The organism is Streptomyces anulatus, assembly GCF_014650675.1.
In the GTDB taxonomy this organism is placed as follows: domain Bacteria; phylum Actinomycetota; class Actinomycetes; order Streptomycetales; family Streptomycetaceae; genus Streptomyces; species Streptomyces anulatus.
In genome coordinates, this window is record NZ_BMVK01000003.1 from 285,980 (window position 1) to 401,322 (window position 115,343).

At 70.8% G+C, this 115,343-nt stretch carries 102 protein-coding genes and 5 tRNA genes (1 of these 107 cut by a window edge); 38 read left to right on the top strand and 69 right to left on the bottom strand.

Translation table 11 applies throughout. The features are described from left to right. Positions 1-162: the end of an LURP-one-related/scramblase family protein gene (locus IE272_RS09700; protein WP_056702084.1), read on the top strand. 330 nt of this gene lie to the left of the window's left edge; the window shows 162 of its 492 coding nt (coding positions 331-492); the start codon falls outside the window, past its left edge; its stop codon occupies positions 160-162. Between the two features lie 81 nt (positions 163-243). Here IE272_RS09700 and IE272_RS09705 read toward each other — a convergent pair whose 3' ends face one another. Next, positions 244-1,044: a carbon-nitrogen family hydrolase gene (locus tag IE272_RS09705; protein ID WP_057664597.1), complete on the bottom strand. Its 801-nt coding sequence runs from the start codon at positions 1,042-1,044 to the stop codon at positions 244-246. 221 nt (positions 1,045-1,265) lie between these two features. Here IE272_RS09705 and IE272_RS09710 point away from each other — a divergent pair, with 221 nt between their 5' ends. Then, entirely contained in the window at positions 1,266-2,090 is an 825-nt protein-coding gene (locus IE272_RS09710) for a maleylpyruvate isomerase family mycothiol-dependent enzyme (RefSeq protein WP_007447875.1), read from the top strand. Positions 2,091-2,165: 75 nt separating this feature from the next. On the opposite strand, the gene IE272_RS09715 is transcribed toward IE272_RS09710, so the two are convergent. Beyond that, positions 2,166-3,476 carry an MFS transporter gene (locus tag IE272_RS09715; protein WP_050358325.1) on the bottom strand — a complete coding sequence of 437 codons (1,311 nt, stop codon included), beginning with the start codon at positions 3,474-3,476 and terminating at the stop codon, positions 2,166-2,168. Beyond that, entirely contained in the window at positions 3,473-4,156 is a 684-nt protein-coding gene (locus tag IE272_RS09720; protein WP_190006662.1) for a GntR family transcriptional regulator, read from the bottom strand. The genes IE272_RS09715 and IE272_RS09720 overlap by 4 nt, the downstream gene beginning before the upstream one ends. A gap of 253 nt (positions 4,157-4,409) precedes the next feature. Between IE272_RS09720 and IE272_RS09725 the strand changes: the two genes are divergently transcribed. After that, complete coding sequence (locus IE272_RS09725; protein ID WP_050358323.1) at positions 4,410-5,309, top strand: D-alanyl-D-alanine carboxypeptidase family protein; 900 nt, start codon at positions 4,410-4,412, stop codon at positions 5,307-5,309. A gap of 84 nt (positions 5,310-5,393) precedes the next feature. Here IE272_RS09725 and IE272_RS09730 read toward each other — a convergent pair whose 3' ends face one another. The 3 genes from IE272_RS09730 to pdhA (IE272_RS09740) are packed head-to-tail and all read right to left on the bottom strand — an operon-like array spanning position 5,394 to position 9,021. Beyond that, positions 5,394-6,866, bottom strand: coding sequence for a dihydrolipoamide acetyltransferase family protein (locus tag IE272_RS09730; RefSeq protein ID WP_098891405.1), 1,473 nt, complete (start codon positions 6,864-6,866; stop codon positions 5,394-5,396). Positions 6,867-6,877: 11 nt separating this feature from the next. Beyond that, a complete protein-coding gene (locus IE272_RS09735; protein WP_050358321.1) occupies positions 6,878-7,858 on the bottom strand; it encodes an alpha-ketoacid dehydrogenase subunit beta in 981 nt (326 codons plus the stop codon). 2 nt (positions 7,859-7,860) lie between these two features. Further along, complete coding sequence (gene pdhA / locus IE272_RS09740) at positions 7,861-9,021, bottom strand: pyruvate dehydrogenase (acetyl-transferring) E1 component subunit alpha (RefSeq protein ID WP_050358320.1); 1,161 nt, start codon at positions 9,019-9,021, stop codon at positions 7,861-7,863. Positions 9,022-9,368: 347 nt separating this feature from the next. On the opposite strand from pdhA (IE272_RS09740), the gene IE272_RS09745 reads away from it, so the two are divergent. The 3 genes from IE272_RS09745 to IE272_RS09755 all read left to right on the top strand — a co-directional run bounded on the left by IE272_RS09745 (position 9,369) and on the right by IE272_RS09755 (position 11,795). Then, complete coding sequence (locus IE272_RS09745; RefSeq protein ID WP_050358319.1) at positions 9,369-10,028, top strand: response regulator; 660 nt, start codon at positions 9,369-9,371, stop codon at positions 10,026-10,028. Positions 10,029-10,119: 91 nt separating this feature from the next. Next, the gene (locus IE272_RS09750; RefSeq protein ID WP_190006663.1) at positions 10,120-10,587 is read left to right on the top strand and encodes a pyridoxamine 5'-phosphate oxidase family protein; all 468 of its coding nucleotides are present in this window, start codon (positions 10,120-10,122) and stop codon (positions 10,585-10,587) included. Between the two features lie 176 nt (positions 10,588-10,763). Next, the gene (locus IE272_RS09755; protein WP_050358317.1) at positions 10,764-11,795 is read left to right on the top strand and encodes a phosphotransferase; all 1,032 of its coding nucleotides are present in this window, start codon (positions 10,764-10,766) and stop codon (positions 11,793-11,795) included. A gap of 76 nt (positions 11,796-11,871) precedes the next feature. On the opposite strand, the gene IE272_RS09760 is transcribed toward IE272_RS09755, so the two are convergent. After that, a complete protein-coding gene (locus IE272_RS09760; protein ID WP_050358316.1) occupies positions 11,872-13,461 on the bottom strand; it encodes a protein kinase domain-containing protein in 1,590 nt (529 codons plus the stop codon). Between the two features lie 351 nt (positions 13,462-13,812). Between IE272_RS09760 and IE272_RS09765 the strand changes: the two genes are divergently transcribed. The 6 genes from IE272_RS09765 (at position 13,813) to IE272_RS09790 (ending at position 21,480) form a co-directional block, all read left to right on the top strand. Beyond that, the gene (locus IE272_RS09765) at positions 13,813-15,444 is read left to right on the top strand and encodes a protein kinase domain-containing protein (protein WP_190006664.1); all 1,632 of its coding nucleotides are present in this window, start codon (positions 13,813-13,815) and stop codon (positions 15,442-15,444) included. Positions 15,445-15,608: 164 nt separating this feature from the next. Beyond that, positions 15,609-16,340: a hypothetical protein gene (locus IE272_RS09770; RefSeq protein WP_229897251.1), complete on the top strand. Its 732-nt coding sequence runs from the start codon at positions 15,609-15,611 to the stop codon at positions 16,338-16,340. A 70-nt stretch (positions 16,341-16,410) separates the two neighbouring features. Then, a complete protein-coding gene (locus IE272_RS09775) occupies positions 16,411-17,034 on the top strand; it encodes a PadR family transcriptional regulator (RefSeq protein WP_056702096.1) in 624 nt (207 codons plus the stop codon). Positions 17,035-17,180: 146 nt separating this feature from the next. Beyond that, positions 17,181-17,963, top strand: a complete 783-nt coding sequence (locus tag IE272_RS09780) for an ABC transporter ATP-binding protein (RefSeq protein WP_050359789.1) — start codon at positions 17,181-17,183, stop codon at positions 17,961-17,963. Continuing rightward, positions 17,960-20,821: an FtsX-like permease family protein gene (locus IE272_RS09785; protein ID WP_050359790.1), complete on the top strand. Its 2,862-nt coding sequence runs from the start codon at positions 17,960-17,962 to the stop codon at positions 20,819-20,821. Before IE272_RS09780 ends, IE272_RS09785 begins: the two co-directional genes overlap by 4 nt. Positions 20,822-20,931: 110 nt before the next feature. Further along, positions 20,932-21,480, top strand: coding sequence for a bacterial proteasome activator family protein (locus IE272_RS09790; RefSeq protein ID WP_073958255.1), 549 nt, complete (start codon positions 20,932-20,934; stop codon positions 21,478-21,480). 134 nt (positions 21,481-21,614) lie between these two features. On the opposite strand, the gene IE272_RS09795 is transcribed toward IE272_RS09790, so the two are convergent. The 7 genes from IE272_RS09795 to pdhA (IE272_RS09825) form a co-directional block, all read right to left on the bottom strand. Continuing rightward, a complete protein-coding gene (locus tag IE272_RS09795; RefSeq protein WP_190006665.1) occupies positions 21,615-22,607 on the bottom strand; it encodes an NAD(P)H-quinone oxidoreductase in 993 nt (330 codons plus the stop codon). A 31-nt stretch (positions 22,608-22,638) separates the two neighbouring features. Further along, a complete protein-coding gene (locus IE272_RS09800) occupies positions 22,639-23,775 on the bottom strand; it encodes a potassium channel family protein (protein ID WP_050359793.1) in 1,137 nt (378 codons plus the stop codon). Then, positions 23,733-25,385 carry a molybdopterin-binding protein gene (locus IE272_RS09805; protein ID WP_229897252.1) on the bottom strand — a complete coding sequence of 551 codons (1,653 nt, stop codon included), beginning with the start codon at positions 25,383-25,385 and terminating at the stop codon, positions 23,733-23,735. Before IE272_RS09805 ends, IE272_RS09800 begins: the two co-directional genes overlap by 43 nt. Then, positions 25,382-26,296, bottom strand: a complete 915-nt coding sequence (locus IE272_RS09810) for a DUF6457 domain-containing protein (RefSeq protein ID WP_190006666.1) — start codon at positions 26,294-26,296, stop codon at positions 25,382-25,384. The genes IE272_RS09805 and IE272_RS09810 overlap by 4 nt, the downstream gene beginning before the upstream one ends. A gap of 99 nt (positions 26,297-26,395) precedes the next feature. After that, positions 26,396-27,934, bottom strand: a complete 1,539-nt coding sequence (locus IE272_RS09815) for a dihydrolipoamide acetyltransferase family protein (protein ID WP_190006667.1) — start codon at positions 27,932-27,934, stop codon at positions 26,396-26,398. Continuing rightward, a complete protein-coding gene (locus tag IE272_RS09820) occupies positions 27,934-28,965 on the bottom strand; it encodes an alpha-ketoacid dehydrogenase subunit beta (protein ID WP_050359795.1) in 1,032 nt (343 codons plus the stop codon). Before IE272_RS09820 ends, IE272_RS09815 begins: the two co-directional genes overlap by 1 nt. Further along, the gene (pdhA, locus tag IE272_RS09825; RefSeq protein WP_073958257.1) at positions 28,962-30,122 is read right to left on the bottom strand and encodes a pyruvate dehydrogenase (acetyl-transferring) E1 component subunit alpha; all 1,161 of its coding nucleotides are present in this window, start codon (positions 30,120-30,122) and stop codon (positions 28,962-28,964) included. Before pdhA (IE272_RS09825) ends, IE272_RS09820 begins: the two co-directional genes overlap by 4 nt. A 240-nt stretch (positions 30,123-30,362) precedes the next feature. Between pdhA (IE272_RS09825) and IE272_RS09830 the strand changes: the two genes are divergently transcribed. After that, positions 30,363-30,950 (top strand): Lrp/AsnC family transcriptional regulator, encoded by a 588-nt coding sequence (locus IE272_RS09830; protein ID WP_190006793.1) that lies wholly within the window; start codon positions 30,363-30,365, stop codon positions 30,948-30,950. 15 nt (positions 30,951-30,965) lie between these two features. On the opposite strand, the gene IE272_RS09835 is transcribed toward IE272_RS09830, so the two are convergent. Next, the gene (locus IE272_RS09835; protein WP_032790269.1) at positions 30,966-31,562 is read right to left on the bottom strand and encodes a TetR/AcrR family transcriptional regulator; all 597 of its coding nucleotides are present in this window, start codon (positions 31,560-31,562) and stop codon (positions 30,966-30,968) included. 123 nt (positions 31,563-31,685) lie between these two features. Here IE272_RS09835 and paaN point away from each other — a divergent pair, with 123 nt between their 5' ends. Next, entirely contained in the window at positions 31,686-33,386 is a 1,701-nt protein-coding gene (paaN, locus tag IE272_RS09840; protein ID WP_190006668.1) for a phenylacetic acid degradation protein PaaN, read from the top strand. On the opposite strand, the gene IE272_RS09845 is transcribed toward paaN, so the two are convergent. Genes IE272_RS09845 through IE272_RS09855 form a run of 3 tightly spaced genes read right to left on the bottom strand, consistent with a single transcriptional unit; the run spans position 33,387 to position 36,426 of the window. After that, positions 33,387-34,151 (bottom strand): TrmH family RNA methyltransferase, encoded by a 765-nt coding sequence (locus tag IE272_RS09845; RefSeq protein WP_050359798.1) that lies wholly within the window; start codon positions 34,149-34,151, stop codon positions 33,387-33,389. Continuing rightward, entirely contained in the window at positions 34,148-35,596 is a 1,449-nt protein-coding gene (locus IE272_RS09850) for an HTTM domain-containing protein (RefSeq protein ID WP_073958259.1), read from the bottom strand. Before IE272_RS09850 ends, IE272_RS09845 begins: the two co-directional genes overlap by 4 nt. After that, positions 35,593-36,426, bottom strand: coding sequence for a DUF5819 family protein (locus tag IE272_RS09855; protein WP_373304163.1), 834 nt, complete (start codon positions 36,424-36,426; stop codon positions 35,593-35,595). The genes IE272_RS09850 and IE272_RS09855 overlap by 4 nt, the downstream gene beginning before the upstream one ends. 115 nt (positions 36,427-36,541) lie before the next feature. Here IE272_RS09855 and paaA point away from each other — a divergent pair, with 115 nt between their 5' ends. From paaA to IE272_RS09885, 6 genes are all read left to right on the top strand, one after another. Next, on the top strand, positions 36,542-37,588 hold the full coding sequence (gene paaA / locus IE272_RS09860; RefSeq protein ID WP_050359801.1) for a 1,2-phenylacetyl-CoA epoxidase subunit PaaA: 1,047 nt from the start codon (positions 36,542-36,544) through the stop codon (positions 37,586-37,588). Further along, a complete protein-coding gene (gene paaB, locus IE272_RS09865; protein ID WP_007447213.1) occupies positions 37,585-37,875 on the top strand; it encodes a 1,2-phenylacetyl-CoA epoxidase subunit PaaB in 291 nt (96 codons plus the stop codon). Before paaA ends, paaB begins: the two co-directional genes overlap by 4 nt. Next, positions 37,872-38,588, top strand: coding sequence for a 1,2-phenylacetyl-CoA epoxidase subunit PaaC (gene paaC, locus IE272_RS09870; RefSeq protein WP_050359802.1), 717 nt, complete (start codon positions 37,872-37,874; stop codon positions 38,586-38,588). Before paaB ends, paaC begins: the two co-directional genes overlap by 4 nt. Continuing rightward, positions 38,582-39,079 (top strand): 1,2-phenylacetyl-CoA epoxidase subunit PaaD, encoded by a 498-nt coding sequence (paaD, locus tag IE272_RS09875; RefSeq protein ID WP_190006670.1) that lies wholly within the window; start codon positions 38,582-38,584, stop codon positions 39,077-39,079. Before paaC ends, paaD begins: the two co-directional genes overlap by 7 nt. Beyond that, positions 39,080-40,138 (top strand): 2Fe-2S iron-sulfur cluster-binding protein, encoded by a 1,059-nt coding sequence (locus IE272_RS09880; protein ID WP_098891412.1) that lies wholly within the window; start codon positions 39,080-39,082, stop codon positions 40,136-40,138. A 110-nt stretch (positions 40,139-40,248) separates the two neighbouring features. After that, positions 40,249-41,415, top strand: a complete 1,167-nt coding sequence (locus tag IE272_RS09885) for an acyl-CoA dehydrogenase family protein (RefSeq protein WP_057664573.1) — start codon at positions 40,249-40,251, stop codon at positions 41,413-41,415. Between the two features lie 95 nt (positions 41,416-41,510). On the opposite strand, the gene IE272_RS09890 is transcribed toward IE272_RS09885, so the two are convergent. The 6 genes from IE272_RS09890 to IE272_RS09915 all read right to left on the bottom strand — a co-directional run bounded on the left by IE272_RS09890 (position 41,511) and on the right by IE272_RS09915 (position 46,473). Then, positions 41,511-41,855: a rhodanese-like domain-containing protein gene (locus IE272_RS09890; protein ID WP_032790275.1), complete on the bottom strand. Its 345-nt coding sequence runs from the start codon at positions 41,853-41,855 to the stop codon at positions 41,511-41,513. Positions 41,856-41,918: 63 nt separating this feature from the next. After that, complete coding sequence (locus IE272_RS09895) at positions 41,919-42,887, bottom strand: J domain-containing protein (protein WP_056702113.1); 969 nt, start codon at positions 42,885-42,887, stop codon at positions 41,919-41,921. A gap of 126 nt (positions 42,888-43,013) precedes the next feature. Further along, entirely contained in the window at positions 43,014-44,471 is a 1,458-nt protein-coding gene (locus IE272_RS09900; RefSeq protein ID WP_229897254.1) for a DUF2252 domain-containing protein, read from the bottom strand. Positions 44,472-44,658: 187 nt separating this feature from the next. Further along, complete coding sequence (locus tag IE272_RS09905) at positions 44,659-45,021, bottom strand: winged helix-turn-helix transcriptional regulator (protein ID WP_050359807.1); 363 nt, start codon at positions 45,019-45,021, stop codon at positions 44,659-44,661. A 162-nt stretch (positions 45,022-45,183) separates the two neighbouring features. Then, entirely contained in the window at positions 45,184-46,008 is an 825-nt protein-coding gene (locus tag IE272_RS09910; RefSeq protein WP_050359808.1) for a ScbR family autoregulator-binding transcription factor, read from the bottom strand. Between the two features lie 382 nt (positions 46,009-46,390). Next, positions 46,391-46,473 (bottom strand) — tRNA-Leu (locus tag IE272_RS09915). 313 nt (positions 46,474-46,786) lie between these two features. Here IE272_RS09915 and IE272_RS09920 point away from each other — a divergent pair. The 6 genes from IE272_RS09920 to pknB all read left to right on the top strand — a co-directional run bounded on the left by IE272_RS09920 (position 46,787) and on the right by pknB (position 54,845). After that, positions 46,787-47,644: an FHA domain-containing protein gene (locus tag IE272_RS09920; protein WP_190006671.1), complete on the top strand. Its 858-nt coding sequence runs from the start codon at positions 46,787-46,789 to the stop codon at positions 47,642-47,644. A gap of 10 nt (positions 47,645-47,654) precedes the next feature. Continuing rightward, complete coding sequence (locus IE272_RS09925) at positions 47,655-48,173, top strand: FHA domain-containing protein FhaB/FipA (protein WP_050359810.1); 519 nt, start codon at positions 47,655-47,657, stop codon at positions 48,171-48,173. 129 nt (positions 48,174-48,302) lie between these two features. Then, the gene (locus IE272_RS09930) at positions 48,303-49,802 is read left to right on the top strand and encodes a PP2C family protein-serine/threonine phosphatase (protein ID WP_190006794.1); all 1,500 of its coding nucleotides are present in this window, start codon (positions 48,303-48,305) and stop codon (positions 49,800-49,802) included. A 22-nt stretch (positions 49,803-49,824) separates the two neighbouring features. Beyond that, a complete protein-coding gene (locus IE272_RS09935) occupies positions 49,825-51,225 on the top strand; it encodes an FtsW/RodA/SpoVE family cell cycle protein (RefSeq protein WP_047177650.1) in 1,401 nt (466 codons plus the stop codon). Further along, entirely contained in the window at positions 51,222-52,679 is a 1,458-nt protein-coding gene (locus IE272_RS09940; RefSeq protein WP_050359812.1) for a peptidoglycan D,D-transpeptidase FtsI family protein, read from the top strand. Before IE272_RS09935 ends, IE272_RS09940 begins: the two co-directional genes overlap by 4 nt. A 171-nt stretch (positions 52,680-52,850) precedes the next feature. Further along, positions 52,851-54,845, top strand: coding sequence for a Stk1 family PASTA domain-containing Ser/Thr kinase (gene pknB / locus IE272_RS09945; RefSeq protein WP_050359813.1), 1,995 nt, complete (start codon positions 52,851-52,853; stop codon positions 54,843-54,845). Between the two features lie 99 nt (positions 54,846-54,944). Here the strand turns inward: pknB and IE272_RS09950 are convergent, their stop codons facing one another. The 6 genes from IE272_RS09950 to IE272_RS09975 all read right to left on the bottom strand — a co-directional run bounded on the left by IE272_RS09950 (position 54,945) and on the right by IE272_RS09975 (position 59,530). Then, entirely contained in the window at positions 54,945-55,688 is a 744-nt protein-coding gene (locus IE272_RS09950) for a class E sortase (RefSeq protein ID WP_050359814.1), read from the bottom strand. Between the two features lie 25 nt (positions 55,689-55,713). Beyond that, positions 55,714-57,123, bottom strand: a complete 1,410-nt coding sequence (locus IE272_RS09955) for a class E sortase (protein ID WP_190006672.1) — start codon at positions 57,121-57,123, stop codon at positions 55,714-55,716. Next, a complete protein-coding gene (locus IE272_RS09960; protein WP_050359816.1) occupies positions 57,120-57,758 on the bottom strand; it encodes an aminodeoxychorismate/anthranilate synthase component II in 639 nt (212 codons plus the stop codon). Before IE272_RS09960 ends, IE272_RS09955 begins: the two co-directional genes overlap by 4 nt. Then, a complete protein-coding gene (locus IE272_RS09965; RefSeq protein WP_047177645.1) occupies positions 57,755-57,943 on the bottom strand; it encodes a hypothetical protein in 189 nt (62 codons plus the stop codon). Before IE272_RS09965 ends, IE272_RS09960 begins: the two co-directional genes overlap by 4 nt. A gap of 78 nt (positions 57,944-58,021) precedes the next feature. Continuing rightward, positions 58,022-58,732 carry a class E sortase gene (locus IE272_RS09970; RefSeq protein WP_190006673.1) on the bottom strand — a complete coding sequence of 237 codons (711 nt, stop codon included), beginning with the start codon at positions 58,730-58,732 and terminating at the stop codon, positions 58,022-58,024. A gap of 30 nt (positions 58,733-58,762) precedes the next feature. Continuing rightward, a complete protein-coding gene (locus IE272_RS09975) occupies positions 58,763-59,530 on the bottom strand; it encodes a DUF881 domain-containing protein (protein ID WP_050359818.1) in 768 nt (255 codons plus the stop codon). Positions 59,531-59,672: 142 nt separating this feature from the next. Between IE272_RS09975 and crgA the strand changes: the two genes are divergently transcribed. Then, positions 59,673-59,927 (top strand): cell division protein CrgA, encoded by a 255-nt coding sequence (gene crgA, locus IE272_RS09980; RefSeq protein WP_003967902.1) that lies wholly within the window; start codon positions 59,673-59,675, stop codon positions 59,925-59,927. 317 nt (positions 59,928-60,244) lie between these two features. On the opposite strand, the gene IE272_RS09985 is transcribed toward crgA, so the two are convergent. Then, entirely contained in the window at positions 60,245-61,147 is a 903-nt protein-coding gene (locus tag IE272_RS09985) for a rhomboid family intramembrane serine protease (RefSeq protein ID WP_190006674.1), read from the bottom strand. 130 nt (positions 61,148-61,277) lie between these two features. Then, on the bottom strand, positions 61,278-61,805 hold the full coding sequence (locus IE272_RS09990; RefSeq protein WP_050359820.1) for a peptidylprolyl isomerase: 528 nt from the start codon (positions 61,803-61,805) through the stop codon (positions 61,278-61,280). 281 nt (positions 61,806-62,086) lie between these two features. On the opposite strand from IE272_RS09990, the gene IE272_RS09995 reads away from it, so the two are divergent. Beyond that, positions 62,087-62,806: a DUF5324 family protein gene (locus tag IE272_RS09995; RefSeq protein ID WP_190006675.1), complete on the top strand. Its 720-nt coding sequence runs from the start codon at positions 62,087-62,089 to the stop codon at positions 62,804-62,806. A gap of 144 nt (positions 62,807-62,950) precedes the next feature. Here IE272_RS09995 and IE272_RS10000 read toward each other — a convergent pair whose 3' ends face one another. Further along, the gene (locus IE272_RS10000) at positions 62,951-63,535 is read right to left on the bottom strand and encodes a TerD family protein (RefSeq protein ID WP_007447254.1); all 585 of its coding nucleotides are present in this window, start codon (positions 63,533-63,535) and stop codon (positions 62,951-62,953) included. Between the two features lie 275 nt (positions 63,536-63,810). Then, positions 63,811-63,898: transfer RNA gene (locus IE272_RS10005), tRNA-Cys, on the bottom strand. A gap of 145 nt (positions 63,899-64,043) precedes the next feature. On the opposite strand from IE272_RS10005, the gene IE272_RS10010 reads away from it, so the two are divergent. After that, a complete protein-coding gene (locus tag IE272_RS10010) occupies positions 64,044-64,871 on the top strand; it encodes a helix-turn-helix domain-containing protein (protein ID WP_098891057.1) in 828 nt (275 codons plus the stop codon). Here IE272_RS10010 and IE272_RS10015 read toward each other — a convergent pair whose 3' ends face one another. Continuing rightward, complete coding sequence (locus tag IE272_RS10015; protein ID WP_050359821.1) at positions 64,872-65,702, bottom strand: alpha/beta fold hydrolase; 831 nt, start codon at positions 65,700-65,702, stop codon at positions 64,872-64,874. Between the two features lie 507 nt (positions 65,703-66,209). Between IE272_RS10015 and IE272_RS10020 the strand changes: the two genes are divergently transcribed. Beyond that, positions 66,210-66,989: an AfsR/SARP family transcriptional regulator gene (locus tag IE272_RS10020; protein ID WP_050359822.1), complete on the top strand. Its 780-nt coding sequence runs from the start codon at positions 66,210-66,212 to the stop codon at positions 66,987-66,989. 65 nt (positions 66,990-67,054) lie between these two features. On the opposite strand, the gene serS is transcribed toward IE272_RS10020, so the two are convergent. From serS to IE272_RS10080, 12 genes are all read right to left on the bottom strand, one after another. Next, positions 67,055-68,332 carry a serine--tRNA ligase gene (serS, locus tag IE272_RS10025; protein ID WP_056702123.1) on the bottom strand — a complete coding sequence of 426 codons (1,278 nt, stop codon included), beginning with the start codon at positions 68,330-68,332 and terminating at the stop codon, positions 67,055-67,057. 41 nt (positions 68,333-68,373) lie between these two features. Continuing rightward, on the bottom strand, positions 68,374-69,594 hold the full coding sequence (locus IE272_RS10030) for a beta-ketoacyl-[acyl-carrier-protein] synthase family protein (protein WP_050359824.1): 1,221 nt from the start codon (positions 69,592-69,594) through the stop codon (positions 68,374-68,376). Next, positions 69,594-69,824 carry an acyl carrier protein gene (locus IE272_RS10035; RefSeq protein ID WP_050359825.1) on the bottom strand — a complete coding sequence of 77 codons (231 nt, stop codon included), beginning with the start codon at positions 69,822-69,824 and terminating at the stop codon, positions 69,594-69,596. The genes IE272_RS10030 and IE272_RS10035 overlap by 1 nt, the downstream gene beginning before the upstream one ends. A 62-nt stretch (positions 69,825-69,886) precedes the next feature. Beyond that, the gene (locus IE272_RS10040) at positions 69,887-70,924 is read right to left on the bottom strand and encodes a beta-ketoacyl-ACP synthase III (RefSeq protein WP_050359826.1); all 1,038 of its coding nucleotides are present in this window, start codon (positions 70,922-70,924) and stop codon (positions 69,887-69,889) included. Next, positions 70,921-71,916, bottom strand: a complete 996-nt coding sequence (locus IE272_RS10045; protein ID WP_179890644.1) for a ferritin family protein — start codon at positions 71,914-71,916, stop codon at positions 70,921-70,923. The genes IE272_RS10040 and IE272_RS10045 overlap by 4 nt, the downstream gene beginning before the upstream one ends. A 5-nt stretch (positions 71,917-71,921) precedes the next feature. Then, on the bottom strand, positions 71,922-72,494 hold the full coding sequence (locus IE272_RS10050) for a flavin reductase family protein (protein ID WP_050359828.1): 573 nt from the start codon (positions 72,492-72,494) through the stop codon (positions 71,922-71,924). Further along, positions 72,491-73,042 (bottom strand): hypothetical protein, encoded by a 552-nt coding sequence (locus IE272_RS10055; protein ID WP_050359829.1) that lies wholly within the window; start codon positions 73,040-73,042, stop codon positions 72,491-72,493. The genes IE272_RS10050 and IE272_RS10055 overlap by 4 nt, the downstream gene beginning before the upstream one ends. Before the next feature lie 42 nt (positions 73,043-73,084). Next, on the bottom strand, positions 73,085-73,576 hold the full coding sequence (locus tag IE272_RS10060; RefSeq protein ID WP_050359830.1) for a type II toxin-antitoxin system RatA family toxin: 492 nt from the start codon (positions 73,574-73,576) through the stop codon (positions 73,085-73,087). A 6-nt stretch (positions 73,577-73,582) separates the two neighbouring features. After that, positions 73,583-74,869 (bottom strand): aspartate aminotransferase family protein, encoded by a 1,287-nt coding sequence (locus tag IE272_RS10065; protein ID WP_190006676.1) that lies wholly within the window; start codon positions 74,867-74,869, stop codon positions 73,583-73,585. Between the two features lie 88 nt (positions 74,870-74,957). Continuing rightward, the gene (locus IE272_RS10070; RefSeq protein ID WP_050359832.1) at positions 74,958-76,097 is read right to left on the bottom strand and encodes an acyl-CoA dehydrogenase family protein; all 1,140 of its coding nucleotides are present in this window, start codon (positions 76,095-76,097) and stop codon (positions 74,958-74,960) included. A gap of 53 nt (positions 76,098-76,150) precedes the next feature. Beyond that, entirely contained in the window at positions 76,151-77,752 is a 1,602-nt protein-coding gene (locus IE272_RS10075) for an aldehyde dehydrogenase family protein (RefSeq protein WP_190006677.1), read from the bottom strand. Positions 77,753-78,001: 249 nt separating this feature from the next. Further along, positions 78,002-78,089: transfer RNA gene (locus tag IE272_RS10080), tRNA-OTHER, on the bottom strand. Between the two features lie 162 nt (positions 78,090-78,251). On the opposite strand from IE272_RS10080, the gene IE272_RS10085 reads away from it, so the two are divergent. Continuing rightward, entirely contained in the window at positions 78,252-79,259 is a 1,008-nt protein-coding gene (locus IE272_RS10085) for a bifunctional lysylphosphatidylglycerol flippase/synthetase MprF (RefSeq protein WP_056702130.1), read from the top strand. A 50-nt stretch (positions 79,260-79,309) separates the two neighbouring features. After that, positions 79,310-79,483, top strand: coding sequence for a hypothetical protein (locus tag IE272_RS10090; protein WP_157875660.1), 174 nt, complete (start codon positions 79,310-79,312; stop codon positions 79,481-79,483). A 95-nt stretch (positions 79,484-79,578) separates the two neighbouring features. Here the strand turns inward: IE272_RS10090 and IE272_RS10095 are convergent, their stop codons facing one another. Further along, entirely contained in the window at positions 79,579-81,063 is a 1,485-nt protein-coding gene (locus IE272_RS10095) for an MmgE/PrpD family protein (RefSeq protein WP_190006678.1), read from the bottom strand. After that, complete coding sequence (locus tag IE272_RS10100) at positions 81,060-82,019, bottom strand: diacylglycerol/lipid kinase family protein (protein WP_050359835.1); 960 nt, start codon at positions 82,017-82,019, stop codon at positions 81,060-81,062. The genes IE272_RS10095 and IE272_RS10100 overlap by 4 nt, the downstream gene beginning before the upstream one ends. A gap of 225 nt (positions 82,020-82,244) precedes the next feature. Between IE272_RS10100 and IE272_RS10105 the strand changes: the two genes are divergently transcribed. Continuing rightward, entirely contained in the window at positions 82,245-82,619 is a 375-nt protein-coding gene (locus tag IE272_RS10105; RefSeq protein ID WP_050359836.1) for a nuclear transport factor 2 family protein, read from the top strand. Between the two features lie 72 nt (positions 82,620-82,691). Further along, on the top strand, positions 82,692-83,921 hold the full coding sequence (locus IE272_RS10110; RefSeq protein WP_190006679.1) for a cytochrome P450 family protein: 1,230 nt from the start codon (positions 82,692-82,694) through the stop codon (positions 83,919-83,921). Between the two features lie 62 nt (positions 83,922-83,983). Here the strand turns inward: IE272_RS10110 and IE272_RS10115 are convergent, their stop codons facing one another. Further along, positions 83,984-84,976: a helix-turn-helix transcriptional regulator gene (locus tag IE272_RS10115; RefSeq protein ID WP_190006680.1), complete on the bottom strand. Its 993-nt coding sequence runs from the start codon at positions 84,974-84,976 to the stop codon at positions 83,984-83,986. A gap of 93 nt (positions 84,977-85,069) precedes the next feature. Here IE272_RS10115 and IE272_RS10120 point away from each other — a divergent pair, with 93 nt between their 5' ends. Beyond that, a complete protein-coding gene (locus tag IE272_RS10120) occupies positions 85,070-86,563 on the top strand; it encodes an MFS transporter (RefSeq protein WP_073958271.1) in 1,494 nt (497 codons plus the stop codon). A gap of 81 nt (positions 86,564-86,644) precedes the next feature. Here the strand turns inward: IE272_RS10120 and IE272_RS10125 are convergent, their stop codons facing one another. The 8 genes from IE272_RS10125 to IE272_RS10160 all read right to left on the bottom strand — a co-directional run bounded on the left by IE272_RS10125 (position 86,645) and on the right by IE272_RS10160 (position 98,887). Beyond that, positions 86,645-87,850: a cytochrome P450 gene (locus IE272_RS10125; protein WP_190006681.1), complete on the bottom strand. Its 1,206-nt coding sequence runs from the start codon at positions 87,848-87,850 to the stop codon at positions 86,645-86,647. Between the two features lie 200 nt (positions 87,851-88,050). Next, entirely contained in the window at positions 88,051-88,755 is a 705-nt protein-coding gene (locus IE272_RS10130; protein WP_050359840.1) for a TetR/AcrR family transcriptional regulator, read from the bottom strand. A gap of 164 nt (positions 88,756-88,919) precedes the next feature. Next, a complete protein-coding gene (locus tag IE272_RS10135) occupies positions 88,920-89,708 on the bottom strand; it encodes a thioesterase II family protein (RefSeq protein ID WP_098891041.1) in 789 nt (262 codons plus the stop codon). A 43-nt stretch (positions 89,709-89,751) separates the two neighbouring features. Continuing rightward, entirely contained in the window at positions 89,752-90,747 is a 996-nt protein-coding gene (locus IE272_RS10140; RefSeq protein WP_190006682.1) for an LLM class flavin-dependent oxidoreductase, read from the bottom strand. Then, a complete protein-coding gene (locus tag IE272_RS10145; RefSeq protein WP_079044221.1) occupies positions 90,740-92,440 on the bottom strand; it encodes a long-chain-fatty-acid--CoA ligase in 1,701 nt (566 codons plus the stop codon). The genes IE272_RS10140 and IE272_RS10145 overlap by 8 nt, the downstream gene beginning before the upstream one ends. After that, positions 92,437-98,226, bottom strand: coding sequence for a type I polyketide synthase (locus tag IE272_RS10150; RefSeq protein ID WP_190006683.1), 5,790 nt, complete (start codon positions 98,224-98,226; stop codon positions 92,437-92,439). The genes IE272_RS10145 and IE272_RS10150 overlap by 4 nt, the downstream gene beginning before the upstream one ends. Beyond that, positions 98,216-98,542 carry an acyl carrier protein gene (locus IE272_RS10155; RefSeq protein ID WP_050359843.1) on the bottom strand — a complete coding sequence of 109 codons (327 nt, stop codon included), beginning with the start codon at positions 98,540-98,542 and terminating at the stop codon, positions 98,216-98,218. Before IE272_RS10155 ends, IE272_RS10150 begins: the two co-directional genes overlap by 11 nt. Before the next feature lie 272 nt (positions 98,543-98,814). Beyond that, a tRNA-Ala gene (locus IE272_RS10160) sits at positions 98,815-98,887 on the bottom strand. A gap of 178 nt (positions 98,888-99,065) precedes the next feature. Between IE272_RS10160 and IE272_RS10165 the strand changes: the two genes are divergently transcribed. Together IE272_RS10165 and IE272_RS10170 are read left to right on the top strand one after the other, a co-directional pair. Next, a complete protein-coding gene (locus IE272_RS10165; protein WP_032790318.1) occupies positions 99,066-99,614 on the top strand; it encodes a helix-turn-helix domain-containing protein in 549 nt (182 codons plus the stop codon). Between the two features lie 139 nt (positions 99,615-99,753). Continuing rightward, entirely contained in the window at positions 99,754-101,118 is a 1,365-nt protein-coding gene (locus tag IE272_RS10170; RefSeq protein WP_190006684.1) for a serine/threonine protein kinase, read from the top strand. Between the two features lie 14 nt (positions 101,119-101,132). Here IE272_RS10170 and IE272_RS10175 read toward each other — a convergent pair whose 3' ends face one another. Together IE272_RS10175 and IE272_RS38640 are read right to left on the bottom strand one after the other, a co-directional pair. Next, the gene (locus tag IE272_RS10175; protein ID WP_056702754.1) at positions 101,133-102,467 is read right to left on the bottom strand and encodes a hypothetical protein; all 1,335 of its coding nucleotides are present in this window, start codon (positions 102,465-102,467) and stop codon (positions 101,133-101,135) included. Between the two features lie 330 nt (positions 102,468-102,797). Beyond that, the gene (locus IE272_RS38640) at positions 102,798-102,932 is read right to left on the bottom strand and encodes a DLW-39 family protein (RefSeq protein WP_003958712.1); all 135 of its coding nucleotides are present in this window, start codon (positions 102,930-102,932) and stop codon (positions 102,798-102,800) included. Positions 102,933-103,223: 291 nt separating this feature from the next. Between IE272_RS38640 and IE272_RS10185 the strand changes: the two genes are divergently transcribed. After that, positions 103,224-103,601, top strand: a complete 378-nt coding sequence (locus IE272_RS10185; protein WP_056702136.1) for a DUF6344 domain-containing protein — start codon at positions 103,224-103,226, stop codon at positions 103,599-103,601. 116 nt (positions 103,602-103,717) lie between these two features. Here IE272_RS10185 and IE272_RS10190 read toward each other — a convergent pair whose 3' ends face one another. From IE272_RS10190 to dnaN, 9 genes are all read right to left on the bottom strand, one after another. After that, positions 103,718-104,014, bottom strand: a complete 297-nt coding sequence (locus IE272_RS10190) for a DUF3303 family protein (protein ID WP_073740976.1) — start codon at positions 104,012-104,014, stop codon at positions 103,718-103,720. A 258-nt stretch (positions 104,015-104,272) separates the two neighbouring features. Further along, positions 104,273-104,349: transfer RNA gene (locus IE272_RS10195), tRNA-Ile, on the bottom strand. Positions 104,350-104,420: 71 nt separating this feature from the next. Beyond that, the gene (locus tag IE272_RS10200; RefSeq protein ID WP_007447367.1) at positions 104,421-105,044 is read right to left on the bottom strand and encodes a DUF3566 domain-containing protein; all 624 of its coding nucleotides are present in this window, start codon (positions 105,042-105,044) and stop codon (positions 104,421-104,423) included. Positions 105,045-105,137: 93 nt separating this feature from the next. After that, complete coding sequence (gyrA, locus tag IE272_RS10205) at positions 105,138-107,777, bottom strand: DNA gyrase subunit A (protein ID WP_050359846.1); 2,640 nt, start codon at positions 107,775-107,777, stop codon at positions 105,138-105,140. Positions 107,778-107,824: 47 nt separating this feature from the next. Next, positions 107,825-109,894, bottom strand: coding sequence for a DNA topoisomerase (ATP-hydrolyzing) subunit B (gene gyrB, locus IE272_RS10210; RefSeq protein WP_050359847.1), 2,070 nt, complete (start codon positions 109,892-109,894; stop codon positions 107,825-107,827). 449 nt (positions 109,895-110,343) lie between these two features. Beyond that, positions 110,344-110,847, bottom strand: a complete 504-nt coding sequence (locus IE272_RS10215) for a DciA family protein (protein WP_018957316.1) — start codon at positions 110,845-110,847, stop codon at positions 110,344-110,346. 188 nt (positions 110,848-111,035) lie between these two features. Next, entirely contained in the window at positions 111,036-112,166 is a 1,131-nt protein-coding gene (recF, locus tag IE272_RS10220; protein WP_050359848.1) for a DNA replication/repair protein RecF, read from the bottom strand. A gap of 76 nt (positions 112,167-112,242) precedes the next feature. Continuing rightward, on the bottom strand, positions 112,243-113,121 hold the full coding sequence (gene gnd, locus IE272_RS10225; RefSeq protein WP_050359849.1) for a phosphogluconate dehydrogenase (NAD(+)-dependent, decarboxylating): 879 nt from the start codon (positions 113,119-113,121) through the stop codon (positions 112,243-112,245). 161 nt (positions 113,122-113,282) lie between these two features. Continuing rightward, a complete protein-coding gene (gene dnaN, locus IE272_RS10230; RefSeq protein ID WP_003967886.1) occupies positions 113,283-114,413 on the bottom strand; it encodes a DNA polymerase III subunit beta in 1,131 nt (376 codons plus the stop codon). Between the last annotated feature and the right edge of the window lie 930 nt (positions 114,414-115,343).

Below are 115,343 nucleotides of genomic sequence, written 5' to 3' on the forward strand. Positions count from 1 at the left end.
ATCGAGTACGACGGCGAACTGCTGGCCCAGATCTCGCGCCGATGGCTCACCCTCCGGGACACGTACGGCATCGACGTCGTCCGGGACGACGCCGACACCGCGCTGCTCATCGCGGTGGCGATGTGCGTGATCGTGCTGGCGGACAAGGAGAACGAGGACTGAGCGGCTGCCCGTGCGCGGGAGTTCGCCGTTTCACGTACGCGCGCGCTGTTTCACGTGAAACAGCGAACCCCGGGATGTCCTCTAGGAGCTGAGGCGCGGCGGGGCCAGCCCCAGCCGGCGGTCCTTCAGCGCCGGGAACTGCTCCCGGGTCGCACGCACCTTGTCCGCGTCCAGCTCGACGGTCAGGACCTCTTCGTCCGCGCCTGCCTGGGCCAGCACCTCGCCCCAGGGGTCGACGACGATGCTGTGCCCGGCCTGCTGGATGTCACCGTGGGTGCCCGACGTTCCGACGGCGAGCACGTAGGACTGGTTCTCCACGGCGCGGGCCTGCGCCAGGAGCGTCCAGTGGGCGCGGCGCCGCTCGGGCCAGCCCGCCACGACGACCAGCGCCTCGGCGCCCGCGTCGACGAGCCCCCGGAACTGTTCCGGGAAGCGCAGGTCGTAACAGGTGGCGAGGCCCAGGGTGGTGTCCGGCAGCGCGACGGTCACCAGCTCCTCGCCCGCGCCCATCATCACCGCCTCGCCCTTGTCGAAGCCGAAGCGGTGGATCTTGCGGTAGACGGCCGTGCGCTCGCCCTGGGGCGAGAAGACCAGGCTGGTGTTGTAAAGGGTGCCGTCGTCCGCCCGTTCGACGAAGGAGCCGGCGTGCAGCCAGGTCCCGGCCTCGGCGGCGGCCTTCGCCATCACCTCGTGCGTGGGGCCCTCCAGCGGCTCGGCCTCCGCCTCGAAGGCGGTGTAGGCGAATGCCCCGACCGGCCATAGTTCAGGGAGAACCACCAGGTCAGCGCCCTGCTGGGCGACCACCAACGAGGCCGCTCGTACCCTGCGGTCCTCGACGGATTCGTCCGGGTCCACTGCGATCTGGATGAGGGAGGCGCGCACACTACCACCGTCCTGGCATTCGAGCCGTCAACACGGGCCTACGATCGTCACACCAAAGCACTGCCGGGGTGCCTGCTCGCAGCGTAACTTGGACCCACCGCCGGGTGGGTCCGGCGGTCGAACCTCCCACGCAGCTCGCCGACAGCGCCGTCAGTGCCAGCCCACCCGCCAGCACTCCCTGCTCTCCAGCCCATGCACCGCAGAACCGCACGAGGGGTCCCGTGACCGTCCATCCCAGCCTCCAGCCCTACACCGACGCCGCGACCCACTCCATCGAGGCGATAGCCGAGCTGGTGAAGCCCCTCGCCGAGGGCGAGTGGAACCGCCGTACGCCCTGCCCGGGATGGTCGGTGCGCGACATCGTGTCGCACGTCATCGGCATGGAGTGCGAGATGCTCGGCGACCCCCGGCCGATCCACACCCTGCCGCGCGACCTCTACCACGTACAGAGCGACTTCGCCCGCTACATGGAGATGCAGGTCGACGTCCGGCGGCACCACACCTCCCCGGAGATCACCGCCGAGCTGGAGTACGTCCTCATCCGCCGGGCCCGCCAGATCCGCAACGAGTCGCGCAGCCCCGAGACCAAGGTCCGCGCGCCGCTGGGCGCCGAGCAGACCCTCGAAACGGCGCTGAACCTGCGGGCCTTCGACGTCTGGGTGCACGAGCAGGACCTGCGCGCCACGCTCGGGCAGCCCGGCAACCTGGACTCCCCCGGCGCCCTGATCACCCGGGACATGCTGCTCGCCGGACTGCCGAAGGTGGTCGCCAAGAAGGCCGGCGCACCCGCGAATTCGGCGGTCGTCTTCGACGTGCACGGGCCGGTGGAGTTCCTGCGCACCGTACGGGTCGACGCGGAGGGCCGCGGTTCGGTGGACGGCGCGCCCTCGCTGGGCCCCGCCGTGACGCTGTCGCTGGACTGGGAGACGTACGTCCGGCTCGCCTGCGGCCGGGTCCGTCACACGGCGGTCGCCGACCGGATCAAGGTCGAGGGCGACCAGGAGCTCGCCACCGCGATCCTGGACAACTTCGCCGTGACCCCGTAGCACCGGCCCCGTGCCCCGGCGGCGCCCGTCCCGGACCATGGGCGACGGGCGCGCCGCCGAGCGCGAAGGAGACGGCTACGCCGGTACGTGCACGGCCTCGACGCGGCTCACCACGTGGTGCTCACGCTCCCTGAGCGCCGCCCGACGGCGCAGCCGCAGGATCTGGCTGACGCCGAGCGCCTCCAGGACGAAGACCGAGGCGAACGCGATGCGGTAGTTGTCGCCCGTGGCGTCCAACAAGACCCCGACGGCGAACAGGGTCGTCATCGAGGCGACGAACCCGCCCATGTTGACGATTCCCGAGGCGGTGCCCTGGCGCTCGGGCGGATTGGCCGGCCGGGCGAAGTCGAAGCCGACCATCGAGGCCGGTCCGCAGGTGCCGAGCACCACGCACAGGACGACCAGCAGCCACATCGGCGTGTGGTCGGCCGGGTAGAAGATCGCGGACGCCCAGAGCAGGGCCGTCGTCGCCACCGTGCCCAGCGCGATCGGGACCCGTGCCTCGTGGTGGCGGGCGATGATCTGCCCGTAGACGAGCCCCACCACCATGTTGGACAGCACCACCAGGGTGAGCAGGGTGCCCGCCGTGCCCCGGCTCAGCCCCTGCGCCTCGACCAGGAACGGCATCCCCCACAACAGCAGGAACACCATCGCCGGGAACTGGGTGGTGAAGTGCACCCACATCCCGAGCCGGGTCCCCGGCTCCCGCCAGGAGGCGGCGATCTGCCGACGGACGTACGCGGCCCCGGCGTGCTCGGCGGGCGGCGGCTCGTGGCCCTCGGGGTGGTCCTTGAGGAACAACAGGAGCGGCACCAGCACGACGACACCGGCCAGCGAGCTGCCGACGAACGTCGCGGTCCAGCCGTAGCTGTGCAGCGCCCGCGCGATGAACAGCGTCGAGACGAGGTTGCCCGCCATCCCGAACAGCGCCGCGACCTGGCCGATCAGCGGTCCGCGCCGGGCCGGGAACCAGCGGCTGCCGAGCCGCAGCACGCTGATGAACGTCATCGCGTCACCGCAGCCGAGCAGCGCGCGGGCCGCCAGCGCCATGCCGTACGAGGGGGAGAGCGCGAAGCCGAGCTGCCCGACGGTGAACAGGACGGCCCCGATGGTGAGGACCTTCTTGGTGCCGAGCCGGTCGACCATCAGGCCGACGGGTATCTGCATGCCCGCGTAGACGAGGAGCTGGAGGATCGAGAACGTGGACAGCGCCGAGGCGTTGACGTCGAACCGGTCGGCGGCGTCGAGTCCGGCGACGCCCAGGCTCGTACGGAAGATGATCGCGACGAAGTAGACGGCGACACCGATGCCCCAGATCCAGCCGGCACGCCGGCCTCCGGGCGGGTCACCGGGCAGCGACAGGGTGGGCGCGGCCGCCGAACTCACCGGTCCTCACCCCGCACCAGCACCCGCACCCGGCCGACATGGCGGCGCACGACCAGGGCCGCCAGGTCGGCGTCCCCGGCCCGGATCGCCTCCAGCAGCTCACCGTGCTCGGTGATGTTGGCCTCGATCCTGCCCGGGTGGGCCTCCATCACCGCGACGCCCATCCGCAGCTGACGGTCGCGCAGCTGGTCGTAGAGGCGCGAGAGGATCTCGTTGCCCGCGTTCTTCACGATCTCCGCGTGGAAACAGCGGTCCTTGACGGCCACCTCCGCCAGGTCGCCGTCCTCCGCCAACTGCCGCTGCTCCTGAAGGAGCTGTTCCAGCCGGGCGATCAACTGCGCGGACGCGGGCACCGCCTTGCGCGCGGCGAACTCCTCGACCAGCAGCCGGGTCTCCACCACGTCCTTGATCTCCTGCGCGGAGACGGCGAGCACGAGGGCGCCCTTCTTCGGGTAGAGCTTGATCAGCCCCTCGACCTCCAGCCGCAGCAGCGCCTCGCGCACCGGCGTCCGGGAGACGCCGACCGCGTCGGCGAGGTCCCCTTCGGTGAGCAGCGTCCCGCCCTCGTAGCGGCGGTCCAGGACGGCTTCCTTGATGTGCGTGTAGACGCGCTCGGCGGCGGGCGGGCGCTTCAGGGAGGAGGTCGGCGGCTGTACGGGGGCGGAGGGCGCGGCAGACATGCGCACAGCATAGATACAACATGGACGCATGAGGGAGAGGCGTCCGGATCCTGGACCGGCACAGCGGCCCGCACCGACGGAATCGACCGGAAGTCGAGCCTCCGCCCCCGGGCGCGCACCGCCCGCCCCGCCCCATGGTCAAGCCTGCGCAAATTCACCCGATCAGTAACACATCCATTGCCCCGCCCCAGGAGTCTCACCTGCGAGCGGCACCCTTATGTGGCCGCATATCAGGGGCATTTGGAGCGTTCAGTTGAAAATCGGCATCAAGCGCATCAATCGCGTCACCGTCACGGCCACCGTGACCCTCACCGCCGGTGCGGTGCTCGCGGGCAGCGCCTTCGCCTCCACGGCGCACGCCGCCACGCCGCCGACTCCGAAGATCGTCGCCAAGGGCGGCTTCGTGATGAACAACGGCACGGGTAAGACCCTCTTCACCAAGTCCGCGGACACCCGCCGTTCCACGGGCTCCACCACCAAGATCATGACGGCCCTGGTGGTCCTGTCGCAGAAGAACGTGAACCTGAAGTCCAAGGTCACGGTCCAGAAGGCGTACAGCGACTACATCGTCAAGAAGAACGCCTCGTCCGCCCGGCTGATCGTCGGCGACAAGCCCACCGTGGGCCAGCTCCTCTACGGCCTGATGCTCCCCTCCGGCTGCGACGCCGCGTACGCCCTGGCCGACAAGTTCGGCTCCGGCAAGACCCGTGCGGCCCGCGTGAAGTCGTTCATCGGCAAGATGAACGCCACGGCGAAGAGCCTCAAGCTCAAGAACACCCGCTTCGACTCGTTCGACGGCATAGGGGGCGGCAACAACTACTCGACCCCCCGTGACCTGACGAAGATCGCCAGCAAGGCGATGAAGAACTCCACGTTCCGCTCGATCGTCAAGACCAAGTCGACGAAGCAGAAGGTGACCACGAAGAGCGGCGGCTACCGCTACATGTCGTGGAGCAACACCAACAAGATGCTCAGCAGCTACAGCGGCGACATCGGCGTCAAGACCGGCTCCGGCCCGACCGCCAAGTACTGCCTGGTCTTCGCCGCGACCCGCAAGGGCAAGACGGTCATCGGCACGGTGCTCACGTCGTCCTCCGAGGCGAACCGCACGGCCGACGCGAAGAAGCTGATGGACTACGGCTTCAAGAAGTAGCGCGGAGAACGGCATACGAAGGGGCCCTGCCCGCACCCACGGTGCGAGCAGGGCCCCTTTGCGTACAGGCTGCCGACAAACGCGCTACGCCCAGGTGATCAGGCGCTTCGGCTGCTCCAGGATCGCCGCCACATCGGCCAGCACCTTGGAGCCCAGCTCGCCGTCGACCAGACGGTGGTCGAACGACAGGGCCAGCGTGGTGACCTGACGCGGCTTCACCTTGCCCTTGTGGACCCACGGCTGGAGCTTGATCGCGCCGACCGCCAGGATCGCGGACTCGCCCGGGTTGAGGATCGGCGTACCGGTGTCGACACCGAAGACGCCGACGTTGGTGATGGTCACCGTGCCGCCCGCCATCGCCGCCGGGGACGTCTTGCCGTCCCGGGCCGTGGTGACCAGCTCGCCCAGGGCCGCCGCGAGCTGCGGCAGCGTCTTGTCGTGCGCGTCCTTGATGTTCGGCACGATCAGACCGCGCGGGGTGGCCGCCGCGATGCCCAGGTTCACGTAGTGCTTCTGCACGATCTCCTGGTTGGCCTCGTCCCAGGCGGCGTTGACCTCGGGGTTCCGCTTGATCGCCACGAGGAGGGCCTTGGCGATGATCAGGAGCGGGTTGACCCGCACCCCCGCCATGTCCTTGTCCTCCTTGAGCTCGGCCACGAGCTTCATCGTGCGCGTCACGTCGACCGTGACGAACTCGGTGACGTGCGGCGCGGTGAACGCGCTGCCCACCATCGCCTGCGCGATGGCCTTGCGGACGCCCTTGACCGGGATACGGGTCTCCCGGGCGGAGGCGGGGACAGCGGCTGCCGGAGCCTCTGCGGTCACCGGCGCGGGCGCCGGCGGAACCGGGGCCGCCCCGGGAGCCACGGCCGGAGCCGCCGCCGCGTGGACGTCCTCGCGGGTGATGATGCCGTCCTTGCCGGTCGGCACCACCGTCGCGAGGTCGATGCCCAGATCCTTGGCGAGCTTGCGGACCGGGGGCTTGGCGAGCGGACGGCCGCCGTCCTGGGCACCGGCCTGTGCCGGCACCGAGGGAGCGGGAGCGGCAGCAGCGGGCGCCGCGTGCCCGTTCAGCTCGGCCTGCACCGCGGCCGCGACGGCGGCGGCCTCCGGAGCGGCCGACGCCCCCTTGCGCGGGCGGCGCTTCGTGGAGGACTCGGCGACGCCGTAGCCCACCAGGACCGGCGTACGGCCCTTCGGCGCGTCACCGTCGCCCGAACCGGCGGCCTCCACCGGCTCCTGGACCGGAGCGGCGGCGGCCGGGGCCGGAGCAGGCGCGTCACCGCTGCCCGGGGCCACGTCGATCGCGATGATCACCTGGCCGACGTCGACGGTCGTGCCCTCGGGGAAGCGCAGCTCGTGCACCACCCCGTCGAACGGGATCGGCAGCTCGACGGCCGCCTTCGCGGTCTCGACCTCGCACACGACCTGTCCGTCGGTGACGGTGTCGCCGGGCTGGACGAACCACTTGAGGATCTCGGCCTCGGTCAGTCCTTCGCCCACATCGGGCATCTTGAACTCACGGAAGCGAGCAGACGTTTCGGTCATCGTCGTCACGAACCCTCTCCTCAGAACGCCAGCGAGCGGTCGACGGCGTCGAGCACCCGGTCCAGGCCGGGCAGATACTCGTCCTCCAGCCGGGCCGGCGGGTAGGGGACGTGGTAGCCGCCGACCCGCAGCACGGGGGCTTCGAGGTGGTAGAAGCAGCGCTCGGTGATCCGGGCGGCGATCTCCGCGCCGGAGCCGTAGAAGACGGGCGCCTCGTGGACGACCACGACCCGGCCGGTCTTCTCCGCCGACGCCTGGACGGCGTCGAAATCGATCGGGGACATCGAGCGCAGGTCCAGGACCTCGATCGACTTGCCCTCCTCCTGGGCGGCCGCGGCCGCTTCCAGGCAGACCTTCACCATCGGCCCGTACGCGACGAGCGTGAGGTCACTGCCCTCGCGGACGGTCACGGCCTTGTGCAGCGGGCCGGGGATGGACTCGGTGTCGACCTCGCCCTTGTCCCAGTAACGCCGCTTGGGCTCGAAGAAGATGATCGGGTCGTCGCTCTGGACGGCCTGCTGCATCATCCAGTAGGCGTCGCTCGCGTTGGACGGCGAGACCACCTTGAGGCCCGCGACGTGCGCGAAGAGCGCCTCGGGGGACTCGCTGTGGTGCTCGACCGCGCCGATGCCGCCGCCGTACGGGATACGGACGACGACCGGCAGCTTGATCTTGCCGAGCGCGCGGGCGTGCATCTTGGCGAGCTGCGTGACGATCTGGTCGTACGCGGGGAAGACGAAACCGTCGAACTGGATCTCGACGATCGGGCGGTAGCCGCGCAGGGCCAGGCCGATCGCCGTGCCGACGATGCCGGACTCGGCGAGCGGGGTGTCGATCACCCGGTCCTCGCCGAAGTCCTTCTGGAGTCCGTCGGTGATACGGAAGACGCCGCCGAGCTTGCCGACGTCCTCACCCATGATGAGGACCTTGGGGTCGTTGTCGAGGGCGAGGCGGAGCGACTCGTTGAGCGCTTTCGCGATGGACATCTTTTCCACGGCCATGGCTACTTGCCCTCCTCGGCAGAGTCGGCGAACGATGCCTGGTAGGCGGCGAACTGGGCCCGCTCCTCGTCCACGAGGGAGCTGCCGTCGGCGTAGCCGTGCTCGAACAGAGCCATCGGGTCCGGGTCGGGCATCGCGCGCACCGCTTCCCGCACCCGCTTGCCGAGGGTCTCGCTCTCCTCGTCCAGGGCGGTGAAGAAGGCCTCGTCCGCGAGCTTCTCCTTCTCCAGGTACGAGCGCAGCCGCAGGATCGGGTCCTTGGCCTCCCACGCGGCCCGCTCCTCGTCGGCCCGGTACTTCGTCGGGTCGTCGGAGGTGGTGTGGGCGCCCATCCGGTAGGTGAACGCCTCGACGAGGGTCGGGCCCTCGCCCCGGCGCGCGCGCTCCAGCGCGGAGCGGGTGACGGCCAGGCAGGCGAGGACGTCGTTGCCGTCGACCCGGACGCCGGGGAAGCCGTAGCCCTGGGCGCGCTGGTAGAGCGGCACGCGGGTCTGGCGCTCGGTGGGCTCGGAGATGGCCCACTGGTTGTTCTGGCAGAAGAAGACGACCGGAGCGTTGTAGACCGCGGAGAAGGTGAACGACTCGGCGACGTCGCCCTGGCTGGAGGCCCCGTCACCGAAGTACGCGATCACGGCGGAGTCCGCGCCGTCCTTGGCGACGCCCATGGCGTAGCCGGTGGCGTGCAGCGTCTGCGAGCCGATGACGATCGTGTACAGGTGGAAGTTGTTGCTGTTCGGGTCCCAGCCGCCGTGGTTCACCCCGCGGAACATCCCGAGCAGGTTGGTCGGGTCGACACCGCGACACCAGGCGACCCCGTGCTCCCGGTAGGTCGGGAAGACGTAGTCGTCGTCGCGCAGGGCCCGGCCACTGCCGATCTGGGCGGCCTCCTGGCCGAGCAGCGAGGCCCACAGGCCCAGCTCGCCCTGACGCTGGAGGGCGGTCGCCTCGGCGTCGAAGCGGCGGGTGAGAACCATGTCCCGGTACAGGCCGCGCAGCTCGTCGGCGCTCAGGTCGATGCTGTAGTCCGGGTGCTCGACGCGCTCGCCCTCGGGCGTCAGCAGCTGTACGAGCTGGGGCTCGGAACTCTGCGGCTTCTTCGCGGCGCTGGTCCGCTTACTGGTGCGTCGCGGTTTACGCGCGGCAGCAGTGCTCTCCACGGTCACGTGCGTGCTCCTCCGTCGGTCCGGCCCCCGGGGTCTGCCGGGAACCAGTGCGGCTCGCCTGGATCCGGAGCCGCGCACGGGGTGGGTGCCGGTCGGCCGGAGTCAGGCGTGACAGGTGCCCCGGCGAGCGCCCTGTCATAGGCACGTTACCCAGTGCGTCGCAGAACTGCGAAACCCTATCTGACCTGCGATTTTGCTTGGATTTCCAAGTAAATCGAAAAAATCGCGAAGCTCTGCTGGTCAGGGCACTGGAAACAGCCTTGCAGGCCGCCGGAACAACGGCACGTTATCCCGCGGATCAGCCCCAGGGAAGAGCGGAGCAGAGGCGAGTGTGTGAGACTGCGATCGTGCGCGAAGATGGAAAAATCACGGTATTTCTGCTCGATGATCACGAGGTCGTCCGGCGTGGCGTCCATGAGCTGCTCTCCGTCGAGGCGGACATCGAGGTGGTCGGCGAGGCCGGTACGGCCGCGGACGCCCTGGTGCGGATCCCGGCGACGCGTCCCGACGTGGCGGTGCTCGACGTACGGCTGCCGGACGGCAGCGGGGTGGAGGTGTGCCGGGAAGTCCGTTCCCAGGACGAGAACATCAAATGCCTGATGCTCACCTCGTACGCCGATGACGAGGCGCTTTTCGACGCGATCATGGCGGGTGCCTCGGGATATGTGCTGAAGGCGATCCGCGGCAATGAACTGCTGAATGCCGTACGGGACGTGGCGGCCGGAAAATCCCTGCTGGACCCGGTAGCGACCGCCCGGGTGCTGGAGCGGCTGCGCGACGGCGGCACCGGCAGGGGCGACGACAAGCTCGCCGGCCTCACCGAACAGGAACGCAAGATCCTGGACCTGATCGGCGAGGGACTGACCAACCGGGTCATCGGGGAACGCCTGCACCTCGCCGAGAAGACCATCAAGAACTACGTCTCCAGTCTGCTGTCCAAGCTGGGCATGGAGCGCCGCTCGCAGGCCGCCGCGTACGTCGCGCGGCTCCAGGCCGAGCGCCGCTGAGCCGCCGCGCGCCGCGGCGGGACTTTGGTCCCGTGCCACCCGGGGCAGGCGACTCTTACGCTCCCCCTACGGCCGGGGGACAGTGGAATCCATGTCCTTCGACGAACTCCCCGCGGCCGGGACGATCCGGCGGGCCCCGACCGGCACGATCGAGCGGACCGAGCCGATCCGGAGAGTCGAGCCCATCGAACTGCTCCGCCGCGTCCCGTACGGCCGCCTCGCGACCAGCATGCGGGCCCTGCCGTTCCTGACGGTGGCCCGGCACATCGTGTGCGACGGCCGCATCCTGCTGCGGATGCACAGCGGCTTCGGCCACCACGAGGCGTGCGACGGGAGCGTCGTGGCGTACGGCGCGGACAACTACAACGACGCGGCCTCCGGCGACGGCGGCGACCTGTGGTCGGTGCAGTTCACCGGCCCCGCCGAGATCGTGCACCCCTGTCCCGAACAGGAGCGACTGTTCGGGGCCGCGCCCGTCTCCGTCAACGAGGAGCCCTTCGCTCCGGCCTATCTCCGGGTCGACCCCCACTTCGTCACGGAACACACGCTGAACTTCTGAGGTGTCGAGGCTCCGGGAGGGGTGTCCGGCAGCCCCGGCCCTTTCCGGGACGTCAGCCCACTAGCGCACCTCCGGGCGTGACCGCAAGTCCGCCGAGCGGCCACGCAGAGTGATCTAACATCTGGTAAGTGCCGCGCTCATATGTCACTCGTCCACCTGTTCCCCCGGTCGGCGAGGTGCTGCGCCGTTACCCGGGCGTGGGCGAGCCGCTCGCCTGCGAGCCGATCACCAAAGGCCTGCTGAACCACGGATACCGCGTCTCCACCACGAGCGGCTCCTACTTTCTCAAGCACCATCTCGACAAGAGGCACCTGGACGACACCAGCGGCGAACGCGCCGCGATCGTGCGCCAGCACCGCGCCACCCAACGCCTGCAGTCGCTCGGCGTGCCCGTCGTCCCGCCCCTGACGGACACCCGGGGCGACACCGTCACCGTGATCGGCGAACGGTGCTACGCCCTGCACCCCTGGGTCGACGGCCTCCACCGGGTCGGCTCCCAGCTGACCCTCTCCCAGTCCCGTCGGCTCGGAGCGCTCCTGGGGGCCGTGCACACCGGCCTGGAACAGGTGATGGCGCCGCGCGACGGCCCGCATCCGACGAGCCCGCCCGCCCGGCCGGGGCACCGCAGCCCGGACGCCGCCGACACCTTCGAGCTGATCGACGACCTGCTGGCCGCCGCACGCGGGCAGGAGGACCGGGACGCCCCCCGCGACGCCTTCGACGAACTCGCCGTGCACCGGCTCGTGGAGCGCCGCGCCCTGCTCGAACAGCACGCCCACCGTCGCCCGCCCACTCCGGACGGGCCCGCCACCGGCTGGGTGCACGGGGACTTCCACCCGCTGAACCTGCTCTACCGGGGCGCCGACCCGGTCGCGATCGTCGACTGGGACCGGCTGGCCGTACAGCCGCGCGCCGAGGAGGCGGTACGGGCGGCGGCGATCTTCTTCGTCCGCCCGGCCGGGGAGCTGGACCTCGCGAAGGTTCGGGCGTACGCCCGCGCCTACCGGCGGGCCGCCGGGGCGGGGGCCGCGGAGCTGGCGGCCGCGGTGCACCGGGTGTGGTGGGAGCGGCTCAACGACTTCTGGATACTCCGCTGGCGCTATCGCCTCGACGACCGCAGGGCCGACCCGCAGTTCCCCGCGGTGTCGGCCCTGGCGGTGTGGTGGACGCGGGAGTACGAGGCGGTGTGCGCGGCCTTCACGGAGTGAAGCGGTGCACCACCGCGTGAGCCCGGCGCGCGCCACGAGGGCGCACGCCGGGCTCAGGGGGTGGTGCGGTGGTGCGTTATCCCGTCGTGGCGCCGAGCGCCGTCTCGCCGGGCGTCGTGCCCGTACCGCCGTCGTCGCCGGCCCCGCCGTCGTCGCCGGCTCCGCCCGGGGTGCCGGGGTCGGTGGTCGGGTCGGTCGGCTCACCGGTGGGCTCGCCGCTGCTGCCCTCGTTGGTGTTGCCGTCCGATGCCCCGGCGTCCGTGTCGGTCGGGGTCGGGGACGGGGTGAACGAGGGCTCGCTCGGGGTCGGGTCCGGGGTCCACGGCGGCGGATTGGGCTCCGTCTGACCGCCGGTGGAGGTGTCCGGGTCCTCCGGCTCGTCGCTCTCCTCCTCCTCGGTCGGCTCCTCCGAGGGCTCCTCCTCGGACTGGCTGACCGAGGTGGACGGCGTGACCGGATCCTTCTTCCCGCCGCTGTCCTTCGCGGCGTTGACGGCGAAGGCGACCCCCGCGCCGATCGCGATCAGCGCGAGCAGGACGAAGAGCCACATCTTGCCGCGCCCGCCGCCGGACCGTCGCCGGCCGCCGCCGTCGTAACCCCCGTCGTCCGGGTTGTACGGCGGCAGGATCGGGCCCTGCGAGGTGTCCCCGTGCATCGGGTGGCCCATCGCGCGGGTGGAGCCGGACATCCCGTGCGGCGGGGTCTGGCCCCCCTCGTGCAGCGCGACCGGGCCGGTGTTCCACGTGCCCGTGTGGCCGCCCTGCACCTGGAGCATCTGCAGGCTGTACTGGACGAGCCCGCGCATCTCCTCGGCGCTCTGGAACCGGTCGTCCGGGTCCTTCGCCAGCGCGCGCATCGCCATACCGTCCAGCTCCGGCGGCACCACGTCCGAGACCTCGGACGGCGGCACCGGGATGTCCTGGACGTGCTGGTAGACCACGGAGAGCGGGGTCTCACCGGTGAACGGGGGCCGCAGCGCCAGCAGTTCGTAGAGCAGACAGCCGGTGGCGTACAGGTCGGACCGGTGGTCGACGGCCTTGCCGAGCGCCTGCTCGGGGGAGAGGTACTGCGGAGTGCCCATGACCATGCCGGTCTGGGTCATCGTCGACTGCGCGCCGTGCAGCGCGCGGGCGATGCCGAAGTCCATCACCTTGACCGCGCCGGAATCCGTGATGATCACGTTGGCGGGCTTGATGTCGCGGTGCACGATCCCGTGCTGGTGCGAGTACGCGAGGGCTTCGAGCACCCCCGAGACGATGATCAGCGCCTGCTCGGGCGGCGGGGCCTCCGCGGTCAGGAGCAGATCGCGGATGGTGCGGCCCTCGACCAGCTCCATCACGATGTACGGCACGGTCTGGCCGCCCACGACGTCCTCGCCTGAGTCGTACACGGCGACGATCGCGTGGTGGTTGAGGCCCGCGACGGACTGTGCCTCGCGGGTGAAGCGCGCCTTGGAGACCGGGTCCTCGGCCAGGTCGGAACGGAGCAGCTTCACCGCGACCGTACGTCCGAGCCGGACGTCCTCCGCCGCGTAGACCTCCGCCATGCCGCCCCGGCCGAGCCGGTAGGTCATCCGGTAGCGTCCGTCACCGACGACGCCGCCGACACCCCAGGCGTCGGAGCCATCCGAAACTCCGCCGCCGTTTGCTTCGGAATCGGGTGCCATCAGTCCTCGCCGTCGTATCTGTCCGCGCGTCCGCGGGTTCTCACGGTGCCTTGCTGCATTGCCACGTCACGCTACAGCCTCCGCCGGACACCACGGTTCCGCTGCGGCAGGATCATCGGACCGCCCGGCGCGTCCTACACATGGATTTGATGCGTTTCCTGTAACGCTTCCGAGACGCTTCTTGTGCGTAGGGTCACGGAACGGGCACCCGGCTTGACGTGTCGGACCCCTGGGGCAGACTTGGCGCGTAATCGCGTTGTACGGAACCGCGTCGCACGCAATCACGTCAGACAGAAACGATGTCGGACAGACACCGCGTGCGACCGCGCGCCGCCGAGGGGGATGCAAGTCATGAGCCAGGACGGCGCACAGGGCCGCTACGCGGGCGGGGCGGTCGCGGGCGGCCGCTACCAGCTGCGCGACCTGCTCGGCGAGGGCGGGATGGCGTCCGTATACCTGGCCTACGACTCCGCCCTGGACCGCCAGGTCGCGATCAAGACCCTGCACACCGAGCTCGGCCGCGAGCAGTCCTTCCGCGAGCGCTTCCGGCGTGAGGCGCAGGCCGTCGCCAAGCTCCAGCACACCAACATCGTCTCCGTCTTCGACACCGGCGAGGACGAGCTCGGCGGTGCGCTGATGCCGTACATCGTCATGGAGTACGTCGAGGGGCAGCCGCTCGGCTCGGTGCTGGCCACCGACATCCGCACCCACGGCGCGATGCCCGCCGACAAGGCCCTCAAGGTGACGGCGGACGTGCTCGCCGCGCTGGAGACCAGCCACGAGATGGGCCTGGTCCACCGGGACATCAAGCCCGGCAACGTGATGATGACCAAGCGCGGCATCGTCAAGGTGATGGACTTCGGCATCGCCCGGGCCATGCAGTCCGGTGTCACCTCGATGACCCAGACCGGCATGGTCGTCGGCACCCCGCAGTACCTCTCCCCCGAGCAGGCCCTCGGCCGCGGCGTCGACGCCCGGTCCGACCTGTACTCGGTCGGCATCATGCTCTTCCAGCTGCTGACCGGCCGGATCCCGTTCGACGCGGACTCGCCGCTGGCCATCGCGTACGCGCATGTGCAGGAGGAGCCGGTCGCGCCGTCCAGCATCAACCGGTCGGTCACCCCGGCGATGGACGCCCTCGTCGCCCGCGCGCTCAAGAAGAACCCGAACGAGCGCTTCCCCAGCGCCGCCGCGATGCGCGACGAGATCGCCCGTGTGCTGAACGCCTCCGGCGGCCAGACCGGCGCCCCGGTGATCGTGGCCGGCGGCGGTCCCGCCAGCAGCGGCTCCGGCGTCGGCTCGGCGGTGTTCCCGCCGGTCGACCAGAGCACCCCGGCGCCGCACAGCGTCCAGACGCCGTACCAGCCGCACCCGCACCAGCAGCCGGGCCCGTACAGCCAGCCGACCCCGGCGCCCACGCCGGGCTACGGCTACCCGCAGGCGGCCCAGGGCTACCAGGCCCCGGGCCCGCTGGCCCACCAGACCCCGCCGCCGTACTCGATCAACCCGCAGCACTCGACGGCCGTGGGCACCACCGCCGGCGGCGGCTCCAAGCGGAACATGCCGGTCGTCGTCGGCTCGATCGTCGTCGCGCTGCTGGCCATCGGCGGCCTGATCACCGCGATCGCCCTCCAGGGCGGCAAGGACGACGAGGCGGGCAAGGAAGGCGACCCGGGCACCAGCGAGGTGGAGGGGTACCGCCCGCCGGAGCGCAACCGGACGATGAAGGACACGGACTGCTCGAACGCGTCCGAGGACTCCAACGACCCGAAGAAGGTCCGCGCGCCGAGCTTCATCTACAAGGACATCCAGTCGGCGAAGGCGTGCGCCGCCGCCGCGGGCTGGACGGTCAAGGAGATCGCGGAGCCGGGCAACACGTACGCCGACGGCCAGGTCGTCGGACAGTTCCCGTCCTCCGGTGCGGCGGTCGACGAGCGCGGCGCCCACTTCGAGCTGAAGGTCTCCACCGGCAAGCCCTCCTGAGCACCGATCGCCCACGCATCACGCGGGGACGACGAGCGTCACAGATCGTCCGAAGGTGATCGTTACGGGTTCGCGGATCTCCGCCCCGGACCGGTATCGGAGCCCGGATTTCCGGATACCGCGTCCGGGATGCCGGATGCAGGGGCCCGTGTGACGCTGATCTCATGGCTCCAGGACTTCCGGCCGCATGGGTGTCGAGGTGTGCGGTCTGTCTGATGGCGGCGGCCGGAGCGGCTCTGGGGCCGCCGGGCGGCTCCGCCCACGGCGCATCGCCGCCCGGCGGCCCGTCCCGCGCCGTGACACCCCCCGGGACGCCGAGCCCCGCTGCCACCGCTACCGCCGCCGCCCCGTCCTCTCCGGCCGGGGCCCGACCCGCGCCCTCGGGCTCCGCGTCCCCCTCGACGCTCCCCTCCGCCCTGCCCCTGCCGTCCGGCGTCCCGGTCTCCGGAGCGCCGGGGACCGGCCCGGCCCCGCCCTCCCCCGCCACCACCGGGAACGGGGCACAGGCACCCGCGGGGCCCGACGCCGACGCGCCGGATTCCGCCTCCTCCTCCCCTTCCGCTTCCCCCGACGTATCCGGGTCGACCGCCCCCCTGGCCGGGCGCGAGGCCGGGGCGGGCAAGGCGCGTCCCGGGCGTTCGCTGTCACCGCTGGAGCTGGCGCGGGCCGAGGAGCCCGTCGAGGAGGACGAGCCCGAGGCCCCCCTGGCCGACCCCGTCGACCTGCCTGTTTCCACCCCGCCGCCCAGCGCCTTCACCGATCCGGGGCCCCGGTCCGGACAGGCTCTGGACGCCGCGTCCGTGCGGCGGGTGCAGCAGGTCTCGCTCGGCACGGGCATCGCGCTGGTCGGGCTGGGGCTCGGCTTCCTCGCGTTCCGTATGCGCCGGACGAACTGAGCGTCGCGACCCGCTGATCCCCCGCCCACGAGACTTGCCAGGACGAACATACTCGGTATACATACTCAGTATGTCCATTCGCCACGGCCTGCTGGCCCTGCTGGAGCGGGGCCCCCGTTACGGGTCCCGGCTCCGCACCGAGTTCGAGTCGCGCACCGGCTCCACCTGGCCCCTGAACGTCGGACAGGTCTACACGACGCTCAGCCGCCTGGAGCGTGACGGCATGATCGTCCAGGACGGTTCGGACGACGCCGGGCACGACCTCTACACGATCACCGACGACGGCCGCGCCGAGCTGCGCAACTGGTTCGAGACGCCGGTGGACCGCACCAGTCCGCCCCGCGACGAACTGGCCATCAAGCTCGCCATGGCCGTCGGGGCCCCGGGCGTCGATATCCGGGACGTCATCCAGTCCCAGCGCCACCACACGCTCAAGGCCATGCAGGACTACACCCGGCTCAAGGCCCAGGCCCTGGCCGACGTCCCGGCCAACCGGGACGAGGTCGCCTGGCTGCTCGTCGTGGAGCAGCTGATCTTCCAGGCGGAGGCCGAGGCCCGCTGGCTCGACCACTGCGAGTCCCGGCTCGTCCGTCTCGCCGAGGCCGCCGCCACCGAGCCCGCCGCCGACCCCGGCCCCGCGGCCGCCCGCGGTCCGGCCCGGACACCGGCCGGCCGCACCCGGTCCAAGCGCTGACGCCGGCGCCCGCGGCACAGGCGGGCGCCCTCCCGGCGTCGCCGCCCGGAACCCAGGCCGTGCCCGTCCCGGCGCCGCCGCCCACATCCCGGCCGGCACCGCCGCCCCACCCGACCCACGTTGTTCCCAGGGGGGAACCACCCACCATGCCTTCGTCCGCCACACCTCCGCCCCCGCCGTCCCCCGGGACGCCCGGCGGCAGCCCCGTACTCGAACTGCGGGCGCTGACCCGCACCCATGGCTCCGGCATCGCCGAGGTCCACGCCCTGCGCGGGATCCAGCTCGCCGTGTACCCGGGCGAACTGGTCGCCGTGATGGGCCCCTCCGGGTCCGGCAAGTCCACCCTGCTGACCCTGGCCGGCGGGCTCGACACCGCCACCAGCGGCCAGGTGGTCATCGAGGGCCAGGACATCGCCGCCCTCGGCCCCAAGGGGATGGCCGCGCTGCGCCGCCGCAGCGTCGGCTACGTCTTCCAGGACTACAACCTCATCCCCGCCCTGACCGCCGCCGAGAACATCGCACTGCCCCGCGAACTCGACGGCGTCTCCGTGCGCAAGGCCCGCAAGGAGGCCCTCGCCGCGCTGGCCGAGCTGAAGCTGGAGGAGATCGCCGACCGCTTCCCCGACGAGATGTCCGGCGGCCAGCAGCAGCGCGTCGCCATCGCCCGCGCCCTCGTCGGCGACCGGCGCCTCGTGCTCGCCGACGAGCCGACCGGAGCGCTCGACTCCGAAACCGGCGAGGCCGTCCTCGCCCTGCTGCGTACCCGCTGCGACCAGGGCGCGGCCGGCGTCATGGTCACCCATGAGCCCCGGTACGCGGCCTGGGCCGACCGGGTCGTGTTCCTCCGGGACGGCTCGATCGTCGACCAGACGCTGACCACCGGGGCCGACTCCCTGCTCTCCGCCGGAACCGCCGAGGCCGCCACGTGAACCCGCTCCCCGGCTGGCGCGCCGCCTTCCGCATAGCCCGGCGCGACGCCGTACGGGCCAAGGGCCGCAGCGCCCTGGTCGTCGCGATGATCGCCCTGCCGGTCCTCGGTGTGACCGCCGCCGATCTCACCTACCGCAGCGCGCTGCCCACCAAGGCCAAGGAACTGACCGCCGGGCTGGGAGCGGCCGACGCCCGGTTCTCCGCCACGAGCATGGGCCCGGTGAAGCTGCAGCAGATGCCCGACGGCGTCACCTGGGGCACGCCCGAGGGCGCCCCGGACCCGACCCCGGAGGAGCAGGAGAAGCCGGTCGACGTGACCGCGACCTTCCCCGAGGGCTCGCGGTATCTCACCGAACGGACCGTGCCCGCGTCGGTGACCACCCGCCACGGCATCGCCGACACGCAGATCACCGAGCTGAGCGTCGCCGACCCGATGCTGCGCGGCCGGATCGAGCTGACCGACGGGGCCTACCCGCGGGCCAGGAACGAGATCGCCGCGACCGAGGAGTTCATCGAGTCGGCCGGACTGTCCATCGGCGACCGCGTCACCGTGCGCGGCCCCGACCAGGACTACACGCTCACCGGCGCCGTCGAACTGCCCGCCGACCTGCGAGCCGATTTCCTGTACGCGGTCCCCGGCGCGGTCATCGACCCCTGGCAGAAGACCGCCGACCGCGACAAGGACATCCTGCCGCCCCAGGCGAGTGACCCGGAGTGGCTGGTCCAGGCCCCGCCCGGCGCGGGCGTGACCTGGCAGGACGTCCTCGCCGCCAACGAGAAGGGCGTGGTGGTCGAGTCCCGCCGGGTCGTCCTGGATCCGCCACCGGTCTCCGAGATCCCCATGGCCGCCATGATGGGCGACTCGTACAACGACACGGAGAAGGCGCTGACCGCGGCGGCCCTCACCGTCGCCGCCATGGCCCTCCTGGAGATCGTGCTGCTGGCCGGTCCGGCGTTCGCCGTGGGCGCGCGCCGCTCCCGTCGGCAACTGGGCCTGGTCGGCTCGTGCGGCGGCAGCCGGGGCCAGGTCCGGGCCGTGGTGCTCGCGGGCGGCGCGGTACTCGGCGCGGTCGGCGCGGTCGTCGGGGTCGGCGCCGGATTCGGTCTGACCGCCCTGTTCCGCCCGATGATCGAGGACTACGCGGGCAGCCGCTTCGGCGAGCTGACCGTACGGCCCTGGGAGATCCTCGGCATCGCCGTGCTCGGCCTGGTCACCGGCGTCCTCGCCGCACTCGCCCCGGCGATCGTCGCGGGCCGCCAGTCGGTCCTGGAGTCGCTCACCGGGCGGCGCGGCACCCGCCGCTCCTCCCGGGTGCTGCCCGTCGTCGGCGTCATCGCGCTCGGCGTCGGAATCGCCGTCGCCGTCTACGGCGGGGTCAACGGCAGCACCAACCTCGTCGCCGGCGGCTCCGTCCTCGCCGAACTGGGCTTCCTCGGCTGCATCCCGGTGATCGTCGGCTTCCTCGGCCGGCTCGGCCGGCGGCTCCCGCTGACGCCCCGCATCGCCCTGCGCGACGCGGCCCGCAACCGGGGCCGCACCGCACCCGCCGTCGCCGCCGTGATGGCGGCGGTCGCGGGGAGCATCGCCATCGCCACGTACACCAGCAGCAACGCCGCCGAGCAGGCGTACGACTTCACGCCCAGCATGACCCCGGGCACCGCGGCGCTGATGGCCTCCGATGTCCGCGACAACGCCGAACTGCCCCGCTCCCGGGCCGCCGTCGAGCAGAACCTCCCGGTCAACGGCGGGCGCGCCGACATCGGACGGGTCTGGGCCGGAAGCGACTGCTCCGTGTACTACGAGGAGGAGAACGGCTGCGGCACCCTCGAACTCGTGAAGCCCACCGGCAAGGGCCACTCCTGCCCGCTCAAGGGCAAGGGCGCCAAGGAGCTCGCCCTGCGGATCTCGGCCGATGAGCACAAACGGCTGATGAACTCCCCGGCCTGCATGGACGAGAACTACACGATGGTCGCGTTCGGTACCGATGAACACAAGATCGTCATCGGCGGCGCGGACGTGCTCGACTCGTACGTGAAGCTCGACGACCCGGCGGCGGCGAAGGCCATCGCCGAGGGAACCCCCGTCCTGCTGAACTCGGCGTACGCGAAGGGCGGCGAGGTCACCCTCAAGGCCACCCACATCTACAACCCGCGCGACAAGAAGAACCGGGCCCTGCACCCCGGCAAGGCCCGCACCACCACGGACCGGCTGAAGGTGTACGTCGCGCCGGACCGCTACGCGGCGACACCGGGCATCCGGATGGTCATGCCGGAGCAGACCGCCGAGCGGCTCGGCCTGCACGTCGAGGAGAACGGCAGCTTCTACACGCTCGCCCGGGACGCCACGGACGCCGAGAACCAGGCGGTCCAGGCCGCACTCGACCAGGCGGGGAACCGCTCGTACCTGATGACCTCGGACGAGAGGTTCCGGACGGACGACGACACGATCCTGCTGATCCTCGCCCTCTTCGCCGGAGTGGTGACCCTGGGCGCGGCGGCCATCACGACCGGTCTGTCCAAGGCCGACGCGGAGGCCGACCTCACCACGCTCAGCGCGGTGGGCGCGCCCCCGGGCGTACGGCGCTCGCTGTCCGGCTTCCAGTGCCTGGTCGTCGCCCTGACCGGGGTGCTCCTGGGAACGGCGGCGGGGCTCGTGCCCGCGGTGGCCCTGCGGCTGACCGACCTGCGCGCGGCGCTGGCGGACATGCGGGAGGACCCGATGGAGTCGGCCTACACGCCGATCGTGATGCCGTGGGAGACCATCGGGCTGCTGGCCGTGGTCGTCCCGGTGCTCGCCGGGCTGCTGGCCGCCGGCCTCACCAGCTCCCGGCTGACCCTGGCCCGGCGCGCGGGGTGACAGGGCCTTCCGGCGCTCCCGGAAGGCTTCCGGTGCCCCCGAAAGCGGTGGATCTTCCGTTTTCGGGGGCACCACCATGGGGTACGGCACGTGTGCGAGACAATGGCGGCATGGAAATGCCGAGGAATGACCGGTCGCAGGAGCACCCGCAGGTCCTTGTCGTGGGCCAGGACGGAATGGCTATCGGCGGCGGTGCCAGTGACGACGAGTCGCGCGAGGTCCCGGTGACGGAAATGGTGGAACAGCCCGCGAAGGTCATGCGCATCGGCAGCATGATCAAGCAGCTCCTGGAGGAGGTCAGGGCGGCTCCTCTCGACGAGGCGAGCCGGGTCCGGCTCAAGGAGATCCACGCCAGCTCCGTGAAGGAGCTGGAGGACGGTCTGGCTCCCGAGCTGGTCGAGGAGCTGGAGCGGCTCTCGCTGCCGTTCACCGAGGAGTCGGTGCCCTCCGAGGCCGAGCTGCGGATCGCCCAGGCACAGCTCGTGGGCTGGCTGGAGGGACTCTTCCACGGCATCCAGACGGCGCTGTTCGCCCAGCAGATGGCGGCCCGCGCCCAGCTGGAGCAGATGCGCCGCGCCCTGCCGCCCGGCACCGGGCACGAGGACGATGACGGCGGCGCGGACCCGCACGGCCCGATCCGTTCGGGCCCGTATCTGTAACCCGAATCCGCCCTGGAGACCGAGGACCGAGTGGGGCCCGGCGCACATCACGGTGTGCGCCGGGCCCCTCGTCGTGTGCGGTGCGGCCTCGCCGTGTGCAATGCCGCGTCGCGGTGTGCGGTGCGGTCTACGGATCAGACGCCGGCCGACGGCGCGACCAGCAGTACCTTCCCGATGTGCGCGCTGGACTCCAGCACCCGGTGCGCCTCGGCGGCGTCCGCCATCGGCAACGCCCGGTCCACCACCGGCCGGACCACCCCGCCGCCGATCAGTGGCCACACGTGCTCGCGCACGGCGGCGACGATGGCGGCCTTCTCGTGGAGCGGGCGGCCCCGCAGGGAGGTCGCGGTGACGGCGGCCCGCTTGGTCAGCAGGGTGCCGAGATTCAGCTCGCCCTTGGCGCCGCCCTGGAGCCCGATGATCGCGAGGCGGCCGTTGACGGCGAGCGCCTGCACGTTCCGGTCCAGGTACTTGGCGCCCATGAGGTCCAGGATGACGTCGGCCCCCGCCCCGGCGGTGTTCTCGCGCAGTTCCTCGACGAAGTCCTGCTCGCGGTAGTTGATGAGGATGTCCGCCCCCAGCTCGGCGCACCGGGCGAGCTTCTCGGGGCTGCCCGCCGTGACCGCGACCCGGGCGCCGACCGCCTTCGCCAGCTGGATCGCCATCGTGCCGATGCCGCTGGAACCGCCGTGCACCAGGAAGGTCTCGCCGGGGCGAAGGTGGGACACCATGAAGACGTTGGACCACACCGTCGCGGTGACCTCGGGCAGCGCCGCGGCCTCCACCGGGTCGACGCCCTCCGGTACGGGGAGGAGCTGGCCCGCCGGCGCGGCGACCTTCTCCGCGTAACCGCCGCCCGCCAGCAGCGCGCACACGGCGTCGCCGACCGCCCAGCCGGTCACCCCGGGACCGAGTGCGAGGATGCGGCCCGAGCACTCCAGGCCGGGGTAGGGGGACGCGCCGGGCGGCGGGTTGTAGAAGCCCTGCCGCTGGAGCACGTCGGCGCGGTTCACCGCGCCGGCGACGACCTCGACGAGGACCTCGCCGTCGCCGGGTACGGGATCGGGCACCTCGGCCCACACGAGCGCCTCGGGGCCGCCGGGTTCGGGAATCGTGATCGCATGCATGGCCGCGAGGCTACTCCGGCGCGGCCTGCGTTCAGGGGCGCGGCGGCATCGAGTTGTTCGGCAGGGATGCGGAGCTGGGGCTCTTCCGCACGATGGTGATGACCCGGTCCGTCAGCTGCAACGGACTGGCCGCCGGGTCGTCGTAGCCGAGCAGCCGGTGTCCGCGCAGGACGCTGACGACGAGATCGTCCGTCTCCCGTACGTTCTTGCCCACCTCGGCCTTTATGACCGGCCGTTCCACCAGGTCGAGGCCGCTGCCCTGCTGGATCAGGTCCTCCATCACGGTGCCCGCGCTGGGGCTGAGGACGGAGAGGCCGAGCAGCCGCCCGGCGGCACTGGCGCTGGTGATGACGGCGTCGGCGCCGGACTGCCGCAGGAGGGGAGCGTTCTCCTCCTCGCGCACCGCCGCCACGATCTTCGCCCCGCGGTTCAGTTGACGTGCGGTCAGGGCCACCAGGACGGCGGTGTCGTCGCGCTGGGTGGCGATGATGATCTGACGCGCTTTCTGGAGCTCGGCGCGCAGCAGGACATCGCTGCGGGTGGCGTCGCCGAGCACGCCGGTGAAGCCCTCGGCGTTGGCGGCCTCGATCACCTTGGAGGCCGGATCGACGACGACGATCTGGTCCTTCCGCAGACCGGTGGTGCAGAGGGTCAGGATCGCCGAGCGGCCCTTCGTGCCGAAGCCGACGACGACGGTGTGGTCACGCAAGTTGGATCTCCAACGCTTCAGCCGGAAGTCCTCGCGGGTCCGTTCCGTGAGGACTTCGAGGGTGGTACCGACCAGGATGATCAGGAAGAGCACGCGCAGCGGTGTCACGAGCACCACGTTGATCAGCCTGGCCCCGTCGCTGTACGGGGTGATGTCCCCGTACCCGGTGGTGGAGAGGGTGACCGTCGCGTAGTAGACCGCGTCGAGCAGATCGACCTTGCCGTCGGCGTTGTCGTTGTAGCCGCCGCGGTCGAGCCAGACGATCAGCACGGTCGTGGCCAGCACGAGCAGCGCCATCAACAGGCGTTTGCCGACCTGACGGGCCGGGCCGTCGACGACCCGGCGGGGGAGCATCACCCGGGTCGGGACGACCAGTTCGTCCGCTCGCCTGGCCATCGCATCGTGGCCGGGAAGTTTCACGTGAAACACCCTTCCGTCCACGGCGTCGCCGGGGCCCATGGGAGATCCAGAATCTCCACCTCGGTGCCGGACCGTACCCCGCCCGGCGGCACCACGGCCAGCCCGTCCGCCGCGGCGATCCCCCGGAGCATCGCAGGTCCGTTGTAGCGGAGCGGCGCGACATGGTCCCGGCCACCCGCCCGGCCCGCGCGGTGGACCACGGGGACGAGGCGGGTGTCATGCGGGTGCCCGTGCACCTCGGCATGGACGAGAGCCCGGTACGCGTCCTGCGCGGGCCGGCCCGCAAGGCCCGCGAGCAGCGGCTCCGCGAGCGTCAGCAGACCCGATACGGCCGCGAGCGGATTGCCGGGCAGCCCGACCAGATACGGCCCGTCCGGCGTTCCCCGCGACTGTCCCGGAGCCGGCAGCCGCGCCAGCAGCATGGGGTGGCCGGGGCGGACCGCGGCTCCGTCCACCAGCAGTTCGGCCCCGAGGGCGTCAAGGACCGGGTGCACATGGTCGACCGGGCCGGAGGCGGTGCCGCCGGTGGTGACGATCAGGTCGGCGTCGGAGCCGGTGAGGGCCTCGCGCAGCGCTTCCGCGTCGTCCCCGAGGCGGCGGGGCCCGGAGACCTCGGCGCCCAGAGCCCGCAGCCAGGGGCCGAGCATGGGGCCGAGGGCGTCCCGGATGAGCCCGTCGTGGGGCAGCCCGGAGGCGAGCAGTTCATCGCCGAGGACGAGGATGTCGACGCGCGGACGGGGCACGGCGGGCAACGCGTCGTACCCGGCGGCCGCGGCGAGACCGAGCACGGCCGGGGTCACGACCGTCCCGGCCGGGACGAGCTGCTCGCCCGAACGGCACTCCTGGCCCCGGGGTCTGATGTCCTGCCCGGCGACCACGGGACGCCGGGCGTGCAACAGCCCCTTGGCCTCGTCGGCGTGCGCGTGCTCGCTGCGGATGACCGCCGTGGTGTCGGGCGGGACACGGGCGCCGGTGGCGATCCGTACGGCGGCGCCGTCGGGCAGTGCGGTGGCCGGGCCGCGTCCGGCGAGGAGCCCCGCCCCGGCCCCGAACGCCCAGGGCCCCGGCCCGGCGACCGCCCAGCCGTCCATGGCCGAGGTGTCGAAGGACGGCAGATCGGTGAGCGCGCCGAGCGCCTCGGCCAGCACATGGCCCAGCGCCCGGTCGAGCGGCAACCGGATCGTCGGGGGCGGACCGGCCCGCCCGGCCCTCGCCGCGGCCGCCCGCGCCCGGTCCCAGGAGAGGGTCGGGGGCGGTGGCGGGGCGGAGGACCGGACACGGCCTCCGGGCCGGTCCGCCGGGGCGGGGGCTTCCGGCAGAGCTTCCGTCAGGTCTCCCGGGTCGCCGCCGGGGCCGCCGCCCAGTCCCTCGCCGGGGGCCTCCCACCTGAGACTCGGACGCCTGCTCGACCCACCGACCAGGGCGAGCGCCTGCTCGACGGCCCGCTCCGCCTCCTCGTGTGCGAGGCCGCTCCCGCGTCCGGTCGGGGCGAGGTCGGGCGCGGGGCCGGTGGCGTCACGCACGGGGTGGGTGGCGTCGGTGGGGTCATGCACGGGGCCGGTGGCCGCGGTGGGGTCATGCACGGGGCCGGTGGCCGCGGTGGGGTCATGCACGGGGCCGGTGGGGCGGCTCCGGTCGGGGCCGGTCATGGCGTCCCGGTCCCCTCGCGGCCCGCGTCGGGCTTCGCCCCGCCCGCCTCATCGCTCCCCGCGCTCGCTTCCGCTTCCCAGCGCAGAGCCAGAGCGGTGGCCCTGCGAGCGGTCTCCGCGACCGCTGCCGCGGCTTCGTCGGGCCCCGCTCCGGCGCTCGCCCTGGCCGCCGCGTACCCGACCAGGAAGGTCGTGAGCGGTGCGGCGGGGCGGGCGACTCCGTGCGCGGCGTCACGGGCGAGGTCGAGCAGGACACCGGTGTCGACGTCGAGTTCGATTCCCAGTTCGTTCTTGACCGAGGTGATCCATTCGTCCAGCACGGCCCCATGCTCCCTGATCCGGGCTCTGGCGGCGGCGATGTCGTCCCAAGTGTCGCAGTCGAACGCGGCGTCAGGGCCCGCGTCCACCCGGGCGAGATCCAGCTCCGCCGTCAGGAGCCGGAGCGGCAGCCCGGCGAGGCCCCCGTACTCGGTGGCGAGCAGCGCCAGCTCCCGGCGGAGCGGCTCGGCGCGGTAGGCGGCCACCAGCGGCTGGTCACGTCCGTCGGGGTCGATGCACAGGGCCCCTTCCCGGCCGGGCTGTCCGGCGGCGCCGAGCAGCGCGTCGACCGTCCCCGGGCCGAGGAACGGAAGGTCGGCGGAGAGGACGAGAACGCGCTCCGCCGTCGTCAGCCGCAGCCCCGCCCCCAGTGCCGCCAACGGGCCGCCGCCCTCGGGCACTTCCCGGGTCCAGGCGACGGGTCTGGCGGTGGCGCGACGGCCGCCGACCACGACGGTGAGTGCCGCGTCGTCGCACGCCGCGAGCACGCGGTCGAGCAGCGCCCGGCCGCCCACCCGGACTCCTGGCTTGTCGGCGCCGCCGAGCCGCTTCGCGGCCCCGCCGGCAAGGACGATCACGTCATAGGCGGTCATACGTCGAGTATGGGCGGCGGCCCGGGGCGACGCCCCCGCCGGGGTGGCCGGAAGGCCCGGTCCCGGAGGGGGCGAGTCCGGCAGGCTCCGGATGCCCGGCTACAGGGTGCGCAGCAGCACCGCCGGCTGCTCCACGCAGTCCGCCACATACCGGAGGAAGCCGCCCGCCGTTCCGCCGTCGCACACCCGGTGGTCGAAGGTCAGGGACAGCTGGACGACCTGACGTACGGCCAGTTCGCCCTGGTGCACCCACGGCTTGGGCATGATCCGGCCGACGCCGAGCATCGCCGCTTCCGGGTGGTTGATGATCGGCGTCGAACCGTCGACCCCGAACACCCCGTAGTTGTTCAGCGTGAACGTGCCCCCGGTCAGCTGGGCCGGGCTCAGCTTCCCGGTCCGCGCCAGCTCGGTCAGCCGGGCGATCTCGGCCCCGATCGACTCGGCGTTACGGGTGTGCGCGTCCCGGACGACCGGAACGACGAGGCCCCGCTCGGTCTGGGCCGCGAACCCGAGATGCACGCCGGGCAGCCGGACGATCTCCCGGGCCTCCGTGTCCACGGTGGAGTTGAGCTCGGGGAACCGGGCCAGCGCCGCGGTGCAGATCCTCGCCAGCAGGGCCAGGACCGACACCTTCGGCCCGGCGGACGGGCCCGTGGCGGCGTTCATCGCGGCCCTGACCGCCATCAGCTCGGTGGCGTCGGCGTCGACCCAGCAGGTCGCGTCCGGGATCTCGGTACGGCTGCGCGACAGCTTGTCGGCGACCGCTCCGCGCACCCCGCGCAGCGGAATCCGCTCGGCTGCCGGAGCAGCCGAGGCAGCGGGGGACGCGGCAGCCGGGGAAGCTCCGGTCGGGGCCGCAGCCGCCCTCGCTGTAGGTGTCTTCGCCGCCTCGGCCTCCTCCGCCTGCCGGATCGCGCGGTCGACGTCGGCGCGCAGGATCAGCCCGTCGGGACCCGAACCCGTCAGCCGCCGCAGTTCGATGTCGTGCTGCCGGGCCAGCCGGCGTACCAGCGGAGAGACCACCGGAACGGGTCCGTCGGACACCGGAGCGACGGACCCCGGAGCCGCGGTCGACGAGGCCGCGGGCACCGGAACGCCGGGAGCCCCGGACACCGGGGCTTCGGACACCGGAGCTTCCGGCACCGCAGCTTCGACCGTCAGAGCCCCGGACCGCGTCGGCGTCCGGTCGAGCCGGTCCGGCCGGATGCGCCGACGCCGTGCGGCCGGTGCGCCCGTCCCGTACCCCACGAGCACGTTCCCCGAGCCGCCTGAGGACTCCGTGGCGGAGGAACCCGAGGACGACGAGGGCGAGGACGGACCGGAAGGGGCGGACCCGTTCCGGGCGCCCGACGGGCCCGGCGTGACGGGACCCGAGGTCTCCGGCCCCTCCGGCGCCCCGACGGCGACCGTCAGCAGCGGTGCGCCGACGGGAAGTTCCGTTCCCTCCTCGCCGAACCGCGCGGTCACCACGCCCCCGTAGGGGCAGGGCACCTCCACCATGGCCTTGGCCGTCTCGACCTCGACGACGGGCTGGTCGATGGCGACGACGTCGCCGACCTCCACCAGCCAGCGGACGATCTCCGCCTCGGTCAGTCCCTCACCGAGGTCCGGCAGCTTGAATTCGAGCACCTGGGCCATCAGCTGTCCGCCTCCCACTGCAACCGGGCCACCGCGTCGAGCACCCGGTCCACTCCCGGCAGATGGTGCCGCTCCAGCATGGGCGGCGGGTAGGGGATGTCGAACCCGGCCACCCGCAGCACCGGAGCCTCCAGATGGTGGAAGCACCGCTCGGTGATCCGGGCCGCGATCTCACCGCCGGGCCCGCCGAACCCGGGGGACTCATGGACGACGACCGCCCGCCCGGTGCGTCGCACCGACGCGGTCACCGTCTCGTCGTCGAACGGCACCAGCGAACGCAGGTCCACCACTTCGAGGTCCCAGCCCTCGGCGACCGCCGCCTCGGCGGCCTCCATGCAGACCGGCAGGGAGGGCCCGTACGTGATCAGGGTGGCGCTGCGTCCCGAACGGCGCACCACGGCCCTGCCGATCGGCTCGACCTCGGCGGGGGCCTCGGGCGACCAGTCGGCCTTGGACCAGTAGAGCCGCTTGGGCTCCAGGAAGATCACCGGGTCGTCCGAGGCGATCGACTCCCGCAGCAGTCCGTACGCGTCCTCGACCGTGGCCGGTGTGACGACGTGCAGCCCCGGGGTGGCCATGTAGTACGCCTCGGAGGAGTCGCTGTGGTGCTCGACCCCGCCGATCCCGCCGCCGTACGGCACCCGCACGGTGATGGGCAGCGGCATGGCCCCGCCGGTGCGGTTGCGCATCTTGGCGACATGGCTCATCAGCTGCTCGAACGCCGGGTAGGCGAACGCGTCGAACTGCATCTCCACCACGGGCCGCAGCCCGTACATCGCCATGCCGACGGCCGCGCCGAGGATGCCCGCCTCGGCCAGCGGGGTGTCGGTGCAGCGGTCGTCGCCGAACTCCTTCGCCAGCCCGTCGGTGATCCGGAAGACCCCGCCGAGCGTGCCCACGTCCTCACCGAGCACGTGAACGGTGGGGTCCTCGGCCATCGAGTCGCGGAGCGCGCGCCCGAGTGCCTGTGCCATCGTGGCCGGTTTCGCCTTCGTCCGGCGTCCGTCGGCCGTCACTGCCGCGGTGGTCATCGTCCCGCCTCCGCGCCGTGCTCGTCGTGGTCCTGCTCGGCGTCCAGCTCGGCGCGCAGAGCGGCAGCCTGCTCCCGGAGCTGGCCGGTCTGCTCGGCGTAGACATGGGTGAACAGGTCCATCGGGGCCAGCTCCGGATCCGCGTTCATCCGGTCGCGCAGGGCTGCGGCCATGCGTTCCGCGGCCTCCTTCGCCCGTGCGATGCCCTCGTCGTCCAGCAGCCCGCGCCCCGTCAGCTCACGCTCCAGCAGCAGCACCGGGTCGTGCGCCTTCCAGGCCTCGACCTCGCTGTCGACCCGGTAGCGGGTGGCGTCGTCGGCGTTGGTGTGGGCTTCCATGCGGTAGGTGACGGCCTCGACCAGGGTCGGGCCCTCGCCCCGCCGGGCCCGTGCCACGGCCTCGCTCAGCACCTGGTGCACGGCTGCGGCGTCGTTGCCGTCGACGAGACGGCCCGGCATCCCGTATCCGACGGCCTTGTGGGCGAGGGAGGGGGCGGCGGTCTGCTTGGCCAGCGGCACCGAGATCGCGAAGCCGTTGTTCTGGACGAAGAAGACGACCGGGGCCTTCCAGACGGCCGCGAAATTCAACGCCTCGTGGAAGTCGCCCTCGCTCGTGCCGCCGTCGCCGACCATGGCGAGCGCCACCACGTCGTCGCCCTTGAGCCGGGCGGCGTGCGCCAGCCCCACGGCGTGCGGGAGCTGGGTGGCCAGGGGAGTGCACAGCGGGGCGATGCGGTGCTCGCGCGGGTCGTAACCGGTGTGCCGGTCGCCCCGCAGCAGAGTCAGCGCCTCGACCGGGTCCAGGCCGCGCGCGACGGCGGCCAGCGTGTCGCGGTAGCTGGGGAAGAGCCAGTCGCGCTCCTCCAGAACCAGGGCGGCGGCGATCTCGCACGCCTCCTGGCCGGTGCTCGACGGGTAGACCGCCAGCCGGCCCTGCTTCGTCAGCGCGGTGGCCTGGGCGTTGTAGCGACGCCCCCGGATCAGCTCGGCGTGGAGTCGGAGCAACAGCTCGGGGTCGACGTCGGCGACCGCGTCCGTACCGAGCACCCGGTAGGGCTCCGGGTCCGGGAGCAGCGGGGCGGGGTCGGTGATCGGCTTCCAGGCCGGGGGCGGCGTGGGCCGGTAGGCGGCCGCGCCGGGCAGCTCTTGGACCGTCATGAGAAGCACCTCCTGGCATCGAGGGAGATCGAGGGACAGTCGATCGGGGGTGTCGACAGGGAGCGAGATGTCGAGGCGTGGGCCGGGCACGGGTGTGGTGTGCCTCACCTACCGATTGTTCGGTCGCGGGGGCATTTTGGCTACAGGCGCCGCCAGCCTGTGGACAAACGGTTCTCCACAGCCTGGGATAGGAACAGGTCGTCCACAACAGGGAGGCGCGGGCCGATGGCAGCTGAACGAATGGCCGACAAGGGCGAGGAGCAGCGCCGGGTCACGCCCGCCGCCACGCCGTCGGCCGCCCCCTCGGTCGTACCGCCGGCCGCACCCGCCGGCCCGGCGGCGGAGGTCCCGGTTCCGCCCGCGCGGCCGCTGGACTCCATCGACCGCGACATCCTGCGCATCCTCCAGACGGACGGCCGCGCCTCGATACGGTCCGTGGCCGAACGGGTCCACGTATCGCGCGCCAACGCCTACGCCCGTATCAACCGGCTCGTCGAGGACGGCGTGATCCGCGGCTTCGGCGCCCGGGTCGACCACGAGCGGGCGGGCCAGGGGGCGTCCGCGTACATCACGCTCAAGATCGTGCAGAACTCCTGGCGCACGGTGCGCGAGCAGCTTCAGGCGCTGCCCGGGGCCACGCACATCGCCCTGGTCAGCGGCGACTTCGACGTACTGCTCCTGGTGCACACGCCGGACAACCGGGCGCTGCGGGAGCTGGTCCTCACCCGGATCCAGTCCATCCCCGAGGTGCTTTCGACGCGCACCCTGCTGGTGTTCGAGGAGACGGACCTCGGCCCGCGCCCGGACCGGCCGGCCGAACTCGCCTGACCGCGACGGGCGGGCTCAGCGGCCGTTCGCCCGCATGCCCTCGAAGGCCAGCTGGACGACCGTGTCCGCGAGCTGCTCCTCCCCCGGGAACCCGCCCGGCTGCGGCCGGTACCACTCGACCAGTGAGTTCACCATGCCGAACAGCAGCCGGGTCGCCAGCCGTATGTCCACGTCCGCCCGGAGGTCACCCTCGGCGACCGCGGCCTGGAGCAGCTCCGACACCCGCTGGTCGAACTCGCGCCGGCGCTCCAGCGCCCAGCGCTCCGTCTTCGTGTTGCCGCGCACGCGCAGCAGCAGGGTGACGTAGGGGACCTCGGCCATCAGCACGTCGACGGTCCGGCGCGTGACGTACTCGACCCGCTCGACCGCGCGCCCGCGCAGCGCTCCCGGCTCGTCGAGGATGGCGAAGAGCCCGTCGAGCGCCCGGCTCACGGCCCGGCGCAGCAGCTCCTCCTTGCCCGCCACATGGTGGTAGATGGAGGATTTCGAGATGCCCGCCGCCCGGGAGAGGTGCTCCATGGACGTGCCGTCGTAGCCGCGCTCGTTGAAGACACGAACGGCGACGGTGAGCAGGGTCTCCGGTGTGTACGTGTCCCGCTTGGCCGTGGTCATGTCCGCGATCCTCCCCCATGAGTTGTCCACAGGTTCCCTGGGGCCCCTTGTCCCGACCGATCGTTCGGTTACTCTAACTCCGTCCGTACGTCCCCGCCCGGCTCGATGAGGAGTTGGTCCGCCATGGCCGCCGCGCTCACCCCCCAGCAGCTGTCCGAGACCCACCGGCCCACGCTCGACCAGGCCCTCGATGTGATCAGTACCCGCGCGTACTGGTCGCCGCACCCCGAGCACCCGAAGGCCTACGGCGAGGGCGGTGCCCCGGGCAGTCTCGGTGCGGCCGAGGGCAAGGCCGCTTTCGACGCCGTCCTGAACACCCGTCTCGACCTGGGGCAGCCCGGCACCGACGGCTGGACCGGCGGCGAGGTCTCGCCGTACGGGCCGGAGCTCGGCGTCGAGTATCCGCACGCCGACCCGGACGTCCTGCTTCCGGCGATGAAGGCCGGCACGGGCGCCTGGCGGGCGGCGGGACCGGAGATCCGGGCCCTGGTCTGTCTGGAGATCCTGTCGCGCATCAGCGCCCGCACCCACGAGCTGGCCCACGCCGTGATGCACACGAGCGGCCAGGCCTTCATGATGGCGTTCCAGGCGGGCGGCCCGCACGCCCAGGACCGCGGCCTGGAGGCCGTCGCGTACGCCTACCGGGAGCAGGTCCGCACCCCGCACACCGCCGACTGGTCCAAGCCGCAGGGCAAGCGCGATCCGCTGAAGCTGCACAAGTCGTTCATCACGTCCGGTCGCGGCATCGCACTCCTCATCGGCTGCAACACGTTCCCCACGTGGAACGGCTATCCCGGCCTCTTCGCCTCCCTCGCCACCGGCAACCCGGTGCTGGTCAAGCCGCACCCGCGCGCCGTGCTCCCGCTGGCCCTCACGGTGTCCATCGCCCGCGAGGTGCTGGGCGAGGCGGGCTTCGACCCGAATCTGGTCGCGCTGGCCGCCGAGCGGCCCGGCGAGGGCATCGCCAAGACCCTCGCGGTCCGCCCCGAGATCCGCATCATCGACTACACCGGCTCCACCGCCTTCGGCGACTGGCTGGAGGAGAACGCCCGCCAGGCCCAGGTCTACACGGAGAAGGCCGGCGTCAACACGATCATCGTCGACTCCACCGACGACTACCGGGGCATGCTCGCCAACCTGGCCTTCTCGCTCTCGCTGTACAGCGGCCAGATGTGCACCACCCCGCAGAACCTGCTGATTCCCCGGGACGGCATCGCCACCGACGACGGCGCCAAGTCCTACGACGACGTGGTCGCCGACATCGCGGCCGCCGTCACCGGACTGCTCGGCGACGACGCCCGCGCGGCCGCCCTGCTCGGCGCGCTGGTCAACCCGGACGTCAAGGCCCGGGTGGAGGCGGCCGGGGAGCTCGGCGAGGTGGCCCTGGACTCGCGGACGGTCGCGAACGCCGAATTCCCCGACGCCGTCGTCCGTACGCCGGTCGTCGTGAAGCTCGACGGCACCAAGACCGACGACGGCGCGGCCTACCTCTCGGAGTGCTTCGGGCCGGTGTCCTTCGCCGTCGCCGTCGAGTCGACGACCGCCGCCGTGGACCTGCTCCGCCGCACGATCCGCGACAAGGGAGCGATGACGGTCGGCGCCTACACCACGTCCCCCGAGGTGGAACGCGCCATCGAGGACGTCTGCCTGGACGAGTCGGCCCAGCTCTCGCTGAACCTGACCGGTGGGGTCTACGTCAACCAGACCGCGGCCTTCTCCGACTTCCACGGCTCCGGTGGCAACCCCGCCGCGAACGCGGCGCTCTGCGACGGGGCCTTCGTCGCCAACCGCTTCCGCGTGGTGGAGGTGCGCCGCCAGGCGTGACTAGAGCGTCTCCCTCGGGTCCGGGACGTCGGCGTGGCGCTGCACCCACGCGTGCATCGCGATGGCGGCGGCGGCGCCGGCGTTGATGGACCGGGTCGATCCGAACTGCGCGATCGAGCACACCATGGAGGCGTGCTCACGCGCTTCCTCGGTCAGGCCCGGCCCCTCCTGGCCGAAGAGCAGGACGCAGCGGCGCGGCAGTTCGGTGCGCTCCAGCGGTACGGCGCCGGGGAGGTTGTCGATCCCGATGATCGGCAGCCCCTCGGCCGCCGCCCACGCGGTCAGGTCCGCCGTGTCGGGGTGGTGACGCACATGCTGGTAGCGGTCGGTGACCATGGCGCCGCGCCGGTTCCAGCGCCGCCGGCCCACGATGTGGATCTCCTTGGCCAGGAAGGCGTTGGCGGTCCGCACCACCGAACCGATGTTGAAGTCGTGGCCCCAGTTCTCCACGGCCACGTGGAAGTCGTGCCGCCGCAGATCGAGATCGGCGACGATCGCCTCCCGCGTCCAGTAGCGGTACGCGTCACCGACGTTGCGCCGGTCGCCCTGGGCCAGCAGCTCGGGGTCGTAGCGCTCGCCCTCGGGCCAGGGCAGCGGGTGCGGCCCGACACCGACCGGCTGGCCGTAGCCGTCGTCGTACTGGAGGGGTTCCGCCGCGTGGGGCTCCGTCGGGACGGGCCCCTCCGGGGCGGCCGTCGGCCGGGCGGGGTCCGAGGGCCGGTCCGCCGCCGGGGTCTGATGGGTTCTGCCGGTCTCACTGCTCACCCGACGAGCGTATGGCCCCCGCCGCCGCCCTGGAGCCGGGGCTCCTGCGTACCGCCCCGGCCGTCCTTCGCCGACCCGGTCTCCGGCGGGTGCGCTGGGCCGTGAGCGGGGCCGAATGCTCCAGGCTCCGGCGTACGTGACCGGCCGGGCAGCCCGGAGAGCAGCCGCCGCCGGCCGATCGTGGCACGGGCGCCCAGCCACACGAGGAAGGCCGTCGGCAGGAACACCGCGTCGGCCGCGATCATCGCCATGGAGAAGAACGGCAGCCCCAGCAGCAGGGCGATCCCCGCGTGCTCGCAGATCATCGCGACCAGCAGGACGTTCTTGACCCGCCGGTTGAAGAGCGTGAACGGAAAGGCGACCTGCACGATGACCGTGCCGTACGTCAGCACCATCACCATCAGCCCGCTGGCGCCCAGGATGTCCGACAGGGCGGGCCACGGGGTGAAGTAGTCGAGGTTGAGCGGGTAGTAGAGCGCGGTGCCGTCCTGCCAGCGCGATCCCTGGATCTTGTACCAGCCGGCGGTCGCGTAGATCAGGCAGACCTCGGCCATGATCACGGCGAGCGTGGCGTTGTGCGCGAGGTTGGCCAGCACGTCGAGCAGGGTGCGGGGCTCACCGTGCGGCAGGTAGCGGTTCACGGCCCACCAGGCGGCGGCGGAGAGCCAGATCGTCCACAGCAGGGCGGGGAGCCACCAGGTGCCGCCGAGTCCGCCCATCACCGTGGCCGCCACGAGGACGGGGCCGAGGAGCACCCAGAGCGCCGGGCCCACGATGTCCCGCAGGGGCGGCAGGCCCGCCGCGGCACGCTGCGCGTCGCGCGCCGCGCGCCGGGCGTCCAGCGACCAGACCTGGGCGCAGCGCGTCAGCACCAGGTAGATCGCCATGAGGTGGACCACGTTGTCGCCGCCGTCGCCCATGAAGATGCTGCGGTTCTGCACCGAGAGCACGCCGACCATGAAGAGGACGGACATGGTCCGGGTCCGCCACCCGAGCAGCAGCGCCGCCGCGGACAGCAGCGTGAGGGCGTACACGGCCTCGAACCAGACCGTGCTGTCCGTCCACATCAGGACGGAGAAGGCCTCGTTGCCGTTCGTGAGCTGGCGGGCCAGGTCCCAGTGCCACGGGCTGTCCGGGCCGTACAGCTCGTGGCGGTTGGGCAGTTCGCGCAGCAGGAAGAAGAGGTAGGTGGCGGCGAAGCCGATCCGGACGACGGCGCTCTGGTACGGACCGAGGGCCGAGGCGGTGACGCGCTGGAGGGCACGGGCCGGGCCGCCGTCGAGACCGCCGGGACCGCCAGGACCGCCGGAACACAGCACGGCCGGGCGGGGGGCCGCGGGGCGCGGGCCTTCATGCTGTGGGGCCGCGTTCTGTGGGGCTGCGTTCTGTGGTGCTGCGTTCTGTGGGCCCTCGTTCTGTGGGCCCGCGGGCGAGGGGATCGTCACTGGTTCTCCTCCACGCCGTGCGCCTCGTCCCGGTCCTGGTCCTGGTCCTGGTCCGCGTCACGCTCGGGAAGATCGTCCGGCGTCACGGTCCACCAGGGGAGTACGCGGTAGACGGGCCGGGTGCTGATCTTCTCGTTGCTCCACGGGGGCGGGGCGATGGAGCTGGTGGCGGAGCGGAGCTGGATGCGTTCGATGGTGCCGCCGTAGTCGCGCTCGCTCAGCCGCAGCATCGTGATGCGCCGCACGTAGCGCTCGGAGAGGTCCCCGCGCAGGCCGTTGGGGCGGTTCTCGCTGTCATGGGAATTGACGTAGAAGTCCCAGCCCCGGCGGAGCTCGTTCTGGTCCACATGGCTGGGGAAGAAGCTGCCGCGTATCGCTTCGCCGTCCTCGTACGTCAGGTTCATCCACCTGGTCGTACGGCGGCCGTCGGCCCCCACCACATCGGCCCGGACGTGGACGGCGACGTTCTGCTGGAGCGGGTTGGGCGCGAAGAGCTTCCAGTTCTGCTCGAACTCCGGGTAGATCCAGCGGTCGATCGTCTTCCCGTGCTGTTTGGACAGCGTGTTGGACGGGGCGACGTGCAGGAACACCATGGCCACCTGCGTACAGGCGAGCAGCCCGATCAGGGACAGCGCCAGAGCCGCGACCACCTGGTAGGGAAAGGAGAGCCCGGCTATGCCCCGGCCGGTGGCCAGGGGCTCCGCCACCGGCGCCGAGGGCGTCGGCGGTATGGCTGCGGGAGTGTCCTGCGCTTCCGCCGGCCGGTTCAACGCCTGCGGCCAGGCGTCCTTCCCCCCGCCCGCAGAGCTCCTGTCGTGGTCCGAATCCATCCCGCCCCGCTCACCGTCGATCACCACTCAGTTATCCACAGGGTTGACACCCTACGGGCCTCCGACTCACCATTGAAGTCAAGGAACCGAACGATCGGTCGGTAGGGAGCCCGGGATGGCGGCAGTGACTGCGGACCAGACGACGCAGAAGACGCTCGGCACGGAGGACGCGGTGGACGCGGACCGCGTCGCGGCCTTCGACGCGGCCGTGGCGGCGGACGAGCGGATCGAGCCGCGCGACTGGATGCCCGACGCCTACCGGGCGACGCTGGTCCGCCAGATGGCCCAGCACGCCCACTCGGAGATCATCGGCATGCAGCCCGAGGCCAACTGGATCACCCGGGCGCCCTCGCTGCGCCGCAAGGCGATCCTCATGGCCAAGGTGCAGGACGAGGCGGGCCACGGCCTGTATCTCTACAGCGCCGCCGAGACCCTGGGCACCAGCCGCGAGGAGCTGCTCGACAAGCTCCACGCGGGCCGCCAGCGCTATTCGTCGATCTTCAACTACCCCACGCTGACCTGGGCCGACGTCGGCGCGATCGGCTGGCTCGTGGACGGCGCGGCGATCACCAACCAGGTGCCGCTCTGCCGCTGCTCCTACGGCCCCTACGCCCGTGCGATGGTCCGCATCTGCAAGGAGGAGTCCTTCCACCAGCGCCAGGGGTACGAACTGCTGCTCGCCCTCAGCCGTGGCACCGAGGCCCAGCACGCCATGGCGCAGGACGCGGTGAATCGCTGGTGGTGGCCCTCCTTGATGATGTTCGGCCCGCCCGACGACGCCTCGTCCCACTCCGAGCAGTCCATGGCCTGGAAGATCAAGCGGCACTCCAACGACGAGCTGCGCCGGCGCTTCGTGGACATCTGCGTGCCCCAGGCCGAAGCGCTGGGCCTGGAGCTCCCCGACCCCGATATCCGGTGGAACGAGGAGCTCGGCCGGCACGACTTCGGCGCGATCGACTGGGCCGAGTTCCAGGCGGTCCTCAAGGGCAACGGCCCCTGCAACGAACAGCGGATCACCCAGCGGCGCACGGCCCACGAGGAAGGCGCCTGGGTCCGGGACGCGGCAGCCGCGTACGCCGCCAAGCACGCCCCGGCGCAGTCATCGACCCAGGCGCCGGCACCGAACAGCGCGCCCGCGCACCATGTGGAGGAGACGGCATGAGCAGCTCGACCGACTGGCCTCTGTGGGAGGTGTTCGTGCGCTCGCGGCGCGGACTGTCCCACACCCATGCGGGCAGCCTGCACGCGCCGGACGCCGAGATGGCCCTGCGCAACGCCCGCGACCTCTACACCCGCCGCTCGGAAGGCGTCTCGATCTGGGTGGTCCCGTCCACCGGGATCACCGCCTCCTCCCCCGACGAGAAGGACTCCTTCTTCGAGCCGGCCGGCGACAAGCCCTACCGCCACCCCACCTTCTACGAGATCCCGGACGGGGTGAAGCACCTGTGAGCGCCGCCCTCGCCCTCGGCGACGACGCGCTGGTGCTCTCGCACCGGCTGGGGGAGTGGGCCGGTCACGCCCCCGTCCTGGAGGAGGAGGTGGCTCTCGCCAACATCGCCCTGGACCTGCTGGGACAGGCCCGGGTGCTGCTCTCGCTCGTCGGCGACGAGGACGAGCTCGCCTACCTCCGCGAGGAGCGGGCCTTCCGCAACCTCCAGCTGGTCGAGCAGCCGAACGGGGACTTCGCCCACACCATCGCCCGCCAGCTCTACTTCTCGGTCTACCAGCACCTGCTGTACGAGCGACTGGCGGCCGGGGACGGCGAGTTCACCGGGCTCGCGGCCAAGGCGGTCAAGGAGGTGGCCTACCACCGTGACCACGCCGAGCAGTGGGTCCTGAGGCTCGGCGACGGCACCGAGGAGAGCCGCGGCCGGATGCGGAGCGGCCTGGACGCGCTGTGGCGGTTCACCGGGGAGATGTTCCAGCCGGTCGAAGGGCTGGACTCCCCGGAGTCCGGTGTCGACTGGGCCGCGCTGCGGAGCAGTTGGCTCGTCGCTGTCACCGATGTCGTCGAGCGGGCCGGCCTGACCCTCCCGGCGGGCCCGCAGTCCGGGGGCTGGGCGGCCGGAGCGGGCCGACAGGGCCTGCACACCGAGCCGTTCGGCCGCATGATCGCCGAGATGCAGCACCTGCACCGCAGCCATCCGGGGGCGTCATGGTGACCGACACCCGGCTGGAGGCGGAGCTGCGCGACCTCGCCGGCTCCGTGCCCGACCCCGAACTGCCGGTGCTGACCCTGGCGGAGCTCGGCGTCCTGCGGGGCGTGCGGGTGGACGGCCCGGGCCGGGTGACCGTGCGGCTCACCCCGACCTACACCGGCTGCCCGGCGATCGAGGCGATGTCCGCCGACATCGAGCGGGTGCTGCACGACCACGGCGTCCCGGAGGTCTCCGTGGTCACGGTGCTGGCGCCGGCCTGGTCGACGGATGACATCAGCGCCGAAGGGCGCCGCAAACTGGCCGAGTTCGGCATCGCCCCGCCGCGCGCCCACGGCGCCGACGGCGGACCCGTGCCGCTGACGCTCTCGGTGCGCTGCCCGCACTGCGGCTCCACGGACACGGAACTGCTCAGCCGGTTCTCCTCCACGGCGTGCAAGGCCCTGCGCCGCTGCGTCGCCTGCCGCGAACCGTTCGACCACTTCAAGGAGTTGTAGATGTTCCATCCGCTCCGGGTCAGCGCGATCGAACGGATCACGGACGACGCGGTGGCCGTGACGCTCGCCGTGCCGGCCGAGCTGCGCGAGACCTTCCGCCACACCCCCGGCCAGCATCTGAATGTGCGCTACACCGTGGACGGCCAGGAGATCCGCCGTTCGTACTCGATCTGCGCACCGGCCACCGAGCAGCCCGGCGATCCGGTCCTGCGGGTGGGCATCCGCATGGTCGACGGCGGGGCCTTCTCCACGTACGCCCTGAAGGAGCTGGCCGTCGGGGACCGGGTGGAGGCCATGCCTCCGATGGGCCGGTTCGTCCTGAAGCCGCGTCCCGGTCTGTTCGCGGCCGTGGTCGGGGGCAGCGGCATCACCCCGGTGCTGTCCATGGCGGCCACCCTGCTCGACCGGGAGCCGACGGCCCGGTTCTGTCTGATCCGCAGCGACCGCACCGCGGCGTCGACGATGTTCCTCGACGAGGTGGCCGACCTCAAGGACCGGTATCCGGACCGCTTCCAGCTGGTCACCGCGCTCTCCCGGGAGGAGCAGTCGGCCGGTCTCCCCTCCGGGCGGCTGGACGCCGAACGGCTCACCGGCCTGCTGCCCGCCATGCTTCCGGTGGCAGAGGTGGACGGCTGGTTCCTGTGCGGGCCGCTCGGCCTCGTACGGGCCACGGAGAAGGCCTTGAAGGCACTCGGCGTCGACCGCTCCCGGGTCCACCAGGAGATCTTCCACGTCGACGAGGGCCCCACCGACGCGACGGTGGTCAAGGTCGCCGCCCCGTCCGACGCCGTGCTGACGGCCACCCTCCACGGCCGCTCGGGCAGCTGGCCCGTGCAGGACACCGAATCCCTGCTGGAGACGGTGCTGCGAAGCCGCTCGGACGCTCCGTACGCCTGCAAGGGAGGGGTGTGCGGGACCTGTCGGGCGTTCCTCGTCTCGGGCGAGGTCCGGATGGACCGCAACTTCGCGCTGGAACCGGAGGAGACCGGGGCGGGCTTCGTGCTGGCCTGCCAGTCGCATCCGCTCACCCCGGAGGTGGAGCTGGACTTCGACCGCTGAGGGCGCCGACGCGGACCGGCCCCGTGCCTCCTCACTGTTCCCTTCCTGTAGAACCTGTTCTATCTTGACGATCCGTCAGGGCGTGAACGGGACAGCGGGAGGCCGGGACAGTGGACTTCACCTTCACCGAGGAACAGCAGGCGGCGGTCGAGGCGGCCAGGGCCGTCTTCTCGGATGTCGCACCCGACCGAGCACCCAGTCCCGCCCTGACCCCGGGCGCCGTGGCGGAGGACATCGACCGGCAGCTGTGGAACGAGCTGGCGCGCACGGACCTGCTCGGTCTCACGCTGTCGCCCGACCACGGGGGCGCCGGCCTCGACCCGATCGCGCTCTGCCTGGTCCTGCGGGAGTCGGCGAAGGTGCTGGCCAGGGTCCCGTTGCTGGAGAGCTGTGCGGTCGCGACGGCGGTCCAGCGGTACGGCGGGAGCACCCTCGCGGCGGAGCTGCTCCCCCGGGCCGGCCGGGGGGAACTGATCCTGACCGTCGGCGCCAACGGACGCAGTGGTCACGATCCCGCCGAACTCGCCGTCACCGCACGGCCGTACGGGGAGAACGAAGAGAACGGGACATCGGCAGAGGACTCCGGCTGGGTGCTCGACGGGGTGCAGTCCGCGGTTCCCTGGGCCCAGGCGGCCGACTGGATCGCCATCCCCGCGCACACCGCCGGGGGCCGCCCGGTCCTGGCCCTCCTGCCCCGTACCCGCGACGGCGTCACCCTCGCGGACCAGGTCTCCACCAGCGGTGAGCGCCTGGCCGAGGTCCGGCTCGACGGCGCCCGGGTGGAGGCCCACGAGCTGATCGACGCGCCGGGCTGCTGGGAATGGCTGAGGTCCCTGCTCACCACGGGAACCTGCGCGCTCGCGCTCGGTCTGGGCGAGCGGGTGCTCGCGATGACCGCCGAATACACCGGCAAGCGCGAGCAGTTCGGGTTCCCGGTCGCCACGTTCCAGGCGGTGGCCGTCCAGGCCGCCGACCGGTACATCGATCTGCGGGCGATGGAGGCGACGCTCTGGCAGGCCGCCTGGCGGATCTCGTCCGACGCCGGGGGGCCACTGCCCACGGCGGCCGATGTGGCCGTGGCGAAGATCTGGGCCTCCGACGGCGTCCGCCGCGTCGTGCAGACCGCACAGCACCTGCACGGCGGCTTCGGCGCGGACACCGACTACCCGCTGCACCGCTTCCATGCCTGGGCGAAGCAGATCGAGCTCTCCCTGGGCCCGGCCGCGGCCCATGAGGAGGCCCTGGGCGACCTGCTGGCCGCCCACCCGCTCGGCTGACCGACAAGCTCGGCCGACCGACAGGCACCGGGCCCGGCCCGGCGGGGATCGGCGGACGGGTCCCCGCCGAACACGCCCCCGCCGGGTCCTGGGGCTCAGAGGACGAAGGCGGGCGCCTCGTTGTCCGTGACCATCGGGCGTCCGGCGCCGTCCCAGGCCTGCATGCCGCCGTCGATGTTCACCGCGTCGATGCCCTGCTGGACCAGGTACTGGGTGACCTGGGCCGACCGGCCGCCGACCCGGCACATCACATGCACACGCCGGCCGTCCTCGGCGGACTCCGTCAGCTCGCCGAACCGGCCCACGAAGTCGCTCATCGGGATGTGCAGCGCACCCTCGACGTGACCGGCCGCCCACTCGTCGTTCTCACGGACGTCCAGGACGAAGCCGTCCGACGGCACCGCCGCGGCGTCCACCGAGGGCAGCGGGGCGAAATTCATGGGTCATGCCTTCTCTCGTGCGATCTTGGGCCTCGTACATACGCGGCAGAGTCACCCGGAACGCTACTGCACCATCTCCGCGAGCTCGGCCTCCCGCCGGGACACCTCGCCCAGCAGTTGCTCCGCGATGTCCTCCAGCAGCTGATCCGGGTCGTCCGGGGCCATCCGCAGCATCGAGCCGATCGCACCGTCCTCCAGCTCCTTGGCGAGCACCGTCAGCAGCTCCTTGCGCCGGCTGAGCCACTCCAGCCGGGCGTAGAGCTCCTCGCTCTCGCTCAGGGGGGTCAGGGGCTGCACCGGACCGGCCGCCCACTCCGCCACGAGTTCCTTGAGGAGGTCGACGTCGCCGCGCCCGTAGGCGGCGTTCACCCGGGCGATGAACTCGTCCCGGCGTTGCCGTTCCGGCTCGTCCTGGGCGAGGTCCGGGTGCGCCTTGCGGGCCAGCTCCCGGTAGAGCTTGCGGGCCTCCTCGCTCGGCCTGACCCGCTTCGGCGGCCGGACCGCTTGTTCGGTGAGCATCGCCGCGGCCTCGGGCGACAGCCCGTCGGTGTCCATCCAGTCGTGGAAGAGCTCCTCGACCCCGGGCATCGGCATGACGACCGCCCGCGCCTCCCGCGCCTTGCGCTCGTCCTCCGGATCCCCGGTCCGGGCGGCCCGCGCCTCCGCGATCAGCGCGTCCAGCTCGTCGAGGCGGGTGTACATCGGGCCGAGCTTCTGGTGGTGCAGCCGGGAGAAGTTCTCGACCTCCACCCGGAAGGTCTCCACCGCGATCTCGAACTCGATCAGCGCCTGCTCGGCGACCTGCACCGCCCTGGCCAGCCGTGCCTCGGGGCGCGGCGGGGCGTCCTCGGGGCCGTCGGCCTCCCCGGCAGCGGCGTCCGCGCCACCGGACGCGTCCGGCGTCCCCGGAGCGTCCTGCGCCCCCGGGGCGTCCTCCGCTTCGGGGGCGGGTCGGGGCGCGTCCGGCCGGTCGTTGTCCTGCCGGTCTTCATCGTTCCGGGTGGTCGGCACCCCGGCGGCTTCGTGGGTCACCCGTCCAGCGTATGGCCACGGCCAGGCGGCGCAGCACACACGGTGGGCCCCGGCCGGGGCCCACCCCCCCATGAACCAGGGACCCGGCCGCCTCACGGAACCGGGCCCCACCGCCTCACGGACCCGTCATATACCGAACTCGGCGGCCAGCCTGCCCGCCTTGATCGCCCGCACCAGCTCGGCGTGATCCGCTTCCGTACGGTCGGCGTACGTCACCGCGAAGGCGGCCACCGCCCCGTCGAGCTCGTCGTTCTTGCCGCAGTAGCCCGCCAGCAGGCGGGGGTCGGCGCTGTGCGCGTGCGCCCGTGCGAGCAGCGCCCCGGTCATCCGCCCGTAGTCGTCCACCTGGTCGGCGGCGAGCGCGGCGGGGTCCACACTGCCCTTGCGGTTCCGGAACTGCCGGACCTGGAACTGCCTGCCGTCGACGTCCGCCCAACCGAGCAGGATGTCGCTGACGACCTGCATCCGCTTCTGCCCGAGCACCACCCGGCGGCCCTCGTGCGCCACCTCCGGCACATCGAAGCCGACCGCGGGCAGATAGGGGGCGAGCACCGAAGGGCGCGCCTCCTTCACCTGGAGGACCAGCGGCTCACCCCGGTGATCGAGCAGCAGCACCACGTACGACCGGGTCCCCACACTGCCGGTGCCGACCACCCGGAACGCCACGTCATGGATCGTGTACCGGGCCAGCAGCGGCACCCGGTCCTCGGAGACGGTGGAGAGATAGCCGCCCAGCCCGGCGGCCACGACCGCGGCCTCGGCGTCCGGCACCCGGCGCAGCACGGGCCGGGCGTCGACGAAGCGGCGGCCGCCGTCGGGGCACTCCTCGGTGGAGCGGGCGGCGAAGCGGGCGCTGGTGTTGTTGCGGGCCTTCTCCGAGACCCGCTCCAGGGTGCCGACCAGATCCCGCGCGTCCGTGTGCGAGACGAGCTCCTCGTCCGCGATCGCGTTCCAGGCGTCGAGGGCGGGCAGCCGGGCCAGCAGTCGCATCGTGCGCCGATAGGCGCCGACGGCGTCGTGCGCGCCCCGGCGGCAGGTGTCCTCGTCGGCCCCGGCGGCCCGGCCCGCGAGCACCAGGGAGGTGGCGAGCCGCTTGAGGTCCCACTCCCACGGCCCGAAGACGGTCTCGTCGAAGTCGTTCAGATCGATGACCAGGCTGCCCCGGGCGTCGCCGTAGAGGCCGAAGTTGGCCGCGTGCGCGTCGCCGCAGAGCTGGGCGCCCACCCCGGTGACCGGGCTGCCCGTCAGATCGTGGGCCATCAGTCCGGCCGCACCCCGCAGGAAGGCGAACGGCGTCGCCGCCATCCGGCCCACCCGTATCGGCGTCAGGCCCGGCACCCGGCCCCGGTTCGACTCCTCGACCGCCCGCACGGCGTCCGGCCGTCCCGGCGGCAGGACCAGCGAGGCGTGCGAGGAGCGCGGCACCCGGTCGCGGAGGGCCTTGCCCGCCGCCTTCGGTGAACTCGCGGCCCCACGCCGGGCGAACCCGGGCACGACAGGAATGCGCGGATCATCTCCCGCGGTCGCCTCGGTTCCCGTTCCCGCAGTCCGCTGCTCAGGCATCGTCGCCTCGGTTCCGCTCATGGAACGCCGCCTCCCCCACCCTCGTACCGCTTCCAGCTGCCCGGCTGTCCGACCGGTCAGCGGCCCTGTCCACCAGCGACCGAGCACGACGGTACCGCCGATTCCCGGCACCCGCCGGGCCCTGTGGACAGACGCCGGGGCGGGCCCGGTGGACGACAGCGGTACGTCCCGGACCGGCCGGGAGTGGTCAGCAGCCGGTCCCGGATCCGGTGGCGTCGTCCCGCGTCAGATAGGTGTCGGCCCACCGCCCCAGCTCCTTGAGCGCGGGCTCCATCGCGGCGCCCGCCTCGGTGAGCCGGTACGCGACGCGCAGCGGCGGTCCCTCGTCCACCTCGCGGAGCACCAGGCCGGCCGCGCCGAGTTCGGTCAGCCGGTCCGAGAGCATGCGCTCGCTGATTCCGGGAATCGCCCGTCGCAGTTCGGCGAAGTGCACCGGTCGCTGCAGCAGCACGGAGACGATCTGGCCGGTCCAGCGCTTGCCGAACAACGCGAAGACGCGACTGATCCCCCCGTCAACGCGCCGACAGGGCTGCTCGCCGTGATCCGCCATTTCCCCAGAGTACTGGGCCCCTCTTGGCGGCTTACTAAAAGTAAGTAGCCATTCGGTGAACGCCGGCGGGGCCACGGAGCCTCCAGCGGCCCCTCGGTCCCACCGTATGATGATCATGACCAATCGGGCGTTTCACGTGAAACACAGCACGCCCCGAGTGGATCAGGCGACGACCCCTCCGGCCGCCACCCCCGCACCTGCGGGCTCCTCGTCGCCCTCGTCGCCGGTCCCCCCGGCCCGCGGACCACGGCCGGACCCACCGCCCCGCAGGCCCGCCCCGCCCGGCCGGGAGCCCGAGTCGGGATCGGAGCCGGCACCCTTGGCCTCCGCCGCGATCCTGGCCTCCTGCTCCTCACGCTCCGCCTTCTCGCGCGCCTGGGCCGCCAGATCCACCCGGCCCTCCGGCTTGATGTGCGCGATGACGCCGGGGTGAGCGATCGACGGCAGGATGTGGCGCCACATCTCCGCCACCTGCTCGCGCAGATCGGCCCGACCGGAGTCGGCCTCCGAGACCAGCTGAATACCGGTGAACGAGGCGACGATGATTTTGGCTGACACCATCGGGTCGATCTGTGGGAACACCTCGCCGCGCTCCTGGCCCAGCTCCAGCATCCGGGCCGTCGCGTCGATCCAGTCGCCCCAGGGATGCGGTCCACCGAGGAAGACGCCCTCGATGGAGAGCCTGGTGCCGGCCCGGGCCATCGAGTTGTGGCGCAGGGCGAAAGCGAACTGCTGGCCACCGTCCACCAGGGACTGGAGCGGCGACCCCTCCTGCTCGAACTCCACCGTGGAGGTCTGCTCGTCCATGATCGCCTGCGCGATGGCCTCCTTGGAGGCGAAGTGGAAGTACAAGGCCCCCTTGGTGACCTTGGCGCGGCGGAGAATCTCCGAGATGGCGGCACGCTCGTAGCCGTAGTCGTCGAAGACACTCGCCGCGGCATCCACGATCGACCGCCACGTCTGGACCGCGCGAGCCTGCTTCGCCATTTCCTGCCTCCGGGACGTTCTGTGCGCTCAGCCCTTCACCGCCGAGTCGCCGTCGATCCAACCTCTGCGGCCAGCGTATGCAAGTGCGCCGTTGCACCGGCCATCGGTCTGTCCGGAAACCGTGCCCACACCCAGTGGATCACCGCCCACGGACACCCGCTGCCACCTCCTCCTTACCCGCCTGTCCGTACCCCGCCCGTCCGTCAAAAACACGGCCCGACAAGAACGCGAAGACCACGAAGACCACCACGGACACCACAGGTACCGACACCACCGACGCCAGGGCATCGAAACGCGGAACAACGAAGAACCCCCGCTCCGGATCTCTCCGAAGCGGGGGTTCTGTCGAACCAACCTGACAGTCGCAAGCGACTGCCCGTTGTGCGCGAGGGGGGATTTGAACCCCCACGTCCCTAAGGACACTGGCACCTGAAGCCAGCGCGTCTGCCGTTCCGCCACTCGCGCATGAGTGGTGTTTTCAGACTCTCACCCAGTGGGGTGATCGCCTGGCGACAAACGGAAGATTAGCACGCTGGACAGGGTGGATTCACATCCGTTGTTTCGTCGGCTCCGGGAGGGGAAGCGGGAACCCCGAACCATCGCCCCCACTCCTCCAGAGTGCGTCCCGGGTGCGGGACACTGTGAGGAGGCCACCTCTACGATCCGTGTGAGGGGTGACACTCATCCACAGGCCAGACAAGGGGAACCAGCCGATTTCCCGACGCGTGGATACGATCAGTAAGCAGTACAGGGACGATGACAACGGAGGAGGTGCCCCATGGGGGTCATGAAGCGTTTCGAGCAGCGCCTCGAGGGGCTGGTCAACGGCACCTTCGCCAAGGTCTTCAAGTCCGAGGTGCAGCCTGTCGAGATCGCCGGCGCCCTGCAGCGGGAGTGCGACAACAACGCGACGATCTGGAACCGTGAGCGGACCGTCGTCCCCAACGACTTCATCGTCGAGCTCAGCACACCCGACTACGAGCGACTCAGCCCGTACTCCGGTCAGCTGGGCGACGAGCTCTCCGGCCTGGTGCGCGACTACGCCAAGCAGCAGCGCTACACCTTCATGGGACCGATCAAGGTCCACCTGGAGAAGGCCGACGACCTCGACACCGGGCTCTACCGGGTCCGCAGCCGCACTCTGGCGTCGAGTTCGTCACAGCAGGACCCGTCTGCTCAGCCCCAGCAGCCCGCGGCCGGGCGGCCCGCCGCCCCCCAGGCTCCCGGCGGCTACGGCTACCCCCCGAGCGCCGCTCCGCCGATGCCCGCGGCCCCGCCGCCCGGCACCGGACGGCCCCCGGCCCCCACGAACGACCGGCGCCCGCCGGCCGCGCCCGGCCCCCTGCCGGACGCCCGGACACGGCGCTGGATCGAGATCAACGGCACCCGCCATCAGATCTCCCGCCCGACGTTGGTGATGGGACGATCCACCGACGCCGACGTGCGGATCGACGACCCCGGCGTATCGCGCCGGCACTGTGAGATCCGGACCGGAACGCCCTCGACGATCCAGGATCTCGGGTCTACCAACGGCATCGTGGTAGACGGGCAGCACACCACCCGCGCTACGCTCCGCGACGGCTCGCGGATCGTCGTGGGCAGCACCACCATCGTTTACCGGCAAGCCGAAGGGTGAAGCGGGGGCAATGTCAGAGCTGACCCTGACGGTCATGCGGCTAGGTTTCCTGGCTGTTCTGTGGCTGTTCGTCATCGTGGCCGTTCAGGTCATCCGAAGCGACCTGTTCGGAACGCGCGTCACGCAGCGCGGCTCACGCCGCACTGCCGCCGACGCGCGCCCCCAGCAGGGCCGCCAACAACAACAAGCGGCGCCGCCCCAGCAGCGCCAGCAGTCCGGCCGGCAGCGCCGCGGGGCGCCCACCAAGCTGGTCGTGTCCGAAGGCACTCTCACGGGCACCACGGTCGCGCTCCAGGGCCAGACCATCACCCTGGGCCGGGCCCACGATTCAACGATCGTGCTGGACGACGACTACGCGTCCAGCAGGCATGCCAGGATCTACCCGGACCGTGACGGCCAGTGGATCGTCGAGGATCTCGGGTCCACCAACGGCACGTATCTGGAACGGACCCGGCTCACCACCCCGACACCAGTTCCGCTGGGCGCGCCGATCCGTATCGGCAAGACCGTCATCGAGCTGCGGAAGTAGTACGACAATGAGCGAGCGGAGCGAGCGAGCCGCGGCGGTCCCGACGGCGGACGCTGCCCGGTTCCCGACCGGAGGGTGGGCAGTGTGGCTCGAGACAGGCTGTACCCCGAGCCGACGGGCGAGGTGCGCATGAGTCTGTCGCTGCGCTTCGCCGCCGGGTCGCACAAGGGCATGATCCGGGAGGGCAACGAGGACTCCGGCTATGCCGGTCCCCGGCTCCTCGCCATCGCCGACGGCATGGGCGGTCAGGCGGCCGGTGAGGTCGCCAGCTCCGAGGTGATCTCCACGCTCGTCCCGCTCGACGACGACGTACCGGGATCCGATCTTCTGACCTCGCTCGGCACCGCCGTGCAGCAGGCCAGCGACCAGTTGCGCGTCATGGTCGAGGAGGACCCCCAGCTGGAGGGCATGGGCACCACGCTCACCGCCCTGCTCTGGACCGGTCAGCGCCTCGGCCTGGTGCACGTCGGCGACTCCCGCGCGTACCTGCTGCGGGACGGCGTCCTGACGCAGATCACCCAGGACCACACCTGGGTGCAGCGCCTCGTCGACGAGGGCCGGATCACCGAGGAAGAGGCCACCACCCACCCGCAGCGCTCCCTGCTGATGCGGGCGCTGGGCAGCGGCGACCACGTCGAACCGGACCTCTCCATCCGCGAGGTCCGCGCCGGCGACCGCTATCTGATCTGCTCGGACGGTCTCTCCGGCGTTGTCTCGCACCAGACGATGGAAGAGACCCTCGCCAGCTATCAGGGCCCGCAGGAGACCATCCAGGACCTGATCCAGCTCGCTCTGCGCGGTGGCGGCCCGGACAACATCACCTGCATCGTGGCCGACGTCCTGGACGTCGACAGCAACGACACCCTGGCCGGGCAGCTCAACGACACCCCCGTCGTCGTCGGCGCGGTCGCGGAGAACCAGGCCCAGCTGGGCGACGGCGGGGCCATGCAGACGCCCGCCGGCCGCGCGGCAGGCCTCGGCCGCCCCGTGCCCCCGCCCGCCGGCGGCTTCGGCCCGCCCGGCAGCGGCGACGTCGGCTACGGGGGCATGCCGGACGGCTCCTACGACGCCTACACGGACGAGGACTTCGCCAAACCGGGCGGCGGCCGTAAATGGCTGAAGCGTTCCGTCTTCATCGTGCTCGCACTGGCCGTGATCGGCGGCGGTCTGTACGGCGGCTACCGCTGGACGCAGACGCAGTACTACGTCGGCGCCCAGGACGAGAACGTCGCACTGTTCCAGGGCATCAGCCAGGACCTCGCCTGGGTCTCGCTCTCGAAGATCGAGAAGAACCACCCCGAGATCGAGCTCAAGTACCTGCCGCCGTACCAGCGCAAGCAGGTCGAGGCGACGATCGCCGAGGGCAACATCACCGACGCCCGCGAGAAGGTCGCCGAGCTCGCCGCCCAGGCCTCCGCCTGCAAGAAGGACGCGCAGCGCCGCGCGGCCGACGCCGAGAACCGGGCCCGTACGGGCGAGGGCGAGGCCGGCGGCACCGCCGGAGCCCCCGCCACCAGGACTTCCGCCACGTCCTCCGCCAAGGGGACCAAGCCGACCACCGCTCCCACTCCCGGCCCCAGCCTCTCGGAGGAAGAGAAGAAGCTGGTCCCGCAGTGCGGTAAGCAGTAAGCCGTAGGGGGCCTTCAGCACCATGAGCGTTGTCACCAACACGACCACCATCGGCGCGATCGACGCACCGAGCCGCCGCAACACCGAGCTGGCGCTCGTCGTCTTCGCCGTCGCCATCTCGGTGTTCGCCTACGCCAACGTGGGCCTCGCCCTCAACGGCGAACTGCCCGCCGGCATGCTCGGCTACGGAGCGGGCCTCGCCCTGCTCGGCGGTGTGGGCCACCTCGCGGTCCGGAGGTTCGCGCGGTACGCGGACCCCCTGCTGCTGCCTCTGGCCACCCTGCTCAACGGACTGGGCCTGGCGCTGATCTGGCGCCTGGACCAGTCCGAACGCTTCCAGGCCCTGGACACCTTCGTCCCCGCCGCCTCGAAGCAGCTGCTGTTCTCCGCCATCGGCGTGGGCACCTTGGTCGCGGTCCTGGCCATCCTGAAGGATCACCGCATCCTCCAGCGCTACACGTACATCTCCATGGTCGTGGCGCTGTTCCTGCTGATCCTGCCGATGTTCTTCCCCGCCGTGAACGGCGCCAAGATCTGGATCAAGATCCCGGGCGTCGGAACGCTCCAGCCCGGCGAGTTCGCCAAGATCATCATCACGGTGTTCTTCGCGGGCTACCTGATGGTCAAGCGGGACGCGCTGGCCCTGGCCAGCCGACGGTTCATGGGCCTGTACCTGCCTCGCGGACGGGACCTCGGTCCGATCCTCGCCATCTGGGCGATGTCGATCCTGATCCTCGTCTTCGAGACCGACCTCGGCACCTCACTGCTCTTCTTCGGCATGTTCGTCGTCATGCTCTACGTGGCGACCGAGCGCACCAGCTGGATCGTCTTCGGTCTGCTGATGTCGGCGGTCGGCGCGGTCAGCGTCGCCACGTTCGAACCGCACGTCCAGGAGCGCATCACCGCCTGGCTCGACCCGTTCGCGGGCTGGGGCAAGCTGAACGCGAGCGAGCAGATGGCGAAGTCCCTGATGGCCTTCGGCTCCGGAGGCACCCTCGGGACCGGGCTCGGACAGGGCAACTCCGACCTGATCGGCTTCGCGGCCAACTCCGACTTCATCCTGGCCACGGTCGGCGAGGAGCTCGGGCTCGCCGGGATGATGGCCGTGCTCCTCGTCTACGGCCTGATCGTCGAGCGCGGCGTGCGCACCGCGCTGGCGGCCCGCGACCCGTTCGGCAAGCTGCTCGCGATCGGCCTCTCCGGCTCGTTCGCCATCCAGGTGTTCGTCGTCGCCGGCGGTGTGATGGGCCTCATCCCGCTCACCGGTATGACGATGCCGTTCCTGGCGGCAGGTGGTTCCTCCGTGCTCGCCAACTGGGCCCTGATCGCCATTCTGATCAGAATCAGCGATACCGCCCGTCGCCCGGCGCCTGCCCCCTCCCCGTCCACCGACGCCGAGATGACGCAGGTGGTCCGCCCGTGAACAAGCCCCTGCGCCGGATCGCGATCTTCTGCGGCATCCTCGTCCTCGCGCTCCTCATCCGGGACAACTGGCTCCAGTACGTCCGCGCCGACGAGCTGAACAGCCACAAGTACAACCGCCGCGTCGAGATCGAGCGGTACGCCCACGAGCGCGGCGACATCATCGTCGACGGCAAGGCGATCACCGGCTCCGCCGAGACCGAGGACAGCGACTTCAAGTACAAGCGGGTCTGGAAGGACGGGCCCCTGTGGGCCCCCGTGACCGGCTACTCCTCGCAGGCCTTCGACTCCTCGCAGCTGGAGAACCTGGAAGACGGCATCCTCACCGGCAACGACGACCAGCTGTTCTTCGACCGGACGCTGTCGATGTTCACCGGCGACAAGAAGCGCGGCGGCAACATCGTCACCACGCTGAACGGCGATGCCCAGAAGGCCGCCTTCAAGGGGCTCGGCGACAAGAAGGGCGCGGTGGTCGCCCTCGACCCGAAGAGCGGCGCCATCCTCGCCCTCGCCAGCACCCCGTCCTACGACCCCTCGGTCTTCGCCGGCAACTCCCTCAAGGACTCGGACAACCGGCAGAAGCTCCTGAAGGACAAGGACAAGCCGATGCTCAACCGGGCATTGCGCGAGACCTACCCCCCGGGCTCCACCTTCAAGGTCGTCACCGCCGCCGCCGCCCTGGAGAACGGGCTCTACGACGACATCGACGCCAAGACGGACTCGCCGCTGCCCTGGACGCTGCCGCAGTCCACCACGCAGCTCAAGAACGAGGGCAACATCCCCTGCGAGAACGCCACGCTGCGCGAGGCCCTGCGGGTGTCGTGCAACACCGTCTTCGGGAAGATGAGCGACGACCTCGGCAACGAGAAGATGATCGAGCAGACGGACAAGTTCGGCTTCAACAAGGAAGTCTTCACGCCCGTCCGCGCCGACGCGAGCATCTACCCCGAGGACAACAAGCCGCAGAACGCGATGGCCGGCATCGGCCAGGCGTCCAACCGGACCACCCCGCTCCAGATGGCCATGGTGGCCTCCGCGATCGCCAACGACGGCAAGCTGATGCAGCCGTACATGGTCGCCGAGCGGCAGGCGCCCAACCTGGACCCGGTCTACACCCACGAGCCCGAGGAGCTCAGCCGCGCGCTCTCCGGTGAGAACGCCCAGAAGGTCCAGCAGATGATGGAAACCGTCGTCAAGGACGGCACGGGAACCAACGCGCGGATCCCCGGCGTCACAGTGGGCGGCAAGACCGGTACGGCACAGCACGGTCTGAACAACAGCGAGAAGCCGTACGCCTGGTTCATCTCGTACGCGAAGACCGACAGCGGCTCACCGGTCGCCGTCGCCGTCGTGGTCGAGGACGGCAACGCCAACCGGGACGACATCTCCGGTGGCGGGCTGGCCGCCCCCATCGCGCGCGACGTGATGAAGGCAGTCATCGACAGCAAGAAGTGAGACCTGTCACGGCGGCCGCCCGTCATACCGGACATCGGATACCGGTCGGATATCGGCTGACGGGTGCGGGCTGATCACGTCACCCGTGCCCGGTAGCGTATGCGCGAACAGCGCACCGCCGCGGACCACACACGGGTGCGGTCGGGACTGACGGAGAGGGCTGGAACAGTTATGGAAGAGCCGCGTCGCCTCGGCGGCCGGTACGAGCTGGGCTCGGTGCTCGGCCGTGGTGGCATGGCCGAGGTCTACCTCGCGCACGACACCCGGCTCGGCCGCACCGTAGCTGTGAAGACGCTCCGGGCCGATCTGGCCCGTGACCCGTCGTTCCAGGCCCGGTTCCGCCGTGAGGCCCAGTCGGCCGCCTCGCTCAACCACCCCGCGATCGTCGCCGTGTACGACACCGGTGAGGACTACGTCGACGGGGTCTCCATCCCGTACATCGTGATGGAGTACGTCGACGGGTCGACGCTGAGGGAGCTCCTGCACTCCGGTCGCAGGCTGCTCCCCGAGCGCACGCTGGAGATGACGGTCGGCATCCTCCAGGCCCTGGAGTACTCGCACCGCGCCCAGATCGTCCACCGCGACATCAAACCGGCGAACGTCATGCTGACGCGCACCGGCCAGGTCAAGGTCATGGACTTCGGCATCGCCCGCGCCATGGGCGACTCCGGGATGACGATGACGCAGACCGCCGCGGTCATCGGCACCGCCCAGTACCTCTCCCCGGAGCAGGCCAAGGGCGAGCAGGTCGACGCGCGCTCCGACCTGTACTCCACCGGCTGCCTGCTGTACGAGCTGCTCGCGGTCCGGCCTCCGTTCGTCGGGGACTCGCCCGTCGCGGTGGCCTACCAGCACGTGCGGGAGGAACCGCAGCCGCCGAGCAACTTCGACCCCGAGATCACGCCCGAGATGGACGCGATCGTGTTGAAGGCGCTCACCAAGGACCCGGACTACCGCTACCAGTCCGCCGACGAGATGCGCGCCGACATCGAGGCCTGCCTCGACGGCCAGCCGGTCGCGGCCACGGCGGCGATGGGCGCCGCGGGGTACGGGGGCTACGACGGTTACCACACCGACCAGCCCACCGCCGCCCTGCGCCCGACGGACCCGAACAACGCGCAGACCTCGATGCTGCCCCCGGTCAACCCGGACGACGGCGGCTACGGCTACGACGACCGCCAGGGCCGTCGGCGCCAGCAGAAGAAGAGCAACACCTCGACGATCCTGCTGGTCGTCGCGGGCATCCTGGTGCTGGTCGGCGCGATCCTGATCGGCCGGGTGATCTTCTCCCCGACCAGCGACGACGGCCAGATCAAGGCCCCGAACCTGGTGGGCTCCACGGTGGACCAGGCGGAGAAACTCGCGGCCAGAACCGACGTCACCGTGAAGGTCGGCGCCGAGGAGCCGTGCGAGGAGCAGGAGAAGGGCGAGATCTGCTCGCAGGATCCGGCGGCCGACGCGCTGATGGACAAGGACGGCACCGTCACGGTCGTCGTCTCCGCCGGAGCGCCGAAGGTCGAGATCCCCAACGTCCTGGAGAAGTCCGAGGACGGCGCCCGCGAGGTTCTTGAGGGCAAGGGCTTCACGGTCAACGTCACCACGGAGGAGTCCGAGAAGACCGAGGGCACCGTGATCGAGCAGGACCCCAAGGGCGGCGCGAAGGCCGAGGAGGGTGCCGAGATCACCATCACCGTGGCCGTGCAGACGACCGACCCGATGCCGGACGTGCGGACCCGTCAGTACGACGCCGCCGTGGCCCAGCTCAACCAGCTCGGATTCACCAACGTCTCACGGGCCGACGTGGACTCGGAGAAGCCGGCCGGAGAGGTCATCGAGCAGACCCCCGCGGGCCCGAGCAAGCAGGCCAAGGACGTGCAGATCGTCCTGAAGGTCTCCAAGGGGCCGGCACAGCCGGAGCAGGTCGCGATCCCCGGTGACATCGGCAACAGGCCGTACCAGGACGTCAAGGGCCAGCTCGAAGGGCTCGGCTTCGTGGTCGCGCTCGCCCCCAACTCGGTCGACAAGCCGAACGCCCGGGTGATCACCAGCAGCCCGGCGCCGACCACCCAGGCGCCCAAGGGCAGCACCGTCACCCTCGTGACCATCGAGGGCGGCGGGAACGGCGGGAACGGCGGGGGCTTCATCGGAGGCATGGGCGACGACTGAACCGCCTTCCACCCACCGCACACGGGAAGGGCCCCGGTCACCACTCGGTGACCGGGGCCCTTCCCGTGTGCCGGGCGCGAGCGGCCTCGGCACGAGGGCTCAGCGCAGCTCGACCGGCTTCGTACGGTCCTTGTCGACCTTCTCCGTACGCTCCAGCTCGCCCCACACGATGTAGCGGTACTTCGAGGTGTAGACCGGGGTGCAGGTCGTCAGCGTGATGTAGCGGCCCGGCTCCTTGACGCCCGACTCCTCCGGGACCGGCTGGATCACGTCGACGTTGAACTTCGACGTCTCGGGGAGCTTCTTGTAGACCTTGTAGACGTACCAGGTGTCCTTGGTCTCGAAGACGACCGGATCACCGTTCTTCAGCTTGTGGATGTTGTGGAACTTCGCGCCGTGCCCGTCACGGTGCGCGGCCAGCGTGAAGTTGCCCTCGTCGTCCCAGGGGAGGCCCGATTCGACCGGGTCGGTGTAGTAGCCCGCGATGCCGTTGTTCAGGGTCTCGGGGTCGGTGCCCTTCTTGACCAGCACCTCGCCGTTCTTCATGGCGGGCACGTGCAGGAAGCCGATGCCGTCCTTGGTGTCCAGGGCGCCCGGCCCGTCCGCCCACCTGCTGCGGACCGTGTCGCCCTGCTTGTCGGCCTCGCGGTCGGCGAGCACGTTGGTCCACCACAGGGAGTACGCGACGAACAGCGCGAGCACCAGGCCCGCGGTGATGAGCAGTTCGCCGAAGACGCTCACGGCCGTCGCGACGGGGTGGCGGCCTCGCGGGCGCACCGGGGGCGCGTCCACCTGGGACGTGGATGTGCCGGCCCGCTCGTCGTGCTCGGTCCTCGCTGCCACCGCACCGTCCCTGTCGTGAGGATGTTCAGCCGACGAGCGCGTCGGGCTTTCCCTGGCTGCGCGGCCGTTCGTCGACCATCTTGCCCCAGACGATCAGCCGGTAGGTACTCGTGAATTCCGGGGTGCACGTCGTCATCGTGAGGTACCGGCCCGGGCCCTGGAACCCTGAGCCCACCGGTACCGGTTCGATCACCGAGATGTTGGACGGCGCGGTCTGCGGGAGGATGCTGGCCATCTCGTACGTGTAGTAGGCGTCCTGCGTCTCGACCACGATCGGGTCGCCGGGTTCGAGCTTGTTGATGTAGCGGAACGGCTCGCCGTGGGTGTTGCGGTGGCCGGCCACGGAGAAGTTGCCCTGCTTGTCGGAGGGCATCGCCGTCTTGAGCCTGCCCTCGCCGTAGTGGCCGAGCATCCCCCGGTCGAGCACCCTCTCCTTGTCGATGCCCTCGGCGATCGGGACGACGACGTCCAGCTTGGGGATGTGCATGATCGCGAAGCCCTGGCCGGGTGCGAACACGCCGGGCTTCCGGTCGCCTCTGGCCCACTCGTCCTGGATCCGGTTCGTCTCCTTGCCGGCGATCTGCTCGGCCCGGATGTTGGTCCACCAGAGCTGGTAGGTGACGAACAGCAGCATCAGGACGCCCAGCGAGATGAACACCTCGCCGACCACCCGGCTGGCGACGACCGCCGGGCTGTCCTTGGCCGCCTTCGCCGCGCGCCGGGCCTCCACCCGGGACATCGGGGCGGCCGGGGCGGCCTGTTCCGCGACCGGCTCCGGGCGCCGACGGCCGCGCCCCTTGGCCGCCCGCCGCCGCTCGGCCCGCCCACCGGAGGGAGGCGCACCGGGGCGGGAAGCAGACTCGGGATCGAGATCGGGCTCGGGCTCGGCCGGAATGCGGCTGATGACTTCGGTGCGGGGCTCGGCGGGCCCCCCGACGACAGCGGCCATGACTTCGGTGCGCGGTTCGGCGGGCAGGTCCGGCGCCGGGACCGGCTCCTCGGCCGGAGCTATTCGCGCAGACGGCTGCTGGGGCCCGTACCAGTCGCGTTGGTACCCGACGGGGTCATACCACTCGTTCGGGGCTCCCTGGGGCTGCTGAGGCCCTTGGTGAGGCGTGTAACCGGCCTCGTGCGACGGCGCCGCCGTCGGTACGTGTCCGAGCACGGGATCCGGCACGTGTCCGAGCACCGGCTCCGGTACGTGTCCGAGCACGGGATCCGGTACGGATTCGGGTGCTCCGGGGCCGTCCGCTCCCGGTCCGCCCGGGATGTTGTCCGCCCGGAACCACGGCGAGGCGTGCCCGCCGGGCAGCGGATCGTTGAGCGGATCCGCGAGTCCGTCCACCGCCGCCACGAACGCGCCGTCGGCCCCGTACGCCCCTTGCGCGTGAGGGCCCTCCGGTCCGGCGTCGTGCCCGGGGCGGCCTGCGGTCACGCGGCGGCCTTGCCCACCACCGGCGCGAGCCCCGCCGACCGCGCGACGGCCCCCTGGTCTCCGCACTGCTCCAGCCAGTTGGCGAGCATCAGGTGGCCGTGCTCGGTGAGCACCGACTCGGGGTGGAACTGCACACCCTCCACCGCCCGGTCGCGGTGGCGCAGCCCCATGATGATGCCGTCCGCCGTGCGGGCGGTGACCTCCAGCTCCGGGGGTAGCGCACCGGGTTCGGCGGCGAGCGAGTGGTAGCGCGTCGCGGTGAAGGGGGACGGCAGTCCGGCGAAGACGCCCTTGCCCTCGTGGGTCACGGGGGAGGTCTTGCCGTGCAGCAGCTCGGGGGCCCGGTCGACGACACCGCCGTACGCGACCGCCATCGACTGCATCCCCAGGCAGACGCCGAAGACCGGGACGCCGGTGTCCGCGCAGTGCCGCACCATCTCGACGCAGACGCCGGCCTGCTCGGGCGTGCCGGGACCCGGCGAGAGCAGGACGCCGTCGAAGCCGTCCTGCGCGTGGGCGGGGGTCACCTCGTCGTTCCGCAGCACCTCGCACTCGGCGCCGAGCTGGTAGAGGTACTGAACGAGGTTGAAGACGAAGCTGTCGTAGTTGTCCACGACGAGGATGCGTGCGCTCACTGGTCGGCTCCTGCTCCACCGGCGCTCGCGCCGTCGACGGTCACATCACCGAACGGAAGCAGCGGCTCCGCCCACGGGAACACGTACTGGAACAGCGCGTAGACGACCGCCAGAACCAGCACGAGCGAGATGACGCCCCGCACCCATGCGTTGCCCGGCAGATGCCGCCAGATCCAGCCGTACATGCTGACCCCTCCATTCGGTACCCGCACCAGACTAGAGGGCCGCGGCCGGACAGGGGGTCAGCTGTGGAAAAGCTCGGGTCAGCCGGAAAGTTCCGGCGGCCTTCCGTCGCTCACCGGCCGTGTCGCGTCCAGATGCGCCCAGGCGATCAGCCGGTGGCTGCTGCCCCATTCCGGCTCGCACGTGGTGAGCGTCAGATAGCGTCCGGCGCCCTCGAATCCGGAGCCGCGGGGCACCGGGTCGACGACGGCGGTGTCGGTGGGCACGGTCCGGTACGGCTTCTTCGCGATGCGGTACGTGAACCAGGTCGTGCCGTCGTTCACGACCACCGCGTCCCCGGGCCGCAGCTTCGGGAAGTCCTTGAAGGGGTCGCCGTACGTCCTCCGGTGCCCGGCCACCGCGAAGTTGCCGGTGTCGCCGGGGCGGGCCGTTCCGCTGTAGTGCCCGAGCCCCTTCTGCAGGGTTCCGACCGCGGTGTTCTCCAGAACGGGCCATTCCCAGTCGGCGCCGAAGCGGGGGATGCGCATCGTCGCGAAGGGTTTTCCGTCGCGGTACGGGGCGGGGGCCGGGGCCGCCGACGGGGACGGGGACGGCTCCGCGGAGCCGGGCGGCGGGGCCTGTGCCACGGGCTCCCGGGCCCACTGGCTCTGGAGGGTGTCGATCTCGCCCTCGGCCGCGTCGGCGGCTTTCACACCGGTCCAGAACAGGAAGTAGACGACGAAAAGGATGATCAGCGCACCCGCGGTGATGCAGAGTTCGCTGAAGGTTCTGACGACGAGTCGCACCGACACCGGACGGCCTCCCCGGGGCTCAGCTCGGGCTCACTCCACAGGCTGTGCGTAGTGGAGATCCACTGTGCCCGAGTACCCGGGAAGAGTCACCGCCTCGTTCTCGTCGACTTTCCAGCCCAGCCCGTACGCCTTCACGTACAGCAGGTAGTTCTGGATCGCGGTGGAGTCGTTGAGCGCCCGCTTGAGCTTGCCCGGGTCGCCGACCGCGGTGACCTTGTACGGCGGGGAGTAGACGCGGCCCTGGAGGATCAGCGTGTTGCCCACGCAGCGGACCGCGCTGGTGGAGATCAGCCGCTGGTCCATCACCTGGATTCCGCGCGCCCCGCCCTGCCACAGCGCGTTCACCACGGCCTGCAGGTCCTGCTGGTGGATGACCAGGTCGTTGGGCTGGGGCTCGGGGTAGCCGGGGTTGGCGGTGGCGTCGGGGGGCGCGTCATTGAGCGTCACGCTGACGGAGTCGCCGCTGATCTTCGTGGTGCCGGCCGCCTTCTCCAGTGCCTTCAGCCGGGCGTCCTCGGCCTTGGTGGAGCCGTCGTCGCGCTGGGCCAGGGCGTCGATGTCCGCGCGGGCGCCGGCGACCGCATCGTTCAGTTCGCCGTTCTTCTCGCTGCGCTCCCTGATCAGGTCGGAGAGCTTCAGCAGCGAGGAGTCGCTGCGCAGATTGGTGCCCTTGGCGGTGTTGGCGCTGGTGACGAAGATCAGTCCGGCCAGGGCGAAAACCGCAGCGGTGAGCCCCCGGACCGCCCACGCGGAGGTGCGCCGGGCCGGGCCTTCTGGGGAGTCGGCAGAATTGCTCAACGTACCCTTATCTCATCAGGCGCCAGAGAAGCACTACGCTAACGGACGCTCGGGGGAGGCAGCATTCCCCCTGGCACCCCGCCCCCGGCGCCCGCCACAGATCCCTGCGCGGTCACGCAGCGCATCGACAGGAGAGTCCCTCGTGCCGAAGTCACGTATCCGCAAGAAGGCCGACTTCACGCCGCCCCCGGCGAAGCAGGCAACGGCTATCAAGCTGACCAATCGCAGTTGGGTCGCTCCGGTGATGCTGGCCCTGTTCCTCATCGGGCTGGCCTGGATCGTGGTGTTCTACGTGACCGAAGGCGATCTTCCGGTCGACGCCCTGGGCAACTGGAACATCGTGGTCGGCTTCGGCTTCATCGCCGGCGGCTTCGCCGTGTCGACGCAGTGGAAGTGACGGACCACCTCCGCGCAAGCCTTGCCCTGAGTTACCCACAGAGTTATCCACAGCTGGGGGAAAAGGTCAGACGATCTGTGGATAACCTCCACTCAAGTTGACGCCGGTGTGACTGCAGCCTCCCTCGTCGAGGGGGGCTGCACCCCGTTGTCCTGGCGGAAAAACCCAGCTCAGCGACAAGGGGAACGACTGTTCCTCTTGCCATGCACAAGATTCTGCGCACACTGTGGACAACTTCGGTCGGCCTGGGGGTGGAGACCCCTGTTCCGCACAGGATCAGGCTCTGGATCCGGCTCTGGACCGGCTCGGGACCCGGCTCAGGTGAGGGACATCGTGCGGGCGACGATGATCCCGATGCTCGCCAGCAGGACGAGCGCGCAGGCGCCCACCTGCACCGCCGTACGCCGCTCGCGCGGGGCGTGGACCATGCCGACGGCGATGGCGACACCCGCGATCAGACCGCCGACGTGCGCCTCCCAGGCGATGCCGCCCCAGGTGAAGGTGAAGACCATGTTGATCGCCAGGAGCACCAGCACCGGACGCATGTCGTAGTTCATCCGCCGCATCAGGACGGCGGTGGCGCCGAACAGGCCGTAGACCGCGCCGGACGCGCCCAGCGAACCCTGGTTGGGCGCGGCGATCAGGTAGGTGAGGGCGCTGCCCGCGAGGCCGGACAGCAGGTAGAGGGCGAGATAGCGGGACCGGCCGAGCGCCGCCTCCAGCTGTCCGCCGAGCCACCAGAGCCCCAGCATGTTGAACCCGATGTGCACCACTTCCTGGTGCAGGAACATCGAGGTCACCAGGCGATACCACTGGCCCTCGGCGACGCCTTCGATGGATCCCGGCGGCGGGCTCGGGTCCCACGCCAGCCCGAGCAGCGTCAGATCGCCCACCAGCGCGGGACGGACGGAGACCAGGAGGAAGACGGCCAGATTGATGCCGACCAGGATCTTGGTGACCAGGCGCGGGTCGGCGGCCACCGCACCGCCCGCCAGCGTCCGCGGCCGGGCGGCTGCCGGGTGGTGCCCGGTGCCCGAGCCCTGACGTACGCAGTCGGGGCACTGGAAGCCGACCGAGGCGCTGACCATGCACTCGGGGCAGATGGGCCGCCCGCAGCGCGTACAGCTGATGCCGGTCTCGCGGTCGGGGTGGCGGTAGCAGGTCGGCGTCGGCACACCGCTTCCCGCGGCGGCCCGGTCCCCCGGCGGCTGCTGGTCCATCGGTCCTGGCCTGCCTCTCGGTCCTCGTCGCTCGGCGGCGCGAACAGGGCCGCCCCGCTGGTCCGCTATGTATCAGTACGGACGGGCGGGGCGGTTGGTTCCCGCGAGGGGTATCCGGCGGAAGCGGACGTCAGCGGGTCTCGACGACCACGGACTCGATCACCACGTCCTCCAGCGGACGGTCGGTACGCGGATTGGTCGGGGTGGCCGCGATGGCGTCGACGACCTTGCGGCCCGCCTCACCGGACACCTCGCCGAAGATGGTGTGCTTGCCGGTCAGCCAGGCGGTGGGGGACACGGTCAGGAAGAACTGGGAGCCGTTCGTCCCCGGGCCCGCGTTCGCCATGGCCAGCAGATAGGGCTGGGTGAAGCCCAGCTCCGGGTGGAACTCGTCGGCGAACTTGTAGCCGGGGCCGCCGGTGCCGTTGCCCAGCGGATCGCCGCCCTGGATCATGAAGCCGCTGATGACGCGGTGGAAGACGGTGCCGTCGTACAGCCGGTCCGTGGACTTCTCCCCGGTCTCCGGGTTGACCCACTCGCGCTGCCCGGTGGCCAGCTCGACGAAGTTCCGGACCGTCTTGGGGGCGTGGTTCGGCAGAAGCCGAATCTCGATGTCGCCCCGATTGGTCTTCAAGGTGGCGTAAAGCTGCTCGGCCACGGTCTGCCTTCCTTCGTCCTTCACCTGACGCCACATCCATCGCTGACGTCCGCCGATCCTCCCACGGACCGGGAAATGTGCGGCCGGATGCCGGACGAAACGGCGCGTTCGCCACTGAACCGTGGCATTGTCGTCGGCACACTTCACATGAACCGTTTTGACCTCAAATGACGACCATGACCCGGATGCCCGTCCCGCATGCCGGGCATGGACCCAACAGGCATGATTTCGAACTGGGCGGACAGGCGGAGTACCTACCCGCCACCAAGGAGGAGGATCTCGTGACCCGCATCGACAGCGTGCGCGCCGCAACCGACTCGGCGAAGGACAGCGCGCAGCACGCCGCGGAAGTGGTGGCGCCCTACGCCGACAAGGCCAAGGAGCAGGCGGCCCACTACGCACACGAGGCGCGCGTACGGCTCGCGCCCAAGGTGACGAAGGCGGCCCAGCAGGCCCGTGTCCAGTACGCGTCCCATCTCGCGCCGCGCCTCGAACAGGCCCGTACGCACGTGCCGCCCAAGGTCGACGAGGCCGCGCACCGCGCCGCGGTCTCCACCCGCAGGGCCGCACGGAACGCCGCCGACTACACCGCCCCCCGCGTCGAGCACGTCCGGGCGGTGGCCCTGCCCGTCGCCGAGCAGGCATCCGCCCGCAGCGCAGCCGCCCTGGCGGCGCTGCGCACCCAGGTGACGGCCAAGGAGATCCAGAAGCTGGCCAGGAAGCACCAGCGGCGGGCCAAGGCGGGCCGGGCCGCGAAGGGGTTCCTGGTTCTGAGCGTCCTGGCCGGCGGCGCCTATGCCGCCTGGCGCTGGTGGGACAAGCAGGCCAACCCGGACTGGCTGGTCGAGCCGCCCGTCGCCACCGAGGTGGGCGACGAGCGTTCGCCGCTCAGCTCGGTCGACGGCAGCGACCGGGCCGACCTCGACCCGGAGGTCAAGGCCAAGCAGGCCGAGGCCGAGTCGGGCGAGGGGAACACCCCCGGCCTCGACGACCGGCCCTGACCCGGGCCGGCACGGGGCGCCCCGTGCGTACCCCCTGACAGAACGAATGAGGCTGCGGTAACCGCCCGGGCGGTTACCGCAGCCTCATTCGTTCTCTCGCCCCGCTCCACCGTAAGACGGCGGCGGAGCCCCGCCCACCGGCGACTACCGGCTCACGGCGAAGCGCATCAGGGCCTGCTCGTCGCCCTGCTTGATCTTCCCGGTCTCGTTGATCACCTGGAGCTTCCAGCCCGCGCCCTCGCGGATCGCCTTGGCCACGGCGACGCCGTTGTCCTGGGTGAGCATGCTCGGCCAGATGTCGGCGACCTGCTGCGTGCTCCCGCCCGTCGCGTCGTACACCTTGAAGCTGATGTTGCGCGCGTTGCTGAACGCGCTCCGCTTCTTGTACGCGGCGGCGATGAAGACGATCGACGTGATGTTCGAAGGAATCTTGGCGAACTCGACGGTCACCGTCTCGTCGTCACCGTCACCGTGTCCGGTCTGGTTGTCCCCGCTGTGCACCAGCGAGCCGTTGCCCAGCGGGTCCAGCGAGTCCAGGCCCGCCAGCCGTACCGGGTCCCCGCCCTGCAGCGCGATGGCGATCAGGTCGAGGTCCGTGCCGGCCTTCTGCCGGAGCTTCCCCATCAGGCCGCCGCTGCTCCCGACGGTGGGGTCCCAGGACGCCCCGATGGACAGATGGGTCACCCCGCCCAGGTCGGCCGGGCCGTCTTCCTTCGTCAACGTGATCATGCCTGAGTCCTTTGGTGGCTCGACTGTTTACGTATGAAGTGTGCCTGGTGCCTCCGGCTCTCGGTCCCCGGAGGAAGCGCGCCGGTTCCGGATCGTACGAGATCGCGGCCCGGCGGGCGGGCGCCCCGGCGATCCATCGGTGGCGGCGGCAGGAGCAGAACGGCGAAGACCCCCCTGAACCGCGTCACCGCGGTTCAGGGGGGTCTTGAAGGTGGGTGGAGCCCAGGAGACCGTCTTCCGGCGGGCCCCGGTCGGCCACGGGCTGCCCGCATGTGCGGAGAGAGCAGGATTTGAACCTGCGAAGGCGTGAGCCCGACCGGAACAGTGTCCCGATCCCCGATAGACCACTCCGGGCATCTCTCCCTGGGAACGGGCCGCGGCCGCGGCCCGTCCACATCCACCAGACTGCACCACCCCGCTGACGGGCGGCTGATGTCCCGCTGACCCGGCCCGAAGCACAACTCCGCGACTTTCAGGCGGGATTGCTACACTGCGCCACGTGGCCATCATGAGTACGGACACCGACGTCGGAACACTCTTACGAGACTGGCGGCGACGCGTGAAGCTCACCCAGGGGGAGCTCGCGCAGCGCGCCACCACCTCGGCCCGGCACCTGAGTTTCGTGGAGACCGGCCGCTCGCGTCCCAGCCGCGACCTGGTCCTGCGGCTGGCGGACTGCCTGGAGATCCCCCTACGTCAGCGGAACACCCTGCTCGTGGCGGCCGGTTACTCCCCGTCGTTCCAGGAGACTCCCCTGGAAGCGCCCCGGCTGAAGATCGTGCGCGAGGCGATGGACCGCATCCTGGGAGCCCATGCTCCCTATCCGGCGCTGGCCGTGGACGCCGACGAGAACATCGCCGCCATGAACATCGGCACGGAGCTGCTCCTGCGGGACGTATCGCCCGAGCTGCTCGAACCGCCGCTCAACGTGATGCGGCTCTGCCTCCACCCCGAGGGGCTCGTCCGCCAGGTCGTCAACCACGAAGAATGGCGTGGCCATCTGATCGGCCGGCTGTACCGGCAGGCCATCTATTCGGGGCGCGAGAGCCTGCGAGAGCTGTACGACGAGGTGTCCGCATACTGGCCGGACGCCGCCAAGTCCGGCGGTGGGCACGATCTGTCGGACACGATCGTCGCTTCGATCCGTGTGCGGGGACTGGGCACCGAACTGCGGCTGTTCAGCACCATCGCCACGTTCGGTGCGGCCACGGACATCACCGTGGCGGAACTCTCCCTGGAGACCATGCATCCGGCCGATGAGCAGACCGCAGCCGCGTTCGAGACCGCGGCTGCGGAACGGCTCGGCCGGCAGGACACCGAGTCCCCGGGCCGCTGATCATTTGGTCAAGAAGGCCAGCAGGTCCGCGTTGAACCGGTCCGCGTGAGTGGCGAACAGCCCGTGCGCCGCGTCCTCGTAGCGAAGGAACGTGCTGCCGGGGATCAGCCGGGCGGTCGCCTCACCGCACAGGCCGATGGGGGCGCCCATGTCGGCGCTTCCGTGCACGACCAGCGTGGGAATCCGGATCCTGGCGGTCTCCGCGCGCTGGTCGGTGGTGAAGAGGGTGCGGTAGATCTCCAGAGCGGCCCGCGGCGAGCAGTCCAGGGCCAACTCCGATGACCAGCGCATCAGCTCCGGTGAGAGGGCCGGCCTGTCCGGGTCACCGCCCGCACCCGCGAAGAACTGGGTGGCGAGTTCGGCGGCCCAACGCGGGCGGTCCTTGACCATCCCCTCGGCCAGGCTCTCGAAGAGCGCGGGATCCAGGCCCTCGGGGTGGTCCGGCGCCCCCATCATGAACGGCGTGGTCGAGCCGGCCAGGACGAGCCGGGAGACCCGGTCCGTTCCGTGTCGTGCCAGATAACGCACCGCCTCCCCGCCACCGACCGCGTAGCCCACGAGGGCCGTGTCCGTGAGATCGAGGTGGTCGAGAAGGGCCGCGAGGTCATCGGCGAGCGTGTCGTACCCGTAGCCGTCCCAGGGCTGGTCCGAGCGTCCGCAGCCGCGCCGGTCGTAGGTGACGCACCGGAGCCCGTGTGCGGCCAGGTAGGGCGCCTGGAACTCCCACATGCGCGAACTCATCATCGCGGTACCGAGCAGGACGACGGGTTCACCGGTCCCCCAGTCATTGTAAAAGAGACTGGTCCCATCTCTGGACGTTAAGAAAGGCATGCCCCTAGACTCCCCCACCCAGGAGCTTGCGTCAATTACGTGCAAGGTAATGTGATGCGGAATCGCCCCGAGGAATCGCCCGCATTGCGGACACGCACTCACGATGCGCACCTATTCGAGGCCGAAACCTCCTCTTTCACCCCCTGGCGATAATCGGCCATAGTCCCATCTGCCGCCGGCGCCCTGCAGGCCGCCAGCCGGACCGATACGATCCGTGTTGAGTCCCTTTGCTCCACCAGGCGGGCCGTCGGGTCGAGCGCATCCTGCTTGGCGCGTAATCGATGCCAATTCACGGTTCGCCCTTGCCGGGATCATGCGCCATGAAGGTAAATACTTCGGACGGAAGACTTGTTTGGCGTACACAGAGGATGGTGATGGCCGGTACGGTCCATACCAGGTAGCGAGTGGGCTACGCATCCGACCGACACGATGACAATGATTCGATTCGAAACTCCGCACTCCCGAGAGTCACATGAGGAGAGGTCTCGTGCGCAAGGAGAGAAAATCGTGAAGTTCAAAGTGCTCGGCTCCGTCGGAGTCGAGTCGGGGGGGCGGTTTCACGGCATATCGGGGTCGAGACAACGGACCCTGCTGGCCAGCCTGCTGGTCAGCACCGGCAGGCCGGTCCCTGCCCCGCAGCTGTACACGGAGCTGTGGGGCGAGAACCCGCCGCCCACGGTGGAGAACTCCCTGCAGGCACACGTCTACCGCCTGCGCAGGACACTCCACGGCCTCGCCGACGGCACAAGCGAACCGCCGCCACTGATCACCCGCGCTTCGGGTTACGTCCTGGACATCCGTCCGGAGGACCTCGACCTGAACGCCTTCCGAGAGCACACCGCTCGGGCGAGGGCGGCCGCGCCGCACCACCCGCACGTGGCGTACGCCTCCCTGGAAGAGGCCCTGAATCTGTGGCGAGGGTCGCCGCTGCAGGACGTGGCCGCCGGACCGCTCTGCCAGAGCGTGACGCTCCAGTTGGAAGAGGAATACCTCAGCACGCTGGAGGAGAAGCTCTCCCTCGGCATCGACTGCGACGATCCCGTGCGCGTCATAGGAGAACTCAAGAGAGTGAGCACCGTACACCCCTGGCGGGAACGCGTAACCGAAATGCTGATGCTGGCGCTCTATCGGTGCGGTCGCCAGGCAGAGGCAATCGAAGCTTACAACCGGGTGCGCAGCCGACTCGTCGACGAACTGGGAATGGAACCGTCCCAACAACTTGAGCAGCGATTCCGAGAAGTACTCAATCAGGCGCCTTCACTGCGTCTGACACCGGTAGCACGGTAGGCAACACGTCATCGCCTCCTGAACAGTGGCGGGAGCCGCAGTCCAGGAGGCGATGGCGTTTCCCTTCACGAAATTCTTTCACCGGGCTCGATCCGGGCAAAACCGGCATACGGAATAAGGACTTCCGGTAATGTCACCGAACCGTCGGGCTGCCGGCCCTGTTCCAGCAGCGCGGCCACCGTGCGACCGACGGGAAGCGCGGAGCCGTTGAGCGTCACCGGGTGGAACCTGCTTCCTTTCGGTCCCTTCACTCGAATTCCTGCCCGGCGTGACTGGAACGTACCGCAGTCGGACACAGAAGAGATTTCCCGGAAAGCGTCGCTGCCCGGCAGCCAGACTTCCAGGTCGTAGGTCATCCGGGCGGAGAAGCCCAGGTCCCCGGCCGGCAGCAGCATCACCCGGTAACTGAGACCGAGCAGTCGGAGGCACTCCTCCGCCTGCGTCACCATGGAGAGGAGTTCGCGTCCGGCGTCCTCGGGGGCGCAGACCCGTACCAGCTCCACCTTCTCGAACTGGTGCAGCCGCAGAATGCCGCGGGTGTCCCTCCCGTACGAGCCCGCTTCGGCTCGGAAGCAAGGAGTGCAGGCGGTCAGCGCCAACGGGAGCTGCCCCGCCTCCAGCACCTCGCGGGCCACCAGGTTGATGAGCGGCACTTCGGCCGTCGGGATCAGGAAGAGTTCCCGGTCGCCGACCCGGGTCGAGAACAAGTCCTCCTCGAACTTCGGCAGTTGGCCCGTCCCCGTCATGGTCTCCCGGGTGACCAGGTACGGCACCGCATACTCGGTGTAACCGTGCTCCTGGGTGTGCAGGTCCAGGAAGAACGCGGAAAGCGCCCGCTGGAGCCGGGCGCCCGCGCCCCGCGCCACGCTGAACCGCGCGCCGGAGAGCTTCGCCGAGCGGGCCCCGTCGAGGATGCCGAGGGCTTCGCCCACGGCCGCATGGTGGCGCGCGGGATCCGCCGCCACGGGATCCGGTCCGCCACGGCGGATCTCGACCGCGTCCTTCTCCGTATGACCGTCGGGCACGGCGTCCAGGGGCAGATTGGGCACAGCCTGCAGCACACCCGTCAGCTCCTGCTCGACGACGCGCACCTGCGCCTCCGCCAGCTGCACCTGTTCCCGCAACAGCCGGCCGGCTTCCCGCGCGCTCCGGCCGCCGCCCCCGGCAGGCCCGGACCTGGACAGGCGTTTCAGCTCCGCACGCAGCCGGTCCGCGCCCTCCCTCAGTGCCGTACGCCGCCGGTGCGCGGCGGTGACGTCCGCCAGGGACAGCGTGTGACCCCGGCGGGCCAGCCGGGCGACCGCGTCCGGGCCCTGCTCGATCAACTCGCGCACATCGTGCACGGCGGTCTCCTTCGTCGTGGGGCGAGTGCGGCCTTCGGCGGTCAGGGTCTCGCGATCGCCAGGACCGCGTTCTGCCCGCCGAAGCCGAAGGAATTACTCAGAACCAGGTCGATCCGGGCGCTGGTCACGGTGGTGGGAACCTCGATCTCCAACCGCGGATCGAGGGTGCGCAGCCCCGCGGTGGGCGGGACCACACCGTTCTCGATGGAGAGGACGCCGAACGCCGCTTCCACCGCGCCGGCAGCTCCCAGGAGGTGACCCGTGACGCCCTTGGTCGAGCTGACGAGCGGGGTGCCGGGGAGCACCCGGCGCAGCGTCTGTGCCTCGGCGAGATCGTTGAGCGGGGTGGAGGTGCCGTGCGCGTTGACGTGCTGGACGTCCCGCGGGTGCGCTCCCGCGTCCTCGATCGCCGTCCGGATCGCCGCCTCGACACCCCTGCCCCCAGGATGCGGGCTGGTCATGTGATGCGCGTCGGCGGCGGATCCGTAGCCGGCGATCAGCGCACGGACACGGGCACCGCGGGCGCGGGCGTCGGCGGCTCGCTCCAGGACGACCACACCGGCGCCCTCGCCCGCCACGAACCCGTCACGGTCGGCGTCGAACGGGCGCGAGGCCGTCGCCGGGTCGTCCTCGCGGCGGGAGAGCGCCCCCATCCTGGCGAAGCCCGCCATCACCAGCGGGGTGATCATGGCCTCGCTGCCCCCGGCCAGCACGATGTCACAGCGATCGAGCAGCAGCAGGTCCCGCGCCGTACCGATCGCGGTCGCCCCGGAGGCGCACGCGGTCGCCACGACGAGGTTGGGGCCGGTGGCGCCGAACTCGATGGCCGCCTGGCCCGCCAGCATGTTGGGCAGCTGCATGGGCAGGACGAGGGGCGAGACCCGGGTGGGCCCCTCGTGCAGGAGTACCCGGTGCTGCGTCTCCACGGTCCCCGGTCCGCCGTCGGCGCAGCCGAGCACCACCCCGACCCGGGCTCCGTCCCAGGTCGCCGGGTCGAGTCCGGCGTCCGCCACCGCCTCCCGGGCGGCGACCAGGGCGAACTGCACGAAGGGGTCGAGCCTGAGGGCCCGGCGGGCCCCCAGCAGCTCCTCGGCGTCGAACTCCGGTACCCGGCAGGAAAGCCGCACGATGCCCCCCTTCAGGGCAGGGTCGAGGGCGGCCGCCGGACGGCCCGCGAGGGCCGCCTCCCAGCTCTGCCCGACACCGACTCCGCCCGGCGTCACCAGGCCCAGGCCGCTGACGGCGATCTCGGCGCGTGCCATCAGACCTTCGTGCTCCGCTGCTCCATCAGCTCGGCCATCTCCCCGATGGTGTCGAGTTCGAGCAGCTCGTCGTCGCTGATGTTCATGCCCAGCTCCTTCTCCAGGAGCAGGGACAGCTCGACGACCGCGAGCGAGTCGAGCTCAACGTCCTCCCGCGTCGCTTCGGGCGTGACCTGCTCCGGTGTCACCTTGAGCTTGCTGACCAGGATTTCCTTGAGGGTCTCGAACATGGGATGCCTCCTTGGCGTCGGTTCGGTCGGATACAGGTGGGACGGGCCGGGTGCACGGTGGGTCATCCGGGCTTGACGTCCGGCCAGACCACCGTGGTCGCCCCCCAAGCGAGCCCGCCGCCGAACGCGGTGAGCAGCACCCGGTGGCCGGGGAGCAGCGCGCCTTCGGAGACCGACTGGGCGAGGAGCACGGGGATGGACGCGGCGCCCGTGTTGCCGACGTGCTCGATGTTGGAGAGCTGCCGTGCCGCCGTGATGCCCAGCTCCTCGGCGACGGACCGGAGAATGCGGGCGTTCGCCTGGTGCGCGGCCAGCCGGTCGACGTCGGACTCGGTTCTCCAGCGGGCAGCGGCTGCCGCCTGCCGGGACGCCGAGGCCATCCGGTTCACCGCGTGCCGGTAGGTCTCCCGACCCCGCATCCGGAACCAGCCGTCGTCGGGGGCGGCCGCGACGCCGGACGAACGCTGCCGGGAGCCGCCGCCGGGGACCTCGATCAGATCGCTGAGCGTTCCGTCGCTGCCGAGCACGGTTCTGCCGACCGCTCCCGGCTCGTCGTACGTGCCCGCCCGCAGCATCACCGCGCCCGCGGCGTCCGCGAAGATCACGGAGGTGCCGCGATCGAGCGGATCGATGATGGTGGTGAAGGCGTCGGCCGCGATCAGCAGTACGCGTTCGGCCAGGCCCGCCGCGATCAGACCCTCGGCAGTCGCGAGCCCGTACAGGAAGCCCGTGCACACCGCTGAGACGTCGAAGGCGGCGATCCCCGTGAGGCCGAGCCGCGCGGCCACCTCGGGCGCCGTGGCCGGGCACAGCCGGTCCGGTGTCGTGGTCGCGAGGACCAGGGCGTCCGGGCGTTCCTCGCCCGCCGACTCCAGGGCCCTACGGCCGGCTTCCACGGCCAGCTCGGAGGTGGCCGTGCCCGGCGAGACCACGTGCCGGGTGGCGATCCCCGTGCGGGTACGGATCCACTCGTCGCTCGTGTCGAGGCGGGCCACGAGATCGTCGTTGGTCACCACGTCCGGGGGCAGATAGGAACCGATGCCGCAGATCACCGCCGCGGGGCCGGTGCGCGCCGGAGCGGCGGGGGCCGGGGCGGTCACGCCGGAGCCCCGGTCCCGCCGGAGTCGAGGGCGTCCAGAGGCAGGCCCATGTAGCCGAGCCGGCTGCGCGCCATCTCGTCCGTCCACCGCTCGGCCATGTCGTAGCGCTGCTCAGGGGTGGTGTCGATCATCTTGACGCCGGGCCAGATCTCGTAGTCGCCGACCTTGTCGGCGTGCTGGAGCATCCCTTCCTGGAACAGCTCCTCGCGGTGGATGACGAACTCCCGGTCGGGGACCTCGTCCCACATCCGCACGCCGGCCCGGATGATCTCCAGCACCCGGTCGCGGGATTCGGGGTGAGCGGCCAGATGATCCTTGAGAATGGTGCTGGCCACGGTCAGGTGCCGGATCTCGTCGATCGCCGTCCCGCGGGAGACCTCTCCGGTGGCCGGGGACAGGGGGGTCCACTTGCGTTCGCTCAGCTCGGCCGCGGGGGCGAGCACGCCCTCGATGACGATGGCGAACACCGCGACGCCACCGATGAAGTCCTGCTGGTCACGGACGATCTCAAGGGTGAAGTCCTCCACCGGCCGGAGCACCCGGCGCCGGTAGTCGGCCGCCATGTCGTCGATGTCCTTCAGGAGTGTGTCCGCGGGCATGCCCAGCTCCACCAAGTGGTTGCGGAACACGCGGGCGTGCCGGGCCTCGTCGATCATCTGGGTGGCATAGAACTCCATCTCCGGGACGCCGGGAGCGATCGGGACGTAGTGGCCGAGCAGCCGGGTGGCGATCTCCTCGGACAGGCCGCGGAACCCGAATTCGAGGACGAGTGCCTCGCGCAGCGGCCCCGGGGCCTTCAGGAAGTCGGGCACGCCGACGTCCTGGTGGTGCCCGGTCACTCCGCGGTCGCGCAACGTGCCCTGCGCAACGGAGGTGATCCAGTACGCGAGGTCGCAGTCGTCGGGACCGAGCGTCAGTTTCATGGCTCCGTCCAGGAGCCCGGGGGCCGCGTCCCAGTCGGCCTCCGGTGCTGTGGTGAATGCTTCGGGCATCGGGGTCACCGTCCTGCCTTGTCGTTCGGGGAGAGTGTCTCGGGCCTGTCGAGGTCGCGCGGCCGGCCCGTCCTGGCGGGACGCAGCCCTGCGGCGAAGAGTCCGCCGGCGTAGCTCAGCAGCGGCTCCCCATCGCCGTGGTCCGCACGGACCACCTGGCCGAGGAGGACCTCGTGGTCACCGACGACGAAGCGGCCCGAGACGCGGCAGGAGTAGTGCGCGAGGGCTCCTTCGAGCCGCGGGGCCTTGGTGAACTCGTCGGGTCGCCAGGCAAGTCCGGCGAACTGCTCGATGCCGTCGGGGCGAGTGCTGTCGGCGAACCAGCGCGCCAGTGGGCCCTGTTCGCTGTCGAGTACGTTGATGGAGAACCGGCCCTCCTCGGCCGCGAGGTTCGCGAAGGAGGAGCCGGCCCGCAGGCAGGCGCCCATCAGGAGCGGGGTCCGGGAGACCCGGCTGACGCTGCTGACGGTCGTGCCGTGCGGGCTCGCCCGGTGGCACACCGTCAGAACGGCGACGGGAGCGGCGAGTCGGCGCAGGGCCTCGCGCTGTACGGGGTGCGCACCCGTTGCCGTGGTCACCGCACCACCTTCGTCGCGCTCTGCCCCGCCATCGCGTCGGCTTTCCGCGGCGCGGGCACATGGCCGACGGGCTCGGGGTCCTGTATGTGCCCGACGGGCTTGGGGTGGGCGACGCCGAGATCGTCCAGCAGCCTCAGGTAGCCCTTCTGCCGGACGGGCTCGAAGGGAAGCGCGAAGGGCTTCATGAAGTTCCCGAACAGCCCGCGGTCGCCGAACAGGTGGAACGGCAGCACCAACAGTGCCCATTCCGGTTCGACGAGCCAGCACCACAGAGCGGCGACAGCGGCCTGGGTGATGAGGCTGTGCATGACGTTGTAGAGCACGTAGTACGTCTTGGCGATGGGCCGCCCGCCGCTGCGACGGAAGGCGATGGCCCCCGGGATGTATCCGATCAGGTCGATGTAGAGGAACAGCGCGATCGCCGGCAGCCATCGGATCTCATCGAAGTGGGCAATGATCAGCCCGGTCGACACGGCCAGACCGACCAGGTATTCGGCGCGGTGCAGCGAGAAGGTTCTGGGAGTCTCGAAGGGGTTGGCCTGATCCACGGTTCGTCTCCTGTTTCTTGCCGCGGTGCGCGGCGGCCGGACTCATGCGGTGGTGGGCACGGCGGAGCCGGGAGCGGACAGGTCGAGGTCGTCGCCCAGCTCGGTCCGCGGGAACAGACCGGTCACGGCCCAGGCGACGGTCTCCTTGATGACCCGCTCGGCGATCGGGTCGAGGATGCCTTCGAGGCTGGGGATGCCGAAGTCGAAGTCGGCCTCGAAGCGGACGGCCACGTCGTCGCCGTCCTGCGCGATCCGCCAGGCGCCGGTGAAGTGGTCGAAGTCCCCGTCGCTCTGCTCGAAGTGGATCTCCAGCCGGTCGCGGTCGAACCGGTCGTCCTCCGTCCAGCGCAGCAGTCCGCTGCGGAAGTGCAGTTCCCAGCTGGAGCTGCACCGGTCGGCCGGGTAGGTGGCGTGCACGGTGGTCGACCGGACATGGGGCGCCAGCTCTGCGTACCGCTCCCAGCGGAGCACGCTGTCGTACACGGTCAGTGCCTTCTCGGAGCGCACTGTGGCATTCAGTTCGACGTGTCGCACGTTCGGTTACCGCCTTCCGGGCAGCGTGGCCGAGCCACTGATGAGGGCGCGGGTGGCCTTGTCGAAGGAATCGAGCAGGTGGTCCACGTCGCGGTCGGTGAGGATGGCCGGCGGCGTGAAGCGCACCACCGAGCTGCCGTTCATGGAGTGGTTGGCGACGACACCGTGGTTGAACAGCTCGATGAGCAGCTCGCCGGCCAGGCCGGCCTCGATCAGTTCCACACCGATCAGGAGGCCCCGGCCCCGTACTTCGACGAGCAGGTCGGGGATGTTCCGCCGGGCAATCTCGGTGATCCGCGGCAGCAGCCGGACCCCCAGCTCCAGGGCGCGGGTGACCAGCCTGCCCTCGCTCATGGCCTGGATCGCCCCCTGGACCGCGGCCATCAGCAGCGGCTGCCCGGAGAAGGTCGCCGTGTGGACGTAGGGGTCCTTGTCGAAGGGGCGGAACGCCTCGCGGGTGGCGACCGCGGCGGATACCGGGAGCACGCCACCGCCCAGGGCCTTGCCCGCGAGGAGGACGTCGGGGACGATGCCGTCGATGTCGGCCCCCCACCACTCGCCCAGACGCCCGAATCCGGACTGCACCTCGTCGAGGATGAGGAAACCGTCGTACTCCCGGACCAGTTCCTCGACGCGCCTGAGATAGCCCTTGGGAGGCAGGATCACGCCACCCTCGCCCTGGACGGGCTCGATGATCACGCAGACCTCACCGGGGTGGGCCGCCAGCTCCTGCCGCAGGGCGTCGGCGTCCCCGAAGGGCAGGTGCGTGAAGTCGGGGACCAGCGGCCTGAAGGGCTTCTGGTAGACCTCCTTCGCCGTCGCCGACAGAGCGCCGAGGGTCTTGCCGTGGTAGCCGCCGGACATGGAGACGGTGCGCTTGTGGCCCCCGGCACGGGCCAGCTTCAGGCCGGTCTCGACGGCCTCGGCCCCGGAGAGCGCGAAGTGCACCCGGTCGAGGCCGGGAGGGGTCACGGAGACCAGGGCCTCGGCGGCCCGCGCCACCGTCGGCTCCAGCAGGATCCGGGTCGCGGTCGGGTGGGTCCGCAGCTGGCGCTCGACGGCTTCCACGACGGTCGGGTGCCGGGCGCCCATGATGAAGACCCCGTAGCCGCCGGCGTTGAGGAACCGTTCGCCGTCGCTCGTGGTCAGCCAGGCTCCGGAGGACTCGACCTCCATGTGGCTGCCGAAGAGTTCGGCGAGAGTGGCCCGGCCTTTGCTCAGATGCGCCCGGTAGAGGCGGAGTATCTCCTCCTCCGTGTCCGTGACGGACCGGTTCTCGGATACGACGGTCATGGGGCGACTCCGGTGAACAGGCGCGCTCCGGGGTGCGGCGCGGCAGCGGTCGGTCGGTGCGGTGCGGGGTCTCGGCGCGGTGCGGGGATCACGCCAGCTCCAGCGGCTCGCCGGCGAACCACTTCAGGAGCGGCTCCTCGGCCGAGGCACGGCCGGGCGGGTGGAAGGCGAGGGGGCGCACGGCGGCGGCGAGGCGGGCGTTCTCGTTCGACCTGATGAAGTCGATGCCGCCGAGCAGTTCCAGGGACCGGTCGGCGGCCCGCGCCAGGGACTCCTGGGCCGCGTACCGGGCCACCAGTACCGCGGCGACCGCTGCCTCGCCCTGAAGCCCGTCGCGCACCGCGCGGGCCGCGCCCTCCAGCAGCGCGAAGGCCGACTCCGTCCTCAGGGCGATGTCCGCCCGGTCCGCCGTGCCGCCGCGTCCGCGTTCGACGACCCGGTCGACGAGCGTCGTCGCCGCGCCCGCGTAGCCCGAGGAAGCCATCAGCTCGAACCAGGCGAAGCCCGCCGTCTGCAGGTCCTCCAGGCGGCCGGGGTCATCGGCGGAGGTGGTCACCACGAGTTCGTCCGCGATGAAGACGTCATCGAGGCGCACTTCGTCGCTCTCGGCGGCGGCGAGCACCTCATTGGCCCAGAAGGGGTGTACCGAGAGGCCCGGCGAGGAGGCGGGGACGAGCGCCAGGGCCAGTTCCGGGGCGCCGTCGGCGCCGGGCACCGCGATGCTCGCGGTGAGCACGTCCATCGAACGCGCCAGGCTGCAGGGCTTCTTGGAGCCACGCAGCAGATAGCCGCCGTCGGTCCTGGTCGCGGTGACCGCGGGGATGAGGATGTTCTGCTGCGTACGTCCCTCCGCCCAGCCCGAGGCCATGAGACGGCGGCCCGGCGCGACCTCGTGCAGCACCTTCAGCTGCGCGCCGGTGAGCCGGCCGGGTTCGGCAGCGAGCGCGTACAGCATCGCCACGGTGAAGTGGTGCATGGCCGTCGCCGCGGCGAGCGAGGGCGAGAGCGAGCCCAAGGCGCGCTGCACCCGCACCGCGTCCAGGATGTCGGCTCCCAGACCGCCGTACTCCTCGGGGACCAGCAGGCCCGCTCCGCCGTGGGCACGGAAGATGCCGACCACCGGGCTTTCCCGGGCCTCCCGCTCTTCGTACGGGATCGCCTCCAGGGCCTTGGACAGCCCCGGCAGGTAGTGCTCGGTGAGGTCGCGGGCGAGTTCGAGGGAACGCATGGAGCCTCCAATGGCAGATGGTGCGCCGCCGCACTCGGGCGGTTCCGGGAGCGTCAGGAGCCGAAGACCGCGTCGCGCGGGCTGATGCCGCGGGCGATGCTGACCCCCTGGACGTGCGAGGTCTTGAGCATCGGGTAGTTCGCCTCGCCGAAGACCCCGCCGGTCAGCCCCGTGCCGCCGTGGCTGGGGAGGTAGGGCAGGAACCCGATGTGCGAGTCGTTCACCTTCAGCAGACCGCCGTTGACGACGCGCTGCACGAAGGTGTCGATCACGGTGGGAGAGGTGGCCCACACGGAGTTGCGCAGTCCGTACTCGTTGGCGTTGACGAAGCCGACGAAGGCTTCGAGGAGTTCGGCGTCGTCGGTCGTGTCGTCGGGCACCACGATCGGCAGCAGCGGAAAGAACGTCTCGTGCCGGACGATGTCGAAGCCGCGGGCCGCGACCAGGCCGTCCACCCGCACCACGGTGGGCTGCAGGAACACCCCGGTCTCCGACTCGGTGCCGTCCAGCTCGGTGCGGTGGCCGCCGGTCACCAGCTCGGCGCCTTGGTCGAGGGCGCCCTGGAGCAGCGTGAAGAAGCGCTCGCTGCGCCGCACCGGGGACAGCAGGACTTCCTCGTCCTCCGGATATCCGGGGCGCACCTCCGCGGCACGCTCGGCGACCTCGGCGATGAGCCGGTCGGCGATCGCGGGGTGCGCCAGGACGTAGTTGGGGACCATGCAGATCTGCCCGGAGCCGTAGAACGCCTCGGAGATCGCCTCGGCCGCCTTCGGAATGTCGGCGTCCTCCCAAACCACGATGCCGTCGTTGCCGGCCAGTTCGAGGATGGGCTTCTTCCCGGCCGCCACGCACCGCTCCTGGAAACGCAGGCCCTCCTGGCTGCCGCCGATGTAGAAGATGTCGTCGATCAGCGGGTCCGCCAGCCAGCGGTCGATGGTCTGACGGGGGTTGGAGCAGACGGCGTTGAGTACGCCGGGCGGCGCGCCGACCTCGTCGAGGAGCGGCCCGACCACGTCACGCATCAGCCACATGGTGCTCAGCGCGATGCTGCGCGGGGCGCGCACGATGACGCTGTTGCCGGACATCAGGGCCAGGACGGCCAGGGCGGCGCTGGGAGCGGGCGCGTTCTGCGGCGGGTTGAAGGCCACCACACCGTCGGGCTGCCTGCGGACGATGAGCCGTCGGTCGCCGTGCGCGAACTCGGTGTGCATCTGGCTGCCGTACCACTCCAGGCTCTCCTCGCTGAAGACCTGGAGCAGACAGCTCAGCTCCCAGCGCGCGAGCCGTACGGGATGCGCCTCGGTCACAAGCATCGCGACGAACTCGTCCTGGCGGCGGATCAGTTCCTCTCGGAAGAGGGTTCCCAGGCGCATCCGCCGCTCCAGCGGCACGGCAGCCCAGCCGGGCGCCGCCGCGGCTGCCGCCTCGGTGGCCAGGTCGATCGCGCCGTCGCCCGCGATGGCGCAACGGCCCGCGATGTAGGGATGACCGGCGGAGTCGGAATCGGGATCGCGCTCGAGTTCCCGCTTCAGACCGACACTGGTGAACACGTCCTCGAGCAGGGACCGGGAGCTGACCGTATACACCCAGCCGTCACCGTCGACGTCCTTGCCGGCTATGTAGAGCTTGTAGCTGTGCATTGGCTCTTCACGCATCAACATGCCTTCCCCGTTCTGCCTGCACGCGGGGCGGGTCTACTGCTTGGCCCCTGTGTCGCCGCGCATCATCTGCGGAGCGAATCGATCCTTTCAGCGCGACCTGATCCGCCGCTGACATCACCCTGACCTTCGGCCGCCGGGCCCCTTTCCTCCCACCCGAGGAAACGCAGCGGGCCCGGCCGCTTCTGCATGCGGCCGGGCCCGTTCACAGACCTTGTGAAAGACTTTCCGAAAGCCCTTGTGAAGCGGAGAGGGCAGGATTCGAACCTGCGGAGGCGTGAGCCAGACCGCCAACGAATGACGGACCCCGATAAGCCACTCCGGGCACCTCTCCTCGTTCCCGGCCCGGACTTCCGTGCCGTTCACTGGGATAACCATGACAGGTCATTCTGATACGCGCCTGACGTCTGCCTGACGCTTTCGGCTCCCCTCTTTCGGCAGAGAAAAGCAGCTGCTCTACTCTCCCTGTCGAGCCCTACCGAGCAGGGAGCTGAGCATGCCCGCACCCACCTCTTCGGACAGTCAGGTCCTGCGTGCCGTGCGGCGGCATACGCAGGCCGAGAACCCGAGCTCCTTCCTGACCTTGAACAGCGGGAACGAGGTCTTCACCTCGCCCGACACGCAGGGCGTCATCGTCTACCGGCGGGCCGGCCGTTTCCTCGTGCAGTTCGGCGGCCCCTTCGCGGACGAGGACTCCTACGAGGAGCTGCTGCGCCGGTTCGTGGCCTACGCGCACCAGCGGGGGCTACGCGTCGTCGGCGTACAACTGCAGTTCAAGGACGCCGGTGCGTACGCCAGGAACGGATTCACGGTGAACCAGATCGGTGCCTCCTGGGCGGTGGACCTGTCGGTCTTCACGCTGCGCGGCACCCGCTTCATGCAGCTGCGCAACAAGATCTCCCGGGCACGTCGCAACGGCCTGCGGGTGACGGAGGTCGATGCCGCCGACGCCAGCAGGTGGCAGGACGGGCTGCGCGAGATCGACGAGGCGTGGCTGGGCACGAAGGGCGACGACGCACGGGCGCTGGAGTTCCTCGTCGGCCAGATCGGAGGCCCCGCGCAGAAGCACCGGAGGCTGTTCCTCGGCACGATCGAGGACCGGCCCGTGGGCTATATCTCGTACGCACCGGTCTACGGGAGCCGGGCCGGCTGGATGCACGACCTCAGCCGCCGCGTTCCCGGCGGCTCACCCGGGCTGATGGAGGCCATCAACGCCCATGCTATCGAGGTGTTCACGGCCGAGGAGGTGGCGTGGCTGCATTTCGGTTTCACGCCGTTCACCGGCCTCGACGTGAATCTCGAACTCGACGGCCACAGTCCGTCGTTCAGGTGGCTCATGCACTTTCTGTGGGAGCACGGCGAGCAGCTGTATCCGGCCAAATCCCAATTGGCATACAAGGAGAAGTGGGCACCCCAGCTCCGCATCCCCGAGTACGTCGCCTTCGACGGTGACGCGTCGCCTGCCGCCTTCGCGCACATATTCCGCGCATGCAACGCCTTCTGATGCGAACCGGTCCCGAACAGCGTTCAGCAATTCCTATCGAAGGAGAGGTCATGCCCGAGGAACAACTGCTCCAGAACCGGAGCATCGAGATGCTGCACGATTCCCTGGTCGAGTTGCTCATGGCGATCATCGGGGCACCGGACGACGAGACGCTCGCGCGGGACGGGGACGCCGCCGTCAAGGCGCTGGACGCGCGACTGCGGGCGGAGCCCGGCCGGGCCTGAGCGGCGAGCGGGCACGGAAGTGGGGCGGCGGTCCGGTGGACCGCCGCCCCGTTTGTCCGCTCGCCGCCTGCCGTCCGTCCGTGGCCCGCCCGGAGTCATCCGACGGTGAGGGCCTCCGTCAGCAGGCCCGCCACCTGGTCCGGACCCGCCGACTCCAGTTCCGCGCAGGCGTCGGCGACCTTCTCCTCGCCTCCGACGGCGGTGAACTTCGCCCGCACCAGGGCCCGGTGGCGCGCTCTTGTGTCCGGCCCGGCCGCGCCGACCGGGATGTCCCTGCGCGCGGAGGCCGACCTTCCGTCGGCCCATCGCACGGTGACACGCGCACCCGTGTGCTTGGTGGCGTACCGGAAGTCGGGGACCGGCTCGCCCGGCGTGGCAAGGAGCAGGTCGGCCCGCGCGCCCATGAACCCGTGCAGCCACTTGGCGCCGCGGTTCCCCGCCTGCCGCAGCGCCTCACCGAACGGGGCTTCGCTGTGCAGCAGGTCGCGGGTCATCAGCGGGTCCTCCACAAGCCGCACCCGCTCCGCGAGCCGCCACCGCCGTACGTCGCCGGTGGCCGGCGCGGCAAAGTCGGCCACGGTGAGGTCGCCCTCGATGAGTGCGGTCGCCACCGCGTACGGGACGGACAGCGGCAGCACGCTCGCCGGGGTCCGCGGCCCGTGGTCGTGCTCGGAGGCGAGCCGGGCGGCGTGCATCGTGTAGTACGAAGTCTCGACCTCCACTTCCGTGATGCTGTCCACGCCGGCGAAGTCGCCCTGCCGCCGGATCTCCAGGGCGCAGTCCACCGCGCTGTCGATGCCGGGACCGCCCGGCCGGACCTTGAAGGACAGGGTTTCGGTGTGCCAGCGGCGGCCGAGCCCGGCCGTAACCGCCTCCGGAAGCGGCACCGTGGCGAACCGGGTGAGGAAGCCCTGCGGATGTTCCAGAATGTCCGGCGCCGACGTCACCCCGGCGGCCGCGGCATCGCACGCGTCCATGGCCGTGCGTACGGGGGTGAAGGCGGAGAGCAGGCGGGCCTCGCCGCCCAGGAAGCCGTGCATCAGGGTCCAGGGCGGCATCGTCAGGGCGAGCCCGAGGGCCTGGCCCCACTCCCGCGCCGGCGCTCCGGCGCAGTGCAGCCGGCCCGTCACCGCGCCGACCAGGCTGGTGTGCGCTGCGGTCTGACCGCGGAACGGCCCCAGGGTGGCCGCGGCGGTGACCCGGGCCGCGCACTCGTTGGCGGCCACCACCGCGCCGAGGAGGGCCGCGCCGTCCAGCCGGCCCGCGCGGGCGAAGGCCAGCGGGACTGCCACGGTGGAGTTCGACAGATGGCCCGCGTACGCGGTGTCGTCCAGGTTCAGCCATGAGCCGAGAGCGGCGAGCACCGGGGCCGACCGCGCCGGATCGGCCTGCAGGGGGCCGCCGAAGGCGCGGACGAGCTTGACGCCGAGCGGGTGGGTGAGACCGGCCCTGATCGCGGCGAGCTGGGAAACGATCTGGCTCTTCGCCAGGTCGATGACGCGGTCCGGGATGTCGTCGAGGCGCAAGCCGCTCGCCCAGTCCGCCAGCTCACCGGTGAGGGAGACCGGCGCCGCCGTCACCGGGAGTCCGGAAGGCCGGCCGGGTCACACAGCACGGGCAGGGCGCCCGGCAGCACGTCCACGGTGAGGCGGGACCCGCAGTCCGTGACCAGTTCGCCGTCGTGCTCGAAGCAGAGCGGCAGCCCGTCTGTACGCTCGAAGGTGACGCTGCGGCCCTTCACATACACCGTGCCGGTCCGGCCGACGTGCCCACCCGTGCGCAGCAGTTCCGGAACGTCGGTGGCGGCGGTCTCCGCCCCCACCACGCAGACGTCGAGCAGCCCGTCGTCCAGAACGGAGTCCGGCAGCACCAGGAACTGCCAGGCACGGTGCCGGCCGCCCCCGACGTTGGCGAGCACCGTGTCGCCCTTGTGGACGACCATCCCGTCGACGGTGATCCGGCCCGGGTAGGGGGTGTACTGGGCCGCCGCGTGTTCGAGTCCGGCCCGCAGCCGGTCCTTGCCGCGCAGCTCGATGCCCCGGGCGCTGCGGAGCACCTCGGCCGTCAGGCCGGCCCCCGCGCCGAGCACGATCAGATCGCCCGACTCACGGACCCGCGCCAGGTCGAGCCGGCGCGGGACCACCCCACCGCCGAGCGCCTGCTCAAGGGCCTCCCGCCAGGGCCGCTCGCCCCAGTGGGAGCGGTAGTCGGAGTTGCCGGTGCCGGCCGGGACGACCAGCAGGGCCACGCCGTCCGGCGCCCGGCCGCCGTTCAGCAGCCCCTCGACCACTTCGAGGACCGTGCCGTCGCCGCCCACGGCGACCACCACACGCACTCCGGGCCCGCGCGCGCCCCCGGCCGCCTCGGCCGCGAGGGCCGTGGCGTCGCCGCGGCCCGAGGTCCTCGCCAGCCGGACATCGGTGTACCGGGCGCAGCCCTCGACCACGTCGTCGATCAGCTCCCGGGTCACCGTGCCCGCCGTGGGATTGGCGATGACGAGGCAACTTTCCAGGTGTGGGACAGCGGGGTCCGCCATGAATTCAACTCCTAGGAGAGCACGGGCGACTTAGGCCGCACAGCAGCCTCCTAGATCCTGCTGACCGGCTACTGATGACTGACTGACATGGCTCCCGAACATCCCGGTTTCGGTATACCCGCATTACTCGTCAGGTAATGGACAGCCCGTTGGCCGGGTGAAACGCTGACGGCGTCGGACGGTAAACAAACCCGCCGTGTCAATTCCCGTGAAAGGATCACTCCGTTGAGCAGCAGCACCGCGCTCGTGGACCGTTATATCGCCGCCTGGAACGAAAAGGATTCGGACCGCCGTCGCCAGGCCGTCAAGGACATCTGGGCTCCGGACGCCCTGTATGCCAACACCGGACAGGAGTTCCGCGGGCACGAGGGCGTCGAAACGGCTGTTCGCGAGGCGTACGAGGAATTCGGTGCCAAGGGTTTCATTTTCCGGCTGAATGACTACGCGCAGAATCACGGCGCCCTGCGGATCACCTGGGACATGGTGCCCGCGGCGGGCGGGCCCGTGGCCGCGCGGGGCACGGAGTACCTGATCCTCGACCTGGACGGCCTGGTCAGCACCGACCACCAGTTCCCCGAGGCGCTGCCCGCTTCCCCGTAGTCCCGGCACCCAGCGAACTGCGGCCGGGTGCCTCCGGGCCCGGCCGCGCCCCAGCGCGGCGAGGAGAACCCAGTGAGCGACCTTGTGACGTTCGATGTGACCAACCCGTTGTTCAAGTCCAACCCCCATGACTTCTATACCCGGTTACGGGAATCGGGCCCCGCACACCAGGTGCACCTGCCGGGCTACGGCGACATCTGGCTCGTCACCGGCTACGCGGACGCCCGCGCGGCGCTCGCCGACCCGAGCCTCTCCAAGGCACCGGCCAATGTGCCCGAGCGGCTGCGGAGCGCCATGGCGGAGGCCGGCGGGCAGGACAACTTCCAGCTGATGGCGCACATGCTCAACAGCGACCCGCCCGACCACACCCGGCTGCGCAAGCTGGTGGTCCGGGCGTTCACCGCCCGGCGGGTGCGTGAGCTGCGCCCCCGGATCCAGGAGATCACCGATGCGCTGCTCGACGAGGTGGCGGCGAAGGGCAGCGCCGATCTGATCGACGATCTCGCGTTCCCCCTGCCGATCACGGTGATCTGCGAGCTCCTCGGCGTACCGACGGCCGACCGGGACGACTTCCGACGCTGGACCTCGATCCTGGTCTCCGAGGACGAGGAGTTGCTGCCCCAACTACAGGATTCATTCGAGCAACTGAGCGCCTACATGACCGACCTGGTGAAGCGCAAGCATACCGAGCCGGACGACGGGCTGCTCTCCGCACTGGTGTCGGTCGCCGAGGGCGGCGACTCCCTCGACGACGACGAAGTCGTGTGGATGGCCTTCCTGTTGTTGGTGGCCGGGCACGAGACCACCGTGAATCTCATCGGCAACGGCATGCTCGCCCTTTTGAACAACCCCGAGCAGCTCGCCGTCCTGCGCGCCGACGAGTCGCTGCTCCCCGCGGCGGTGGAGGAGATGCTCCGCTACGACGGTCCGGTGGAGACGGCCACCTGGCGTTTCACGACCGGCCCGGTCAAAGTCGGTGACGTGGAGATTCCCGCGGACCAGTCGCTCCTGGTCGTACTGGCCTCCGCCAACCGCGACCCGTCCCGCTTCGCCGGTCCCGGCAGCTTCGACATCTCCCGCGAGGACAACCAGCACGTTGCCTTCGGGCACGGCATCCACTACTGCCTGGGGGCCCCGCTGGCCCGCCTCGAGGGTCAGATCGCGATCGGGTCCGTGCTGCGGCGGCTGCCCGAGGTGCGGCTCGCCGTGGACGGGGGAGAGCTTGAGTGGCGACTGGGCGTCGTCATGCGCGGATTGCAGAACCTCCCCGTCCGCTTCACCCCCGGCGGCCGGGAACGCTGACTCCGCGTGCGGCAGCCGAGGCGGCTGCCCGCGCCGGCGGGGCGGCCCCGGGCAGGTCTTCCTCAGTCCTGCGCGGGGCCGTCGTCCTCGTATCGGGCGAGCATCTCGGCGAGCGTGCGCCGCAGCGTCTCCCGGAGCTCCGGCGGCCCCACCACCTCCGCGCCCAGGCCCAGCGAAAGCAGCGCGGGGAGCGCCCGTTCGGCGGACTCGACGGGAACCACCACCCGCGTCCAGCCGTCCGCGTCGGGGAGGCCCGCCGACTCCTCCGCGGCCCGCGCCGCCGCCGATTCGAGGACCTGCCCGAGACTCCTGAGCGCCTCGGGCGACAGGCGCAGCACCGCCTGGTCCAGGTACCGGCGTGCGTCGAAGCCCGCCAGGTACTCGCGCCAGTGCACCGCCAGGTCGAATCCGGCAGGCCGCGTGAACGACTCCGTCAGAGGCTCCAGTTCAGTGATCCGGGAGACCCGATAGGTGCGGACGCCACGTGCCGACCCCGCAACCAGATACCAGCGGCCCGCCTTGAGGACCACTCCGTACGGGTCCACGATCCTGATCACCTCGTGCGGTGTGGCCCAGCGTTCGTACCGGATCCGCACCCGCTGCTGGTTCCATACCGTGCCCGCCACCGTGGCCAGCAGGGGGGTCACCTCGGAGTCCTGGTACCAGCCGGGGACGTCGACGTAGATCCGCTGCCGGGCCTGCTCGGCGCGCTCGCGCATCTCGGGCGGCAGGGAGGCGGTCAGCTTCAGCTGCGCCTCGGCCGCCACGGAGCCGAGCCCGAGGTCCGCCGCGGCCCCGGGCAGCCCGGTCAGGAACAGGGCCCTGGCCTCGTCGGCGGTAAGTCCGGTGAGCCGGGTCCGGTAGCCCTCCAGCAGGCGGTATCCACCGTCCGGGCCGGACTCGCCGTACAGCGGGATACCGGAGGCGACGAGCGAGTCCATGTCCCGGTAGACGGTGCGCACCGACACCTCAAGGGTCTCCGCCAGTTCCCGTGCGGTCATCCGGCCTCGCGTCTGCAGGAGCAACAGGATGCTCACCAACCGACTAGCCCGCATGGATGAAGAGTATGCGGGTCACTGACAGTAGGTGTCAGTGACCCGGACCTAGCCTCGGACCCGTTCACTCGACGAAGGATGGAAGACCACGACATGACCAGTCCACAGACTGCCGCTCGCGCAGCCGACCGCCCCTCCTGGGCAGCCTTAGCCGTCGTCCTCATCGGCGGCTTCATCGCCTTCCTGGACTTCTTCATCGCCAATGTCGCCATCCCGTCCATCCAGAGCGACCTGGGCGCCAGCCCGCCCGAGACACAGCTCGTCATGGTGGGCTACGGCGCCGCCCTCTGCGTGGGACTGATCACCGGCGGGCGGATGGGTGACATCTACGGCCCCCGCCGGATGTTCCTGGTCGGTCTCGCCCTCTTCACCGTCGCGTCGGCGGCGTGCGGATTCGCACCCTCCATCTGGTTCCTCATCGTCGCCCGCGTCATCCAGGGGCTGGCCGCGGCGATGCTGGCCCCGCAGGTGCTCGCCATCGTGAGCCACGTCTACACCGGTGAGGCCAGGGGCCGGGCCTTCAGCGCGTACGGGCTCATGCTGGGCCTGTCCGGTCTGTGCGGGCAGGTCATCGGCGGCGTGCTGATCGCCCTCGACATCGCCGGGCTCGACTGGCGGACCGTCTTCCTGATCAACATCCCGATCGGCCTGGTGATCCTCGCCCTGACACCCCGGACCGTCCCCGACATCCGCACCCAGTCCGGCGTCAGGCTGGACCTGGCGGGCGCCGCGCTGGCCAGCGTGAGCCTCGCCGCCGTGGTGCTGCCGCTGCTGGAGGGCCGGGAGCAGGGCTGGCCGCTGTGGGCGTGGCTGTCGCTGATCGCGGCCGTGCCGTTGTTCGCCCTGCTCATCACCCACCAGCGGCGGCTCGCCGCGAAGAACGCGGCGCCGCTGATCGACCCGGGACTGTTCCGTGAGCGCGGCTTCACCGTCGGCATCACCGCGTACTTCGTCTACTTCATGTCGATGGGCTCCTTCTTCCTGCTGTTCGCGATCTACATGCAGGAAGGCAGGGGCTGGGAACCGCTGTCGTCGGGGCTGCTCTTCACCACGATGAGCGCGGGCTTCTTCGGCTCGTCGTTCCTCGCCGGAAGGATTGCCGCGCGCATCGGCAACCAGGTCATCGCCCTCGGCGCGGGGCTGGTCGCGATCGGCTACGGGACCGTCGGCGTGATCGTCGCGCAGATCGGCGTGGACGGCACCGCCGGCTGGGTCGCCCCCGGTCTGCTGGTCGCCGGCTTCGGCATGGGCCTGGTCGCCGCACCCCTGCCGGGTGCCGCCATGGCCGGGGTCGACCCGAAGCACGCCTCGTCGGCGTCCGGTGTGCTCTCCACGGCGATGGAAGGCGGCGCGGCGCTCGGTGTCTCGCTCGTCGGTCTCGTCTTCTTCGGCACCATCGGGGATTCACCCGCGCTCGACGCGTACCCCAAGGCCTTCTACCTGAGCATCGCCGTCATCGTGGCCTTCCCGGTCATCGTCACCCTGCTCGTCCAGGCGCTGCCGAAGCCGGGCTCGACCGCCCCGGGCACGGCCGCGGGCGAGGTGGACGGAGAAGAAGCCGGCGCGATGGAGCAGCCGGTGCTCTGACTCCGGCCCCCGCGCACAAGGAAGCCGGGCTTCACCACCCGCGACCCGGTGGTGAAGCCCGGTGCTTTCCGGGTCCGGCGGCTACCAGCTGACCGGCAGCGAGTCCAGACCGTGGAACACCGTCTCCTTGCGGAAGAGGGCGTTGACGTCGTCCGTGGCCAGCTTCAGCCCGGGGAAGCGCTCGAAGAGCGACGTGAGCGCGAGCTCCATTTCGAGCCGGGCGAGCGGAGCACCCAGGCAGTAGTGCGGGCCGAGCCCCCACTGGAGATGCGCACTGGTGTCCCGGTGGACGTCGATGCGGCCCGCGTCGGCGAAGACGGACTCGTCGTGGTTGGCGGCCGGGATGGAGATGACCACCGCGTCCCCCTTGTGCACGGCCACCCCGCCGAGCTCCATGTCCTCCAGGGCGACGCGCAGGATGGCGTCCTGGGACAGCGACCAGAACCGCATGGACTCCTCGATGTACCGGGGGACCAGCGCGGCCGGATCGGCCAGCACCTGGGCGCGCAGCCCGGGGTCCTGGAGCAGGCTGAGGACGCTCAGCGCGATCTGGTTGGTGGTGGTCTCGTGGCCCGCCACCAGGACCAGCCTGGCGATGCCCACGATCTCGTCCCGGGTGATCTCGCCCGCGGCCCTCCGGGCGGCGAGCCGGCCCATCAGGTCGTCCCCCGGCTTCCGGAGACCGCGGTCGGCCATGTCCTCCAGGTACCGCGTCATCTCGAGAAACGCCGTGTACGAAGCGGCGGGGTCACCCTGGGAGAGGGCACCGCGCGTCTTCTCCGTGAAGAACTCCGAGTCCTCGTCGGGGACACCGAGCACCCGTGCGATGACGAGCGTCGGCAGCCGCATCGAGAAGACATCATGCAGATCCGCGCGCTGCGGCAACGCCGCCAGCTCGTCCAGCAGTTCGTCGACGAGCCGCTGGATCGCCGGACGCATGGACCGCACCTTGCGGGCGGTGAACTCCGACGCGATCATCCCGCGCAGCCTGCTGTGCTCCGGATCGTCCATGCGGAGGAAGGAGCTCGGGCGGCCCTCCTGGGGCACCTGAAGCCGTGCCGGAGCGCCCGGCGCGAGCTCGTCGGCGCTCAGCCTCGGGTCCTTCAGCGCCTGGTGCACATCGGGATAACGGGTCACCAGCCAGGCGAGCTGGGAGCCCATCGTGCCGGCGGGGATCCGGACAGCGCTGGGCGGCCGCTCCCGCAGTTCGGCCAGAATCCCCGCCGGGCAGCCGGAAGGTGTGCGGGAAAAGGGCCAGTCGAGGACGTCCTCTTGCGTGTCGAGCATTCTCGTACCTCGCTTGTCCAAGTGGGTGACGCGGACCGTGCCTGGTCACCCACTATTCGTGGACATGCTGACGCCCTGCTGACCCCTGTCTGACGCCGGACTGACAGGGGTCAGTCCCTGGGGTCACGGCCCTGGCGCATTCCGTTCGGCGGCCATGGAAAGCCGCCGAGAAAGGCGCGTTCCGGATAGGGGGCGTTCGTTCAGCGCGGCAGTCCGACGTATTCACCCATGGCCGACGCCGCATGATCGAAGAACGCGACGGGATCGGCGGCGACGCCCGCGATATGCCCGTAGACGGCGAAGCCGCTCATGCCGAGCAACTGCGTCCAGGCAATATTCATGCGTGCGATGACGATGTCGGGCAGTCCCGCCGAAATGCTGGATGAAAGGATCTCCACATTGCGCAGCATCGCGTCGTCGAGCGGCGGGGTGAGCGCGTGGTCCCGGAGCGCCCCGGCCTCGACGGCCTCACGGACGATCGCGATGAGCGCCACCGGAGTGCGCCCGCCGGCTTCCATCGTCTCCACCGGGGCGTCGTAGTCCTTCAGCGGCGGCCCCCAGACGAGCGCGAAATGCAGGGGGTTGGCGACGGCCCAGGTGCGCACCCCGCGGCAGACTCCGAGCCACCGCTCCAGGTAGCCACCGCCGCCCTCCTGGGCCTGACGCGCGCCGTGCTCGGCGCTGTCGCCCATCGCGTGGTAGGCGTCGAGGATGATCGCGGTGAGCAGGGCGTCACGGCTGCCGAAACACTCCTTGGCCAGCGCCGGCTCGATGCCCGCCCGGCGCGCCGCGTCCTCGACGGACAGGTCGTCGCCGCCGTGCCGCGACACGACGAGCATCGCCTCCCACTTGATCCGGTCGGCGATCTCGTTCTGTTCTTTTCCAGCACGAACCTCGGACTGCATGAACGGAACCTCTCTGTACCGGTTGCCTGTTGACCTTCCCCACACTTTCAGGACGATCCGTCACTTGTCGATTACGTCCTAGGTAATCAGCGCAGGCCAAACGGCTGTGCGGTCCCGGGAAGCACCGGAACCGCACAGCCGCCCGCACGAGATCGTCCCGGATATCAGGCTTGGGCCGCCGCCAGCCGGTAGAGATGGCGGGTGAAGTCCGACGTGACCGCGAGCGCGTGCTTGTCGATGAAGAAGTGTCCGCCCGAGTACTCGCTGTGCCCCAGGTACTGCGGGCTGCGCGGCACCCATGACGCGAAGGCGTCCTCCTCCTCCATCAGAGGGTCGGACTTGCCGCCGTAGGACACCAGCGGGCAGGGCACGATGGCCCCCTCGTCCACCCGCTGCGCCGCGACCGAGAGGTCGGCCCGCAGCGCCGGGATGACCATCTGCAGCATCTCCGGGTTGTCGTAGATCTCAGCCGGGAACGACCCCAACTTCTTGATCCAGCCGACCAGTTCCTCCTCCGGCATGCCGATGTGCTCCTTGGTCGGGTTGAAGAACCCCGTCGGCGCCCAGCCGGACATCCCCACGAGAAGCGGCCCTCGCACGCCGTCCTCGTGCATGCGGACCGAGAGGTGATAGGCGAGCTGGGCCCCGAGGCAGTGCCCGAAGAAGGCGAACGGCCGGTCGTCGCCCTCGGCGAGCACCGCTTCGTAGACCCCTTCGAGCAACGGCTCCCATTCCGTGTACGCCGTCTCTTCACGGCGCTCCTGACGGCCCGGCAGCGTCACCGCCTGGGCGCCGATGTCGGATGGCAGCAGGTCCGCCCAGTCGCGGTAGATGATCGCCCCGCTGCCCGCGTGCGGGAAGAGGAAGAGCCGCACCTTGGCATCCGGCTCCAACTCGCTTGGCTGGAACCACTGTCCCGCTGCGGACACCTTCTTGACTATGGATTCCTTCACCGATATCCCCTTCTACGAAGTGTCGTACGTGGACCGGCGTGGCTCACCGGCCGGGTCGGTTCCGCAAGGCCGGCAGCACCGTGTCGGCGATCTCCTTCAGCCGGGATTCGGGACGCAGGGACCCCACGCGCAGGATGACGTGGCGGGCACCGGCCCTCACATAGCCCGCGAGCCACTCCGCGCACTCCTCGGCACTGCCCCATGCGTATGCCTGCAGTTCGGACATCTGGTCCAGCGTCCGGCCGTAGTACTGCTGGAGGTAGTGATCCAGCTCTCGGCGGGCCCTTTCCCGGTCGGCGTCGACCGTGATGGTGGCGTACAGCGCCGGGGTGACCGCGTCCACGGGCCGGCCCGCCGCCACCGTCAGCTCCGCGATCCGCTGCCGGGCGCGGCCGTAGGCCGCGGCCGAGGGCAGGAACGGCAGCCAGCCGTCGTAGTGCCGGGCGACCCGCTCAAGGACGCGGGGCGTGTCGGAGCTGGCCAGCCACAGCGGCGGACCGCCCGGCCGGTGCGGTGCCGGCAGCCCGTCGAGGCCGCCGGCCTGCCAACGCCGCCCGGCGAAGTCGGCCGGGGCCCCGTCCTGGGTGCTGCGCCAGGCGGTACGCCACAGCTCCGCCGTCTCGTCGAGGCGTCCCACCCGGCCTTGGAAGGGGACGTCGACGGCGGCGAACTCCGCCTCGGACTCGGGAACGGGGAAGCCCGCGCCCAGCCCGAGGATCAACCGGGACCGGCACACCTGGTCGAGGGCGGCGATCGTGTTGGCCCCCATGAGCGGATGCCGCAGCGCGGCCGTGAGCGCGGCGGTGCCGAGGGTGACCCGGCTGGTCACCGCGCCGGCCGCGGACAGCAGGACGAGCGGATCGAGACGTGGACGGGCGGTCAGCGAGTCGCCCGCCCACACGGAGTCGAACCCGAGATCCTCGGCCCGGCGCGCGTAGTCCAGCAGGGGGGCCGCCGAGAAGTCGCGCTGGATCGCGTGCTCGCGGGTGGGCAGCAGGACACCGATGTCCGGTACCCCGGTGAAGGAACGGTCAGCCATGTCGTACTCCGTTCCGGTCCGGGGAGTGGGGGTTGTCGGCGGACCGGCCGTCGTCCGCCCGGGCGACAGTCGCGAGCAGCTTCTCCCGCACGGCCCGCCGCAGGATCTTCCCCGCGGGGTTGCGCTCCAGTTCGTCCACGAGCTGGAAGGCGACGGGAATCTTGTAGTCGGCCAGCCGCCCGCGCAGGAACAGCAGGAGTTCCCGCGGAGTGACCCGGGCCCCCCGCCGCGGCACCACGCAGGCGTGCACGGCCTCGCCCCACTGAGGGTGCGGCACGGCGACGACGGCCGAGTCGGCCACCGCCGGATGCTCCGCCAGCTGCTGCTCCACCTCGGCCGGATAGATGTTCTGCCCGGCCACGATGATGGTGTCGTTGATCCGGTCGCACAGGAACAGATGCCCCGACTCGTCCAGATAGCCGGCGTCTCCCATGAGCAGCCAGCCGTCGACGAGGGTCTGCCGGGACGCCTCGGGCAGGTTCCAGTACCCGAGCATCGCGGCCGGGGTCCGGACGCAGACCTGTCCGATCCGCCCCGGCTCCAGCTCCGCGCCCTCCTCGTCGATGATCTTCAACTCATTGCCGGGGCACACGAGGCCGGCGGAGCGCAGCACCGGGCTGCCCGGCCGGTGTTCGGCCGGCGGCAGGCACACCGCCACGCTGGCGGTCTCGGTGCTGGCGTAGATCTGCGCGAACTGGCAGCGGAACACCTCCATGCAACGTACGAGCAGGCTCTCGCTGATCGGTGCCCCGCCGTAGGCGATCTTGCGCATCGACCGGAAGGCGGCCGGATCGGCGGTGTCCTCGTCGAGCATCATCTGGAGCATGGCCGGCGCCGCGAAGGTGGTGGTCACACCGTGTTCACGGATGAGGCGGACCGCTTCCTGCGGGATGAACGCGCGCATCACCACATTGGTGAGACCGGCGTTGAAGCCGTGCATGAACCAGCCGATGCCGGCGGTCCCCAGACCTGGCAGCGAGATGAGGCTGACGTCGTCCGGAAGCCAGTCGATCCAGTCCACGCCCGCGGCCGCGAAGCTGTCGGGAAGGGTGAAGAAGCTACGGTGCGGAATGACCGCGCCCTTGGGCTTGCCCGTGGTGCCGCTCGTGTAGATCTGCACCACCGCGTCGTCCGGTCCGGTACCGGGATCGAGGTCGGCCGACGGCATGTCTGTCCACCACTGCCGCAGGCCCGCGCCGGGGTCCTGGATACCGGGCCGGTCGACGGGGACCAGGGTCAACGGGCCCGGCAGACCGGCCCGCGCCCGTTCCACCGACTCCGTGAACTCCACGTCGAAGAAGACGAGTTCGGCGCGGGAGTCCCGCAGGATGTGGTCGACCTCCCCTGCGGTCAGCCGCCAGTTGACCGGCACCAGGACGGCTCCCGCCTTGGCGCAGCCCAGAATGACGGTGTAGTAGTACTCGGACTCGCGGCCGAGGTAGGCCACCCGCGTGCCGCGCCCCACTCCGGCGGCACGCAGCGCATGCGCCACGCGGTTGCTCGTCCCGTGCAGCTCCGCGTAGCTGACCTGCCGGTCCGCACAGCGGATCGCGGTGTGTCCGGCACGACCACGGGCGTGCCTGCGGGACGTAGCGACCAGCGTCCAGTCCCTGGTTACCCTCACATTCTCCTCCGAACACTCGACGGTTCTGTGGGCTCTCGGTCCCGGCTTCGACAGACTCACGGCGCTCATGGGGCCGCCGGTGCGGAGGTGAGCCGGCTGTCGAGGAACTCGGTCACCTCCTGGGGCGAGGGGTGGTCGAAGGTGAGGGTGGCGGGCAGGGCGACCCGGAAGACCGACTCCAGGGACGTACGGAAGTCGAGGGCCATCAGGGAGTCGAGGCCGAGAGCGACGAACTCGGTCGTGAAGTCCACCTCCTCGGCGTCCTCGACGTGCAGCGCGGCCGCGAGGCTCTCCAGCACGGTCCGGCCGATCGCCGTACGGCGCTCGCCCTCCGGCAGGGCGAGCAGCGCGCCCACGTCGAAGCCGTTGTCGTCCCGCGGGCGGTGGCGGACCAGAGCCGAGTAGAGGGCGTTGTCGAGCAGGCTCGGCGCGACGTAGGCGTCCCAGTCGAACGCGCCCGCCAGCCGCTGCACGGCCGACCCGGCCATCAGGCCCTCCAGGACGCGCAGGGCGCGAGCGGGGGAGAAGTACCGTACGCCGCTGCGCTGCAGCTCCCGGCCGAGGTTGTCGTCGAGCCGGGCCGACATGCCGACCCTGGCCCACGCACCCCAATTGACCGCGAGGGCGGGCAGCCCCTGCCGGGCCCGGTAGGCCACCAAGCCGTCCAGGAAGGAGAAGGCGGCCGCGTAGTGGGCCTGGGTGGCGCCACCGAGGACGGCGGCGATCGAGGAGTGCACGAGGAAGAAGTCGAGGTCCGGGAAGTCCAGGCTCAGCTCGTGCAGCAGCCAGCCGCCGTACGCCTGGGCGCGCAACTGGTCATCGATGGCCTCCCAGGTCAGAGCACCGATCAGGGACTTGCCCGCGGCGCCTGCCGCATGCACGATGCCGCCCAGCGGCACGGCGGAGCTCCGGATTTCGGCGGCCACCTCGGCCATGTCCTCGGCAGAGCCGAGGTCCGCCCGGACGATCCGGACCTCGGCGCGCTCCGAAAGGCCCGCGAGCAGTTCCGCGGCCTCCGGGGTCGGCCGGCCGCTGCGGCTGACGAGGACCAGATGCCGCGCTCCCAGGTCGACGAGCTTCTCCGCGGTGACCAGCCCGAGCCCGCCGAGGCCGCCGGACACCAGATAACGGCGGTCCGGCCGGACACCGGCCGGTGCGGTGTGGCGGCGGTCCGGCGCAGGGAGGAGGGACACCACCGCTGTCCCGCGGCGCGCGGCGTCGAGCGCCTCCGCCACCTCGTCGATCCCGTAGACATCACCGGGTGTCTCGGCGGCCCGCGGCTCCCCGGCGCCGGTACCGACCGGTTCCGGCGCGGCCGTGGCCGCGGCGGACGGCACGGTGACGGTCCGCCGCAGTGTGCCCGGGTGACGCACCACGACACGGTCACCGACCGCGAACCCGGCCCGCTCTCCCACCCCGATGACCGTGCCGGTGCATTCGGCACCGGGCACCCCGGTCCCGATCAGGTCGTCGTCGGTCAGCGGGACCAGGTGCACGAGCACCTGGATCTCGTCGCCCGAGGGGGCGATGTCCTGCGCGGGGACCAGCACGGGCCCGGCCGGGCCAGTGGCAGGGGATGCGTCCGGCGCGGTTTCGGGATCCTCGGTGCGGAACGCGAATCCGCCCTCCCACGCCGGGGTGTGCTCACCGGGCAGCAGGCGGCGCACATGGCGTCGCCCACCCCGGTAGGCGACCTGGTACTCGCCGCTGTCCTGGGACCGCCACTCCTCCAGCAGGACGGCGGGGTCGGTGTCGCCCGTCACGTCGACGAGCGTGGCGCGATGCTGCGGGTACTCGTTGAGCAGCACCTGGCCGAAGCCCCACAGTGTCGCCGCCGCCAGCTGTTCACCGGTGCCAGGCCGGTCACCCGGCAGCCACTGCCCTCGCTCGGTGACCAGCCAGAGGCGGGGTGGCCGTGCCGGGTCGGCGCCCGACAACGCGGCCGTCAGCGCCAGCAGTTCCCGGTAGTTGCGCTCGCACTCCGCGCGCAGCCGGCAGGCGGACATCTCCGTGCCGTCCGCCTGCCACAGCCAGCACACATCGCTGACCGAGGCATCACCGAGCGCGACGGTCAGCTCTTCGGCCGAAGCGACGAAGGAAAGCCGCGTGCCGGCCTCGTCGGCGCGCTCCCCGGCCGCGGCCAGCCATCCGCGCCGGTCGCCGAGTACCAGCACATGGCGGGGTGCCGGGTCGGTGCCCGGCCCCACGCCCCGGCGCAACCAGGCCGGCCGGTGCAGGAACGGCGCGGGCGCCGGCGGCCGGTCCTCCCCGGTCTCCGCGGGGGCGGGCAGCAGCCGTACACCGGTCAGCTCGATGACGGGCAGCCCCTCCTCCAGGAGCAGCAGGTCCGCGGTCCGTGAGGTCCTCCCCCGCGCCGTGATCCGCACGACCACGCGCACCTGCCGCCCACGCGGCTTCTTGAACAGCCGTACGCTGCCGAAACCGGCCGGAGTGAACGCGGGGCTGTCCTCGTCCAGTGCCGTCATCGCGAGCAGGGCGCATTCGAGCGCCTCGACGGGAATCTGCTCACCCAGGCACGGTTGCCGTAGCGTGACCTCGGCCGTGCACACCCCGTTCCGGTGCCTGGTCACTCCGGTGAGCAGCCGGAACCTGTCTCCGTAGGCGCGGCCCACCGAGGCGAAGTCGGTGTAGATGTCCGCCGGTCCGGCCTCCTCGCACACCTCACCGGGATCCTCCGCGAGCCGGTCCAGGCCGGACGCGGGCCCCCCGTCCGCGGACTGTCGGGTGAGCGTGGCGGTGGCGAGAGTGATCTCGTCGTCCGTCGGCCCACTGACCACGTCGACGGCCGTGTCCCCGTCCGGCATCGTCCGCAACCGGGTGCGGACCTCCACGAGGGCGTCCTTCGGCAGCACCAGCGGGCTGTGCAGGGTCACATCGCGCACGGTTCCCCGCGTGTGGCCGTACACCGCGTCCTGCGCGGCGAGCAGCATCTCGACGTAGGCGGCCGACGGGACCGTGGCCTCACCGTCGGGCCCCGGGTGGTCGGCCAGGTACTCCGGGTTCCCCGGGCCCAGGACGGTGGTGAAGACCCGTCCGTCCTCGGTGGCCTCCGGCCGTTGCGGATCGCTCAGCACCTCCCGGCCGAGCAGCGGGTGGGCCCCCGGGCCCTGGTTCGCCGCGCCCCTGGCACGCGCGTCCGCGCCCTCGACGGGCAGCCAGTAGCGCTTGCGCTGGAACGCGTAGTCGGGAAGTGCCACACGGGACAGCTCGCGCCCCGTGTGCAGTCCGCGCCAGTCCACCGGGCTGCCGACCGCGTAGAGGTCGGCGAGGCCGCGCAGGGCGGCGTCCTCGCCGCGGTCACGACGGTGCAGGCTGGCCACCCAGTGGTGGTCGGCCGCCGTGAGGCACTGCTTGGCGAGGGCGGTCAGCGTCGCCGAAGGGCCCACCTCGACGAAGCTGTGGCGGCCGCGCTTCTCGATCGCGCGGACACCGTCCATGAAGAGCACGGGCTGCCCGATGTGGGCCACCCAGTACTCGGGCGTCCCTATCTCGCGGTACGTGGCCGGCCTGCCGGTGACATTGGAGACCATCGCGATGGTCGGCTCATGGAAGGTGATGCCGTCCAGCGCCGCCCGGAACTCGTCGAACACCTCGTGCATCAGCGGGGAGTGGAAAGCGTGCGACACGGAGAGCGGTTCGACCCGCAGGCCGCGCTCACGCAACCGCCGGACGAGCTTGTCCAGCGGCTCCCGGGCGCCCGAGACCACGCACTGGCCCGGGGCATTCACCGCTGCCAGAGCGAGGTCCGCCGACTCCGCGAGCAGCGGTTCAACCTCGTCGGCGGAGGCGTACACGGCCGCCATCGAACCGGGCGCCCGTACCGACTGCATCAGCCGGGCACGGGCGGCCACCAGTGTCAGCGCGTCGGGCAGCGTGAACAGTCCGGCCACGGCTCCCGCGACGACCTCGCCGATGCTGTGCCCGATGAGCACGGTGGGACGTACACCCCAGGACATCCACAGCTGGGCAAGCCCGTACTCCAGGGTGAACAGGGCAGGCTGCGTGTACTCGGTGCGGTGGATCAGCTCGGCGTCATCGGCCGTCCCGAGGAGCAGGTCGCGTACGGAGACCGCCAGATGGGGCGTGAGGATCCGGTCGCACTCGTCCACGCAGGCGCGGAACACCGGGAACCTCCGGTAGAGGTCCGCACCCATGCCGCTGCGCTGCGAACCCTGCCCGCTGAACAGGAAGGCCGTCCTGCGCGATGTGGCCGGAGCGAGGGGTTCGTCGACAGCCAGGCGGGCGTCGACGACGGCCTTGAGCCCCTCCAGGTCCCGGACCACCGCGGAAAACCGATGGGAGAAGTGCGCCCGGCCGACGTTGGTGGTGTAGCAGAGACGCTCGACATCCGTGTCCGGATGGTCGGCGAGGAAGCTCCGGTACCGCTCCAGCTGGTCACGGAGCGAAGCGGCGCTCTTGCCGGACACGGTGAAGACCGCCGCCGCCCGCTCGCCCCCGGTCGTCTCCGGTACGGCTGACGACTGCCGCGTCGGCGCCTGTTCCAGGACGACGGCCGAGATGGTGCCCGCGAATCCGAAGCTGTTGACCACCGCGCGCCGGGTCTCCCCGGGCCAGGGCATCCGCTCGGTGGGCACCCGGATCGGATACGTATCCCAGGGGATACGGGCGGAAGGTGTGTTCAGGTTCAGGTGCGGATACACCGTGCCGGAGCGCAGCTGCAGCACCGTCTTGATCACACCGACGACACCGGAGGCGGGCTCCATGTGGCCGAGGTTGGTCTTCGCCGAACCGACCAGAAGCGGCTGTTCCCGGGTGTGAGACCGGCTGAAGACGTCATTGATCGCACCCAGCTCGATCGGGTCGCCGATCGGGGTGCCGGTGCCGTGCGCCTCCACGTACTGGATGTCGCGCGGTTCGAGGCGCGCCGCCTCCAGAGCCCGGCGGATCACCAGCTCCTGTGCCGGGCCGTTGGGCACGGTCAGCCCGGCGCTGTCCCCGTCCTGGCCGATCGCGGTACCGCGGACCAGGGCGAGCACCTGGTCACCGTCCCGCTCGGCGTCGGACAGGCGCTTGAGCACCAGCATCCCGCACCCCTCGGCACGCACGTAGCCGTCGGCCGCGTCGTCGAAGGTCTTGCACTGCCCGTCGGGAGCGAGCATCTGGCCGTGCGAGAACATCACCATGATCCGCGGGTGGTGCAGGGCGTTGACACCCCCGCACAGGGCGATGTCGCACTCGCCCCCGCGCAACCCCTGCACCGCCATGTGCAGCGCGCTCAGCGACGAGGAACAGGCCGTGTCCACGCTGACGCTCGGACCGCGCCACCCGAGGAAGTAGGAGAGTCGGCCCGACAGCGGGAACATGGTGATGCCGGACGCGAGGTGCCCGTCGAGATCCTCGTAGGGCAGTGCGTCGATCTCCAGCGCGTAGTCGATGGAACTCGCCCCGACGTACACGCCACCGTTGCCGCGCCGGAGCGGCGTGGGGTCGATGTTCGCGTTCTCCAGCGCGTGCCAGGCCGTCTCCAGCACCAGACGCTGCTGGGGGTCGATGTACTGCGCTTCCTTGGGCGAGATGTTGAAGAAGGACGCGTCGAACAGGTCGATCCGGTCGAGAAACCCCCCGCCCGCCGTCTGGATCTTACCCTTCTCGTCGGGATCCGAGGGAGTGAACGCGGCAGCGTCCCAGCGGTCCTCGGGAAGGGGCCGAATACCCGACCGGCCCTCCCGCAGGAACGCGTCGAACGCGTCGGGCGACTCGCTCCCGCCCGGGAAGCGCAGTCCCATGCCCACGATGGCGATCGGCTCGTACTTCTCGCGCAACAGGCTCTCGACGGTGTTCCCGGCGGCCTCGTCCGCAAACTCATGCGGCATCCGTGCGCCTCCTGTCCTTGTCCTGGTCGGCGGGCACGGCCAGGTGATCCACGAGCCGGCCCACCGTCGGCTGGTTGAACAGCACCGTCGCGTCGATGGCCACGCCCAGCAGCCCTTCGAGCTCTTTCCTCAGCTCGTTGAGCCGTAGCGAGGTGAGGCCGAGGTCGAAGAAGCTCGTGTCCCGTTCCAGTTCCTCGTCCGCCCCCATCAGCAGGGCCTCCTTGAACCGGCCGGCGACGAGCTCTTCCAGCGCTTCACGCCGCTCGACCCCAGAGAGGCCGCTCAGGTGTCCGTCGGCGTGCAGAGAATCAGCCATCTCCGTCCCACCCCTTCGCGTAGAAGCGGGGGCATGCTTCCGCACCGCCCGCCTTGCTCCCCGATACAAACAGCGGCGCCTGACGTTCCCCTGATCGAGGGCTGACGTTCCGGGGGAGACGCTCCAGGCCAGCGGACAGGCCATAGGACACACCTCGATGGCGGTCCGGGTCGCCGCGTCGTACGGCCGCGCCGGACGGGGGCCGCCGGCTCCAGGACGAGAAAAAGACCCCCCTGACTGCGTTTCCGCAGGTCAGAGGGGTCTTGAAACTGTGGAGCCTAGGAGATTCGAACTCCTGACATCTGCCTTGCAAAGGCAGCGCTCTACCAACTGAGCTAAGGCCCCGGGTCACAACGAACGAGGGCAACGCCGAGCACATCCGCGCCAGGGCTACCGTCGCAGACCAGAGTACCGGGTGACCCCCGTAATCCTGCAAAAGGATAGGGACTCCCGGTGAACGACCACGCTCCGTAAGATGCTCGCAAGGTTCGCAGCAGCGAAGCCGCAGCGATGGGGAGACGCCATGGACGCAGCGCAACAAGAGGCGACGGCAAGAGCCAGAGAGCTTCAACGCAGTTGGTACGGGGAGCCGTTGGGGGCGCTCTTCCGTCGGCTGATCGATGATCTCGGCCTGAACCAGGCCCGGCTGGCCGCCGTTCTCGGGCTCTCCGCCCCGATGCTCTCCCAGCTGATGAGCGGCCAGCGGGCCAAGATCGGGAATCCCGCGGTGGTCCAGCGCGTCCAGGCCCTCCAGGAGCTGGCGAGCCAGGTGGCCGACGGCAGCGTCAGCGCGGGCGAGGCCACCGACCGCATGGAGGAGATCAAGAAGTCGCAGGGCGGGTCGGTCCTGACCGCCACCGGCCAGACCACCTCCACCGGCGGCGCTCCCACCGTGCGTCGTGTGGTGCGCGAGATCCAGTCCCTGCTGCGGTCGGTCGCGGCGGCCGGCGACATCATCGATGCCTCGGACGCCCTCGCCCCGACCCACCCGGAGCTGGCAGAGTTCCTCAAGGTGTACGGAGCGGGACGCACCGCGGACGCGGTCGCGCACTACGAGGGGCACCAGAGCTAGCGGCTCCGGACCACGACGGACGACGGAGCCAGGGCCCGCGCGCACCGCGCAGCGCCCTGGTGCCGGCAGCACACGGGGGCCGGACACGGGCCGCGGCGGACGCCGCGGCACCACGGGAACGGGGAGCGGGCGCAGCACAATGGGTGAGGTCTTCGCTGGTCGGTACGAGCTGATCGATCCGATCGGACGGGGCGGGGTCGGCGCCGTCTGGCGCGCCTGGGACCACCGCCGCCGCAGGTACGTCGCGGCCAAGGTGCTCCAGCAGAGCGACGCGCACACGCTGCTGCGCTTCGTCCGCGAGCAGGCCCTGCGCATCGAGCACCCGCACGTGCTGGCCCCGGCCAGCTGGGCCGCCGACGACGACAAGGTCCTGTTCACCATGGACCTGGTGAGCGGCGGCTCGCTCGCCCATGTCATCGGCGACTACGGCCCGTTGCCCCCGCGCTTCGTCTGCCTGCTGCTGGACCAGCTGCTCTCCGGCCTCTCCACGGTGCACGCCGAGGGGGTGGTGCACCGCGACATCAAGCCCGCCAACATCCTGATGGAGGCGACCGGAACGGGCCGCCCGCATCTGCGCCTCTCCGACTTCGGCATCTCGATGCGCAAGGGCGAACCCCGGCTGACCGAGACCAACTACGTGGTCGGTACGCCCGGTTACTTCGCCCCCGAACAGATGATGGGCGCCGAGCCCGACTTCCCCGCGGACCTCTTCGCGGTCGGCCTGGTCGCGCTCTACCTCATCCAGGGCCAGAAGCCCGACTCCCGGGCGCTGGTGGAGCACTTCGCCGCGCACGGCACCCCGAGCGCCCCCGACGGCATCCCCGAGCCGCTGTGGCAGGTTCTCGCCGGTCTGCTCCAGCCGGACCCGCACGCCCGGTTCCGGACCGCGACGGGCGCGCGCAAGGCGCTGACCGCGGCCGTCGAGATGCTGCCCGAACCCGGCCCGGACGACGAGCCGGTGGAGGTGTTCGACCAGATCGGGCCGCTGCCGCCGGGATTCGGCCCCGACGGGCCCGTGACCGCCCCTCAGCAGCCCGGTGAGCCCGCCCCCGCGGCCGCGTCCGGACCGGCGCGGCAGACCGCTCCGGGGTCCGGCGGGCAGCCCTCCGCACCGCCCCCCACGTCGATGTCGGAGACGGGCAGCTTCCACCTCGCGCCGCCGCCCGAAGCCTCGCCGTCGCAGCAACAGCCCCACCAGCAGCCGGGGTTCCAGCAGCCGCCGGCCGCACCGTTCACGGCGGACGCGCCGCCCCCGTACGCCGTCGGCGCGCCGGATCTCTCCCAGGCGCCGACCTCCGACGTGCCGCGCGATCCCGTCGCCACCCGCGCCTACACCGCCCAGCAGCGGCAGACCCCGGTGCCGGCCCCGCCGGTGCAGCACGCCGCGCCCCACGCGCCCGGGAGCCGGACGCGTCCGGGACCGCCCCCGAAGGTGGCGGTCCCGGTGCTGGTGGTGGCGCTGATCTGCTTCGCGGTCGGCATCTGGGCCCTGACCCAGATCTGACGTTCCCGGGCCGACTACCGGCCCTGCGGCGGCTGGTGGCCCCCGACGGCAGGCGAACCGGGGGCGGGGGCCCCGACGGCGCGGCGGCGGGCCAGCAGCGTCCAGACGCCCAGCCCGAGCACCAGCACGGACCCCGTGCCGATCCCGGCCGCGGCGACCACCGTCATCGGGCCGCTCCGCGCGGCCTCCCGGGCGTTCTTCCCCTTCCGGGCCACTTCCCGGTCCTGGTCGGTGACGCCGAAGACCCCGGCGTCACCCTCGTACGGAGACGTCCCGGCGTCGTTCTTCACCTGAACCGCCAGCTCGAAGGGGATCGGCTCGTCCCCGTAGGACTCCTTGAGCTTCGGGCTGAGGGACACCGACAGGTAGTACCAGCCCGCGAAGCGCATGGCGCTGACCTGGGTCGAGGGGTCGAACCGGTTGCGGTAGGCGACCGGCGGCAGCGGCCTCAGGGACGCGGAAGCCGGCCCTCCGGAGTACGACAGGGTGGCGTCGGAGACATGCCCCTGGGCGGGGTTGTCCAGCGACAGGGTGAGCGCGCTGCCCACGAAGTCCTTGGTGGCGCTCGTGCTGTTGGAAAGCCCGGCGGTGGCGTGGATCTGCTGCCCCCAGTCCACCGGAACCCGGTAGAAGCGGGTCTGCCCCGGGGCGACCGTGTCCTGCCAACGGCCGTTCTCCAGGCTGGTGGCCTCGGAGAACCCGGCCCCTCCGGTCCGCTTCTGCTGCTTGCCGGTCAGCGGCTTCGCCGAGGCCGATGGCCAACTGCCGGGCCCCTCGGTCGGCATGGACGACCCGCTCTTCAGCCGCGGCTCCTGGAGGAAGCGCAACTCCAGGTTCCAGGCATCGGGGTTGGACGTCTCCTTGCTCTCGCGCTCGACGAGGACGTCGTACTGGCCGCTCTCTTGGCAGGTGGTGCTGCCTTCCTTGATGGTCCGGGAGACATATGCGGCGATGGGACGCGCGTACTCGCCGGCGCCGAAGTTCGCCCGCTGCGAGCTGCATTGGGTGTCGTCGGTCTCCCGGAGGCTGACGTTGATGCCGTCGCCGTAGGCGGCCTTGCCGCTGTCGCCGGGCACCGCGACCGCCGAGACATAGGCGGCGGAGACCTCGTCCAGCGTGACCCGGTAGTAGAGCTTCTCGCCCGGCCCGATCGTGCTGCGGTACGGGACGCCCTCGTCGAGTTCGGACGCCTCGACGTTCGCCGTCGCCCCCTGCACCTTCTTCGCTTCGGGGTCGAACGCGTATACCCCGGGTCCGGCCGCGTGCGCCTGCCCCGGCAGGGCCGCCGCCGCGCACATCGCCGCGAGTACCGCGGCCACCACCCGGCCCCTGTTGCGCTGCCTCTTCACGCGCTTCCCCTCGTCGTCCTCACGCGCCGGTGCCGTCGACCGCCCGGCCGGATGCCGGTCCATCCTGCCCCGCCCGCACCGCCGCTGTCTCCGGCCACAGCCGAATTGCCCCCTCTTGTCCGCGTTCACGCCCCCGCCTGCACCCCACCGGAGTTCACTGGAGCAATTCATCTCTGTGCTCCGGTGAACTCAGAAGGCCGAGAGGCACGGCGTCACTGTCGTACGCCAAAGCGCGCGCACGACAAAGGGCCCGTTCGCCGGCGAACGGGCCCCGAACAGCACGAAGCCCCGGCCGCTCAGCGACCGGGGCCCGTAACAGACTGTGCCGTCTCACACACCCGAACCTGCGGGCACGGAGTCGGTCGCCTCCGTCCACAGATCCTGCTCGGCGCGATCCGCCTGGATCTGGCGGTACACGAGGAGCCCGCCGATGGCGGCCAGTGCGACCAGGAGAAGCTTCTTCACCGCGCGACCTCGTCTTTCCTTGGCGTAAGGGCCTTCTGTCGCCGACTATACACACCGGCCGATACCGATCGGTGACCTGCCCGGACCCCCGGAGCACCCCCTCCACGGCGCCCCGAACGACCTCCCGGCACCCTCTTCCGACCGCCCGCGAGGGCCTGTCCAGCCCGGTTGCACCATACGAGTGGTGTTAATCCGAAGATCGGCGCAGAGCGGGCGTCGCTCCCCGAAATCACGGCCCGGATCCACATGATCGGAGAAGTCAGCAACCGGACCGTCCGAAAGCGAGGGGCCATGAGCACCTTCCAGCCCAAGAACCTCTGGACCGCCTTCATCACCGCCTTCTTCGCCCTCCTGGCGTCGCTGGGCCTCGCCACCGCCACGGCGAGCACCGCGAACGCCACGAACGCCGCGGCGCAGCCGAGCACCACGACCCAGGAGCACACGGCCGCCACCGCGGCAACCCCGATCGCCCCCTCGGTCCGATGGACCCTTCCGCGTGACCGGGCCCTCCCGCCCACGATGAAGCAGCGCATCCGCGCCGAGGCCCACGGCTCGTCCCCGGCCACCCGGCACCTGTCGCTCGACCCCGCGGAGACCGCCCGCACGACCGGCCCGGCCGACTCCCACCACACAGCCCCGGAAGGCGACTCCCCGGCGCCACCCCCCTGATCCCGGCGCCCACCGCATTCCGGGGCCCCTGGTCCGGTTCACACCGGTCGGGGGCCCTTTCCACGCGCCCGGCCGCCCCGCGACGTCGGCGGCACGCACGGGTGAGAGCGAGCAGCTCAGCCCTGCTGCAGCGCGGCAAGGCCCTTCTGCAGGTCTTCGCTGTTCATCACCGGCTGGATCTCGATCCTCGCGCCGAGCCCCTCGAAGAGCGGCTCCGCGATGGTGGGCAGCTGCGAACTGTCCTGCATGTCGAAGACGAAGGTGCAGCACCGTCCGCCCTCGCCGGGCCCGAAGTAGGCCGCCTCCGGCTCGAGCCGTTCCGTCATCGACTTCATGATCTCCGGCAGTGAGCCGTTCTTGATGGCCTCATTGGAGATCTGCGTGTCCATGTGAGCTCTCAGCATGACCCTCATGACATCGCTCCTTCCGTCCAGGGCGACCGGCGGGCTTCCGTCCGAGCTCCCTGACATTCGGTGCACCGGGACCAGCCTTCCGCGGGTGGTCCCGGCGGTGACTTGTCGTCCACCATCCAGGCTGCCCTTCGTCATGATCTGAAGCACCCGGCGCGGACGCCTCGCGCGGGCGAAATCTCTGGAAGTTCCGCTGATCGGCCCGATGTCGGCCGGATACGCCGAAGGCCCCCCACCGTCTCCGGTGAGGGGCCTTCGTGCTGGTGGGGCTAACAGGATTTGAACCTGTGGCCTCATCCTTATCAGGGATGCGCTCTAACCAACTGAGCTATAGCCCCGCCGCGCTGTCGCGCTGACTTCTGAAGATTAGCGCACGTCGGGGCCAGTCCCAAAATCGATACTCGGCGCGCTACTCGTCCTCGGCCAGCGTGAGCTCGACGCCGCCCACGAAGCCCGCCGAAAGGTTGTAGATGAAGGCGCCCAGCGTCGCCAGCGCGGTGGCCAGCACCACGTCGATCACGGCGATGACCGAGGTGAAGATGAGCACGCGCGGCAGCGACAGGAACGACTGCAGATCGAAGCCGTTGCTCTCGTTCGAGCCGGTGGCCTCGCTGATCGTGCCGCCGACGGTCTCGAAGACGCCCATCGCGTCCATGACCATCCACAGCACCGCCGACGCCACCACCGTGCAGATGCCCAGCGCGATCGACAGCAGGAAGCTGACCTTCATCACCGACCACGGGTCGGCCTTGGCCACCCGCAGACGGGCCTTGCGGGTACGCGGAGTGGTCCGCGCCCCCGTGCGCGGCTTGCGCGTCGCCTGAGCGCCGCCCACGCCCTGCGCACCGCCCAGCGTGCCGCCGGCCGGCTGTCCGGGGCGCTGCTGGCCGCCCTGGGTTCCGCCGCCGGGCGCCTGGTACGCCTGGGGCGGGTGGTACGGCCCCGACGGCCCCGGTGCGGGCTCACGCTCGCCGGGCAGGGGCCCGGTCGCGTAACCCTCGTACTGGGGCTGAGGTCCTCGTGTGTCCGTCACAGTGCCCCCTTGGGAGTCCGTGGCAGGGCCACGGGCACCGTTCGCTCCAGCTCCGGAAGCGGCCGAACCGGCGCCCGTGGCTCCACTCACGCTCTACTCCTCGTGCTCCCCGGTCGAAGGCTCCGTGCCCTCGACAGTGCCCTCTGTCACGCCCTCGGCGTGAACCTCGGCCATCTCGCCATCGACGTCATCGGCCCCATCGACCTCTTCCGCCTCACGACCGGCCTCGGCGTTGCGCGCGATACCGACGACGGCGTCGCGCTTGCCCAGATTGATCAGTTGGACGCCCATGGTGTCACGGCCCGTCTCCCTGACTTCATTGACTCGCGTACGAATCACACCGCCGCCGAGCGTGATGGCGAGAATCTCGTCGGTCTCCTCGACCACCAGCGCCCCGACGAGCGATCCGCGGTCCTCCACGATCTTGGCGGCCTTGATGCCGAGGCCGCCGCGGCCCTGGACGCGGTACTCGTCGACGGGAGTCCGCTTCGCGTACCCGCCGTCGGTAGCGGTGAACACGAACGTACCGGGCCGGACGACATTCATCGAGAGCAGTTCGTCGCCCTCGCGGAAACTCATCCCCTTGACGCCCGAGGTGGCACGGCCCATCGGGCGCAGCGCGTCGTCCGTCGCGGTGAACCGGATCGACTGCGCCTTCTTGCTGATGAGCAGCAGATCGTCCTCGGCCGACACCAGCTCGGCGCCGATCAGCTCGTCGTCACCGCCGTCCGGCATCTCGCGGAGGTTGATCGCGATGACACCGCCCGAGCGCGGCGAGTCGTAGTCCTTGAGCGCGGTCTTCTTCACCAGACCGCCCTTCGTCGCCAGGATCAGGTACGGCACGGCCTCGTAGTCGCGGATCGCGAGGATCTGGGCGATCTTCTCGTCCGGCTGGAAGGCCAGCAGGTTGGCGACGTGCTGGCCGCGCGCGTCCCGGCCGGCGTCCGGGAGCTCGTACGCCTTGGCCCGGTAGACCCGGCCCTTGTTCGTGAAGAACAGCAGCCAGTGGTGCGTCGTCGAGACGAAGAAGTGGTCGACGATGTCGTCTTCCCGCAGCTTCGTCCCGCGCACGCCCTTGCCGCCGCGCTTCTGCGAGCGGTAGTCGTCCGTCTTCGTGCGCTTCACATAACCGCTGCGGGAGATCGTGACGACGATGTCCTCCTCGGCGATCAGGTCCTCGATGGACATGTCACCGTCGAAGGGCACCAGCGCGGAGCGCCGGTCGTCGCCGAACTTGTCGACGATCGCCGCCAGTTCCTCGCTGACGATGGTGCGCTGCTTGGCGGGCGAGGCCAGGATCTCGTTGTACTCGTTGATCTTCGCCTGGAGCTCGTCGTGCTCGGCGGTGATCTTCTGGTGCTCCAGCGCGGCCAGCCGGCGCAGCTGCATCTCCAGGATCGCGTTCGCCTGGAGCTCGTCGATCTCCAGCAGGCCCATCAGGCCCTCGCGCGCGATGTCCACGGTGTTGGAACGCCGGATGAGGGCGATGACCTCGTCGATGGCGTTCAGGGCCTTGAGGAGGCCGCGCAGGATGTGCGCCCGCTCCTCCGCCTTGCGCAGCCGGAACTTCGTCCGCCGGACGATGACCTCGATCTGGTGCGTCACCCAGTGACGGATGAACGCGTCGATCGACAGCGTGCGCGGCACTCCGTCGACGAGCGCCAGCATGTTCGCGCCGAAGTTCGTCTGGAGGTCGGTGTGCTTGTACAGGTTGTTCAGGACGACCTTGGCGACCGCGTCCCGCTTGAGGACGACGACCAGGCGCTGACCCGTACGCGAGGAGGTCTCGTCGCGGACGTCCGCGATCCCGCCGACCTTGCCGTCCTTGACCAGGTCGGCGATCTTCTGCGCGAGGTTGTCGGGGTTGGTCTGGTACGGAAGCTCCGTGACGACCAGGCACTGGCGGCCCTGGATCTCCTCGACCGCGACGACCGCGCGCATGGTGATGGAGCCGCGCCCGGTGCGGTACGCCTCCTCGATGCCCTTGCGGCCCACGACCAGCGCGCCGGTGGGGAAGTCGGGGCCCTTGATGCGCTCGATCAGCGCGTCCAGCAGCTCCTCGTGCGAGGCCTCGGGGTGCTCCAGGTACCACTGGGCGCCCGCGGCGACCTCGCGGAGGTTGTGCGGCGGGATGTTGGTCGCCATGCCGACCGCGATGCCCGCGGAGCCGTTGACCAGCAGGTTCGGGAAGCGCGCCGGCAGGACCGTCGGCTCCTGGTTGCGGCCGTCGTAGTTGTCCTGGAAGTCGACGGTCTCCTCGTCGATGTCCCGGACCATCTCCATGGACAGCGGCATCATCTTGCACTCGGTGTACCGCATGGCGGCGGCCGGGTCGTTGCCCGGGGAACCGAAGTTGCCGTTGGAGTCCACCAGCGGCATGCGCATCGACCAGTGCTGCGCGAGGCGCACCAGGGCGTCGTAGATGGAGGAGTCGCCGTGCGGGTGGTAGGTGCCCATGACGTCGCCGACGACGCGGGCGCACTTGTAGAAGCCCTTCTCGGGGCGGTACCCGCCGTCGTACATCGCGTACAGCACCCGGCGGTGGACGGGCTTGAGGCCGTCCCGTACGTCGGGCAGCGCACGCGAGACGATGACGGACATCGCGTAGTCGAGATAGGAGCGCTGCATCTCCGTCTCGAGCCCGACGGGCTCGACACGCATGCCCACACCGGAGACGGTCTCCGCCTCGGGCATCACGGGTTCAGGTGTCACAGGGGTGTTCTCGTCGGCCATTGCTGGTCAAAGTCCTTTCGAGCTGCGGCGTCGCTGGTACGGCCGACTCAGATGTCGAGGAAGCGGACGTCCTTGGCATTGCGCTGGATGAACGAGCGCCGCGCCTCGACGTCCTCACCCATGAGCACCGAGAACAGGTCGTCGGCCTGCGCCGCGTCGTCCAGCGTGACCTGGCCGAGGACCCGGTGGTCGACGTCCATGGTCGTGACGCGCAGCTCTTCGGCGTTCATCTCGCCGAGACCCTTGAAGCGCTGGATCGAGTCTTCCTTGATCCGCTTGCCGTTCTGCTTGCCGAGCGCCACCAGGGCGTCGCGCTCCCGGTCCGAGTACGCGTACTCGAAGTCGTCCCGGCCCCACTTGATCTTGTAGAGCGGCGGGCGCGAGAGGTAGACGTGCCCCGCCTCCACCAGCGGCCGCATGAAGCGGAAGAGGAAGGTCAGCAGCAGGGTGTTGATGTGCTGACCGTCGACGTCGGCGTCCGCCATCAGAATGATCTTGTGATAGCGGAGCTTCTCGATGTCGAAGTCCTCGTGGACGCCGGTGCCGAACGCCGAGATCAGCGCCTGGACCTCGGTGTTCTGGAGGATCTTGTCGATCCGGGCCTTCTCGACGTTCAGGATCTTGCCGCGGATGGGCAGGATCGCCTGGTACATCGGGTTGCGGCCGGACTTCGCGGAACCACCGGCGGAGTCACCCTCGACGATGAAGATCTCGCACTTGGTGGGGTCGTTCGACTGGCAGTCGCTGAGCTTGCCCGGCAGCGAGGCGCTCTCCAGGAGCCCCTTGCGCCGCGTCAGGTCGCGCGCCTTGCGGGCCGCCACACGGGCGGTCGAGGCGGCGATGCCCTTGCGGATGATGTCGGCGGCCTCGTTGGGGTTCCGGTCGAACCAGTCCGTCAGCTGCTCGTGGACGACCTTCTGCACGAAGGTCTTGGCCTCCGTGTTGCCCAGCTTGGTCTTCGTCTGGCCCTCGAACTGCGGCTCGCCCAGCTTCACCGAGATGATCGCGGTGAGGCCCTCGCGGACGTCCTCGCCGGTGAGGTTGTCGTCCTTCTCGCGGAGCAGCTTCTTGTCGCGCGCGTACCGGTTGACCAGCGAGGTCAGCGCCGCACGGAAGCCCTCCTCGTGCGTACCGCCCTCGTGCGTGTGGATCGCGTTGGCGAAGGAGTAGACGCCTTCGGTGTACTGCGTGTTCCACTGCATGGCGATCTCGGCCGAGAGGAGACGGTCCTTGTCCTCGGCCTCGATGTCGATCACCGACTGGTGAATGACGTCGCCCTTGCGGGAGTTGAGGTACTTCACGAAATCGACGATGCCGTTTTCGTAGTGGTACGTGACCGAGCGGGCGGCCTCCTCCTCGGCGGGCTCGACCGCGTCAGCGCTGTCCGCGCCCGCCGTCGCCTTCGCCGACTCCCGCTCGTCGGTGAGCTTGAGGGTGAGGCCCTTGTTGAGGAACGCCATCTCCTGGAAGCGGCGCGAGAGGGTCTCGAAGCTGTACTCGGTGGTCTCGAAGATGTCCCCGTCGGCCCAGAAGGTGACCGTAGTGCCGGTCTCCTCGGTGGCCTCGTGCTGGGCCAGCGGGGCGGTCGGGACGCCGAGCTTGTAGTCCTGGGTCCAGCGGTGGCCGTCGGTCTTGACCTCGACGGCGACCCGGGTGGACAGGGCGTTGACGACGGAGACGCCGACGCCGTGCAGACCGCCGGAGACGGCGTAGCCGCCGCCGCCGAACTTGCCGCCCGCGTGCAGGACGGTCAGCACGACCTCGACGGCCGGCTTTCCTTCGGACGGCACGATGCCGACCGGGATGCCCCGGCCGTTGTCGATCACACGGACCCCGCCGTCGGGGAGGATCGTGACGTCGATGGTGTCCGCGTGGCCCGCCATCGCCTCGTCGACCGAGTTGTCGACGACTTCCTGCACGAGGTGGTGCAGGCCGCGCTCACCGGTCGAGCCGATGTACATGCCAGGTCGCTTGCGGACCGCGTCCAGCCCTTCCAGCACGGTGATCGCGCTGGCGTCGTACGAGGCGGCGACCTCGCCGTGCTCACCGGCTGTGGACGGAATGTTCTCGTTGGGGTTGCCGGAATCGGCCACGAAGCGCCCTTTCTGGCACAGCACAGGCCGTTCTCCGGACAGGCGGGAGCGGCTGCGTCGTTCGGCTTGTATCGACGACTCCCGCCTCAGCGGCGGGATTACTCACCAGTCTACCGGTAGCACTGACATGAATGGGGGTTTGCCGGTACCTGAGTACGCATGTGCCGCCCTGAATGAGCGGCTGACGACTCCCCATATTCGGGAAGGGGCTCCAAGAGGCCCTGACGGGCTTTGAGCGCTTCGGCCTGTCAACCTCTCGCTACGGTGAGGGACGCTCCGGCCGTACCGCCCGGTTTCCTCCCGCGCGAACCCTGACGAACCCACCCACAAGCCCGCCCGGTACACGACAATTTTACGCCGAAAGTGCAGCTCAGCGCGGTGAGCGGTGATCCGTACGGAAGCGGCGGGAGGTGCGGAGAACCGGACCGCGGGCCCACGCCGGCCCGGCCGCCTCCGGCCGGCGGCCCGATCCCTCACCCGTAGGTGTCGCCCGGACCCTTGCTGCCGGGCGCCCGCAACGGCCCGAAGCGGCGCTCCGGGCCTCCCGGCCCGACCACCTTGATCATCCGTACGGTGCCCTGCCCCAGATCCGCGTTCAGCCGGGCCACCAGCTGCGGAGCCAGCAGCCGCAGCTGCGTCGCCCACGCCGTCGAGTCACAGCTCACGGTCAGGACCCGGGCGTCCGGATCGTCGTCGTACCGCAGGGGCACGCAGTGGTTCGCCAGATCGTCGCCGACGATCTGCGGCCACCGCCCCATCACCCCGCCGACCGCCGCGGGCGTCTCCCAGCCCCGCTCGGTGATCAGCCGGTTGATCGCGGAGCCCAGCGGCTGCGGATCCCGGCCGTCCGACCGGGCGCCCGAGCGCAGCCCGCCGCCCCGACGCGCCTGCTTCTTCTGCTGCGCCGCCGCACCCCGCGCCCTGGCCTGCTCCTTCGCCGCCCGCAACGCGACCCGCGCGAGATCGACCCCGGTCACCTCGGGCGGCTTCGACGCCCCGGAAGGCGCCCCTGAGGACGTCCCGGAGGAAGCCGAGGATGCGGCCGGATCCGGCAACGCCTCTCCCGGCCCACCGGCCCGGCCCGCGCCCTTCGCGCGAGCCGCGCCCGTACCGTTCGCACGGGAAGGCGATCCCCGTCGGCCCGCCCCGCTCTCGCCCCGGCCGGTCATACGCGCTCCACCTCGCCCGCGGTCACCGCGTACCGCGCCCCCGCCAGCACACCCGGAACGTCCTCCGCCACCGCGGCCGTCACGAGCACCTGCTCGCCCGGAGCCACCAGCTCCGCCAGCCGCTCACGGCGGCGGGCGTCCAGCTCGGCGAAGACGTCGTCCAGCACCAGCACCGGCTCGTTGCCCTCGGAGCGCAACAGCTCGTAACTGGCCAGCCGCAGCGCCAGCGCGTAGCTCCAGGACTCGCCGTGACTCGCGTACCCCTTCGCCGGCATGGACCGCAGACCGAGCAACAGATCGTCGCGGTGCGGGCCGACGAGGGTCACGCCCCGCTCGATCTCCTGCTTGCGGACCCCCTCCAGCGCCGCGATCAGCTGCTCGTACAGCTCGTCGCGGGTGCGCTCGGGGCCCACGTCGTCGCCGACCGAGCTGCGGTACTCCAGCGTCACCGGACCGCCGCCCGGCGCGACGTCCCCGTACGCCTTGTCGGCCAGCGGCTGGAGCGTGGCGATCAGGTCGAGGCGCTGCGCGAGCAGCTCGGCGCCCACCCGGCCCAGGTGCTGGTCCCAGACGTCGAGCGTGGACAGATCCATCGAGCGGCCGCCGTGCCGCCGCGCCATCGCCGCGGACTTCAGCAGGGTGTTGCGCTGCTTGAGCACCCGCTCGTAGTCGGAGCGGACCCCGGCCATCCGCGGCGAACGCGCCGTGATCAGCTCGTCCAGGAACCGCCGCCGCTCACCGGGGTCGCCCTTGACCAGGGCCAGATCCTCCGGCGCGAACAGCACGGTCCGTACGATGCCGAGCACGTCACGCGGTCGGACCTGCGAGGACCTGTTGATTCGGGCCCGGTTGGCACGGCCCGGGTTCAGCTCCAGCTCGATCAGCTGCGAACGCTCGCCCTGGGTGACCGCCGCGCGGATCACCGCCCGCTCCGCGCCCATCCGCACCAGCGGGGCGTCCGAGGAGACCCGGTGGCTGCCGAGGGTGGCGAGATAGCCGACGGCCTCGACGAGGTTGGTCTTGCCCTGCCCGTTGGGCCCCACGAACGCGGTGACGCCCGGGTCGAGAGGGACCTCGACCCGGGCGTACGAGCGGAAGTCGGCCAGCGAGAGATGGGTGACATGCATGTGCGCCGACCTCCCGGCCTTTCTGTTCCGCTGTGTCGTGCCGTGGTGCGTGTGCTGCCGCGTTTCCCGCCGCGGGCTACTTCTTGTTCTCGACCGCGTGCCCGCCGAACTGGTTGCGCAGCGCGGCGATCATCTTCATCTGCGGCGAGTCGTCCTGGCGCGAGGCGAACCGCGCGAACAGCGACGCCGTGATCGCGGGCAGCGGCACCGCGTTGTCGATCGCGGCCTCCACCGTCCAGCGGCCCTCGCCCGAGTCGGCGGCGAAGCCTCGGAGCTTGTCCAGGTGCTCGTCGTCGTCGAGCGCGTTGACCGCGAGGTCGAGCAGCCAGGAACGGATGACCGTGCCCTCCTGCCAGGAGCGGAAGACCTCGCGCACGTCGGTGACGGAGTCGACCTTCTCCAGCAGCTCCCAGCCCTCGGCGTAGGCCTGCATCATGGCGTACTCGATGCCGTTGTGGACCATCTTCGCGAAGTGGCCGGCGCCGACCTTGCCCGCGTGCACGGAGCCGAAGTCACCCTCGGGCTTCAGCGCGTCGAAGATCGGCTGGACCCTCGCCACGTTCTCCTCGGTGCCGCCGTACATCAGGGCGTAGCCGTTCTCCAGGCCCCAGACGCCCCCGGAGACGCCGCAGTCGACGAAGCCGATGTCCTTGATGCCCAGCTCGACGGCGTGCTTCTCGTCGTCGGTCCACCGCGAGTTCCCGCCGTCGACGACGATGTCGCCGGGCGAGAGCAGCTCGGCGAGCTCGTCGATCGTGGACTGGGTCGCGGCACCGGCCGGGACCATGACCCAGATGACCCGCGGGCCCTTCAGCTTGCCCACAAGCTCTTCGAGACTGTGGACATCGGCGACATCCGGGTTGCGGTCGTAACCGATGACGGTGTGGCCTGCGCGGCGGATGCGCTCGCGCATGTTGCCGCCCATCTTGCCGAGGCCGACGAGACCGAGCTCCATCAGAGATTCCTTAAGCGTCGTGGCGATAAGCGTCGGGGCCTTTGCGCCCAGGACCGAGCCTACGCCCGGCGGGGGACAGCACGGCGGGCCCGCTCCGCGCCGAGCGGGCCCGCCGGAAACTGCCGCGGATACGTCCCCCGGTCGGCCGGGGGATGCCGGGATCAGCCGGAGAGGCGGACCGGCATGATCAGGTACTTGTACGCGTCGTCCGCCTCGGCGTCGACGGCCGGGCGGCCGCTGAGCAGGGCGGGCTTCGTGGACGTGGTGAACGAGAGCTGGGCGACCGGGGAGTCGATCGCGCTCAGACCGTCCAGCAGGAACGTCGGGTTGAAGGCGATCGAGATGTCGTCGCCCTCCAGCACCGCGTCGACGCGCTCCACAGCCTGTGCGTCGTCACTGGAACCGGCTTCCAGGATGAGGACGCCCTGCTCGAAGCTGAGCCGTACGGGGGTGTTGCGCTCGGCGACCAGGGCCACACGCTTGACGGCCTCGACGAAGGGAGCCGTCTCGATCACCGCGACGGAGTTGAACTCGGTCGGGAAGAGCGTGCGGTACTTCGGCAGGTCGCCCTCGAGCAGCCGGGTGGTCGTACGGCGTCCGGCGCCCTCGAAGCCGATCAGACCCTCGCCCGCGCCGGAGCCGGAGAGCGCCAGGGTGACCGTGTCGCCACTGGTGAGTGCCTTGGCGGTGTCCAGGAGGGTCTTGGCGGGCACCAGGGCGACCGCCGACGCGTCGGCGTTCTCCGGCTTCCACAGGAACTCGCGGACCGCGAAGCGGTAGCGGTCGGTGGAGGCGAGGGTGACCGTGTCGCCCTCGATCTCGATCCGCACACCGGTGAGCACCGGCAGGGTGTCGTCACGGCCGGCGGCGATGGCGACCTGGGCGGCTGCCGAGGCGAAGACCTCACCGGGGACGGTGCCCGTGGCGGTCGGCATCTGCGGCAGCGCGGGGTACTCCTCCACAGGCAGTGTGTGGAGGGTGAAGCGGGAGGAGCCGCAGACGACCGTGGCCCGCACACCGTCGGTGGAGATCTCCACCGGGCGGTTGGGCAGGGCGCGGCAGATGTCGGCGAGCAGCCGGCCGGAGACGAGCACCGTGCCGTCCTCGTCGATCTCCGCGTCCACGGAGACCCTGGCGGAGACCTCGTAGTCGAAGCTGGAGAAGCTGAGAGCTCCGTCCTCGGCCTTCAGCAGAAGGCCCGCGAGAACGGGCGCCGGCGGACGGGCCGGGAGGCTGCGGGCCACCCAGGCCACCGCCTCCGCGAGTACATCGCGCTCCACCCGGATCTTCACCGGAACCGCCTCCTGCTGTTGCTCGCTCGCCCTGCTGGCCTTCGTCGTCTGGACCGGAGCTCCCTGCCGAGGGCTGGGGAGGCTCCGGGGTCCAGTCTGACGTACGGCACCGACAGTCGTTGCTGCTCGGGGTCAAGTCGGGCCAAGAGCTTCGCGGCGGTCGACGGTCGAGTTGTACACAGGCCCCACTTCGAAGCTGATTCCTGGCTAACTCTGGGTGGTAGTAGTAGTAGGCCTTGTGGATACCGTGGATAACGTCGTTTGCGCAGGTCAGCGACTGTTTTTTGTCCACCGGTCCTGTGGGTGGCGCCCGTGGACAACCGGGGCTTTCTGTGGACGGGCGAAAGTTCTGCACACCCGATGCACAGGAGGGGGCCACTTCTCCCCAGGCCTGTCCCCAGCTTTACCCACGTTCCCCACAGCCCAACCGACCACCTTGGTGTGACGCCTTTCACTCCGGGCGGTGAGAGCGTGTGTTGCGTTGCCGAACAGTGGACAGGGGTGTGGAGAAGCTGGGGACAACACGACTCAGCCTGTGGGCCGCCGGTGGACAACATCGACGGCCCCCTGTGGACGAAAATTCTGTCCACAGGCTGTGGATGAAGGTTGACCACAAATCCCCAGCCACGTGACCTGGCCTGATGGAGTATCGGCAGCGCGCCCTGTGGACGCAATATGGACAACTTCCCAGTCCCCAGGCTGTGGACGGAAGATTTCTCCCGGATCTGTGGAGAAGGGCCTCTGAGCAGCCCGTATTCGAACAGCGCGGGTCCGGCGGGGCGCTCGCCGCGGGCTTCGGACAGCCCGCTGGAGGCTCTGGACAGCCCGCTGCGAGGCCCTGGACGGTCCGCTGCGGGCCTGGAAACGCGAAAAAAGCGCCTGCCTCGGACCGGTGGAGGTCCGTGACAGGCGCTCAGGGAGAAGCCCTGG

Bases quoted from the DNA above. Each gene is read 5' to 3' on its own strand.
- IE272_RS09720 (WP_190006662.1), bottom strand. From the start codon at position 4,156: ATGTCTGCCGCGCCCTCCGCCCCCGTACAGCCGCCGACCTCCTCCCTG.
- IE272_RS09735 (WP_050358321.1), bottom strand. From the start codon at position 7,858: ATGGCCGTGGAAAAGATGTCCATCGCGAAAGCGCTCAACGAGTCGCTC.
- IE272_RS09750 (WP_190006663.1), top strand. From the start codon at position 10,120: ATGTCCTTCGACGAACTCCCCGCGGCCGGGACGATCCGGCGGGCCCCG.
- IE272_RS09760 (WP_050358316.1), bottom strand. From the start codon at position 13,461: ATGGCACCCGATTCCGAAGCAAACGGCGGCGGAGTTTCGGATGGCTCC.
- IE272_RS09765 (WP_190006664.1), top strand. From the start codon at position 13,813: ATGAGCCAGGACGGCGCACAGGGCCGCTACGCGGGCGGGGCGGTCGCG.
- IE272_RS09770 (WP_229897251.1), top strand. From the start codon at position 15,609: ATGGCTCCAGGACTTCCGGCCGCATGGGTGTCGAGGTGTGCGGTCTGT.
- IE272_RS09775 (WP_056702096.1), top strand. From the start codon at position 16,411: ATGTCCATTCGCCACGGCCTGCTGGCCCTGCTGGAGCGGGGCCCCCGT.
- IE272_RS09780 (WP_050359789.1), top strand. From the start codon at position 17,181: ATGCCTTCGTCCGCCACACCTCCGCCCCCGCCGTCCCCCGGGACGCCC.
- IE272_RS09790 (WP_073958255.1), top strand. From the start codon at position 20,932: ATGGAAATGCCGAGGAATGACCGGTCGCAGGAGCACCCGCAGGTCCTT.
- IE272_RS09795 (WP_190006665.1), bottom strand. From the start codon at position 22,607: ATGCATGCGATCACGATTCCCGAACCCGGCGGCCCCGAGGCGCTCGTG.
- IE272_RS09800 (WP_050359793.1), bottom strand. From the start codon at position 23,775: ATGGGCCCCGGCGACGCCGTGGACGGAAGGGTGTTTCACGTGAAACTT.
- IE272_RS09805 (WP_229897252.1), bottom strand. From the start codon at position 25,385: ATGACCGGCCCCGACCGGAGCCGCCCCACCGGCCCCGTGCATGACCCC.
- IE272_RS09810 (WP_190006666.1), bottom strand. From the start codon at position 26,296: ATGACCGCCTATGACGTGATCGTCCTTGCCGGCGGGGCCGCGAAGCGG.
- IE272_RS09815 (WP_190006667.1), bottom strand. From the start codon at position 27,934: ATGGCCCAGGTGCTCGAATTCAAGCTGCCGGACCTCGGTGAGGGACTG.
- IE272_RS09820 (WP_050359795.1), bottom strand. From the start codon at position 28,965: ATGACCACCGCGGCAGTGACGGCCGACGGACGCCGGACGAAGGCGAAA.
- pdhA (WP_073958257.1), bottom strand. From the start codon at position 30,122: ATGACGGTCCAAGAGCTGCCCGGCGCGGCCGCCTACCGGCCCACGCCG.
- IE272_RS09830 (WP_190006793.1), top strand. From the start codon at position 30,363: ATGGCCGACAAGGGCGAGGAGCAGCGCCGGGTCACGCCCGCCGCCACG.
- IE272_RS09835 (WP_032790269.1), bottom strand. From the start codon at position 31,562: ATGACCACGGCCAAGCGGGACACGTACACACCGGAGACCCTGCTCACC.
- paaN (WP_190006668.1), top strand. From the start codon at position 31,686: ATGGCCGCCGCGCTCACCCCCCAGCAGCTGTCCGAGACCCACCGGCCC.
- IE272_RS09855 (WP_373304163.1), bottom strand. From the start codon at position 36,426: ATGGATTCGGACCACGACAGGAGCTCTGCGGGCGGGGGGAAGGACGCC.
- paaA (WP_050359801.1), top strand. From the start codon at position 36,542: ATGGCGGCAGTGACTGCGGACCAGACGACGCAGAAGACGCTCGGCACG.
- paaB (WP_007447213.1), top strand. From the start codon at position 37,585: ATGAGCAGCTCGACCGACTGGCCTCTGTGGGAGGTGTTCGTGCGCTCG.
- paaD (WP_190006670.1), top strand. From the start codon at position 38,582: ATGGTGACCGACACCCGGCTGGAGGCGGAGCTGCGCGACCTCGCCGGC.
- IE272_RS09880 (WP_098891412.1), top strand. From the start codon at position 39,080: ATGTTCCATCCGCTCCGGGTCAGCGCGATCGAACGGATCACGGACGAC.
- IE272_RS09890 (WP_032790275.1), bottom strand. From the start codon at position 41,855: ATGAATTTCGCCCCGCTGCCCTCGGTGGACGCCGCGGCGGTGCCGTCG.
- IE272_RS09900 (WP_229897254.1), bottom strand. From the start codon at position 44,471: ATGAGCGGAACCGAGGCGACGATGCCTGAGCAGCGGACTGCGGGAACG.
- IE272_RS09905 (WP_050359807.1), bottom strand. From the start codon at position 45,021: ATGGCGGATCACGGCGAGCAGCCCTGTCGGCGCGTTGACGGGGGGATC.
- IE272_RS09910 (WP_050359808.1), bottom strand. From the start codon at position 46,008: ATGGCGAAGCAGGCTCGCGCGGTCCAGACGTGGCGGTCGATCGTGGAT.
- IE272_RS09920 (WP_190006671.1), top strand. From the start codon at position 46,787: ATGGGGGTCATGAAGCGTTTCGAGCAGCGCCTCGAGGGGCTGGTCAAC.
- IE272_RS09925 (WP_050359810.1), top strand. From the start codon at position 47,655: ATGTCAGAGCTGACCCTGACGGTCATGCGGCTAGGTTTCCTGGCTGTT.
- IE272_RS09930 (WP_190006794.1), top strand. From the start codon at position 48,303: ATGAGTCTGTCGCTGCGCTTCGCCGCCGGGTCGCACAAGGGCATGATC.
- IE272_RS09935 (WP_047177650.1), top strand. From the start codon at position 49,825: ATGAGCGTTGTCACCAACACGACCACCATCGGCGCGATCGACGCACCG.
- pknB (WP_050359813.1), top strand. From the start codon at position 52,851: ATGGAAGAGCCGCGTCGCCTCGGCGGCCGGTACGAGCTGGGCTCGGTG.
- IE272_RS09965 (WP_047177645.1), bottom strand. From the start codon at position 57,943: ATGTACGGCTGGATCTGGCGGCATCTGCCGGGCAACGCATGGGTGCGG.
- IE272_RS09985 (WP_190006674.1), bottom strand. From the start codon at position 61,147: ATGGACCAGCAGCCGCCGGGGGACCGGGCCGCCGCGGGAAGCGGTGTG.
- IE272_RS10000 (WP_007447254.1), bottom strand. From the start codon at position 63,535: ATGATCACGTTGACGAAGGAAGACGGCCCGGCCGACCTGGGCGGGGTG.
- IE272_RS10010 (WP_098891057.1), top strand. From the start codon at position 64,044: ATGAGTACGGACACCGACGTCGGAACACTCTTACGAGACTGGCGGCGA.
- IE272_RS10015 (WP_050359821.1), bottom strand. From the start codon at position 65,702: ATGCCTTTCTTAACGTCCAGAGATGGGACCAGTCTCTTTTACAATGAC.
- IE272_RS10030 (WP_050359824.1), bottom strand. From the start codon at position 69,594: ATGGCACGCGCCGAGATCGCCGTCAGCGGCCTGGGCCTGGTGACGCCG.
- IE272_RS10035 (WP_050359825.1), bottom strand. From the start codon at position 69,824: ATGTTCGAGACCCTCAAGGAAATCCTGGTCAGCAAGCTCAAGGTGACA.
- IE272_RS10045 (WP_179890644.1), bottom strand. From the start codon at position 71,916: ATGCCCGAAGCATTCACCACAGCACCGGAGGCCGACTGGGACGCGGCC.
- IE272_RS10065 (WP_190006676.1), bottom strand. From the start codon at position 74,869: ATGACCGTCGTATCCGAGAACCGGTCCGTCACGGACACGGAGGAGGAG.
- IE272_RS10070 (WP_050359832.1), bottom strand. From the start codon at position 76,097: ATGCGTTCCCTCGAACTCGCCCGCGACCTCACCGAGCACTACCTGCCG.
- IE272_RS10075 (WP_190006677.1), bottom strand. From the start codon at position 77,752: ATGCGTGAAGAGCCAATGCACAGCTACAAGCTCTACATAGCCGGCAAG.
- IE272_RS10085 (WP_056702130.1), top strand. From the start codon at position 78,252: ATGCCCGCACCCACCTCTTCGGACAGTCAGGTCCTGCGTGCCGTGCGG.
- IE272_RS10090 (WP_157875660.1), top strand. From the start codon at position 79,310: ATGCCCGAGGAACAACTGCTCCAGAACCGGAGCATCGAGATGCTGCAC.
- IE272_RS10100 (WP_050359835.1), bottom strand. From the start codon at position 82,019: ATGGCGGACCCCGCTGTCCCACACCTGGAAAGTTGCCTCGTCATCGCC.
- IE272_RS10115 (WP_190006680.1), bottom strand. From the start codon at position 84,976: ATGCGGGCTAGTCGGTTGGTGAGCATCCTGTTGCTCCTGCAGACGCGA.
- IE272_RS10120 (WP_073958271.1), top strand. From the start codon at position 85,070: ATGACCAGTCCACAGACTGCCGCTCGCGCAGCCGACCGCCCCTCCTGG.
- IE272_RS10125 (WP_190006681.1), bottom strand. From the start codon at position 87,850: ATGCTCGACACGCAAGAGGACGTCCTCGACTGGCCCTTTTCCCGCACA.
- IE272_RS10130 (WP_050359840.1), bottom strand. From the start codon at position 88,755: ATGCAGTCCGAGGTTCGTGCTGGAAAAGAACAGAACGAGATCGCCGAC.
- IE272_RS10140 (WP_190006682.1), bottom strand. From the start codon at position 90,747: ATGGCTGACCGTTCCTTCACCGGGGTACCGGACATCGGTGTCCTGCTG.
- IE272_RS10145 (WP_079044221.1), bottom strand. From the start codon at position 92,440: ATGAGCGCCGTGAGTCTGTCGAAGCCGGGACCGAGAGCCCACAGAACC.
- IE272_RS10150 (WP_190006683.1), bottom strand. From the start codon at position 98,226: ATGCCGCATGAGTTTGCGGACGAGGCCGCCGGGAACACCGTCGAGAGC.
- IE272_RS10155 (WP_050359843.1), bottom strand. From the start codon at position 98,542: ATGGCTGATTCTCTGCACGCCGACGGACACCTGAGCGGCCTCTCTGGG.
- IE272_RS10165 (WP_032790318.1), top strand. From the start codon at position 99,066: ATGGACGCAGCGCAACAAGAGGCGACGGCAAGAGCCAGAGAGCTTCAA.
- IE272_RS10170 (WP_190006684.1), top strand. From the start codon at position 99,754: ATGGGTGAGGTCTTCGCTGGTCGGTACGAGCTGATCGATCCGATCGGA.
- IE272_RS10185 (WP_056702136.1), top strand. From the start codon at position 103,224: ATGAGCACCTTCCAGCCCAAGAACCTCTGGACCGCCTTCATCACCGCC.
- IE272_RS10190 (WP_073740976.1), bottom strand. From the start codon at position 104,014: ATGAGGGTCATGCTGAGAGCTCACATGGACACGCAGATCTCCAATGAG.
- gyrA (WP_050359846.1), bottom strand. From the start codon at position 107,777: ATGGCCGACGAGAACACCCCTGTGACACCTGAACCCGTGATGCCCGAG.
- recF (WP_050359848.1), bottom strand. From the start codon at position 112,166: ATGCATGTCACCCATCTCTCGCTGGCCGACTTCCGCTCGTACGCCCGG.
- gnd (WP_050359849.1), bottom strand. From the start codon at position 113,121: ATGGAGCTCGGTCTCGTCGGCCTCGGCAAGATGGGCGGCAACATGCGC.